The sequence below is a fragment of the Micromonospora sp. SD19 genome (genome assembly GCF_054462275.1).
This window is the reverse complement of record NZ_JBTLMN010000001.1, coordinates 1-112,053: the sequence shown is the minus strand read 5'-3', so window position 1 is coordinate 112,053 and position 112,053 is coordinate 1. Positions and strand designations below refer to the sequence as shown.

General features: G+C 70.2%; 108 protein-coding genes and 3 tRNA genes (1 of these 111 only partly in view). 48 read left to right on the top strand and 63 right to left on the bottom strand.

Annotation, left to right across the window (positions count from 1 at the left end):
* The 4 genes in view from ACX27O_RS00555 to ACX27O_RS00540 are tightly spaced (at most 15 nt apart) and all read right to left on the bottom strand, a layout consistent with a single transcriptional unit that may run on beyond the window.
* Window positions 1-1,019, bottom strand: partial view of a metallophosphoesterase gene (locus ACX27O_RS00555; protein WP_458938801.1) — the 5' portion only. The gene continues 226 nt to the left of window position 1, outside the view; 1,019 of the gene's 1,245 nt are visible here — the first part of the coding sequence; its start codon is at window positions 1,017-1,019; the stop codon falls past the left edge of the window.
* 15 nt (window positions 1,020-1,034) lie between these two features.
* Window positions 1,035-1,289, bottom strand: coding sequence for a MoaD/ThiS family protein (locus ACX27O_RS00550; RefSeq protein WP_458938800.1), 255 nt, complete (start codon window positions 1,287-1,289; stop codon window positions 1,035-1,037).
* A gap of 2 nt (window positions 1,290-1,291) precedes the next feature.
* Window positions 1,292-2,305 carry a GTP 3',8-cyclase MoaA gene (gene moaA / locus ACX27O_RS00545; protein ID WP_458938799.1) on the bottom strand — a complete coding sequence of 338 codons (1,014 nt, stop codon included), beginning with the start codon at window positions 2,303-2,305 and terminating at the stop codon, window positions 1,292-1,294.
* Entirely contained in the window at window positions 2,302-3,216 is a 915-nt protein-coding gene (locus ACX27O_RS00540; RefSeq protein WP_030331753.1) for a fructosamine kinase family protein, read from the bottom strand. The genes moaA and ACX27O_RS00540 overlap by 4 nt, the downstream gene beginning before the upstream one ends.
* A 173-nt stretch (window positions 3,217-3,389) precedes the next feature.
* Here ACX27O_RS00540 and ACX27O_RS00535 point away from each other — a divergent pair, with 173 nt between their 5' ends.
* From ACX27O_RS00535 to ACX27O_RS00520, 4 genes are all read left to right on the top strand, one after another.
* Window positions 3,390-4,436 carry a DUF4192 domain-containing protein gene (locus ACX27O_RS00535; RefSeq protein WP_030331751.1) on the top strand — a complete coding sequence of 349 codons (1,047 nt, stop codon included), beginning with the start codon at window positions 3,390-3,392 and terminating at the stop codon, window positions 4,434-4,436.
* Window positions 4,437-4,497: 61 nt separating this feature from the next.
* Entirely contained in the window at window positions 4,498-4,749 is a 252-nt protein-coding gene (locus ACX27O_RS00530; protein WP_030331749.1) for a hypothetical protein, read from the top strand.
* Window positions 4,746-5,144, top strand: a complete 399-nt coding sequence (locus tag ACX27O_RS00525) for a hypothetical protein (RefSeq protein WP_030331747.1) — start codon at window positions 4,746-4,748, stop codon at window positions 5,142-5,144. Before ACX27O_RS00530 ends, ACX27O_RS00525 begins: the two co-directional genes overlap by 4 nt.
* Window positions 5,145-5,321: 177 nt before the next feature.
* Window positions 5,322-6,035, top strand: coding sequence for a GAP family protein (locus ACX27O_RS00520; RefSeq protein WP_030331745.1), 714 nt, complete (start codon window positions 5,322-5,324; stop codon window positions 6,033-6,035).
* Here ACX27O_RS00520 and fdhD read toward each other — a convergent pair.
* The gene (fdhD, locus tag ACX27O_RS00515; RefSeq protein ID WP_030331743.1) at window positions 6,025-6,879 is read right to left on the bottom strand and encodes a formate dehydrogenase accessory sulfurtransferase FdhD; all 855 of its coding nucleotides are present in this window, start codon (window positions 6,877-6,879) and stop codon (window positions 6,025-6,027) included. The genes ACX27O_RS00520 and fdhD overlap by 11 nt on opposite strands.
* Before the next feature lie 118 nt (window positions 6,880-6,997).
* Between fdhD and mobA the strand changes: the two genes are divergently transcribed.
* From mobA to ACX27O_RS00500, 3 genes are all read left to right on the top strand, one after another.
* Window positions 6,998-7,726 carry a molybdenum cofactor guanylyltransferase gene (gene mobA / locus ACX27O_RS00510; protein WP_209444549.1) on the top strand — a complete coding sequence of 243 codons (729 nt, stop codon included), beginning with the start codon at window positions 6,998-7,000 and terminating at the stop codon, window positions 7,724-7,726.
* Window positions 7,723-7,989 carry a DUF6457 domain-containing protein gene (locus tag ACX27O_RS00505; RefSeq protein ID WP_030331739.1) on the top strand — a complete coding sequence of 89 codons (267 nt, stop codon included), beginning with the start codon at window positions 7,723-7,725 and terminating at the stop codon, window positions 7,987-7,989. The genes mobA and ACX27O_RS00505 overlap by 4 nt, the downstream gene beginning before the upstream one ends.
* A gap of 81 nt (window positions 7,990-8,070) precedes the next feature.
* Window positions 8,071-9,177, top strand: coding sequence for a T3SS (YopN, CesT) and YbjN peptide-binding chaperone 1 (locus tag ACX27O_RS00500; RefSeq protein WP_030331736.1), 1,107 nt, complete (start codon window positions 8,071-8,073; stop codon window positions 9,175-9,177).
* Between the two features lie 6 nt (window positions 9,178-9,183).
* Here the strand turns inward: ACX27O_RS00500 and ACX27O_RS00495 are convergent, their stop codons facing one another.
* Window positions 9,184-10,140 carry a zinc-binding dehydrogenase gene (locus ACX27O_RS00495; protein WP_030331734.1) on the bottom strand — a complete coding sequence of 319 codons (957 nt, stop codon included), beginning with the start codon at window positions 10,138-10,140 and terminating at the stop codon, window positions 9,184-9,186.
* Between the two features lie 72 nt (window positions 10,141-10,212).
* Window positions 10,213-10,677 carry an Lrp/AsnC family transcriptional regulator gene (locus ACX27O_RS00490; RefSeq protein WP_030331732.1) on the bottom strand — a complete coding sequence of 155 codons (465 nt, stop codon included), beginning with the start codon at window positions 10,675-10,677 and terminating at the stop codon, window positions 10,213-10,215.
* A gap of 59 nt (window positions 10,678-10,736) precedes the next feature.
* Here ACX27O_RS00490 and ddaH point away from each other — a divergent pair, with 59 nt between their 5' ends.
* Window positions 10,737-11,570: a dimethylargininase gene (ddaH, locus tag ACX27O_RS00485; protein WP_342446904.1), complete on the top strand. Its 834-nt coding sequence runs from the start codon at window positions 10,737-10,739 to the stop codon at window positions 11,568-11,570.
* 66 nt (window positions 11,571-11,636) lie between these two features.
* Here ddaH and ACX27O_RS00480 read toward each other — a convergent pair whose 3' ends face one another.
* Together ACX27O_RS00480 and ACX27O_RS00475 are read right to left on the bottom strand one after the other, a co-directional pair.
* Window positions 11,637-12,824, bottom strand: coding sequence for an ABC transporter substrate-binding protein (locus tag ACX27O_RS00480; RefSeq protein ID WP_030331728.1), 1,188 nt, complete (start codon window positions 12,822-12,824; stop codon window positions 11,637-11,639).
* Between the two features lie 81 nt (window positions 12,825-12,905).
* Window positions 12,906-13,703, bottom strand: a complete 798-nt coding sequence (locus ACX27O_RS00475; RefSeq protein ID WP_358129628.1) for an alpha/beta hydrolase family protein — start codon at window positions 13,701-13,703, stop codon at window positions 12,906-12,908.
* Between the two features lie 84 nt (window positions 13,704-13,787).
* Between ACX27O_RS00475 and ACX27O_RS00470 the strand changes: the two genes are divergently transcribed.
* Window positions 13,788-14,390 carry a bacterial proteasome activator family protein gene (locus ACX27O_RS00470; RefSeq protein WP_030331726.1) on the top strand — a complete coding sequence of 201 codons (603 nt, stop codon included), beginning with the start codon at window positions 13,788-13,790 and terminating at the stop codon, window positions 14,388-14,390.
* Between the two features lie 2 nt (window positions 14,391-14,392).
* Here ACX27O_RS00470 and ACX27O_RS00465 read toward each other — a convergent pair whose 3' ends face one another.
* The 3 genes from ACX27O_RS00465 to ACX27O_RS00455 all read right to left on the bottom strand — a co-directional run bounded on the left by ACX27O_RS00465 (window position 14,393) and on the right by ACX27O_RS00455 (window position 17,499).
* A complete protein-coding gene (locus tag ACX27O_RS00465) occupies window positions 14,393-15,205 on the bottom strand; it encodes an HAD family hydrolase (RefSeq protein WP_030331725.1) in 813 nt (270 codons plus the stop codon).
* Complete coding sequence (locus ACX27O_RS00460) at window positions 15,205-16,026, bottom strand: HAD family hydrolase (protein ID WP_030331724.1); 822 nt, start codon at window positions 16,024-16,026, stop codon at window positions 15,205-15,207. Before ACX27O_RS00460 ends, ACX27O_RS00465 begins: the two co-directional genes overlap by 1 nt.
* Window positions 16,027-16,761: 735 nt before the next feature.
* On the bottom strand, window positions 16,762-17,499 hold the full coding sequence (locus ACX27O_RS00455; protein ID WP_030331723.1) for a hypothetical protein: 738 nt from the start codon (window positions 17,497-17,499) through the stop codon (window positions 16,762-16,764).
* 131 nt (window positions 17,500-17,630) lie between these two features.
* Here ACX27O_RS00455 and ACX27O_RS00450 point away from each other — a divergent pair, with 131 nt between their 5' ends.
* From ACX27O_RS00450 to ACX27O_RS00440, 3 genes are all read left to right on the top strand, one after another.
* Window positions 17,631-18,062, top strand: a complete 432-nt coding sequence (locus tag ACX27O_RS00450) for an OsmC family protein (protein WP_030331722.1) — start codon at window positions 17,631-17,633, stop codon at window positions 18,060-18,062.
* A 171-nt stretch (window positions 18,063-18,233) separates the two neighbouring features.
* On the top strand, window positions 18,234-18,581 hold the full coding sequence (locus ACX27O_RS00445; RefSeq protein ID WP_458939091.1) for a metallopeptidase family protein: 348 nt from the start codon (window positions 18,234-18,236) through the stop codon (window positions 18,579-18,581).
* A gap of 266 nt (window positions 18,582-18,847) precedes the next feature.
* Window positions 18,848-19,570: an AIM24 family protein gene (locus ACX27O_RS00440; RefSeq protein ID WP_030331719.1), complete on the top strand. Its 723-nt coding sequence runs from the start codon at window positions 18,848-18,850 to the stop codon at window positions 19,568-19,570.
* Window positions 19,571-19,661: 91 nt separating this feature from the next.
* On the opposite strand, the gene pheA is transcribed toward ACX27O_RS00440, so the two are convergent.
* From pheA to ACX27O_RS00415, 5 genes are all read right to left on the bottom strand, one after another.
* A complete protein-coding gene (gene pheA / locus ACX27O_RS00435) occupies window positions 19,662-20,618 on the bottom strand; it encodes a prephenate dehydratase (RefSeq protein WP_358137808.1) in 957 nt (318 codons plus the stop codon).
* 10 nt (window positions 20,619-20,628) lie between these two features.
* On the bottom strand, window positions 20,629-21,123 hold the full coding sequence (locus ACX27O_RS00430) for a hypothetical protein (RefSeq protein ID WP_458939090.1): 495 nt from the start codon (window positions 21,121-21,123) through the stop codon (window positions 20,629-20,631).
* A 207-nt stretch (window positions 21,124-21,330) separates the two neighbouring features.
* Window positions 21,331-21,720 (bottom strand): ACT domain-containing protein, encoded by a 390-nt coding sequence (locus ACX27O_RS00425; protein WP_458938798.1) that lies wholly within the window; start codon window positions 21,718-21,720, stop codon window positions 21,331-21,333.
* A 75-nt stretch (window positions 21,721-21,795) separates the two neighbouring features.
* Window positions 21,796-22,254, bottom strand: a complete 459-nt coding sequence (locus ACX27O_RS00420) for a hypothetical protein (RefSeq protein ID WP_030331711.1) — start codon at window positions 22,252-22,254, stop codon at window positions 21,796-21,798.
* Window positions 22,255-22,421: 167 nt separating this feature from the next.
* Complete coding sequence (locus ACX27O_RS00415) at window positions 22,422-23,159, bottom strand: hypothetical protein (RefSeq protein WP_030331709.1); 738 nt, start codon at window positions 23,157-23,159, stop codon at window positions 22,422-22,424.
* 163 nt (window positions 23,160-23,322) lie between these two features.
* Between ACX27O_RS00415 and ACX27O_RS00410 the strand changes: the two genes are divergently transcribed.
* Entirely contained in the window at window positions 23,323-24,540 is a 1,218-nt protein-coding gene (locus ACX27O_RS00410) for an arginine deiminase (RefSeq protein ID WP_210865583.1), read from the top strand.
* A gap of 15 nt (window positions 24,541-24,555) precedes the next feature.
* Here ACX27O_RS00410 and ACX27O_RS00405 read toward each other — a convergent pair whose 3' ends face one another.
* The 12 genes from ACX27O_RS00405 to ACX27O_RS00350 form a co-directional block, all read right to left on the bottom strand.
* Complete coding sequence (locus tag ACX27O_RS00405; protein ID WP_458938797.1) at window positions 24,556-25,443, bottom strand: DUF5926 family protein; 888 nt, start codon at window positions 25,441-25,443, stop codon at window positions 24,556-24,558.
* Between the two features lie 59 nt (window positions 25,444-25,502).
* Complete coding sequence (locus tag ACX27O_RS00400; protein WP_309140736.1) at window positions 25,503-25,922, bottom strand: ATP-binding protein; 420 nt, start codon at window positions 25,920-25,922, stop codon at window positions 25,503-25,505.
* 67 nt (window positions 25,923-25,989) lie between these two features.
* On the bottom strand, window positions 25,990-27,444 hold the full coding sequence (locus ACX27O_RS00395) for a PAS domain-containing sensor histidine kinase (protein ID WP_030331697.1): 1,455 nt from the start codon (window positions 27,442-27,444) through the stop codon (window positions 25,990-25,992).
* A gap of 55 nt (window positions 27,445-27,499) precedes the next feature.
* Window positions 27,500-28,288 (bottom strand): glycerophosphodiester phosphodiesterase, encoded by a 789-nt coding sequence (locus ACX27O_RS00390; protein ID WP_030331695.1) that lies wholly within the window; start codon window positions 28,286-28,288, stop codon window positions 27,500-27,502.
* Between the two features lie 10 nt (window positions 28,289-28,298).
* Window positions 28,299-28,634 (bottom strand): rhodanese-like domain-containing protein, encoded by a 336-nt coding sequence (locus ACX27O_RS00385; RefSeq protein WP_030331693.1) that lies wholly within the window; start codon window positions 28,632-28,634, stop codon window positions 28,299-28,301.
* Window positions 28,635-28,692: 58 nt separating this feature from the next.
* Complete coding sequence (locus ACX27O_RS00380) at window positions 28,693-29,655, bottom strand: LCP family protein (RefSeq protein WP_030331691.1); 963 nt, start codon at window positions 29,653-29,655, stop codon at window positions 28,693-28,695.
* Window positions 29,656-29,830: 175 nt separating this feature from the next.
* Window positions 29,831-31,099: an LCP family protein gene (locus ACX27O_RS00375; protein WP_030331689.1), complete on the bottom strand. Its 1,269-nt coding sequence runs from the start codon at window positions 31,097-31,099 to the stop codon at window positions 29,831-29,833.
* Between the two features lie 159 nt (window positions 31,100-31,258).
* The gene (locus ACX27O_RS00370; RefSeq protein WP_030331688.1) at window positions 31,259-32,485 is read right to left on the bottom strand and encodes an LCP family protein; all 1,227 of its coding nucleotides are present in this window, start codon (window positions 32,483-32,485) and stop codon (window positions 31,259-31,261) included.
* Between the two features lie 76 nt (window positions 32,486-32,561).
* Window positions 32,562-33,539, bottom strand: a complete 978-nt coding sequence (locus ACX27O_RS00365; protein WP_030331686.1) for an NAD-dependent epimerase/dehydratase family protein — start codon at window positions 33,537-33,539, stop codon at window positions 32,562-32,564.
* An 89-nt stretch (window positions 33,540-33,628) separates the two neighbouring features.
* Window positions 33,629-35,320, bottom strand: a complete 1,692-nt coding sequence (locus ACX27O_RS00360) for a solute symporter family protein (protein ID WP_030331684.1) — start codon at window positions 35,318-35,320, stop codon at window positions 33,629-33,631.
* Complete coding sequence (locus ACX27O_RS00355) at window positions 35,298-35,663, bottom strand: DUF485 domain-containing protein (protein WP_030331682.1); 366 nt, start codon at window positions 35,661-35,663, stop codon at window positions 35,298-35,300. Before ACX27O_RS00355 ends, ACX27O_RS00360 begins: the two co-directional genes overlap by 23 nt.
* A gap of 177 nt (window positions 35,664-35,840) precedes the next feature.
* A complete protein-coding gene (locus tag ACX27O_RS00350; protein WP_210865623.1) occupies window positions 35,841-36,593 on the bottom strand; it encodes a flavin reductase family protein in 753 nt (250 codons plus the stop codon).
* Window positions 36,594-37,252: 659 nt separating this feature from the next.
* Here ACX27O_RS00350 and ACX27O_RS00345 point away from each other — a divergent pair.
* On the top strand, window positions 37,253-38,038 hold the full coding sequence (locus ACX27O_RS00345; protein WP_210859166.1) for a helix-turn-helix domain-containing protein: 786 nt from the start codon (window positions 37,253-37,255) through the stop codon (window positions 38,036-38,038).
* Window positions 38,035-38,241, top strand: a complete 207-nt coding sequence (locus ACX27O_RS00340) for a DUF397 domain-containing protein (RefSeq protein WP_210859158.1) — start codon at window positions 38,035-38,037, stop codon at window positions 38,239-38,241. The genes ACX27O_RS00345 and ACX27O_RS00340 overlap by 4 nt, the downstream gene beginning before the upstream one ends.
* Here the strand turns inward: ACX27O_RS00340 and ACX27O_RS00335 are convergent.
* From ACX27O_RS00335 to ACX27O_RS00320, 4 genes are all read right to left on the bottom strand, one after another.
* Window positions 38,238-39,929 (bottom strand): ABC transporter permease, encoded by a 1,692-nt coding sequence (locus tag ACX27O_RS00335; protein ID WP_210865622.1) that lies wholly within the window; start codon window positions 39,927-39,929, stop codon window positions 38,238-38,240. The genes ACX27O_RS00340 and ACX27O_RS00335 overlap by 4 nt on opposite strands.
* A complete protein-coding gene (locus ACX27O_RS00330; RefSeq protein ID WP_030331674.1) occupies window positions 39,926-40,690 on the bottom strand; it encodes an ABC transporter ATP-binding protein in 765 nt (254 codons plus the stop codon). Before ACX27O_RS00330 ends, ACX27O_RS00335 begins: the two co-directional genes overlap by 4 nt.
* 167 nt (window positions 40,691-40,857) lie before the next feature.
* Window positions 40,858-42,501, bottom strand: a complete 1,644-nt coding sequence (locus ACX27O_RS00325) for a sodium/solute symporter (protein ID WP_030331672.1) — start codon at window positions 42,499-42,501, stop codon at window positions 40,858-40,860.
* Entirely contained in the window at window positions 42,502-42,915 is a 414-nt protein-coding gene (locus tag ACX27O_RS00320) for a DUF485 domain-containing protein (RefSeq protein ID WP_245233621.1), read from the bottom strand.
* A 203-nt stretch (window positions 42,916-43,118) separates the two neighbouring features.
* Here ACX27O_RS00320 and ACX27O_RS00315 point away from each other — a divergent pair, with 203 nt between their 5' ends.
* Window positions 43,119-43,670, top strand: coding sequence for a Uma2 family endonuclease (locus tag ACX27O_RS00315; RefSeq protein WP_210860821.1), 552 nt, complete (start codon window positions 43,119-43,121; stop codon window positions 43,668-43,670).
* Between the two features lie 37 nt (window positions 43,671-43,707).
* On the opposite strand, the gene ACX27O_RS00310 is transcribed toward ACX27O_RS00315, so the two are convergent.
* From ACX27O_RS00310 to ACX27O_RS00290, 5 genes are all read right to left on the bottom strand, one after another.
* Window positions 43,708-44,370, bottom strand: coding sequence for a DUF5701 family protein (locus ACX27O_RS00310; protein WP_309140808.1), 663 nt, complete (start codon window positions 44,368-44,370; stop codon window positions 43,708-43,710).
* 65 nt (window positions 44,371-44,435) lie between these two features.
* Entirely contained in the window at window positions 44,436-45,197 is a 762-nt protein-coding gene (locus ACX27O_RS00305) for a LytR/AlgR family response regulator transcription factor (RefSeq protein ID WP_030331664.1), read from the bottom strand.
* Between the two features lie 23 nt (window positions 45,198-45,220).
* Window positions 45,221-46,447: a sensor histidine kinase gene (locus ACX27O_RS00300; RefSeq protein ID WP_210865578.1), complete on the bottom strand. Its 1,227-nt coding sequence runs from the start codon at window positions 46,445-46,447 to the stop codon at window positions 45,221-45,223.
* 39 nt (window positions 46,448-46,486) lie between these two features.
* The gene (locus ACX27O_RS00295) at window positions 46,487-48,058 is read right to left on the bottom strand and encodes a sugar transferase (RefSeq protein WP_030331660.1); all 1,572 of its coding nucleotides are present in this window, start codon (window positions 48,056-48,058) and stop codon (window positions 46,487-46,489) included.
* A 263-nt stretch (window positions 48,059-48,321) separates the two neighbouring features.
* Entirely contained in the window at window positions 48,322-49,182 is an 861-nt protein-coding gene (locus ACX27O_RS00290) for an Fpg/Nei family DNA glycosylase (RefSeq protein WP_030331658.1), read from the bottom strand.
* Window positions 49,183-49,318: 136 nt separating this feature from the next.
* Between ACX27O_RS00290 and ACX27O_RS00285 the strand changes: the two genes are divergently transcribed.
* Window positions 49,319-50,626: a glycosyltransferase gene (locus ACX27O_RS00285; protein ID WP_358129654.1), complete on the top strand. Its 1,308-nt coding sequence runs from the start codon at window positions 49,319-49,321 to the stop codon at window positions 50,624-50,626.
* A 149-nt stretch (window positions 50,627-50,775) separates the two neighbouring features.
* On the opposite strand, the gene ACX27O_RS00280 is transcribed toward ACX27O_RS00285, so the two are convergent.
* The 5 genes from ACX27O_RS00280 to ACX27O_RS00260 form a co-directional block, all read right to left on the bottom strand.
* Window positions 50,776-51,498: a CDP-alcohol phosphatidyltransferase family protein gene (locus ACX27O_RS00280; protein WP_030331654.1), complete on the bottom strand. Its 723-nt coding sequence runs from the start codon at window positions 51,496-51,498 to the stop codon at window positions 50,776-50,778.
* Window positions 51,473-52,540 (bottom strand): iron-containing alcohol dehydrogenase family protein, encoded by a 1,068-nt coding sequence (locus ACX27O_RS00275; RefSeq protein ID WP_030331652.1) that lies wholly within the window; start codon window positions 52,538-52,540, stop codon window positions 51,473-51,475. The genes ACX27O_RS00280 and ACX27O_RS00275 overlap by 26 nt, the downstream gene beginning before the upstream one ends.
* On the bottom strand, window positions 52,528-53,259 hold the full coding sequence (locus ACX27O_RS00270; RefSeq protein WP_030331650.1) for a phosphocholine cytidylyltransferase family protein: 732 nt from the start codon (window positions 53,257-53,259) through the stop codon (window positions 52,528-52,530). Before ACX27O_RS00270 ends, ACX27O_RS00275 begins: the two co-directional genes overlap by 13 nt.
* Window positions 53,260-53,336: 77 nt before the next feature.
* Window positions 53,337-54,104, bottom strand: a complete 768-nt coding sequence (locus ACX27O_RS00265; RefSeq protein WP_030331648.1) for a helix-turn-helix domain-containing protein — start codon at window positions 54,102-54,104, stop codon at window positions 53,337-53,339.
* Window positions 54,101-54,553 carry an NUDIX hydrolase gene (locus ACX27O_RS00260; RefSeq protein WP_030331646.1) on the bottom strand — a complete coding sequence of 151 codons (453 nt, stop codon included), beginning with the start codon at window positions 54,551-54,553 and terminating at the stop codon, window positions 54,101-54,103. The genes ACX27O_RS00265 and ACX27O_RS00260 overlap by 4 nt, the downstream gene beginning before the upstream one ends.
* A gap of 109 nt (window positions 54,554-54,662) precedes the next feature.
* Between ACX27O_RS00260 and ACX27O_RS00255 the strand changes: the two genes are divergently transcribed.
* The 4 genes from ACX27O_RS00255 to corA all read left to right on the top strand — a co-directional run bounded on the left by ACX27O_RS00255 (window position 54,663) and on the right by corA (window position 58,273).
* Window positions 54,663-55,055, top strand: a complete 393-nt coding sequence (locus ACX27O_RS00255; protein WP_030331644.1) for a CBS domain-containing protein — start codon at window positions 54,663-54,665, stop codon at window positions 55,053-55,055.
* 84 nt (window positions 55,056-55,139) lie between these two features.
* On the top strand, window positions 55,140-55,598 hold the full coding sequence (locus ACX27O_RS00250; RefSeq protein ID WP_210865575.1) for an ester cyclase: 459 nt from the start codon (window positions 55,140-55,142) through the stop codon (window positions 55,596-55,598).
* 106 nt (window positions 55,599-55,704) lie between these two features.
* Window positions 55,705-56,799, top strand: coding sequence for an aminotransferase-like domain-containing protein (locus ACX27O_RS00245; RefSeq protein WP_030331641.1), 1,095 nt, complete (start codon window positions 55,705-55,707; stop codon window positions 56,797-56,799).
* A gap of 325 nt (window positions 56,800-57,124) precedes the next feature.
* Window positions 57,125-58,273, top strand: coding sequence for a magnesium/cobalt transporter CorA (gene corA / locus ACX27O_RS00240; RefSeq protein ID WP_210857659.1), 1,149 nt, complete (start codon window positions 57,125-57,127; stop codon window positions 58,271-58,273).
* Window positions 58,274-58,340: 67 nt separating this feature from the next.
* Here the strand turns inward: corA and ACX27O_RS00235 are convergent, their stop codons facing one another.
* Window positions 58,341-59,120 (bottom strand): hypothetical protein, encoded by a 780-nt coding sequence (locus ACX27O_RS00235; protein WP_030331637.1) that lies wholly within the window; start codon window positions 59,118-59,120, stop codon window positions 58,341-58,343.
* Between the two features lie 84 nt (window positions 59,121-59,204).
* Between ACX27O_RS00235 and ACX27O_RS00230 the strand changes: the two genes are divergently transcribed.
* Both ACX27O_RS00230 and ACX27O_RS00225 read left to right on the top strand, forming a co-directional pair.
* Entirely contained in the window at window positions 59,205-59,735 is a 531-nt protein-coding gene (locus ACX27O_RS00230) for a peptidylprolyl isomerase (RefSeq protein WP_030331635.1), read from the top strand.
* An 88-nt stretch (window positions 59,736-59,823) separates the two neighbouring features.
* A complete protein-coding gene (locus ACX27O_RS00225; RefSeq protein WP_030331633.1) occupies window positions 59,824-60,735 on the top strand; it encodes a rhomboid family intramembrane serine protease in 912 nt (303 codons plus the stop codon).
* A 4-nt stretch (window positions 60,736-60,739) separates the two neighbouring features.
* Here the strand turns inward: ACX27O_RS00225 and ACX27O_RS00220 are convergent, their stop codons facing one another.
* Complete coding sequence (locus tag ACX27O_RS00220; protein ID WP_030331632.1) at window positions 60,740-61,168, bottom strand: PH domain-containing protein; 429 nt, start codon at window positions 61,166-61,168, stop codon at window positions 60,740-60,742.
* A gap of 112 nt (window positions 61,169-61,280) precedes the next feature.
* Here ACX27O_RS00220 and ACX27O_RS00215 point away from each other — a divergent pair, with 112 nt between their 5' ends.
* From ACX27O_RS00215 to ACX27O_RS00190, 6 genes are all read left to right on the top strand, one after another.
* A complete protein-coding gene (locus tag ACX27O_RS00215; protein ID WP_458938796.1) occupies window positions 61,281-62,453 on the top strand; it encodes a thiolase family protein in 1,173 nt (390 codons plus the stop codon).
* Between the two features lie 56 nt (window positions 62,454-62,509).
* The gene (locus tag ACX27O_RS00210) at window positions 62,510-63,523 is read left to right on the top strand and encodes an aminoglycoside phosphotransferase family protein (protein ID WP_358129662.1); all 1,014 of its coding nucleotides are present in this window, start codon (window positions 62,510-62,512) and stop codon (window positions 63,521-63,523) included.
* 111 nt (window positions 63,524-63,634) lie between these two features.
* On the top strand, window positions 63,635-64,141 hold the full coding sequence (locus ACX27O_RS00205) for a hypothetical protein (protein WP_030331626.1): 507 nt from the start codon (window positions 63,635-63,637) through the stop codon (window positions 64,139-64,141).
* Window positions 64,142-64,231: 90 nt separating this feature from the next.
* Window positions 64,232-64,924, top strand: coding sequence for a response regulator transcription factor (locus tag ACX27O_RS00200; protein ID WP_210857662.1), 693 nt, complete (start codon window positions 64,232-64,234; stop codon window positions 64,922-64,924).
* On the top strand, window positions 64,917-66,383 hold the full coding sequence (locus tag ACX27O_RS00195) for a sensor histidine kinase (RefSeq protein WP_358129666.1): 1,467 nt from the start codon (window positions 64,917-64,919) through the stop codon (window positions 66,381-66,383). Before ACX27O_RS00200 ends, ACX27O_RS00195 begins: the two co-directional genes overlap by 8 nt.
* Window positions 66,384-66,439: 56 nt before the next feature.
* Window positions 66,440-67,039 carry a hypothetical protein gene (locus tag ACX27O_RS00190; RefSeq protein ID WP_030331620.1) on the top strand — a complete coding sequence of 200 codons (600 nt, stop codon included), beginning with the start codon at window positions 66,440-66,442 and terminating at the stop codon, window positions 67,037-67,039.
* Window positions 67,040-67,078: 39 nt separating this feature from the next.
* Here ACX27O_RS00190 and ACX27O_RS00185 read toward each other — a convergent pair whose 3' ends face one another.
* Together ACX27O_RS00185 and ACX27O_RS00180 are read right to left on the bottom strand one after the other, a co-directional pair.
* Entirely contained in the window at window positions 67,079-68,680 is a 1,602-nt protein-coding gene (locus ACX27O_RS00185) for a ricin-type beta-trefoil lectin domain protein (RefSeq protein ID WP_358129672.1), read from the bottom strand.
* 248 nt (window positions 68,681-68,928) lie between these two features.
* Window positions 68,929-71,154: a glycosyltransferase family 39 protein gene (locus ACX27O_RS00180; RefSeq protein ID WP_458938795.1), complete on the bottom strand. Its 2,226-nt coding sequence runs from the start codon at window positions 71,152-71,154 to the stop codon at window positions 68,929-68,931.
* A gap of 123 nt (window positions 71,155-71,277) precedes the next feature.
* On the opposite strand from ACX27O_RS00180, the gene ACX27O_RS00175 reads away from it, so the two are divergent.
* Window positions 71,278-71,985 carry a glycosyltransferase family 2 protein gene (locus tag ACX27O_RS00175; protein ID WP_030331614.1) on the top strand — a complete coding sequence of 236 codons (708 nt, stop codon included), beginning with the start codon at window positions 71,278-71,280 and terminating at the stop codon, window positions 71,983-71,985.
* Here ACX27O_RS00175 and ACX27O_RS00170 read toward each other — a convergent pair.
* Entirely contained in the window at window positions 71,971-72,864 is an 894-nt protein-coding gene (locus tag ACX27O_RS00170; protein ID WP_210857669.1) for a transketolase family protein, read from the bottom strand. The two genes, ACX27O_RS00175 and ACX27O_RS00170, sit on opposite strands and share 15 nt — an antisense overlap.
* An 8-nt stretch (window positions 72,865-72,872) precedes the next feature.
* Window positions 72,873-73,565, bottom strand: a complete 693-nt coding sequence (locus tag ACX27O_RS00165) for a transketolase (protein WP_358129677.1) — start codon at window positions 73,563-73,565, stop codon at window positions 72,873-72,875.
* A 47-nt stretch (window positions 73,566-73,612) separates the two neighbouring features.
* Between ACX27O_RS00165 and soxR the strand changes: the two genes are divergently transcribed.
* Window positions 73,613-74,086, top strand: a complete 474-nt coding sequence (soxR, locus tag ACX27O_RS00160; protein WP_030331609.1) for a redox-sensitive transcriptional activator SoxR — start codon at window positions 73,613-73,615, stop codon at window positions 74,084-74,086.
* A gap of 28 nt (window positions 74,087-74,114) precedes the next feature.
* Here soxR and ACX27O_RS00155 read toward each other — a convergent pair whose 3' ends face one another.
* Window positions 74,115-75,113, bottom strand: a complete 999-nt coding sequence (locus ACX27O_RS00155) for an NAD(P)H-quinone oxidoreductase (protein WP_030331607.1) — start codon at window positions 75,111-75,113, stop codon at window positions 74,115-74,117.
* A gap of 161 nt (window positions 75,114-75,274) precedes the next feature.
* Here ACX27O_RS00155 and ACX27O_RS00150 point away from each other — a divergent pair.
* A tRNA-Ser gene (locus ACX27O_RS00150) sits at window positions 75,275-75,364 on the top strand.
* 40 nt (window positions 75,365-75,404) lie between these two features.
* Here the strand turns inward: ACX27O_RS00150 and ACX27O_RS00145 are convergent.
* Both ACX27O_RS00145 and ACX27O_RS00140 read right to left on the bottom strand, forming a co-directional pair.
* Window positions 75,405-76,295, bottom strand: coding sequence for a hypothetical protein (locus ACX27O_RS00145; protein WP_358129684.1), 891 nt, complete (start codon window positions 76,293-76,295; stop codon window positions 75,405-75,407).
* Window positions 76,296-76,596: 301 nt separating this feature from the next.
* Window positions 76,597-76,752, bottom strand: a complete 156-nt coding sequence (locus tag ACX27O_RS00140) for a hypothetical protein (RefSeq protein WP_458938794.1) — start codon at window positions 76,750-76,752, stop codon at window positions 76,597-76,599.
* A 128-nt stretch (window positions 76,753-76,880) separates the two neighbouring features.
* Here ACX27O_RS00140 and ACX27O_RS00135 point away from each other — a divergent pair, with 128 nt between their 5' ends.
* Entirely contained in the window at window positions 76,881-77,423 is a 543-nt protein-coding gene (locus tag ACX27O_RS00135; RefSeq protein ID WP_030331603.1) for a YbhB/YbcL family Raf kinase inhibitor-like protein, read from the top strand.
* 99 nt (window positions 77,424-77,522) lie between these two features.
* On the opposite strand, the gene ACX27O_RS00130 is transcribed toward ACX27O_RS00135, so the two are convergent.
* Entirely contained in the window at window positions 77,523-78,233 is a 711-nt protein-coding gene (locus tag ACX27O_RS00130) for a class I SAM-dependent methyltransferase (RefSeq protein ID WP_030331601.1), read from the bottom strand.
* A gap of 213 nt (window positions 78,234-78,446) precedes the next feature.
* Between ACX27O_RS00130 and ACX27O_RS00125 the strand changes: the two genes are divergently transcribed.
* Entirely contained in the window at window positions 78,447-80,282 is a 1,836-nt protein-coding gene (locus tag ACX27O_RS00125; RefSeq protein WP_247680604.1) for a hypothetical protein, read from the top strand.
* Between the two features lie 22 nt (window positions 80,283-80,304).
* Here the strand turns inward: ACX27O_RS00125 and ACX27O_RS00120 are convergent, their stop codons facing one another.
* A complete protein-coding gene (locus tag ACX27O_RS00120) occupies window positions 80,305-81,081 on the bottom strand; it encodes an IucA/IucC family C-terminal-domain containing protein (RefSeq protein WP_279517572.1) in 777 nt (258 codons plus the stop codon).
* A 324-nt stretch (window positions 81,082-81,405) separates the two neighbouring features.
* Between ACX27O_RS00120 and ACX27O_RS00115 the strand changes: the two genes are divergently transcribed.
* Window positions 81,406-82,935 (top strand): peptide deformylase, encoded by a 1,530-nt coding sequence (locus tag ACX27O_RS00115; RefSeq protein WP_030331595.1) that lies wholly within the window; start codon window positions 81,406-81,408, stop codon window positions 82,933-82,935.
* A gap of 68 nt (window positions 82,936-83,003) precedes the next feature.
* Here ACX27O_RS00115 and ACX27O_RS00110 read toward each other — a convergent pair whose 3' ends face one another.
* Complete coding sequence (locus ACX27O_RS00110) at window positions 83,004-84,119, bottom strand: globin domain-containing protein (RefSeq protein ID WP_210859707.1); 1,116 nt, start codon at window positions 84,117-84,119, stop codon at window positions 83,004-83,006.
* 144 nt (window positions 84,120-84,263) lie between these two features.
* Here ACX27O_RS00110 and ACX27O_RS00105 point away from each other — a divergent pair, with 144 nt between their 5' ends.
* Window positions 84,264-85,034 carry a CPBP family intramembrane glutamic endopeptidase gene (locus ACX27O_RS00105; protein WP_210865566.1) on the top strand — a complete coding sequence of 257 codons (771 nt, stop codon included), beginning with the start codon at window positions 84,264-84,266 and terminating at the stop codon, window positions 85,032-85,034.
* A gap of 4 nt (window positions 85,035-85,038) precedes the next feature.
* Here the strand turns inward: ACX27O_RS00105 and ACX27O_RS00100 are convergent, their stop codons facing one another.
* On the bottom strand, window positions 85,039-86,277 hold the full coding sequence (locus ACX27O_RS00100) for a hypothetical protein (protein ID WP_458938793.1): 1,239 nt from the start codon (window positions 86,275-86,277) through the stop codon (window positions 85,039-85,041).
* A gap of 239 nt (window positions 86,278-86,516) precedes the next feature.
* On the opposite strand from ACX27O_RS00100, the gene ACX27O_RS00095 reads away from it, so the two are divergent.
* Window positions 86,517-86,607: transfer RNA gene (locus tag ACX27O_RS00095), tRNA-Ser, on the top strand.
* A 35-nt stretch (window positions 86,608-86,642) separates the two neighbouring features.
* A tRNA-Arg gene (locus tag ACX27O_RS00090) sits at window positions 86,643-86,715 on the top strand.
* A gap of 101 nt (window positions 86,716-86,816) precedes the next feature.
* On the opposite strand, the gene ACX27O_RS00085 is transcribed toward ACX27O_RS00090, so the two are convergent.
* Complete coding sequence (locus ACX27O_RS00085) at window positions 86,817-88,235, bottom strand: tyrosine-type recombinase/integrase (RefSeq protein WP_458938792.1); 1,419 nt, start codon at window positions 88,233-88,235, stop codon at window positions 86,817-86,819.
* Window positions 88,236-88,849: 614 nt separating this feature from the next.
* Here ACX27O_RS00085 and ACX27O_RS00080 point away from each other — a divergent pair.
* Window positions 88,850-88,975 carry a hypothetical protein gene (locus ACX27O_RS00080; RefSeq protein ID WP_458938791.1) on the top strand — a complete coding sequence of 42 codons (126 nt, stop codon included), beginning with the start codon at window positions 88,850-88,852 and terminating at the stop codon, window positions 88,973-88,975.
* Between the two features lie 42 nt (window positions 88,976-89,017).
* On the opposite strand, the gene ACX27O_RS00075 is transcribed toward ACX27O_RS00080, so the two are convergent.
* On the bottom strand, window positions 89,018-90,214 hold the full coding sequence (locus ACX27O_RS00075) for a TIGR02391 family protein (RefSeq protein ID WP_458938790.1): 1,197 nt from the start codon (window positions 90,212-90,214) through the stop codon (window positions 89,018-89,020).
* A gap of 479 nt (window positions 90,215-90,693) precedes the next feature.
* On the opposite strand from ACX27O_RS00075, the gene ACX27O_RS00070 reads away from it, so the two are divergent.
* Window positions 90,694-91,641, top strand: a complete 948-nt coding sequence (locus ACX27O_RS00070) for a hypothetical protein (protein WP_458938789.1) — start codon at window positions 90,694-90,696, stop codon at window positions 91,639-91,641.
* A 99-nt stretch (window positions 91,642-91,740) separates the two neighbouring features.
* On the opposite strand, the gene ACX27O_RS00065 is transcribed toward ACX27O_RS00070, so the two are convergent.
* Window positions 91,741-93,198 (bottom strand): tyrosine-type recombinase/integrase, encoded by a 1,458-nt coding sequence (locus ACX27O_RS00065; protein ID WP_458938788.1) that lies wholly within the window; start codon window positions 93,196-93,198, stop codon window positions 91,741-91,743.
* Window positions 93,199-93,648: 450 nt separating this feature from the next.
* On the opposite strand from ACX27O_RS00065, the gene ACX27O_RS00060 reads away from it, so the two are divergent.
* Genes ACX27O_RS00060 through ACX27O_RS00045 form a run of 4 tightly spaced genes read left to right on the top strand, consistent with a single transcriptional unit; the run spans window position 93,649 to window position 100,734 of the window.
* A complete protein-coding gene (locus tag ACX27O_RS00060; RefSeq protein ID WP_458938787.1) occupies window positions 93,649-95,181 on the top strand; it encodes a DUF3375 domain-containing protein in 1,533 nt (510 codons plus the stop codon).
* Window positions 95,178-95,936, top strand: coding sequence for a DUF4194 domain-containing protein (locus ACX27O_RS00055; protein ID WP_458938786.1), 759 nt, complete (start codon window positions 95,178-95,180; stop codon window positions 95,934-95,936). Before ACX27O_RS00060 ends, ACX27O_RS00055 begins: the two co-directional genes overlap by 4 nt.
* On the top strand, window positions 95,933-99,484 hold the full coding sequence (locus tag ACX27O_RS00050) for an ATP-binding protein (protein WP_458938785.1): 3,552 nt from the start codon (window positions 95,933-95,935) through the stop codon (window positions 99,482-99,484). The genes ACX27O_RS00055 and ACX27O_RS00050 overlap by 4 nt, the downstream gene beginning before the upstream one ends.
* Window positions 99,481-100,734, top strand: a complete 1,254-nt coding sequence (locus tag ACX27O_RS00045; RefSeq protein WP_458938784.1) for a Wadjet anti-phage system protein JetD domain-containing protein — start codon at window positions 99,481-99,483, stop codon at window positions 100,732-100,734. Before ACX27O_RS00050 ends, ACX27O_RS00045 begins: the two co-directional genes overlap by 4 nt.
* A gap of 122 nt (window positions 100,735-100,856) precedes the next feature.
* Here the strand turns inward: ACX27O_RS00045 and ACX27O_RS00040 are convergent, their stop codons facing one another.
* Together ACX27O_RS00040 and ACX27O_RS00035 are read right to left on the bottom strand one after the other, a co-directional pair.
* Complete coding sequence (locus tag ACX27O_RS00040) at window positions 100,857-101,462, bottom strand: hypothetical protein (protein ID WP_458938783.1); 606 nt, start codon at window positions 101,460-101,462, stop codon at window positions 100,857-100,859.
* A 625-nt stretch (window positions 101,463-102,087) separates the two neighbouring features.
* Window positions 102,088-103,272: an SAVED domain-containing protein gene (locus ACX27O_RS00035; RefSeq protein WP_458938782.1), complete on the bottom strand. Its 1,185-nt coding sequence runs from the start codon at window positions 103,270-103,272 to the stop codon at window positions 102,088-102,090.
* Between the two features lie 111 nt (window positions 103,273-103,383).
* Between ACX27O_RS00035 and ACX27O_RS00030 the strand changes: the two genes are divergently transcribed.
* Together ACX27O_RS00030 and ACX27O_RS00025 are read left to right on the top strand one after the other, a co-directional pair.
* A complete protein-coding gene (locus ACX27O_RS00030) occupies window positions 103,384-104,484 on the top strand; it encodes a nucleotidyltransferase domain-containing protein (protein ID WP_458938781.1) in 1,101 nt (366 codons plus the stop codon).
* The gene (locus ACX27O_RS00025) at window positions 104,481-106,085 is read left to right on the top strand and encodes a ThiF family adenylyltransferase (protein ID WP_458938780.1); all 1,605 of its coding nucleotides are present in this window, start codon (window positions 104,481-104,483) and stop codon (window positions 106,083-106,085) included. Before ACX27O_RS00030 ends, ACX27O_RS00025 begins: the two co-directional genes overlap by 4 nt.
* A gap of 506 nt (window positions 106,086-106,591) precedes the next feature.
* Here ACX27O_RS00025 and ACX27O_RS00020 read toward each other — a convergent pair.
* Window positions 106,592-107,809 carry a ricin-type beta-trefoil lectin domain protein gene (locus ACX27O_RS00020; RefSeq protein WP_458938779.1) on the bottom strand — a complete coding sequence of 406 codons (1,218 nt, stop codon included), beginning with the start codon at window positions 107,807-107,809 and terminating at the stop codon, window positions 106,592-106,594.
* Window positions 107,810-109,512: 1,703 nt separating this feature from the next.
* Complete coding sequence (locus tag ACX27O_RS00015) at window positions 109,513-109,854, bottom strand: hypothetical protein (RefSeq protein WP_210861735.1); 342 nt, start codon at window positions 109,852-109,854, stop codon at window positions 109,513-109,515.
* 257 nt (window positions 109,855-110,111) lie between these two features.
* Here ACX27O_RS00015 and ACX27O_RS00010 point away from each other — a divergent pair, with 257 nt between their 5' ends.
* Together ACX27O_RS00010 and ACX27O_RS00005 are read left to right on the top strand one after the other, a co-directional pair.
* Window positions 110,112-111,224: a ricin-type beta-trefoil lectin domain protein gene (locus ACX27O_RS00010; RefSeq protein ID WP_030331585.1), complete on the top strand. Its 1,113-nt coding sequence runs from the start codon at window positions 110,112-110,114 to the stop codon at window positions 111,222-111,224.
* Window positions 111,225-111,793: 569 nt separating this feature from the next.
* The coding region (locus ACX27O_RS00005) for an RICIN domain-containing protein (RefSeq protein WP_458938778.1) at window positions 111,794-112,053 on the top strand (260 nt) is incomplete at its 3' end.

Genomic DNA, 112,053 nt, shown 5'->3' with positions numbered 1-112,053 from the left:
ATCGCAGCCGCAGGCTGGTGCGCGAGCAGGACGACGGGCCGGCTCGGGTCGCGGTCACCGAGGGCGGCGGCGAAGTCCGGACCGGCCGCGAGGCCGGTGCCCGCCCCGCTGAGGTCGTTCACGCCAGCCAGGTCGAGCACCCCACCCCGGGCCTGGATCTCCTGCCGCCGGTTCTGCAGCACCCGCAGACCGAGCCGGTCGACCTCCTGGACCCACTCCTCGACGCCGGAGTAGTACTCATGGTTGCCGGTGACGAAGAAGCTGCCGTAGCGGGAGCGCAGGTCGCGCAGCGGCGCGGCGGCCGAGCCGAGTTCGGCGACGGAGCCGTCCACCAGGTCACCGACGACGGCGACGATGTCCGCGTCGAGCCGGTTGATCGCGGCGACGATCCGCTCGGTGTGTGCCCGGCCGCGCAGCGGGCCGAGGTGGATGTCGGAGACGGTGGCGATGCGCAGACCGTCCATGCTGCGGGGGAGCTTGGCGAGCGGGATCCGCACCCGGTCCAGCTGCGGCGGGCCGAGGGCGGTGCGGACGCCGTACCCCGTGATGCCGGTGGCGGTGAGGCCGGCGAAGATGGCCGCCCCACGGGCCAGCAGCAACCGACGGGACGGGTCGTGGTCCGGTGCCGCGACAGCGCCGGCGGCCGGCGGGTCGGTCGGCCCGGCGGCACCGACCAGTACCGGTTCGGGCGCGGCGGTGGTCGGCTCCGCGGCAACCACCCGGCGGCGCAGCACCAGCCGGGCGACGAGCATCGGCACTTCCAGCACGACAAGCACGACAAGCAGGTAGAACATCAGCGCGAGCCACAGGTAGCCCGGCCAGGCGAGCCAGTAGAGCCCGGCCTGCGTCCCGGCGAGGGTGACCGGCACCAGCACGGCCAGCACCACGGCGGTGATCGCGCCGACCCGTCGCCAGCGACCCGGTGTGGTGGTGTCCCGAACCAGCCGCTTCCACAGGTAGAGGTGGATGAGACCGGTGACCAGCGCCAGGACAGCCACGAACCCCAGAACCGCCATCATGTGTGCGCGCCTCCCTCAGCCGCCCGCGAACGGGGGCAGGACATCGATCGTGGCCCCGGCCGGTAGGGGTGCCTGACGATCATGACAGGTGACGCCGTTCACGAGGAAACTCGCCACCCGCAGCACCCTGGCGAGACGGTCGCCGTGGCGCTGGGACAGCTCGGCCGTGAGGTCGTCGAGTGACCGCCCACCGGGGACGGCCTCCTCGGCGCGGCCGGCGGCGGCGCGGGCGCCAGCGAAGTAGCGGACGGTCAGCGGTGTCCCCGGCATGCTCAGCCCCCGATCGCGGACATCGGTCGGGTCGGTTGGAGGAAGGTCGGGTCGTCGATGCCGTGCCCGGCGCGCTTGCCCCACATCGCGGTACGCCAGCGTCGGGCCAGCTCGTCGTCGTCCGCGCCGGCCCGCAGCGCGGCGCGCAGATCCGACTCCTCGGTGGCGAAGAGGCAGGCGCGGACCTGACCGTCGGCGGTCAGCCGGGTGCGGTCGCAGTCCCCGCAGAAGGGGCGGGTGACGCTGGCGATCACACCGACCCGGGCGGGACCTCCGTCGACCAGCCAGGTCTCCGCCGGTGCCGCACCGCGCTCGGCCGGGTCGGGGCTGAGATCGAAGGCGGTACGCAGGGACGCCAGGATCTCCTCGGCGGTGACCATGGTGTCGCGGGCCCAACCGTGCTGGGCGTCCAGCGGCATCTGCTCGATGATCCGCAGCTGGTAGTCGTGATCGAGGGCGAAGCGGAGCAGCGCTGGCGCCTCGTCCTCGTTCACACCTCGCATCAGCACTGAGTTGATCTTCACGGGGCTGAGGCCGACTGCCGCCGCCCCGGCCAGCCCGGCCAGCACCGCGTCGAGGCGGGGACGGCGGGTGAGCGTGGTGAACCGGTCCGGGTCCAGGGTGTCCAGTGAGACGTTCACCCGGTCCAGGCCGGCCGCGCGCAACGCCGGGGCCAGCCGGTCCAGGCCGATGCCGTTGGTGGTCAGCGAGACCCGGGGGCGGGGCTGGAGGGCGGCGACGGCCGTCACGATGTCGACCAGCCCGGGTCGGATCAGCGGCTCACCGCCGGTGAACCGCACCTCGGTCACGCCGAGCATCTCGACCGCCACCTGGACCAGCCGGACGATCTCCTCGTCGGTCAGCAGCTCGGGGCCGGCCAGCCAGGGCAGCCCTTCCGCCGGCATGCAGTAGGTGCAGCGCAGGTTGCACTTGTCGGTGAGGGACACGCGCAGGTCCCGGGCGACGCGGCCGTACCGGTCGACGAGGACGCCGTCGGACCCCGGGGCGGCGCTCACCTGTCGACCGTAGCGCGCTCGGCCCGGCCCAGGACGGCGCGGGCGGTCCGGACGACCGCATCTCGGTAACTGGCGCCGAAGAGCGCGGTGTGCACAAGCAGCAGATGCAGCTGATGTAGCGGCACGCGGTCCCGCCAACCGTCCGACAGCGGCCAACTCTCCTGGTAGGCGGCCAGCACCCGACCCAGGTGGGGGATGCCGCCGAAGAGGGCGAGCTGGGCGAGATCCGTTTCCCGGTGCCCACCGTGCGCCGCCGGGTCGACCAGCCAGGCCCGGTCGTCGGCCCCCCACAGCACGTTGCCCGGCCACAGGTCGCCGTGGATGCGCGCGGGCGGCTCGTCGCCGCCGAGCCCGTCGAGGCGACCGATCACCTGCTCGACCAGATCGGCGTCGGCCCCGCTGAGCGCACCGCCGTCGACCGAGCGTCGCAGGTAGGGGGCGAGGCGCCGCTCGACGAACCAGGTCGACCAGCGCCCCTCGGTGGGGGTGTTGTCCTGGGGAAGCGCGCCGATGAAACCGGGCCAGGCCGCACCGAAGGTGGTCGCGCCCGCCCGGTGCAACCCGGCCAACTCCCGGCCGAAGCGCTCCGCGGCCTCCGGCGTCGGCTCGCCGGGCTCCACCCAGTCGAGCGCCAGCAGCTCCGGCAACACCACGATCACCTCGGGTACGGCGACCGCGCCCGCCTCCCGCAGCCAGCGCAGGCCGGCGGCCTCGGCGGCGAAGAAGCCCTCCGGCACCGGTCGGTCGGCGTTCTCCGGCCAGGACTTGGCGAAGACGGAGTGGCCGTCGTCGAGGGTGAGCCGGGCGGCGGCGCAGATGTCTCCACCGGCGACCGGCGTCTCCCGGAGCCGCTGATGGGTCCGGAAGGTCGGGAGGTGCGCCGGATGCGCGCGCAGGTACGCCAGGTCCATCAGCGCACGGTAACCGCTCCTTACGACAGCCAGGTGTCGCCCGACGACATCGGCGCTCTTTCGGCACTCGTCGGTGTGGCATGAGCAGGGAAAACACGCTGCGTAACTGTGGATAAGCCGCGTGTCGTCCACAGGGGTGGCCGGGCCCGGTGCCCCCGCCGCAGGCTTCCGACATGACCTCGACCGAACGCCCCCAGTTGGCCGTCCGCTCACCCGCCGACCTGATCGCCGCCGTGCCGTACCTGCTGGGTTTCCACCCCGCCGACAGCGTGGTCGCGGTGGCGCTGCGCGGTCGGCAGATCATCTTCGCCGCCCGCGCCGACCTGCCCGAGCCGTCCACGGATCCCCTCGACCGGGCCCGACACCTGGCCGGGGTGATCCACCGGCAGGGCGCGGAGGCTGCCACGGTCGTGGGTTACGGCCCGCCCGACCGGGTCACCCCGAGCGTGGATGCCGTACGCGCCGCGCTGACCGGTGTCGGCCTGGAGGTGCTCGACGCGCTGCGGGTGACCGACGGCCGGTGGTGGTCCTACCTCTGCACCGAGGCCGAGTGCTGCCCACCCGAGGGTCGCCGCTACGACCCGGAGATCAACCAGGTGACGGCGTCGGCGGTCTTCGCCGGCCAGGTGGCTCTCCCGGACCGGGCCGCCCTCGTGGCGCAGGTGTCGCCGGTCGAAGGGCCGGCCCGGGACGCGTTGCGCGCGGCCGCCGTCGGGGCCGAGAAACGGCTCGTCGACCTGATCGAGGGCGCGCCCGCCAGCGATCTGCTCGGCGGTCGAGCGGTGCGCTCCGCCGGGGTGACGGCGGTTCGCGAGGCGCAACGCCGGCAGCGGCGCGGTGAACGGCTCGACGATGCGGAGGTCGCCTGGCTGTGCCTGCTGCTGACCCACCTGCCGGTGCGCGACCACGCCTGGGAACGCACCGACGGTCGCGATCGGGACATCGCCCTGTGGACCGACGTGCTGCGCCGGGCCGAGCCGGAGCTGACCGCCGCGCCCGGTGCGTTGCTGGCGTTCGCTGCCTGGCGCGCCGGGCAGGGCGCGTTGGCGGCGGTCGCGCTCGAACGCACGCTCGGTCTGCACCCCGGCTACTCGCTCGCCCTGCTGCTGGACGACCTGATCCGGCGCGGCGTGCCCCCGGCCGAGCTGGACGGCTGGCCGTCGGTCGGGATGCCCGGGGTCATCCGTCCCCGCAGACGGAGCCGACGTGGCCGCCGCTGACCGGTCCGATCACACGCTTGGTAATACCGCGGGTGCTACCAGAATTGGTAGGCTGGCGGACATGACCGTCAAGCGCTCCGTGAGCCTCCCCGACGACGTCGCGGAGTGGCTGGATCGGCAGCCCAACGTCTCGGCCGCCATCACCGCGGCGGTACGAGCCCAGATGGAGGTCATGCACCTCGACGAGGTGCTGCGGCGTGCCGGCATCGAGGTGACCGAGGCGGGCCGGGCGCGGTGGCGGGAGCGGCTGGCGACGCCCATTCCGGCGGACGCCCTGGCCGAAGGACGCCGGATGTTGGGCCGCGCGGGATGAGCGATCAGATCGCTGCCGTCTTCGACGCGTCGGCGTTGACGGCCTACCTCGAGGGCAACCCATCGGTGGGGGAGCTGATGCTGGAGGTCGCCGACGAGGGTCGGCAGGTGGCCGTACCGGCGACGTGCCTGGCTGTCGCCTTCGCAAACGCGACCGACGAGATCGATGCCGCGCTGCTGGCCCTGATGATGACCGCGCCGATGATCCGCCTGCTGCCTCTCGACGCCGAGGACGTGCGAGACACCGGCACGTTGGCCCGCGCCGGGGACGGTGACATCTCGCTCGGCCATGCCGCCCGTGCGGCACTCACCCACGAGGCGCACTACGCGACGGCGCGACCCGAGGCCGCGGCGAAGGTGCTCCCCACCAACTGGAGCATCCTCCAGCTGGCCTGACGAGCGACAAGGCTGCGACGCGAACCCGAGTCGATCATGCGCAGGGCGGGCCCTGGCCGCTTCCCTCGGCACCGCCCTCCGTCGAAGGATGTACGCGTTGCTCCTGTCCACGGCCGACGCGGCCGGCTCACCACCGCCGGAGAATGATCTCGTGGCCGTTAACCGTGTCGGTACGACATGACCCCCGAGTTGCTGCTGTCGCTGGCCGGGCTGGCGTTGATCGACAGCACCAGCATCGGCACCCTCTTCATCCCGGTCTGGCTGCTGCTCGCACCCGGGACGATCAACGCGCGGCGGATCCTCGTCTACCTCGGCACCATCGCCGTCTTCTACTTCGCCGTGGGGCTGCTGCTCGCCCTGGGTGGCAGCCAGTTGGCCGACGTCCTCGGCGGGGCGATGGACAACCGGCCGGTGCTCTGGGCGCAGCTCGTTCTCGGGGTCGGGCTGTTCGCGCTCAGCTTCCGGTACGACGGCAAACGACGCCCACGCGGCGGCGGTGTGCTGCGGTGGCGGGACCGCGTCACAGCTGGCGACTCCTCGGTGCGCTGGCTGGTGGGGCTGGCGCTCCTCGCCGCGCTCGCGGAGGTGGCGACGATGCTGCCGTACCTCGGCGCGGTCGGCCTGCTGACCACCTCCGAGGTCGGTGCGGCGCAGATGGTGGGTCTGCTCGCTGCCTACTGCGTGGTCATGGTGTTGCCGGCGGTGCTGCTGCTCGGAGCGCGAATGGCGTGGCCGAGGTTGGTCGAGCCGGTGCTGGGCCGGCTCAACGCCTGGATCGCGCGCCACTCCGGCGGCATGCTCGGCTGGATCCTCGGCATCGCGGGCTTCCTGCTGGCCCGCGACGCCGTGATCCGGCTGGACCTGCTCGACCAGTTGGTGATCAGACTGTGATCCGTTCGGGGCGGGCGTAGACGTTCATCGTGTTGCCGCGCAGGAAGCCAACAAGTGTCATGCCCGCCTCCTCGGCCAACTCGGCGGCGAGGGTGCTCGGGGCGGACACCGCGGCCAGCAGCGGCAGCCCGGCCATCCACGCCTTCTGGGTCAGCTCGAAGCTGGCCCGCCCGGAGACCAGCAGCAGGTGCCCGGCGAGCGGCAGCCGGCGCTCCCGCACCGCCCAGCCGATCACCTTGTCCACGGCGTTGTGTCGGCCCACGTCCTCGCGCAGCACCACCAGTTCGCCGTCGGGGGTGAACAAGCCGGCCGCGTGCAGCCCGCCGGTCCGGTCGAAGCCGCGCTGGGCGGCGCGCAACCGGTCGGGCAGGTCGGCGAGCAGCGTGGCCGGCACGCTGAGAGGGTCCGCCGAGACCGGGAAGAGCGACCGGGTGCGTACCGCGTCGATGCTGGCCTTGCCGCAGACCCCGCAGGAGCTGGTCGTGTAGAAGTTCCGGGACGGGTCGGTGGTCGGTTCCGGCACTCCGGGGGCGAGCACCACGTCCACCACGTTGTACGTGTTCGGTGTCTCCGCGCCGGCGCAGAGCTGCGCGGTCAGCACGTCGTCGGTCGACCGGATCAGCCCCTCCGTCAGCAGGAACCCGATGGCCAGGTCCAGGTCGTCGCCGGGGGTACGCATGGTGACGGCGAGCGGCCGCCGTCGGCCGGGGCCGGCCGCGCCGACCCGGATCTCCAGCGGCTCTTCCACGGCGAGGGTGTCCGGCCGGCGGACCGACCCGCGGCCGGCGCTCGCCGCGTCCAGGTCGATCCGGAGTACGCCCCTGCGATCAGTTGCCCGTCCCATCCCGCCATCCTCCCCCCACCCCACCCCGAACCACCCACCCCAACCCCACCCACCCCCACCCCGCGCGTTGATCATGAAGTTGTCCGCGCGTGTTGTCGGCGTGTCGAGCGACAACTCCATGATCACCAGGGTGACGGGTTGGGCTGGCGCATCCGAGCGCCGGCACGGTTACCGTGGCCGGGTGGGGACGTACGCAGCAGTGGTGCTCGCGGGTGGGGCCGCCCGACGGATGGGCGGGGTCGACAAGCCCGCGCTTCCGGTCGGTGGTCGGCCGATGCGTGACCGCGTGCTGGCCGCCGTCGCCGACGCGACGCCGCGGGTGCTGGTCGGTGCGGCCCAGGGCGTGCCGGCGGGTGTGCGGGTCGTCCGGGAGGACCCGCCCGGCGGGGGCCCGGTCGCCGCGGCGGCGGCCGGCCTGGCGCTGCTGGATCCCGACATCGCCCTTGTCGCGCTGCTCGCCGGCGATCTGCCGCTGCTCACCCGGGCCGCGATCAGTGACCTGTTGAACCACTTCGACGGTGAGTCCGCACGCACCGGACCGGCCGGAGACCGCTCCGCGTCGGCACCGCCGCCCAGCGGCGGCGAGCGGGGACCGGACGGGGTGTGCTTCGTGGACGGGGACGGGCGGCGGCAGTCGCTCTGTGGTGTCTGGCGGGTCGCGGCGCTGCGGGCGGCGTTGGACCGGCTGGCCGTCGAGCGGGGCGGGAGCCTGTCCGGGGCGCCGGTCCGGGCGCTGCTGGCCGGTCTCGTGGTGCGGGAGGTGGCCTGGTCCGGCGAGGGGCCGCCGCCGTGGTTCGACTGCGACACTGACGAGGACGTACGCCGGGCGGAGGAGTGGGCGCGATGACGGTGATGGACGACTGGGTCACGGCGGTGTGCGCCGAGTTGGATCTGGACCCGGCCGCGGTGCCGGTGCCGGCGGTGCTCGATCTGGCCCGGGACGTCGCCCACCAGGTGCTGCGTCCCGGGGCGCCGGTGACCGCGTACCTCTTCGGGTTGGCGGTCGGCCGGGGTGCCGAGCCGGCGGACGCCGCGGCCCGGCTCAGCGCGCTGGCGGGCACCTGGCCGGTCGAGTTGGGTGCCGACCCCGCGGACCCGACGGCCCGCTGACCGCCGCTGTCCGATCCCGGTCCGGGCTGATTCGGCCTACCGGCGGCGTGGGTAGGGTGATCGTGACGGACGGAGGCGATCATGACGGCTGACCACCCCTCGGCCCCGCACGGTGAGCTGCCCGGCGCTTCGACCGAGCCGGCGGAATCGATCCTGCTCGACGAGCCCAGCACCACCGACCTGCGGGCGAAGGTGACCGAGGCGTGGCGGGAGTTCGCCCGCGCGCTCGCCGTGCGGCTGCGGGAACTTCCCGTCGGCGCGCACCTCGACGTGACCCTCGATCCCACGGCCTCCGGCACCGGTGACGCCGTCTACTCGATAAGCGTGGACGTGGACGCGGACCGGGTGTTGTCCGCCCGCGCGGTCGGCAACGCCACCCTGCCGGCGGGGTACCGACTGGACCGGGGCGCGGTGGCGGACATGGTCGCGCTCGGTTGGTCGCCGCCCGGGGTGGTCGCCGGCTCCGGCGGTTCCTTCGGGTTGAACGCCACGACGGGCGAGTCGACCCAGGTGGCCACGCTGCTCTCCCGCACGCTGCGGGACGTCTACGGTGCCCCGCACCCGGCCTTCCTCGTCTACCTGGTGCACGACGCCGAGGGCGAACCGCTGACGGTGGACCCGCTGGGCACCGCGCGTAGCGAGTTCGGCCCGGACGCCGATGTCGAGGCGGACCTGGAGGAGGCGTTGGCCGAGGCGGCTGCCGCTCAGGTCGAGCGGGACGACGTGCTCGACCTGGCCGACCGGGTCCGTACCGTGGTCTCCACGATGTTGAAGTCGGACACCGACCGGTTGCAGATCGACTCGGACGGCGACATCACCATCCGCGCCGGCTCGGCGATGGTCTTCGTGCGGGTGCGGGACAACCCGCCCCTGGTGGACGTGTTCTCCCCGGTGCTCACCGAGGTGGAGCCGACCGAGCGGCTCTACGTGAAGCTCTCCGAGCTGACGAACCGGATGCCGATCGGCCGCCTCTACTGCGCCGATGACACGGTCTGGGCGTCCATCCCGGTGTTCGGCCGCAACTTCCAGGCCACCCATCTGATGCTCGCGGTGCAGGTGATGACCGGTCTCGCCGACGAGTTGGACGACCGTCTGCACGGCGAGTTCGGCGGCAAGCGGTTCTTCGGTGAGGGTGACAAGCCGGTCCGGCGCGACGAGTCGGAGCACCGCACCGGCATGTACCTCTGAACCCGGTCAGTTCACGTCCAGCAGGGTCTTGCCGACTGTCGCGCGCGCCTCGATGGCGGCGTGCGCGTCCGCCGCGCGTTCCAGCGGGAAGCGCTGGCCGATGAGCGGCCGTAGCTGGCCGGCCGCCGCGCCCGCCAGCACCTGATCGGTGTACGCGCGCATCCGCGCGGGCGGCACGTCCGGCCGGACCAGCGTGACGTGCCGCGCCGTGGCGTCCTCCGCCGACACCGGGGACCACCCGCCGCTGGCCAGCCCGAAGCTGACCATCCGGCCACCCGGGTCCAGCAGCTCGAACGCCGTCCGGGCGATGGGGCCGCCGACGCCGTCGAACACCACGTCGACTCCGCCCACCACGTCCCGGATCTGGTCGGCCCAGCCCGGCAGGCGGTAGTCGGCCGTCAGGTCGGCACCGAGGCCGGGCAGCAGGTCCACCTTGCGCGCGCCGCCGGCCACCCCGATCACCTGTGCGCCGGCGCGCGCCGCGAGCTGCACGAGCAGGCTGCCCACGCCGCCCGCCGCCGCTTCCACCAGCACCCGGTCGCCGGGGCGAACGCCGGCCGCCTCGACCAGCAGGGTGGCGGTCCGTCCGTCGGCCAGCAGGGCCACCGCGTCGTCCAGTGCCAGCCCGGCCGGCACCTCGAAGGGCGCGGACGCGTCCACCACCGCCCGTTCGGCGTACCCGCCGGAGCCGCCGGTGGCGCTGACGACCCGGCGCCCGGTCAGCGCCGGGTCGACGTCCGACCCGACCGTGGTGATCACCCCGCCGACGCCGTTGCCGGGGATCAGCGGTGGGGTGAGCCGGAACGGGCCGGGGCGTCCGGAGCGTAGCTGCGTCTCGATGAAGGTGATGTTCACGTGCGCGACGTCGATCAGCACCTGCCCGGGTCCGGGCACCGGGTCGGGCGCCGGGCCGGGGACCAGCACCTCGGGTCCGCCGAACTCCCGTAACCAGATCGCCCGCATGACAGCCCCCTCGGCCTCGATGGGCTGCCTCGCCCACTCGGGGTCAGTCCATCTCCTCAACTCGGGTTGAGGTCAAGAGGTGCCGGCGGACGGCCCGACGCCGGGCGATTCGACCAGCCGGGAGAGCACGATGGTGCTGCGGGTGGAGGTCACGAAGGACTCGGCCCGCAGTCGTTCCAGCGCTGCCTCCAGGTGGGCGATGTCGGCGGCGCGGAGGTGCACGAGCGCGTCCGCCTCCCCGGAGACGGTGTACGCGCCGACCACCTCGGGGTGTCGGCGGGCGGCCACACCGATCTGCGCCGGGGTGGTCCGGCCGGCGCAGAACAGCTCGACGAAGGCTTCCGTCGTCCAGCCGACGGCGGCCGGATCAACGACGGCCGTGAATCCCCTGATCACGCCGGTGGCGCGTAGTCGGTCGACGCGACGCTTGACCGCTGGGGCGGAGAGTGACACCCGAGCGCCGATGTCGGCGTACGACGCGCGGGCGTCCGCGACAAGTAACGCAATGATCCGCTGGTCTACCGCGTCTATCTGCAACGTTCCGCCTCTGGGAAGCAACACTTGTGGCTGTTTTCAACGTTCCACGGTACCTACTCTTGGTGACCGTGAACCAGCAGCGTTTCCCGCGAAAGCGGACATATCTCATGTGCTCGCCGGACTACTTCGCGGTCGAGTACGCGATCAACCCGTGGATGGACGTGACCACCCCGGTCGACCGGGACCTGGCCGTCAAGCAGTGGGACCGGCTGCGCGAGACGCTTGTCGGCCTCGGCCACGAGGTACACCTGCTCACCCCCGAGCAGGGCCTGCCCGACATGGTCTACGCCGCCAACGGCGGCTTCGTGGTGGACGGCAGCGTCTACGGCGCCCGGTTCAAGCACGAGCAGCGGGCCGCCGAGGCCGCCGCCCACCACGCCTTCTACGAGGCGCAGGGCTGGCGGTTCATCGCACCCAGCGAGACCAACGAGGGCGAGGGCGACTTCGCGTACGTGCCGGAGGCGCACGGCGGACTCATCCTGGCCGGGCACGGCTTCCGCACCGAGATCCCCGCGCACGCGGAGGCGCAGGAGGCGTTGGGTCGTCCGGTGGTGTCGCTGCGCCTGATCGACCCGCGCTTCTACCACCTGGACGTGGCGCTCGCGGCCATCGACGACGAGAACATCGTCTACTTCCCGGGCGCGTTCTCCGCGGCCAGCCAGCGGGTGCTCACCCAACTCTTCCCGGACGCGGTGATCGCCGACGACGAGGACGCGATGGCCTTCGGGCTCAACCTGGTCAGCGACGGCGCGAACGTGGTCCTCAACAGCGAGGCCACCCGCCTGGCCGGCAAGCTCAAGGCGGCCGGGTACACGCCGGTCCCCGTCGAGCTGGCCGAGCTGAAGAAGGGCGGCGGCAGCGTGAAGTGCTGCATCGCCGAGCTGCGGCACTGACCCACTAACGTCTCGGGGCCGGTCTCCCAGTGGGAGACCGGCCCCGAGACGTGCTTGCGGGGGCGATCAGCCCAGCGTGGCCAGCTCGTTGATCAGCACGTTCGACATGACCTGACCGTCGCGCTGCACCTCACGCAGGTACCACTTCTGCTGCGGGGTACGCGGCTGGTTGAACTGCCAGATGCCGCGCGGGCTGTCGATCTGGCCGATCTTGCCCAGGGCCAGGTTGACCTGCTGCGGCGTCGGCTTCCCGCCGGTCAGCTGGATGGCCTGGTCGAGCACCTGCGCCGCGTCGTACGACGCCATCGCGTACGTGGTGGGCGTGACCTGGTACTTCTTGCGGTACGCCGAGGCGAAGACCCGGTTCGACGTGTTGTTCAGGTCGGCCGAGTAGTTCAGCGCGGTCTGGATGCCCAGCGCGTTGTCCTTCAGGTTCTCCAGCACGGTGCCCTCGGTGAGGAAGCCCGGTGCGTAGATCGGCCCGGCGAACTTCTCCCGCAGCTGCTTGATGAACTCGACGGCGGCCGCCCCGGCGAAGAAGCAGAAGACCGCGGTGGGCTTCTTGGCCAGCGCCTTGGAGATGTCCGAGGCGTACGTCGTCTTGCCGGGGTTGCCGGTGGCGTTGGTGTAGGTCACCGGGTCGCTGATCCGCGGGTCGGTCGCGCCGAACTCCTGCTTGAAGCCGCGTACGACGTCCGGGCTGCCGACGTTCTCCGGCATGATGATCGCGACCCGGCCGTTGGCCGGCAGTTGGTCGCGCAGGTAACGCCCGAGCGCCCGGCCGGCCTCGTCGAGCACGTACGAGGTCCGCCAGATGTAGAAGACGCTCTGCAGGCTGCTCGGTGAGGCGTTGGAGCCGATCAGCGGGACCCGGGCCTGCTCCACGGTGTCCCGGATGCCGACCATCACCGCCGAGTTGACCACGCCGGTGAGCGCCAGCACGCCCTGCTTGAGCAGGCCCTCGACGGCGGCCTTGCCCGTCTTCGCGGTGTCGCCCTCGTCGGCGGTCAGCAGCTCGACGGGGTGGCCGCCCAGCCGCTGGTCGTGCAGGTCGAGGAAGAGCTGGAAGCCGTTGGTGATGTCGTCGCCGATGCTCTTGAAACCGCCGGCCTGCGGCGTGATCAACCCGATCTTGACCGGGCTGCGGTTGGCGGTCGGTTCGGCGTCACTGTCTGAGCCACACCCGGCGACGAACCCGGTGGTACCGAGCGCGGCCAACAGTTGGAGCGCCCGCCTGCGATTCATCTGCGACACCGAGTTCCTTCCAAGGAAGCGTTACAGGGCCGAACACCGCCCCTCCGGCGTTCTACCTGGTCCGCGACGCTGCGTCAATGGCTAGTGATCATCGTGCAGGGACCGCAACACAGCGAGGACCTGGGGCCAGGCGACGGACTCCGGGTCGATCAGCCCGAAATGCTCGCATCCAGGCAGTTCAACAAGGGAGATATCGGATCCTGCGGCACTGGCTTCCGCTACGAAATCCCGGCTCATGTCCGCCGGCACCTGATGATCGTCTGAACCGTGCATAACTACTGTGCGTGTTCGTATCGGTACCAACATCCGTGGATCCGCCGTCGCGTACCGGTCCGGGACCTGCTCCGGGCCGCCGCCGAGCAGCGCGGCGACCGCGCCGGAGTCCAGATCGCGCCGGTACGCCTCGCCCAGGTCGGCCACCGGGGCCAGGGCGAGCACCCCGCCCACCGTGGCCGGGGCGGTGGCCGCCACGTACAGCGCCAGGTGACCCCCGGCGGAGTGCCCGACCAGGATCGGCGGGGTCGGGCTCACCCGGCCGGGCAGCGCGTCGGCCGCCAGCACGGGCAGTTCGGCCACCCCGGTCAGGACGTCGGTCAGGGTGCCCGGCCAGCCGCCACCGGGCTGCCCTGTCCGGCGGTATTCCAGCTGCGCCACCGGGTAGCCCTGGGCGGCGAGGGCCGTGGCCAGCGGGCCGGTGTGCCGCCGGTCGTACTCGGCCCGCCAGAACCCCCCGTGCAGCACGACGACGAGCGGCCGGGCCGGGCCGGTCCCCGTCGGGAGGCGCAGATCGGCCACCTGATTCGGGTCGTCCCCGTACGCCACGGTCCGGTCGGGCTCCGGAGCCGGCCGGGTCAACACGGCGCGCGGGTCGACAGGCATGGCGCGACGGTAGCGCGCCCCGCAGGGGTGGTTCGGCCCCGGGAGTCGGTCCCGGGGGGCATGGCCCGCGCCCACTGGGTAAAGATGGACCCCATGACCGAAGCGCGCTCAGCTGGACAGAACGACGAGCCCGGCCCCGACGACTCCGGCCAGTCCGGCACCGTGGTGGTGGTCGGCCCGGACGGTCGGCCGATCGGCACGATGCAGACCGACGAGGGCCAGGGTGAGGACCCGACCCGCCTGGTCGAACAACCGGCCAAGGTGATGCGGATCGGCAGCATGATCAAACAGCTGCTGGAGGAGGTGAAGGCCGCACCTCTCGACGACGCCAGCCGCCACCGGATGCGGGAGATCCACGAGCGGTCGATCGTCGAGCTCAAGGAGGGCCTCGCCCCCGAGCTGCGCGACGAGCTGGAGCGCATCTCGCTGCCCTTCACCGAGGACAAGGCCCCCAGCGAGGGCGAGCTGCGGATCGCGCACGCCCAGCTCGTCGGCTGGCTGGAGGGCCTGTTCCACGGCATCCAGGCCGCGCTGGTGGCCCAGCAGATGGCCGCCCGGGTGCAGCTGGAGCAGATGCGCGGCGGCCGGCAGGCGCTGCCCAGCGGCCCCGGCGGAATCGTCCCCGGGATGCCGGGCATCGGCCAGCCGGGCGGCGGCGAGGGTCACAACACCGGTCAGTACCTCTGACCTCAGTCCACCCCGAAAATCCCCTCCAGGTACGCCGCCACGCCGTCCTCGGTGTTCGCCGTCGTCACGTCGTCGGCGACCGCCAGGACGGCGCGGTGCGCGTTGGCCACCGCCACCCCACGGCCGGCCCAGGTCAGCATCGGTACGTCGTTGGGCATGTCGCCGAAGGCCAGCACGTCCGCCGCTGCCACCCCGAGCTGGTCGCAGTACCAGGCCAGCCCCGCCGCCTTGGTCACCCCGGCCGCGGAGATCTCCACCAGCCCCGAGGACGACGAGTGGGTGGCCTCGGCCAGCCCCGCCACCGCCGTGGCGATCAGCTCGGCGAAGGCGTCCGGGTCCTGCTCACCGGCGCGGGCGAGGAGCTTCACCGCCGGCACCGAGAGCAGTTCCTCCGGCGTTTCGATCGGCCGGATGCCGTCGGCGTCGGCGTCCCAGCGCAGCGGGTAGTGCGCCTCGTGCCGCATCTCCCGGCTGTCCAGGATCTCCACGGCGAAGCTGATCCCGGGCACCTCGGCCCGTAGCCTCCGGGCCACCTCCGCCAGGTGCTGTGGTGCGAGCGGGTCGGCCCGCACCACCTCGTCCTCAAACGGGTCGTAGACCACGGCGCCGTTGGCGCAGACCGCCGGCAGCGGCCGGGCGAGCTGGTCGTACACCATCTTGAGCCAGCGGACCGGACGGCCGGTGACCAGGACGACCGGCGTGCCTCCCGCGGAGATCCGGGCGAGCAGGTCGGCGGTGCGTGGGCTGACGGTGTGGTCGTCGCGGATCAGCGTGCCGTCGATGTCGGTGGCGATGAGGCGGGGCGTGTTTCCCATTACCGGGACAGTAGCCGGTCGAGATACACCGCCACCCCGTCGTCGTCGTTGCGCAAGGTCACCTCGTCGGCGACGGCGCGCAGCGCGGGGTGCGCGTTTGCCACTGCCACCCGCGACCAGCCGGCCCATCCGAACATCGGCAGGTCGTTGGGCATGTCACCGAAGACCAGCACGTCGGCCGGGTCGACCCCGAGGGTCTGCGCCACCACTGTCAGCCCGGTCGCCTTGTCCACGCCGGGCGGGCAGATCTCGACGAAGCCGAGCCCGGCCTGGGTGAGCGTGGCGACCTGCGGCGGGATGATCTCGCGGGCCACCGCCAGCAGCTCGTCCACGTGGTGGTCGGCGGTCCGGGCGAAGGCCTTGATCACGTCGGAGGCCAGGCACTCGTCACGGGTGCGCGCCTCGAAGCGGTCCTGGTAGGGCCAGCTCTCGTGGTAGTCACCCCAGAGCGGGGCGTCGTGCTCGTCGGACGCCTCGACCATGACGGTGAGCGGGCCGACCTGCGCCTCCAGATCGGCGAGCAGCCGGGCCAGCACCTCGGCGGGCAACCGCTCGTCGCGGAGCACCACCGGGCCGCTCGGGTCGCTCTGGTCGACCACCCATCCGCCGCCGGCCATGACCAGGAAGTCGGCGGCGCGGATGTCGTTGCGGGTCAGTTCGCTCAACCGAGGGCCGCGTCCGGTCGCGCCGACCACCGGAATTCCGGCGGCGCGCACCCGGTCGAGCACCCCATGGGTGTACGCGGAGACGGTGTCATCGCTGCGGACCAGCGTCCCGTCGAGGTCGGTCGCGATCAACTTGGGCAGTCCCGGGCGGGTCATCGTTCCTCCTTCGCCCGCCGCCGTCGCACCTGCCATCGCCAGGGAGAGCGCGGCCCGGCGTGACGGCGGGCAGCAACCGTACCTCGCGAAAAGGGCCCCAACCATGGCTTCCAGGCGAATCGGACGCCAACCCCCGGCACCCCTGCGGTGTCCCCCGCGTGCCGCAGCCTTTACGCGCTGCCTCGCGCTGCCTCGCGCTGCCTCGCGCTGCCTCGCGCTGCCTCGCGCTGCCTCGCGCTGCATCGGCTGCCTCGCGCTGCCTCGCGCTGCCTCGCGCTGCCTCGCGCTGTCCGTGATTTCGCGCTTGGGTCGCCGTGCTTTGGGCCGCCGTGCGGTCCGCGATCTTGTGCTTTGGGCCGCCGGGCTATGTTTGGGCCTTATGTCGGGCTGCGAGCGGGGCCGGTGCGACCGCCAGTTCCCCGCTCATCCCAAGATCGTGCTCAATCAAGGAAGTAGTGGCCTGCGGGCCGCGCGGATACCACTACATCAATGTTCAAGCACGATCTTGGCGGGGGTGGGCCGAGGGCTTGGGCGCGGGGCCGTGGGGGGTCGGCCGGGGCCGGGGAGCCGGGCGCGGTGGGCCGGGGCCGGGGACTCGAGCGCGGTGGGGTGGGGTGGGGCCTGGGACTCGGGCGCCGTGGGGTGGGGCCTGGGACCCGGCGTGGTGGGGTGGGACCTGGGACCAGGGCGTGGTGGGGCGCTGTTATCGACGTGGGCTGGGGGTGACGGTGGAGGTCAGTGCTGTGGGTCGGGGCGGGTGAAGGGGGCGGCGGGGGTGACGGTCAGGTCGGCGGGGGCGGGCAGGCCGTCCTCGATCGGGTCGGGGTTGCGGCGGCGGCGCCAGGGGCGCGGTGCTGGCCCGTCGGCGGACCGGTCCTCGTCCGGCCGGTCGAACGCGCCGGGGGGTGCGGCAGGCGCCAGCCGCAGGGCGGCCGCGAACAGCACACAGGCGGCGAACGCCATCACCAGCCCACGGCCGTACTCGGCCCGGAAGCCGTCGTCGGGCGAGTAGAAGAAGTCCCGCTGGCTGGGGTCGTCGAGGGTGGCAGTGGCGGCCACCAGCAGTGCCAACAGGGCACCGGCCAGAGCGAGACCGGCCAGCCGGGCGTTCGGCCGCACGGCCGCCGTGCCCCGCAACGCCAGCACCACGGTGCAGACGAGGGCGAGCAGGCCGACCAGGTAGCCCACCCCGAAGCCACCGACCTCGGACACCCCGGCGGGCACCTCGATCGTCGAGTTCCCCTCGGGCCCGCCGTTCGGCAGGCTCATCACGAGCCACTCACCGAGAAGTGAGGCGATCGCGGCCACCGCGCCCAGACCGGCGAGCAGCAGCGGCAGCCGAGGATCCTGCGCGAGGCCGGCCAGGGACCAGGCGAACCGGCCCCGGCGGGTCGTGTCGACGGCACCCCACTCGATCACGGCGGGGGCCTCGGACCGATCGCCCTGCCGGGGGATTGGAAGCTCCTCGGACATCGGCCACCCTTCCGCCGGTCTCGGGCCTGGGTCGCATCATGGCACAGCAAGCTGGTGGTGACAGGGATCGCAGGGCTGGCGAGCGCGCCGGTCTGTCGCTCGGCGGTCGCGTTTCCGCTAGCGTTTGCCCCATGCCAATCCGTACCGCTTCAGCACAGTGGCAGGGCAACCTCACCGAGGGCGCGGGCACCGTCCGCACCGGTAAGGGCGGCCTGTCCGGCAACTACTCCTTCAAGTCGCGCTTCGAGGAGGGTGAGGGCACCAACCCCGAGGAGCTGATCGCCGCCGCGCACGCCGGCTGCTTCTCGATGGCGTTCTCCAAGGCGCTTGCCGACGCGGGCTCGACGGCCACCTCGGTCGAGACCACCGCCAAGGTGCACCTGGACAAGACCGACGCCGGCATGACCGTCACCCGGATCGACCTGGAGACGGTCGGCCAGATCCCGGGCATCGACGAGGCGGAGTTCCAGAAGCTCGCCGAGGCAGCCAAGGCCAACTGCCCGATCTCCCGCCTGCTCTCGCCGGGTGCCGAGATCACCCTGAGCGCCCGCCTGGCCGCCTGAGCAAGCCGACCCACACCGCGTACGTCCACGGAAGAAGCCTCCGCCCGTTCCCGGGTGGTCGCTTCTTCCGTGCGGGTGCGAATGACGGCGTGCGGGGGCGAATGACGGCCATGGTCGTCCAGCAGAGCCGGGCCGCCTGCCCCCGCGTCGGGCACAATGGGCGAGGTGCCGGTGGAGATGAGCCGTGAGCGCTTCGAGGAGTTGGTCGGCGAAGCCCTCGACGAGGTGCCCGAGGAACTGCTCGGCCTGATGAACAACGTGGTGATCCTGGTCGAGGACGACCCGCCACCGGGAGAGGCCGACCTGCTCGGCCTCTACGAGGGGCATGCGCTCACCACGCGCGGTTGGGACTACTCCGGGGTGCTGCCGGACCGGATCTTCATCTACCGCCATCCCATCCTGCGGATCTGCGACAACGACGAGGACGTCATCGACGAGGTGGCGGTGACAGTCGTGCACGAGATCGCCCACCACTTCGGCATCGACGACGCGCGGCTGCACGCGCTCGGCTGGGGCTGAGCCCGGGCTCGCCGCCCCGCCGCCCCCGCCGCTCGCCGCTCGGCCGCCCCGGCCCGCCCCCGCGCTCGACGCGCCCCCGCCCCCGCCCTCGCCCCGGCCTCGCCCCGGCCTCGCCCCGGCCTCGCCCCGGCCCCCGCCCTCGATGCCCCGCTGCTCCCGCCCCCGCCGCTCGACGGCCGCGACGCGCCGCCCAACCGATGGCTGGTGCTTGCCGGGGTCGCCTACCGTCGGTGCAGCGAACGCGACCCTATTCAGGAGGCCCTTTCATGCGCAGCGAGCTGTTCTCCACGGAGAATCTGGAGAAGGAGTCCGCGCAGCCCGGCATGCGGTTGCAGAACTCCAAGATGTTGAAGATCGAGCTCAACGGCGAGGCGATGGCCCGGGTCGGGTCGATGGTCGCCTACCAGGGCAATGTGCAGTTCCAGGCGCTGGGCTCGGGCGGGCTGGGCAAGTTCCTCAAGCAGAAGCTCACCGGCGAGGGTGTCCCGCTGATGAAGGTCTCCGGCCAGGGTGACGTCTTCCTCGCCGAGCTGGCCAAGGACGTGCACATCATCGACCTGGAGCCGGGCGACGCCCTCTCCATCAACGGCAGCAGCGTGCTCGCCTTCGACTCCACCCTCCAGTACGACATCAGGATGGTCGGCGGTGCCGGGATGGCGTCATCGTCCGGCCTCTTCAACTGTGTCTTCAGCGGCTACGGACGGATCGCCATCACCACCAAGGGCACCCCGGTCGTGCTCAACGTGGACGCCCCGACGTACGTCGACCCGCAGGCCGCCGTCTGCTGGTCGGCCAACCTCCAGACCGGCTACCACCGGGCCGAGCAGCTCGGCCTCGGAACCCTGCTCGGCCGTCGCACCGGTGAGTCGTTCACCATGAGCTTCGCCGGTCAGGGCTTCGTCGTGGTGCAGCCGTCCGAGGAGCCGCCGGTCATGGGCAGCGGTCAGCAGCAGCAGGAGGGCGGCCTGCTCGGCGGCCTGCTGAGCTGACCACAACGGCGGCGCTGAGCTGACCACCACAGCGGCGCTGAGCCGTCCACGGCGGCGTGGGCGCTCCCGGTCCTCGGGGGCGCCCGGCCGGTCAGGTCAGCTCACCGGTACGTAGTCGGGTCAGCCAGGCCGCCGCGTCGGCGTAGTCGACGTCGGAGAGGCCCGCCGGCGCGGGGACCGGGCGTTGGCCCGCCGTCCCGGCCCATCGGTGCCGGGGATAGGAGCCCAGGAAGCGGACGTCGGCACAGACCCGACGGAGCCCCTGCAACGCCTCGCCCAGGCGTACGTCGGCCACGTGGCCGGTGCAGTCCAGGAAGAAGACGTAGCGGCCCAGCGCCTCGCCGGTCGGACGGGACTCGATCCGGGTCAGGTTGACGCCCCGGACGGCCAGCTCCATCAGCACGGACAGCAGCGCGCCGACCCGGTCGTGGGCGATGTAGACCGCGAGCGAGGTGAGATCGTCACCGGTCGGCGGCGGGGGCGGCCCGGGGCGGGACACCAGCGCGAACCGGGTCACCGCGTCAGGGTGGTCGGCGATCTTGTCGGCGAGTGTCGTGAGGCGGTGCCCGGAGGCGCCGATCGGCGCGCAGATCGCCGCGTCGTACTCGCCAGTGCCGGCACCGGCGGCGGCCGCGCCGTTGGAGAGCACATCGACCACCACGGCGTCGGGCAGGTGGTCGCGCAGCCAACCCCGGCACTGGGTGGACGCCTGCGGGTGGGCCGCCACGGTGTGGATCGCGGTCAGCGAGGTGCCGGGTCGCGCGGCGAGCACGAACTCCACCGACAGGACCACCTCCCGGGTGATCACCAACGGCTCGCCCTCGGCCATCTCGTCCAGCGTGACGCCCACCGCGCCGCCGATCGAGTTCTCCAGCGGCACCAGCGCGGCGTCGGCGTCGCCGGCCCGGACGCTGTCCAGCGCCTCGCCGACGCTCCGGGCGGGTGTACGGGTGCCGCGCTCGGCGGCGGGCAGGGAGCGCAGGGCCTGTTCGGCGAAGGTGCCCTCCGGCCCCAGGTAGACGAATCGCGTCGGCGGTGTTCCCGGCATGCCGATCAGCCTACGCACCTGGCCCGTTGGCCGGGCCGGCGTCACAGGCCAGGGTGCGGATCCCGGCCGGACTGACGGCGCGTACCTCGACGGTGCAGACGTCGGTGCCGGCGGTTACCAGCACCGGGGCGCTGGCCTTGCCCCGGGTGACCACCTGGAGTTCCTCGTGCCCGGTCACCTCCAGCACCGTGAACTGCCAGTCGCCGGCACAGAGTGGCCCGGTGCGGACCCGCACCCGGACGTTCGCTGGAAGCACTCCGGCCTGGCCGCGCAAGAGTTGCAGCACCCGCTGCCCGGTCGGCCCGTTGCGGCACGCGGTCGCGACCAACCCGGCGTCCGCGGTGGGCGTCACAGTGGCGAGCGGCGGTGCAGTGGGCGGCGTGGTCGTGGGTGCGGTGCTCGGGGCGGGTGTCGTCGGGCTCGCGGTGTGCGTGGCCACGCCCGTCGGTTCTCCCAGCCCGGGTGGGGCACCGCAGCCGGCCAGCACCGCGACGGCGAGCACCATCGGCAGGACCCGGGTGATGGCCGGCGTGGGTACGCGATGCGCTGCTCGCTCGTCAGTCGCCGGTGGGGGGTGAATCGTCGCCTGCGGTGCGGGGGGAGCGGGGTGGGGTGGGGTGAACGGCACGGGCCGATCCTCGGGACATCGGAGAATTCGTCGCGGCCGGGGTGGCCGAGCCCATCGTAGGGTGAGCGGCCGATCGGGTGAAGGTCAACCGGTGACGCGGTGCCCGGCACGCTGGAGGGCCGCCGTTCCCTCGGTCAGCCGGACGGTCGGCACCAGCAGATAGTCGGTGTCGAACGTGGAGAACGTGACGGCGCTGACCCGGGCCTCGGCGAGCGGGTCGACGAGCGCGGCCAGGCTGCCGGCGCCGGCCAGCGCCACCGGGGCGCTGACCCGCAGACAACGCCAGGTCGTCTCCAGTACGGCCTGTGCCGGTGCCCGGTCGATCGGGCAGATCACGGAGATGCCGTCGGAGGTCCAGCTCACCGTCACCACGTCCGTTCCGCGCAGCCCGCTCGACAGCGCGTACGGCAGGGTGCTGCCGGCGGCCATCCGGCACACAGCGTATTCCCCCGGCAACAGGGCGATATCGAACATGAAGGCACCCTACGGCCTTCCGGCGGGCCCGCCCGGGCAACGCCGCGTGCGGCACACGACACACTCCGCCGCAGGTCAGACCTCGGAGAAGAAGGTGAGTGAACCGGCCACGGTGCCGTCGGTGAGCAGCGGGGTGGAGATCGCGTCGACTGTCGCGTCGGAGCTGTTCGCCGAGGCGGCCTGCACCCGGAGCAGCCCACGGGCCAGCCGGCCGGAGGAGAGCGCCAGCAGGGGCGGGATCTTGTCGATCTCGGCTTCGGTCAGCTCGCCCCGGTTGGCGGTGAAGTCGAGCAGGCGCAGCCCGCCGTCGAGCAGCGGTCGGCCGATCAGCCCGTCCGGCTCGCCGAGGCAGAGCAGGTCGCAGCCGGCCGTGGAGATCGCCACCACCCGGGTGTCGGCGTCGATCAGCAGACACGGCTCATCGGCCCGGGAGACTGTCGACGACCATTGGCCGACGTTGTCGGACTCCGGCTCTGTCGAGGCCCGCGCCGCCGGCACGAACGCTTCCGAGAGCGAAAGTTCGACGTGGGCCACCGCGCCTCCTATGTGCACCGATCGACTGTCCACGCTAGCGGGTCGCCGACGGAATCACCGAGCGCACCGGGTCACCGGGCCGCGCGGGGTTGACCGAGGCGACCGGCGACGGCGCGGAGACCGGTGAGGTGAAGGGGGACCGGAGCCGCGTGGCGTCGCCGGTGACGTTACCGGCGGTGGGCCGGCTTGTCAGCGGCCGTTCGGCCCTCGTCGTACCACCGGTAGTCGGCCGTTGGACGGTACGTGCCGTTCAGCCAGGTGCTGGGGTGCTGTGCGACCCGGGAGAGCTTTTCGGCGGTGGCCGGGCTGATCCGGCTGCCTCCGGCCACGAGCAACCGGTCCAGTTCCCGGTGGGTGGCCATCAGGCAGTCCTTCGGAAGGCCGTAGACGCTGATGACGCCGGAGCCGACGAAGGTCAGCACCGGCGTCACCGGGACGGGCAGCCCCACCGCGTCGGAGAGGGCCTTGCTGGCCCGCTTGGCGTCCCGGCGGGACTCGGCCACGTACGGGGGCCGTTTGCCGTTGATCTGCACGACGTCGCCGGCGACGAGCACCCTGGCCCGGCCGTGGTCGGCGATGGTCACGGCGAAGAGACCGCTCGGCCCGATGGCGAGGAACCCGGCCCGGTCGTCCTGCCCGCGGTCGAGCACGTCTGTCACGTCTGTGCGCGGCCACTCGATCACGTGCCAGGCGGGCCCGAGATGGTCGAGTTGGCCCAACGCCCGTGCCCCGGCCGCCTCCAGGCGGCGGGCACCCCGCTCGGCCCGACGACGGCGGGCCCATTCGAGCGGTGTCGGACGGACCGGTTCCAGAACCCCCGGCGCCTCGACGCGGGGGTGTGGCACCGCGACGGGCGGCAGTGCCCGAGCGGACGGTACGGCTCGTCGTGCGGGAAAGACAGTCATCGCGACCTCCGGCAAAAGGTCCCTCGAAGTTATGTCCTCACTACCCTACGTTGCCACTACCGGTGTTCGGCAAGCCGGAACGCCGGAGTGACTGTGGATGAATGCCATATTCATCCACAGTTCTTTTCTCGGATGCCGCTAAACCCTGCCCTACGCTGCGGGAGTGACCCACTACGTCGACAGTGAAGTCGGGCGGCTCGGCACCGTACTGCTGCACCGGCCCGGCCCCGAACTGGCCCGGCTCACCCCACGCAACAACGACTCGCTCCTGTTCGACGCGATCCCCTGGGTGGGACGCGCCCAGGAGGAGCACGACGCGTTCGCCGCCGCCCTGCGCGAGCGCGGCGTGGAGGTGCTCTACCTGGCCACCCTGCTGGCCGAGACGCTCGCCGTCGAGGACGCCCGGGCCGAGCTGACCGAGGAGGTGCTGCGCTCCCCACGGCTCGGCGACACCCTGCGCGCCCGCGTCGCCGACCATCTCTCCTACCTGGACCCGGCCGCCCTGGCCGACGTGCTCACCGCCGGGCTGGCCCACGAGGAGTTGCGGATCAGCTCGGAGCGGCCGGGTGGGCTGGTCTACACGCTGATGGACCGACACGACTTCGTCATCGACCCGCTGCCCAACCTGCTGTTCACCCGCGACTCGTCGCTGTGGATCGGCGACCGGGTGGGTGTCACCAGCCTGGCCATGCCGGCCCGCCGCCGCGAAACCACACTGACCGACGCCATCTACCGCCACCACCCCCGGTTCGCCGGCACCGAGTTCGTCTACCGCCCCAGCCTGGAGCACCTGGAGGGCGGCGACGTGTTGCTGCTCGCACCCGGGGTGCTGGCGGTCGGGGTGGGCGAGCGGACGACCCCGGCCGGCGCCGAGCGCCTCGGCCGGCAGGTCTTCGCCGCCGGGCTGGCCCACACCATCCTGGTGGTGCCGATCGCCCAGGAGCGCGCCACCATGCACCTGGACACCGTGTGCACGATGGTCGACGTGGATGCCGTGCTGATGTATCCCAACATCGCGAGCACGCTGTCCGCGTACACGGTGATCGCCGGCGGGGACGGCGAGGACCCGCGGGTGGACGGGCCGGCACCGTTCCTGCGGGCCGCCGCCGACGCGATGGACCTCGACCTGCTCCGGGTCATCGACACCGGGCTGGATCCGGTCACCGCCGAACGCGAGCAGTGGGACGACGGCAACAACACCCTCGCGTTGGCCCCACGGCTCTGCGTCGGCTACGAGCGCAACACCGAGACGAACGCCCAACTCGAGCGGGCCGGCATCGAGGTGATCCCGATCGCCGGGTCCGAGCTGGGCTCCGGCCGGGGCGGGCCGCGCTGCATGTCCTGCCCGATCACCCGCGAGCCGCTACCCGTCAACGGCTGAACGGGACCGCCCGGCTCAGCGCAGGGTGAGCTGGCGGCCGAGTAGCCCCTGACGGGCCCGACGGTCGGCGGCGTCGAGCGGGTCGGTGACGGTGAGCGCCTCGGCGTACCGCTTGGCGAACTGCGCCACCGGCTCCTCCCACTCGGCCGCCGGGGTGTCCTCCGGCAGGTCCCAGACCGGTACGAGTCGACCGTGCGCGCGGAACATGCCGGCGAACTTGGTCTGCTCGCCGAGCGTCAGGGTGCTGGCCGCGCCGAGGCGGGCCAACGCGTCGAGGGCGCCGTCCTCGTCGTCCGGCAGCACCCAGCGCACGTGCGCCTTCTCCGGCACCTGACACCAGTACGCGGCCTTCGCCGCGGTCAGTCGCACCGTCGGGTAGATGGCCGCGTTCGCCCGCTCCAGCGACGCCTGGACGGTCGGGTCGTCGGCGGCCCCGGGGTCGAGCCAGAACTCGAAACCGTCGTGCATGGTGATGTCCAGCGGACCGTCCACGAGGATGTCCTGCAGGCGGGGCCCGGGCCCGGGCAGTGGCGGCACTGCCACCTGGCCGCCCGGCTCGGTACGCAACGCGCTGAGCAACGCGTCGGCCAGATCCCGGGAGACGTCGCCGGACTGCTGGTGGCGCTGGAGACCGATGAGCACCCGGCCGTCCGGCTTGGTGATCGCCGGGGCGGCCATCGGCAGCACCGTGGCGAGCGTCACCGCCCGGTCACCGAACTCCTCGATGACGGCGGGCGCCAGCCGCAGCGGGGCGGAGGCGGCGGGCACCAACTCGCGCAGCGCGATCCACTCGGACTCGTCGACCAGCCCGTCGAACGGACGCGGCACGAAGATGTCCCGCACCTTGTCGCGGCGGGGGGTGGTGTCGGCGGCGGTGCGCTGGCTCTTTCGACGCTTACTCACGGCGTCACAGCCTAGAGCCCCGAGCGGCTCGCCGTGGCCGGGACCCGCCCGGGCCGTCCTCAGCCCGCCGGCACCAGGTCGGGTCGGGGTGCCGGCGCCAGGTCGAACTCCGCCCAGACGCGCTGGCCCATGCCGTCCTGTTCGACGCCCCAGCGGGTGGCCAGGCCGGCCACGATGTGCAGCCCGCGCCCGTCCGCCGAGTCCGGGCTGGCCGTCCGGAGTCGGGGCCCGCTGTTCGCGCCGCCGCCGTCGGTGACCCGCAACTGGATGAGTGCGCCCTCGGGCGAGGGCCGCAGCCGCCAGGCGACCCGGATCACGCCGCCGGGCAGCGGCCTGGCGTGCCGTACCGCGTTGCCCACCAGTTCCGCGAGCACCGCGATCAGGTCCGCCAGGAGCGCCGGGGGTACGGCGTCGGCCAGTTCCGCGGCGAGCCGGTGTCGGGCCAGCCGTGCCCCACCCGGGTGGTGGGGAACCACCACACACCAGGATTGATCCCTCGCTACCGCTGCCGCTGCCACCGTCGCCTCCACGTCGCGCCACCCTCGGTCAACCGCGTGGTAGCCGCACCTCTGCGACCGTACCGCCGCCGTTCCTCGGACGTAGGGATACCCATCCATTCTGCTGTTCAACGATCCGGCGGACGAGATAGAGGCCGAGCCCGGCACCCGGGTATCCGCGACGGTCACCGGACTCGCCCTGCCAGAACCTGTCGAAGGCCCGTTCCACGTGCTCGGGTCGGATGCCGATGCCCTGGTCGCTGACCCGGAACGCGACCAGTTGCCCGTCGACCGAGGCGGTGATCTCGATGGGTGAGTCCGGTGCCGAGTACTTACCGGCGTTGGTCGTCAACTCGGTGAGCACGGTGGCCAGGCTGGGCCGGTGACCGAGGGCCTTGGGCAGATCGCCGGGGAGGCGGAGCACCAGCCGGCGGCGCAGCTCCGCCGGCAGGTCCACGACGGCGGAACGCAGCGCCTCGGCGAGGTCGAACGGGGTGGGCGGGTCGTCGCCCGGCCCCACCTCCGCCGCGGAGCTGAGCAGTCGGTCGACCAGCCGGGCCAGCTCGTTGGCGCGTTGCCCGATCACCCGGGCGGCCTGCCGGCGGTCGACGTCGGTCAGCGACTCCCAGTGGTCGGTGAGGGTGTCCGCGTAGCCCTTGATCACCGTTACCGGGGTGCGCAGCTCATGGCTGGTCACCGCGACGAACAGCTCCCGGTCGTGATCGCGGCGCTGCTGGTCGGTGATGTCGCGGAAGGTGACCACCCGCAACGTGCCCGGCCCGGGCAGCTCGCCGGAGGTGATCCGCAGCCAGCGGCCGTCCGGCAGTCGGTGGTCGCGAACCTGCCCGGAGGGCGGCAGCGGGAACGGCAACGGGTGGTTCAGCGCCTGCTCGACCGTCCGGCCGGTGACCTGGGCGGCGGCCGGGTTCCAGAGCCGGACGTGCCCGTCCCGGTCGACGACGGCCAGCCCGTCGGCGAGGGCGGCCACCACCGGGCCGTCACCGTGCACCGGCAGGCCACTCTGGTCGCCGTACATGTGCCCGACGCAGGACGCGAGGTAGCCGACCACCCCCTGCTGCTCGGGGCCCGGCTCGTCGTCGCCGGGATAGAGCGCGTGCAGGCTGCCGACGGTGTGGCCGCCGATCTCGGCCCGGGAGACCACCATCCGACGCAGGCCACTGCCGGCCAGTTCGCCGGCGAGCTTGCCGTTGAGGTCACCCACCCGCACCTGGCGCACCCGTGGCCCGGCGAGCAGGCAGACGGTGTCCGGGTCGTCGACAGCCAGTGGTCGGCCGAGGGCCCATTCGGCCACGCCGGTAGCGGCGATCACCCGGCCACCTGTCGGACCGAACTCGACGAACGCCATCCCGGTCGCGCCGAGCGCCGGCTGGGCCACCCGGAGCAGCTGGGTGAGGACCGGCAGGCCCGCGTCCCCAGAGTTGATCATCTCGATCACGACGGTGTGGCCGGCGATGAGAGCGGGGAAATCGATACGCTCCGGCATGTGCCGAGTCTGCCCCGCCGTCCCGGTTTTGGGCACCCCCGCCCGGCCGATCGGCTCAGCGGTCCAGCCGGGCGAGGGCGTACGCCGGCCGGTCGGTGATGACCCCGTCCACCCCGGCGGTCAGCACCAACTCCAGGTCGGCCGGTTCGTTGACAGTCCAGACGTACACCTGGTTGCCGGCCGCGCGCAGTGCGGGCAGCAGCTGCGGGCGGGCCCGGACCAGGCTGATGCCCGGCCCGGCGATCCGGGTGCCGAACGGCAGCCGACCCAACCGCAACCAGCGCGGCAACACCTCCAGCAACAGCACGGTGGGCAGCGTCGGGGCCAGCTCGCGCACCCGACGGACCGCCAACGGGGAGAACGACATGACGGTGACCTGCACCGGATCGTCCGGTGTCGGGTCGGCCAGCCCGTACCGGCGTAACAGGTTGACCAGTCGCCGTTCCACGTTCGAGCCGTAACGGGACGGGTGTTTCGTCTCGACCAGCAGCCGGACCGGCCGGCCGGCGGCGAGCACCGCGTCCAGGAGTCGGGCCAGGGTCAGCAGCCGGGTGTGCGACTCGTCCGGTGGCAGGTCGCCGTCCGGCGCGCTGCCGGGGTGCCACGAGCCGAAGTCCAGGGCGTCCAGTTCGGCGAGCGTGCGCGCGCTGACAAGACCGCGGCCGTTGCTGGTGCGGTCGAGTCGTCGGTCGTGCACGCAGACCAGGTGCCCGTCCCGGGTCAGCCGGACGTCGCACTCCAGGCCGTCGGCACCCTCGTCGAGGGCGCGCAGGTACGCGGCGAGGGTGTGCTCGGGTAGGTCGAACGAGGCGCCGCGGTGCGCGAAGACCAGTGGCCCGCCCATTGCGCCGGCCTCAGATGACCTGGCCGGGCTGCCCGTTCGCGTCGACCACAGGTCGGCCGACCGCGGCCCACTGGCGCATCCCGCCGTCGGCGTTGCGCACCTGCTCCCAGCCGTTGTTGATCAGGTAGGCGACGACCTGCGCGGAGCGCCCGCCGGAGCGGCAGACGACGGCCACCTCCCGGTCGGTGGGCACCTCGGCCAGTCGGGCCGGCAGTTGCATCATCGGCAGGTGGTGGGCGGTGGGGGCGTGGCCGGCCGCCCACTCGTCGTCCTCCCGCACGTCCAGCAGGTAGGTCTCGTCGGCGATCTCGGTCACGGGCACGGTGGGAACCTGGGGTCCGAACACAGGAAGCAACACTAGATCCTCGTGGCCCGGTTCGGCACCGACCGGGCCGTCGACACCGTCACAACCGGGTCACCCAGCGGGGGTTGACCTGCGCCCAGGCCGGCACCCGGGTGTCGCGAAGTGCCTCGAACAGCCCGTTGCCCCCGTTGTCGAGCACCACGTACGAGACCTCGTCGATGGTCTGCGGCGAGGAGGGCACCTGGACGCCGCGCATCCCGTCGGGCGGCAGCGCGCGCAGCGCGAGGAGCAGGTCCTCCAGGGGTACGCCGTTGGTGTCGACTGTCAACGAGCTGCCGACCGCCCGCAGCACCTGGTCGAGTTTGACGGGGTTGCTTCGCAGGTCCGCCCTGCCGGCGCTGTCCAGCATCGCCCGGAGCAGCTGCTGCTGGTGGTGCTGCCGGTCGTAGTCACCGCCGGGCAGGTCGTAGCGCTGTCGGACGTAGTCCAGCGCCTGCGCGCCGTCCATCTGGTGGCAGCCCGTGGTGAAGACCCGGTTGGTGTGGATCGAGCGGACCTCGGTGTCCACGCACATCTGTACCCCGCCGAGCAGGTCGATGACCTTCCGGAAGCCGGAGAAGTCGATCAACGCGGCGCCGTCGAACTGGATTCCGGTGAGCCGGTGCAGGGTGGCGGAGAGCAGTTGGGCGCCGGCCTGCCCGCCGCCGCCGTGCTCGTACGCCGCATTGATCTTGTCCTGGCCACCGCCGAAGCCGTTGGCGGGCGGGATGGCGACCAGCAGGTCACGCGGGATGGAGACCAGGTACGCCTCCCGCTGCCCGGCGGGGACGTGCACGATGAGGATGGTGTCCGAGCGTTGGTCCGGGCCGCTGTCGCCGGGTCGTCGGTCGGAGCCGACCAGGAGGTAGTTGAGCGGCCCGTCCAGGTCGGTGCGGGCGGTACGGGCGTCGGGGTCGAGCAGTTGCTCCTTGGTCACCGTGCGGTCGTACCGGTGGCTGAGCGTCTTGAGCCCGGCCACGGCGAGCCCGGCCAGCAGGACGAGGGCCAGGCCGACGCCGAGCATGATGCGCGACCCACGGGCGCGAGGTGACCGGGCGGACGGGGCCGCTCCGGCCCGGCCCGCTGCGTTCCGTCCCCACCTGGACGTGACCGCCTCCCCGCAGCCGATACGTGAAACCTGCTCACGTCAGGCTACGGGCGGTGACGGGGTCGTCGCTGCTTTTCCGCGACTACCGGCGTCACTTGCGGGTGGAGATCACCTCGGGGTGGGTGAAGACGAACTCGGCGAGTTTGTCCTGCTTGACCGCCCGGAACATGGCCATCGTCTCTTCGTTCAAGCCCTCGGTGTTGTTGCCGTTGGCGTTGAACGTGCCGTTGTTGGTCTTGAGCATGGTCAGCTCGTTGCCGGTGACCCCGCGCATGGTGAAGATGAAGTCCTCGATCGGCACGCCGCCGGTGTCCAGCACGAACGCCTTGCCCGCCGCCTTGATCAGGTTATTCATCTTGGCCGGGTTGGTCAGCATCCCACCCTCGGTGGCCTTCTTGGCCATCGCCTTGATCAGCTGCTGCTGGTTCGCCTGCCGGTCGTAGTCGCCGTTCTTGAGGGTCTTGCGCTGGCGGGAGTAGTCGAGCGCGGCCCAACCCTCCATCTCCTGGCAGCCCTTCTTGTGCACCACCGGGGTCCGCTGCTTGCCGGTCTTCTTGGCGTCCGCGTTCCACATCGGCTTGCCGTCGACGTACGACATGTGCAGCGACTTGACCTCCTGGGTGACGCAGATCCGCACCGTGCCCAGGGCGTCGATGACGTTCTTGAAGCCACCGAAGTTGATGATCGCCGCGCCGTCGAAGCTGATCCCGGTGAGCCGCTTGATCGTCTGGGCCATCAGCTGGGCGCCACCCTCCCAGCCGCCACCGTTCGCGGCGCCGGCCTGGAACGCGGCATTGATCTTCCCGGAGCCGCCGCCGTAGCCGCTCTTTTCGAACGCCGGGATCTGCGCCTCGGTGTCCCGGGGGATCGAGATCAGGTACGCCTGGTCGTGCGTGGCCGGAATGTGCAGGATGATGATGCTGTCCGAGCGGACGTCGTCGGCGGCCCAGCGCTCGCGTGCGTCCACGCCCAGCAGCAGCATGTCGATCGGGCCGTCCAGGCTCGCCCCGCCCTCGGCGTCGGACTTGCCCGCCTCACCCAGCAGGTTGCCCTTCGCGATGCCGCCCGTCGCCTGCCCGATCAGCGCCTTGCTGCCGACGATGGCCACGCCGCTGCTGAGCATCAACACGGCACCGAAGACGACTGTCAGCTTGGCCCAGAGCGGGTCCTTGCGCTTGGTCCGCTTCTTCGACCCACCGCCACCCGGGCGGTCGTCACCACCGTCACCGCCGCCGCCCGGAGGGCGCGAGCCCGGCCCGCCACCACCGGGGCGCGACTGTGCGGGTATGGCCGCAGCGATTCGACCGCTGGGGGCGGCGGACCCGGGGGAAGAAGGGCGACGACTGGCCTGAACCGGCATGCGTGCTCCAGCTCGTGATCAGGAGGGGGCGGCACCACTGTACGTACATCAAATCGACTTGGCGAGTTCATCCCGGGTCAATCCGGACGTCGAATTTCGCAGACTCAGACGATCGTCGCTGTTCGATGACCCGAACGGCTGGTGCCCCTCGGGTTGGCGTCAGCCGCCGTCGTTGCTCTTCGGCGGGTTGGCCTTGACCCAGTCGGCCATCTTGTCCGCGGACATGGCCTGGTACATCGCGAGCGCCTTCTCCCGGTCCGACACCACCACCGACTCGCCGTTGATGGTGTCGCTGCCCGAGTTCGGGCTGGTCACAAAGGTGAGGTTCTGGCCGCGCAGGTTACGGAACTGCAGCGCCATGTCTGTAACCGAGAAAGACTGGTCGACGGTTACGGCCGCGGTCACCGACTTGAGGAAGTCGTTGAGCTTCTTCGGGTTCGCCAGCGTGCCGGTGCTGGCCGCCTTGTCCATCAGCGCCCGAAGGAACTCCTGCTGGTGCCGCATCCGGGCGAAGTCCCCGTCCGGGAACTGCTTGCGCTGCCGGATCCAGTCCAGCGCCTCCGCGCCGTCCATGTGGTTGGTGCCCTTGGTGAACGTCCGGTACGGCTTGTGGATCGACGTGATGGTGCGTTCCACCTTCAGGTCCACCCCGCCGAGGGCATCGGTGACCTCCTTGAAACCGCCGAAGTCGATCGCCATCACGTGGTCGATCCGAACATCGGTGAAGCACTCCACGGTGCGTACCGCCAGCGGCAGCCCACCGAACGCGAACGCAGCGTTGATCTTCGCGCGTGAACCGGAGCCGCAGTCCGCTCCGGCGCTCTCCGGGATCGGCACGTACAGGTCCCGGGGGATGGAGACCAGGTAGGCCTCCTGGTGGTCGGCCGGGATGTGCATGACGATGATCGTGTCGGCGCGCCACTGACTCTTGGTGTCGACCGGTGCGTCCGGATCCCGCGAGTCGCTGCCGACCAGCAGGATGTTGAGCGCGCCATCGACGGTCTTGGCGGGTCGACCGCCGGTGATCTCCGCGAACGGGTCGGTGCGGGCCAGGTCACTGTTGAGGTTGCGGGCGTACAGCCAGGCGCCGACGCTGCCGAGCAGCGCCAGCACCAGCACCGCGACCCCCGCCACCAGGGCGATCCGCCCCCAGCGCGGTCGCGGGCCACGCCGTCCCGGCCCACCGGCGCCACCCGGGCCCCCAGGCCCGGTGGGCCCGTTCGGGCCGCCGGGCCGCAGCTGCTCCTCGTCGTGCGACGGGTAGAAGCGCGCCTCGCTCGGGCGGGCACGCCCGGAGGCGCTCCGGTCGGGGCCGGGCACCGACGCGCGCCCGGCGCTGCGGTGCAGGTACGGATGCGGGACGCCGGCAGACGAGGTCGCGGACATGTAACTCAGGGTACGTAGCCGAAGCCACTACCGCCTTCAGGCGACACTCAGCGACGGCCGGTACGCGCGGATCCGGTCAGCCGAGCCGCGTCCGGAAGTACTCGATGGTGCGTCGCAGGCCATCTTCGGGCGCGATCGACGGCTCGTATCCGAGCAGTTCACGAGCGAGCGTGAGGTCCGGCCGGCGCATCTCCGGGTCGTCCGAGCCCCGGGTGACATAGGTCACCTTCGAGCTGCTGTCAGAGAGCGACACGATCAACTCGGCGAGTTGTCGCATGGTCAGCTCGTGCTCGGTGCCGCAGTTGACCGGGCCCGTCTCGGTCGAGTCGAGCAGCAGCAGGATGCCGCGCACCAGGTCCTCGACGAAGCAGATGGACCGGGTCTGGTTGCCGGTGCCGTGCACGGTGATCGGCTCGCCGCGCAACGCCTGCGAGATGAAGGTGGGGATGGCGCGGCCGTCGTCCGGGCGCATCCGCGGGCCGTACGTGTTGAAGATCCGGACGATCGCCGCGTCGAGCCCGCGGTAGCGGTGGTACGCCATCGTCGCGGCCTCGGAGAAGCGCTTGGCCTCGTCGTAGACGCTGCGGACCCCGATCGGGTTGACGTTGCCCCAGTAGGTCTCGCGCTGCGGGTGCTCCTTCGGGTCCCCGTACGCCTCGGAGGTGGAGGCCATCAGGAACCGGGCGCCGTCGGCGACCGCGCGCTCCAGCAGGTGCAGGGTGCCGACCGAGCCGACCCGGAGGATCTCCACCGGCAGCTGGGCGAAGTCGGTGGGACTGGCCGGGGAGGCCATGTGCAGGATCGCGTCGAACCGCTCGGCCAGCGCGGGATGGTGGGTCGGCAGACCCTCGGAGATGTCGGCCTCGACGAGGGTGAAGGTCGGCCGGTCCAGCAGGTGGGCGACGTTCTCCTTGGAGCCGGTCACGAAATTGTCCAGCGCCACCACTGTGCAACCTCGGGCGATCAGGGCGTCTACCAGGTGCGACGGGACGAAGCCCGCTCCGCCGGTGACGAGGACGCGGTGACCGGAACCAAAGCGCTCAGCAACCTTCATACCGCTCAGCCTACCGACCGTCGAATTGGTGCAGGGGGTCCCCTGTTGACGTCGTGCGTCAACAGGGGACCCCCTGTCGGGTACCGCTGTCAGTGCGCGCCAGCACCGGTGAGGGCGCGCACCTCCAGTTCGGCGTACTTGTCCTCGTCGTGTTCCTTGGAGATGACAGTGCCGATCCACCCGCAGAGGAAACCGAACGGGATGGAGAGGATGCCCGGGTTGGACAGCGGGAACCACTGCCAGTCGTGGTCCGGGAACATCGACGTCGCCGCACCGGAGACCACCGGCGAGAAGAACACCAGCAGCACCGCCGAGAGCAGCCCGCCGTAGATCGCCCACACCGCGCCGGAGGTGTTGAACCGCCGCCAGAAGAGGCTGTAGAGGATCGCCGGCAGGTTGCCCGAGGCGGCGACGGCGAAGGCCAACGCCACCAGGAACGCCACGTTGAGGTTCTGCGCGTAGATCGACAACAGGATGGACACCGCGCCGATCACCAGGGCGGAGATCCGGGCGACCCGCACCTCCTGCCGCTCCGACGCCTCACCCTTCTTCAGCACGTTGGCGTAGAAGTCGTGCGCCAGGCTGGACGACGAGGCCAGCGTCAACCCGGCGACCACCGCGAGGATGGTGGCGAAGGCGACCGCCGCGATGATCGCCAGCAGGGCTGCCCCGCCCAGTTCGCCGCCGAAGAAGTCGATGCCGAGCGCTTCGGCCAACTGCGGCGCCGCGGTGTTGCCGGCCTTGTCCTGCGCCGTGATCGCCTGGCTGCCGACCAGCGCCGCCGCACCGAAGCCGAGGGCCAGGGTGAGCAGGTAGAAGGTGCCGATGATGCCGATCGCCCAGAGCACGCTCTTGCGGGCCGCCTTGGCGGTCGGCACCGTGTAGAAGCGGATCAGGATGTGCGGCAGGCCGGCGGTGCCGAGCACCAGGGCGATGCCCAGGGACAGCAGGTCAACCTTGTTGTAGAAGGTCTGCGTCGAGTTGCCGGCGACTTCCACGCCGTACCGCAGCCCGGGTTCGAGGAACGCGCTGCCCTTACCGGATGCCTCGGCCGCCTGGCCCAGCAGCGCCGACAGGTTGAAGTTGAACTTGGCCAGCACCAGGATGGTCATCAGCAGCGCACCGCCCATGAGCAGGAACGCCTTGACGATCTGCACGTAGGTGGTGCCCTTCATGCCACCCACCGTGACATAAATGATCATCAGCGCGCCGACCATGATGATGGTGGCCACCTTCGCGGTGTCCGCGTCCATGCCGAGGAAGGTCGTCCCCGGCCGGATACCGAGCAGCAGCGCGACCAGCGCGCCGGCACCCACCATCTGGGCGAGCAGGTAGAAGATCGACACCGTGATGGTGGAGACCGCCGCCGCCGTACGCACCGGACGCTGACGCATCCGGAACGCCAGCACGTCCGCCATCGTGTACCGGCCCGAGTTCCGCAGCAGCTCCGCCACCAGCAGCAGGGCCACCAGCCAGGCGACCAGGAAGCCGATCGAGTAGAGGAAGCCGTCGTAGCCGTACAGCGCGATGATGCCGGCGATGCCGAGGAACGAGGCGGCCGACATGTAGTCGCCGCCGATCGCCATGCCGTTCTGGAAACCGGAGAAGGACCGGCCACCCGCGTAGAAGTCGGTCGCCGTCTTGGTCTGCCGGCTGGCCCAGATGGTGATGCCCAGGGTCACCGCCACGAAGACCAGGAAGAGCGTGATGGTCAGGTTGCGGGCGGTGTGGTTGCCCGCCTCCGCCGCGAGGAACGTCTCAACCGCGTGGACCGTGCTCATGGGTCACCTCCCCGATCTCGGCGCGGATCCGGTCCGCGATGGGGTCGATCTTCCGGTCCGCGTACCGGGAGTAGAGCCAGGCGATCAGGAACGTGGAGACGAACTGGAGCAGGCCGAAGACCAGCGCGACGTTGATGTTGCTGCCGAACAGCTTCGTGCCCATGAAGTCCCGGGCGTACGCGGAGAGAATGACGTAGAGCGCATACCACAGGAAGAACGCGACGGTCATCGGGAAGACGAAGCCGCGCAGCGCACGCCGCAGCCCGGCGAACTCGTCCGACCGTTGTACGGCCAGGTACTTGTCCGACTCGGAAGCAGCCGGAGCGGGTGTGTCCGTGGACATCTGTGGATCACCACCTTCACAGGCGTCAGAGGAGTTTCGCGCACCGTAAAGAGCGCACTCCCCGGCAGGGAAGGCTGAGATCGACGACGGTCGGCGAGTGCGCCGAGCGGTTGGCTGGCTGCGCCAAGTGACTCAGGTCACTGCGGTGATCGGTCGGGCCCGGACGAGACGCCCCGGTCAGGCCGGCAACTCGTGGTAGCGACCGCGGTAGTGCAGCAGCGGGACGGACTCCTCGGCCAGGTCGACGGCCTCGATCGTGGCCTCGACCAGCAGGCCCCAGCCGTACTCCCGTGCGGTGTCCAGCCGGCACCCGGCCCAGCCGCCGCCGTCCGCCGGGACCGGCCCGTACGACGTCTCGACCCAGTCGCCGGTGGCGAACAGCCCGCCCGGAGCCGGAAAGAGGCCGGCGAACCGGTCGGCGAGCTGCCGGTGCGGCGGGCCGAGCGGCGTGACCGCGAACCGACCCGACTCCTCGACGGCCGCCCAGAGGTCGGACTCCGGGTCGATCAACCCGAGCAGTCGGTCCGGTTCCCCCTCGGCCACCAGGGTCGACGAGACGGTCAGCCCGGCCGGACCGGGCGCCGTCCAGAGGGTCACCGGTGCGGCGAGCCGACCACGCAGCCGGCGTACCGGCGACCGCTGCCCGGTCGGCACCGCGAACGGATCGGTGTGGTGGATCTCGGCACCCGGCTCATGATTCACGTGAAACATTGTGCCGCCCCGGCCCCGCGCCCAACCAAGGAAGCGCTCGTGCAGGTCGGCGGGTCGCCCGTGGAGCCGGGTGAGCTGAGCGCCGGCCTCCGTCATCAGGGCACCCAGGTAGACGAGCAGCCCCACCCGGTCGTGCCGGTACTCGGCGAGCAGCGCCAGCCGCGCCGGCTGGCACGGCCAGGGCGCCCCGCAGCCGCGACACCGCCAGAGCGGCCGCATCGGCAGGTGCGGCCTGCTCACCTCGGCTCTCCGGCCGTCCGGGGCGGTGGAGTCGCCCGCCTCCGGCGCGCTCCGCTCGCCGGAGGGCGATGCCCGAATGACCGTGATGCCGCTGAGTCATATTGATGCCTCAGGGGCATCACGCTCGCAGTGAGACACCGATCCCTGCGGCGATGCTCCGTCCGGTCGCTTGCGCGGTCTGGGGCCCGATCCGGCTGCCGGGCTGCGGGATTCACCAGCGACCACCGTTCGCCCGCCAGGTCTGCGCCGGGGTCAGCCAGCCGGCCCGGCCTGGTCGCGGCAAGGCGACCGTCGGCCCGTTCGCCCATGCGGGTGCTCGGTTCGGCGGGCCTGCCGAGCGCTCCGAGCCGGTCGCGCCCGGCACGGCCGGCGGTGCCGCAACCTTCTTCTTCCGGTACGACCACCGCGCTTCGTTCCTGCCCCGGATGAATCGGAACATGGCTCATCTCCTCCCGGTCGACGAGGGCCGCCCCGATCGGGGGGATGACCGGGGCGGCCCGAACGCAGGACCCAGTCGCCGGGACGTCGCCTCCACCGGCCGGGCCGCGTGCTCTCCACCCTGGACGGAAAGGCGCGGACAGGGGAGGATGCCAGGGATTACTACGCAACGCAGTCACGTACTTACCGGAGAGGTAAGGATGAACGTCGAAATGTGGGTGCGGGCGTTGAAGGCCGCCCGAGCCGGTGCCGAGGTGTCCCAGGAAGCTCTGGCGGGCCTCACCAAGTGGAGTCCATCCACAGTGGCGGCCATCGAGACCGGCCGACGTCGACCGACAATGGAGTTCGCGGTCGCCGCCGACGAGGCCCTAGCCACCGGCGGCCTCCTCGCCGAACTGTTGCGTGCTGCCGATCGCCAGCGGCTGCCGACGTGGTTCGTTCCATGGCGCAATCATGAGGAGCAGGCGATCAGGCTCTGCGAGTTCGAGCCGTGCCTGATTCCGGGGCTCCTGCAAACCGAGGACTACGCCCGCGCGGTCATTTCCGCTGGTGGACTGAATCCCACCAAGGTGGTGGACGAGCTGGTCACGGTCCGGATGGAACGACAGCAGTTGTGGCAGCGGGCGGAGTCGCCGCAGTGCGTCTTCGTCCTCGACGAGACGGCTCTACGCCGCCCGGTCGGCGGGCCGGCGGTACTGGACGCTCAGCTCGGTCGGCTGATGGAACTCGCCGTCATGCCCAGCGTCAGGCTGCACGTCGTGCCACTCGACGCCGGTGCTCACGTCGGGCTGACCGGCGGCTTTCTGCTCGCTGAACTGCCCGACGGGGAACGGGTCACCTACGTTGAGGATGTCGCTCGTGGGCACGTCATCGACGACCCGGACGTCGTCCGTCTGATTGGTCGGAAATGGGATAGCCTGCTCGGCGAAGCACTCTCTACAAGCGCCTCGCTGGATCTGATCCGGAAGCTGAAGGTGACGCCATGACCGTTGCTCAACCCCGCTGGCGGACGTCGACCAGGTCCGGCGACACGGGCGGTGCCTGCGTCGAGGTGGCCGACAATTTGCCCGGCGTCGTGCTGGTCCGGGACAGCAAGGACCGTTCCGGCCCGATCCTCGCCTTCGCCCCGGGTGCCTGGCGCGGCTTCGTCGCCGACGCCGCCCAAACCCCGGGCCGCCGCGCCGGTTAACGGCGCGGGGTGACGGTGGCGAGCAGTTCCGGCATCCGGCGGTCCAGCACGTCGCCGGCCAGGTACGCGCCCAGCAGCGCCGCGCCGAGCCCGTAACCGGCGCCGACCGGTAGGGCCAGCCAGAGCCAGGCGTCACCGAGCAGCGCGGCGGCCACCACCATCGGCACCGCGGCGACCGCCGAGGCGAGCATGGCCAGCAGAGTGAGCAGCCCCTTCGTCAGGCCCGCGCCGCTGTTCATCGCGAACGGGTTGCTCGTCTCCGGCAGCGAGTACGCCCCGAGCACCGAGACCAGGCAGTTCACTGCCAGCCCGACGCCGTAGGTGGCGACCAGGGCACCGGCGGTCAGCCCGATCCAACCCGGTTCACCGAGCAGCAACGACAGCACCACCGCGACGACCGTCAACATCGGCAGGACGTACAGCGAGAAGGCCGTGATCCGGGCTCGCAGCTCGACCCTGCCGGGCACCCCGGCCACCACGTTCGCGGCGTACGCGCTGCCGTCGAAACCGAACTGGTTGGCCAGGGTGACGGCCGCGAGCACCCCCACGAAGACCATCGAGATGGTCACCACGACCGGTGAGCTGTCACTGGCAGCCGCGGTGAAGCCCTCGTCGCCGACGGCCGCGAAGTCCCCGCCGGTAACGTTGATCATCACTGGCACGAAGATGCCGACCACCGCGATGGTGATCAGGTTGGCCCGGCGGCGAGCGTCCCGCCACCAGTAACGGGCCTCCCGGGCGACCAGGGCACCGAACCGGTCCCGGCGGGCCCAACCGGCGACCCGGGGAAACAGCTGGGCGACCGCGCCACCGTCGACCCCTCGTCGTGCCGGGGCCTTACCGGCGCTCGCCGCACCCACCATCGCCGACTCCAGCGAACGGGACCACCAAGCCAGCAGGGCGACGAGCGCCACCACCGTGATCAGCAACTTGACCGGTGCCGCCCACACCCGCCCCTGGGCCACGTCGATGCCGGCGGTCCACGGCGCGCCCAGCGGCGTCCAACCGATCACCGTCGCCACACCTGCCAGCCGATCCCAGTCCGCCTCACGCAGCGCGGCGAGGCCGAAGATCTGCAACGGGCCGAGCAACGCGGCGACCACCGCCAACAGCACGGCCGCCAGGTCGCGGACCCGTCGGGACCGCAGCATGGTGGCGAAGGCGCTGGTCACCGCCCGGCTGGCGGCCACACAGAGCAGCAAACCGGCGAGCACCCCCACGGCGGCGACCACCCCCGCCGACCAGCCACCCAGCGACCAGGCGGTCAACACCAGCCCGGACGCCGCGACCAGCACCGCCACCACCGGGACGCTGATCAGGGCCGCCACGAACAGGCCGGTCACCAACGTGCGCCGGGGCAGTGGCAGCAGCGCGAACCGGGCCGGGTCGAGTGTCTCGTCCACGCCGAAGAAGACGAGTGGCAGCAGCAGCCAACCGAGCACCAGCAGCCCGCCGCCGGCCGCCGCGACCAGCACCGCGTACCGGCCGTTGTCGGTCAGGCCAGGTGCGGCGAAGAGGAAGAAACCGCTGGCGGCGAACCACAGCCCGAGCAACGCGCCGCCGATGAACATGGCGATCCGCCAGCCCTGGCCCCGAAAGTTGTTGGCCATCACCCGCAGCTTCAGCCGCACGAAGTGGCGGGCGGAGACCGGCCGTGCCGGCGCGGCGGGGGTGGCGTCAGCGCTCACCGGGAGAGCCACGACAACTCCTCGCCGGTCGCGGTGCGCCCGCCGACCACCTCGACGAAGACCTGCTCCAACGAACGGTCGCCACGGACCTCGTCGATCGTCCCGACCCGCTTGATGGTGCCGCTGGCGAGGATCGCCACGTGCGAGCAGAGCCGCTCGACGACCTCCATCACGTGACTGGAGAACACGACAGTGCCGCCACCGGCCGCGTAGCGGGTGAGGATGTCCCGGATCAGCGCCGCGGAGACCGGGTCGACCGCCTCGAACGGCTCGTCCAACACCAGCACCCGGGGGCCGTGCAGCAGCGCGCAGGCCAGGCCGATCTTCTTCTTCATGCCCGCCGAGTAGTCCACCACCAGGGTCCGACCGGCGTCGCCGAGCGCCAGCACGTCCAGCAGCTCGGCTGCCCGCTGGTCGACAACCGCCGGGTCCATCCCCCGCAACAAGCCGTTGTACGCCAGCAGCTCCGCCCCGGTCAGCCGGTCGAACAGCCGGACCCCGTCGGGCATCACGCCGAGCAACCGCTTGGCGGTCACCGGGTCCTGCCAGACGTCGTGGCCGAGCACCCAGGCCGAGCCGGCATCCGGACGCAGCAGCCCGACCGCCATCGACAGGGTGGTGGTCTTGCCGGCGCCGTTCGGGCCGAGCAGGCCGTAGAAGGAGCCGGCGGGGACGTCCAGGTCGACGCCGGCCACCGCGATCGTGCCGTCGAACCGCTTGGCCAGGCCACGCAGTGCGAGCGCGGGGTGCTCAACAGTCATGCGCCGACGTTATCCGCCCATCGCCAGTCACGCCCTCCGCCGCCGGCCGGACCCGCGATCCTCCCTGAGGCGGACCACATCGCGATCTTGCGTTTCCTGTCCCGACACAAGGCACATAACCACCTTTATCAACAACCGGAAGTGCAAGATCGGCGCGGTCCTGGCGCTTACTGCATGCGGAGGGCTTCGGGGGTGTGCAGGCGGAGCATGGTGGCGGCGATGTCGGCCGGGGCCCGCCTGCGGGTCGCCATCGACACGGCGACCATCACGGTGAAGGCCAGTGGCACCGTCCAGGCGGCCGGCTGCGCGATCAGCGTGGCCGGCCAACCGGACAGCGGCGGGCCGAGGACGGTGACCAGCACCGCGCCGATCGCCGCGCCGCCGCCGACCACCACACCCGCGGCGGCGCCCACGTCGGTCAGCCCGCGCCACCAGATGCCGAGCACCAGCAGCGGGCAGAAGCTCGACGCGGCGACCGCGAAGGCCAGCCCGACGACCTGCGACACGTCCAGCCCGGAGACGTGCAGTGCCAGCACCGCCGGCACACCACCGGCGATGACGGTGGCGAGCCGGAAACCGCGTACCGAGCCCCGACCGAGCACGTCCGTCGAGATCACCCCGGCGACGCTGGTCAGCAGCCCGGACGAGGTGGAGAGGAACGCCGCGAACGCGCCCGCGGCGACCAGCGCGGCGAGCAGCCGCCCGACCAGCCCGTCACCCAGGGCCGCGCCGGGTAGCAGCACCACCACCGCGTCGGTCTGGCCGCTGAGCAGCAGTTGCGGGGTGTAGATCCGGCCGAGGACCCCGTACAGGGTGGGCAGCAGGTAGAAAACGCCGACCAGGGCCAGCACTACCAGGGTGGTCCGGCGGGCCGCCGCGCCGTCCGGGTTGGTGTAGAAGCGCACCAGCACGTGCGGCAGGCCCATGGTGCCCAGGAAGGTGGCCAGGATCAGCGAGTACGTGGCGAACAGGCCCCGGTCGTCGGCACCGGCGGCGCTGGGCAGCAACCAGTCGTTGGCGTCGGTGGCCGCCCCGGACACCGCCGGCACCGGGTCACCGGCGGCGAAGGTCAGCTCGTCGCCGGGGCGTACCTCCCGGATGTCGCCGTCGGGCAGGGTGAGGGTCGCCCGGTGCTCGACCACGACGGTGGTCGCGGCCCGGAACGTCGGCCCGTCGGGTGGGGTCACCGCCGGCCGCCCGTCGGCCTGCCACTGGAGCGCCAGGAAGATCACCGGTACGGCGAGTGCGGTCAGCTTGAGCCAGTACTGGAACGCCTGCACGAAGGTGATCGCGCGCATCCCGCCCAGCGCCACGTTCGCGGTGACCACGGCGGCAACCAGCAGGGCTCCGAGGGGGTACGGGGAGCCGGCCACCGTGGCCAGGGTCAGCCCGGCGCCCTGGAGCTGCGGCACCAGGTACAGCCAACCGATGAAGATCACGAAGGCGGTGGCCAGGATGCGGAGTCGACGTGAGCCCAGCCGCAGTTCGCAGAAGTCGGGCAGGGTGAACGCGCCGGAGCGGCGCAGCGGCGCGGCCACGAACAGCAGCAGAGCCAGATAGCCGGCGGCGAACCCGACCGGGTACCAGAGCACGTCCACGCCGTACTTGAGGACCAGCCCGGCGATGCCCAGGAAGCTCGCCGCCGACAGGTACTCCCCGCCGATGGCGGCGGCGTTCCACGTCGGACTGATCGCCCGGGACGCCACCAGGAAGTCGGACGTGGTCCGGGCCAACCGCAGCCCGTAGAAGCCGATCCCGACGGTGACCAGGGTGACCGCGACGATGGCCGGGACCACGAAGTCGTTGCCCACTCAGCGCTCCGGCCGTTGCACCAGGTCGGTGAAGTCCTGCTCGTTGCGTTCGGCCAGCCGCACGTACGCCCAGCCCACGGCGATCAGGAACGGGAAGGAGGCCACCCCGAGCAGCAGCCAGGGCAGGTTGACGCCGGCCACGGTGGTCCGGCCGAGCGAGGGCGCGATCGCGAACAGCCAGGGCAGCCCGCCCAACCCGATGGCCACCACCAGGGACAGCCGCAGCGCCAACGCGAGTTGGGCCCGGACCAGGCCGCGGACCAGCGCCTCGCCGACCTGGGTCTGCTGGGCCAGTTCGGTGCGGGTCCGCTCGGCGCGGGTGTCCTGCCGGGTGATCTCGGCCAGCACGATCCGGGACCGCCGGGGCGGCGGCACCGCAGCGCCTGACCCCACGTCCGGGAGTTGCTTGGCCACCCCGGCAGTCTCGCCGGCCGTACGCGATTGTCAAGCAGTGCGGTGTGCACATCGGTGGGTGGCGTTGTGCATAACCTGTGGAGAACCGCTCACGCCTGTGGATAACTCGGGGATCACGCCGGCTGGCGTGTGGGAACTCCCGAGGCTCGTTGTGGACAACCGACTGAGCTGCCAGGGTGGTCCGGTAGAGAGGAGGTGTGACGGTGACCAACCCTGCCCGGCCCGGCTGGGGCGACGCCTGGACGGTGGACGACCTCCAGAGCCTCCCCGAGGACGACCAGGTCTACGAGATCTTCGACGGGAGCCTGCTCGCGTCCCCCCATGCGGACGTCTTCCATGGCGCGGTCGCCAACCGCCTCCGCCGTGCCCTCGACCGGCAGGCCCCCGCCGGTGTGCTCGTCGGTCAGGACATCGGGGTCAGCGCGAAACGCTCGTCGTACCTCGTGCCTGATCTCTTCGTCGCCACGGAGAGCGCACTGGACAGCGGCGGCGCCGCGCTCGACCCGGCCGACGTGCTCCTCGTCGTCGAGGTGATCTCGCCAAGTAACGCCGGCCGCGACCTGGTCCTCAAACGTCACGAGTACGCGGCCGTCGGCATTCCGCTCTACTGGTTGGTGGAGCCCCGCAAGCAGACCCTGACCGTGCTGGTGAACGGCGCGGGCGGCTACCGCGAGCAGGTCGTTCTGCCGGTCGGCGAGGTCTACCGCGCCGAGCGGCCGTTCCCTCTCGCCCTGCCGCTGGCCGACATCTTCTGACCCGTCACCGGGAGCCGCCCGCCCGCCGCGTCGACGGTCAGTCCAGGCCGATGCGCTCCGGCCGGGCCGAGGCGGAGCCGAGCCAGGTGTGCGGGTTGCCGTACCAGCACCAGCCCAGCTTGGGCGCGCCCTGGCTGATCCAGAGCGCCGGCACCCGCTTGTCGCCGCAGCGGGAGCCGATCAGCGAGAAGCACCTGTTGCTCGCCAACGCGGCCGGGTGCAGCGTGATGAAGGCGAGCCCCTCGTCGATGCTGAGCGGCAGCCGGCCCTGCGCGGTGATCCCCTCCAGGGCGGTGGCCGGGGCCAGGTTGCGGTACTCCTCGCCCCGGTCGACGTCGAAGAGCAGGTACGCCGGCCCGGCGGGCACCTCCAACTCCTTGATCGGGTCGAAGCGGGGCAGGTCGTCCTCGGCGTAGTTGCGGTCGACGACGCCGGGCTTGCGCTTGCCGGCCACTGTGGTCAGCGCCACCCGTTCCGGCACCCCGATCAGATCCCGGGTGATGACCAGCAGGAACGGCACCCGGGCGTCGGTGGGGGCGGGCAGCCCGGCGGTGCCCTCGGCCGCCCTGGCCCGCAGTGGCGCGACCAGGTCGCGGAAGGCGTTCTCGGTCAGCCCGGCGAGGGCGGGATAGCCGAGTTGCACCAGTCGGTCGAGTTGGTTGTCGAACTCGGATTCGGCGTTGAACGGGGTCTCGGTCACGCGGGCCTCCCGGAAGTCGTACGATCTATCGTACAACGTACGGCACACCGCTTCTCATTCCCGGCTCAGCGACTCCAGTCCTGTTTCGCAGCCCTGACCAGCTTGTCCTTCAACTCCCTGGTGTGCCGCCGGCTCACCGGCAGCTCGGTGGAGTCGATCACCACCACGTAGCCGGAGTTGACCAGCCGCAACTCCGCGATCAACTTCAACTGCACCAGGTACGACCGGTGCACCCGAACAAAACCGGCATCCGCCCAGCGCTCCGCGAGCGTGGCCAGCGAGACCCGCACCAGGTGCGACCCCTCCGCGGTGTGCAATCGGGCGTAGTCGCCCTGCGCCTCCACCCACCGCACCGCCGAGCGGGGCAACATCCGGGTGGTGCCGGCCAACTCGATCGGGATGGTCGGGTCCTCCTCCGCGCGGGCCAACGCCGCCGGATGCGACGGCACCACCCGCGAGCCGATCACCCGGCGCAACGACTCGGCCAGCCGATCGGCGCGAACCGGTTTCCGCACATAGTCGGTGGCGCCCAGATCGAAGGCGTCCACAGCGCCGTCGTCGTAGGCGGTGACGAACACGATCGCCGGTGGGCGGGCGAAGCGGCGCAGCACCCGGGCCAGCTCCATGCCGTCCAGGCCGGGCATCCGGATGTCCAGGAAGACCACGTCCACGTCGGCGTCGCGCAACAACCGCAACGCCTCGGTGGCGTCGGAGGCCGTGTGCAGCCGGGCCACCCGGGGATCGGCCCGCAGGTGGTACGCCAACTCGTCGAGCGCGGGCGGTTCGTCGTCGACGGCGAGGACGCGCAGGAAACCGGACGCGTTCACCACACCCGTCCCGGCTCGCTCGCTCACGAGCCGGCCCGCACGCCGGGGTGGAACTTCGGCACCCGCATGCTCACCTTCGTACCCGAACCCAGCCCGGTCTCCACGACCAGACCGAACCGGTCACCGAAGACCGAGCGCAACCGCTCGTCGACGTTGGAGAGGCCGACGTGCTGGCTCGTGTCGTCACCCGGGTCGCCGATGCCGCGAGCCAGCTCGGCGATGCCGGCGGTCAGCGTGGTCGGATCCATTCCCACTCCGTCGTCCTCCACCGTGATGTGACATTCGGCCCCCGCGTCCCGGGCCTCGATGCTCACCATGCCCGTGCCCGGCTTACGGGACAACCCGTGGCGAACGGCGTTCTCCACCAACGGTTGGAGGCAGAGGAACGGCAGCGTCACCGGCAGCACCTCCGGGGCGATCTGCAACCGCACCTGCAACCGGTCGCCGAACCGGGCCCGCTCGATGGTCAGGTACCGGTCGATCGACCGCAGCTCCTCGGCCAGCGTGGTGAACTCCCCGTGCGCCCGGAACGAGTACCTGGTGAACTCCGCGAACTCCAGGATCAGCTCCCGGGCCCGCTCCGGGTCGGTGCGCACGAACGAGCCGATCGCGGTCAGCGCGTTGTAGATGAAGTGCGGGCTGATCTGCGCCCGCAACGCCCGGATCTCGGCGCGGGCCAGCCGCTCCCGCGACGAGTCCAACTCGGCCAGGGCGAGCTGGTTGCCGGCCCAGTGCGCCGTCTCCAGGGTGGCCTGCACCAACCCCGGAGGCGGTGGGCTGTCCGCGACCGCCACGAGCGCGCCCACCACCCGGCCGTCCGCCCCCAGCAACGGTGCGACCACCGCCCCCCGGATCGGGCAGTCGACCCGGTCGCAGTGCAGATCCTGCTCACCCAGCACCGTCGAACGGCCGGTGTCCACCGTCCGCCGGGCCGCCGCGAGCAGTTGCTCCCCGTGGTGCGTGCCGCGCCCGTCGAGAGCCAGCAACCGGTCGGCGTCGGTGAGTGCCAGACCGGCCGCGCCCACCAGAGCCCGCAGATGACGTACGGCCTTCGTCGCGCCCGCCTCGCTCAGCCCCGCGCGCAGTGGCTCGGCGGCCAGACCGGCGGTGTGCAGCACCTCGTAGGTGGCCCGCTGGGTGGCGGTGGCGATGCCCCGGCGGGCCCGCAGCCGCAGCACCGCCAACAGGGCCGCGGTCAGCGCGGTGACGAGCGAGACGACGCCGACCACGGCGGAGAGGTTGGCAGCCACGCAGCGATCCTCGCCCCTGCGGGCCGGCGCGCCAAGCCTCTAGTACGCGCCCTTGCGGGCGAGCACCACCCCGACCGTGCGCCACAGGATGCTCAGGTCGTACGCGAGCGACCAGTTGTCGACGTAGTAGAGGTCCAGTCGGACCGACTCGTCCCAGGACAGATCGGAGCGGCCGGAGACCTGCCACAGCCCGGTCATGCCGGGGCGGACCAGCAGGCGGCGGCGCACGTCACCCAGGAAGTCGCCGTCGTCGGCGGGCAGCGGGCGGGGCCCGACCAGCGACATCTCGCCCCAGAGCACGTTGATCAGCTGGGGCAGCTCGTCCAGCGAGGTGGCCCGCAGGAAGCGGCCCACCGGGAAGACCCGTGGGTCCTCCTTCATCTTGAACAGCATGCCGTCGGTGTCGTTCCGGTCGACCAGGCTGGCCAGCCGCTCCTCGGCGTTGACGTACATGGTCCGGAACTTCCACACCCGGAACGTGCGCCCCTCGTGCCCCACCCGAGGCTGCCGGAAGAAGACCGGCCCGGGGTCGGAGATCCGAATCGCCACGCCGATGGCCAGGAAGAGCGGGATCAGCAGCAGCAGACCGAGGCCGGCGGCGACCCGGTCCAGCAGGTTCTTGGCCAGCAGCGCCGGCCCGGAAAGGGTCGGCTCCTCGACGTGCAGCAGCGGCAGACCCTCGATCGGCCGGATGTGCACCCGGGGGCCGGCGATGTCGGTGAGCTGCGGGGCGACCACCAGGTCGACGCCGGAACCCTCCAGCTGCCAGGCCAGCCGCCGCAGCTCACCCGGCTCGGCGCTGGCCGACCCGCAGACGGCGATGGTGTCCCCGCCGACCTCACGGACCAGGGCCAGCACGTCTCGGCCGGAGTAGACCGGCACCGGGGTCGGCATCCCCCGGGCCGCCGCGTACCCGTTGGTGATGTGGATGGCGACGGGCATCAGCCCGGCGGACGGGCTGCGGGTGACCGCCGCGTAGACCTCCAGGCACTCCGGCAGGGTGCCGACCAGCACCATCCGGTGCGCGGCCTGGCCGGCCTGCCGGCGGATGTAGTGCAGGGCCCAGCGGGCCACGAACCGGCCCCAGAGGATCAGCAGCGCCGCACCGACCAGCGCGGTGCCCACGGTGAACCGGGAGAGCTGGGTCACTGTGGCGAAGGCGAGGAAGGAGACGCTCGCGGCCACCGTCACCGACGCCCGGATGACCCGCTTGTACTCGTCGGGCCCGAGCCCCAGATAGCGCCGGTCGTACGCCCGGTTGCCCCAGAGGATGACGACCCAGCCGAGCGGGAGCAGGAGGTAGGAGATGGTGTGGAACCAGGTCGGGTCCTGCTTGGTGCCGGAGAACCCGGAGGCGGCCTGGTCGAAGAGCTGGATGGCGATCCAGCTGGCGAACGCCGCCGCGCCGAAGTCGAGCAGCACCAGGATGGCCGTGTAGGGGCGGTGCCAACGGGAGACACGACGTCGCGCCCTGGCCCACGCCGACCGGGGTACACCGTTGTGCGTAGTCGGCGTCGGCGGCTGGATCTCGAAGCTGTCGACGTGCCGCACGAGTCTGCTCCGGCCTTCGTTGGATACCGGGCGCTGGAGGCTTGCCGTCACCTCACCCATGTCCTCCCGCATGACACGGGCCGCTCACTCGGCGTGAAGGCCCGGGTCGCCCACCGTCCCAGTCTCCCACGCGAGCCCGACCGGTTGCCGCCCCGAAGGAGATTGGCGACCGATGGTTACGGTGGGATCTGGCCGGCTCCACACCATTTCAGAAGCCGGGGACCGGGCCACTATACCGATGGATACCCGAACGGCGGGACCGGCGGACCGGAGCTTCGGCACAGTGAGGGCGATTCCACTCGGTGATCACCGAGTGTAATTACTCACCGTACGAGACGGGACAACCGACGGTCAGCGAGCGGCTTCCCGCCGGTCTGGCAGGTCGGGCAGTACTGGAGGCTGGAGTCGGCGAACGACACCTCGCGCACGGTGTCCCCGCACACCGGGCAGGGCAGACCGGTCCGCGCGTGCACCTTCAGACCCGAGCGCTTCTCGCCCTTGAGTTCGGCGGCCCGCTGACCGAGGGACCGCTCGACCGCGTCACCGAGGACCTGCCGGGTGGCGGCGTGCAACGTGGCGAGCTGGGCGTCGGTGAGCCGATCGGTGATCGCGAACGGCGACAGCTTCGCCGCGTGCAGGATCTCGTCGGAGTACGCGTTGCCCACGCCGGACAGCACCGACTGGTCGGTCAGCACCCCCTTGACCTGCCCCCGCCGGCTCCGCAACCGCTCGGTGAAGGTGGGCAGGTCCGCGGCGAGCGCGTCCGGGCCCAGCTTGGCCACCCCGGGGACCGCCGCGAGGTCGGTGACCAGGTACGCCGCCAGCTTCTTCTGGGTGCCCGCCTCGGTGAGGTCGAAGCCGGAACCGTCGTCGAGGCGTACCCGCACCGCGATCGGGCCCTTGCCCGGGCGGAGTGGGGTGGTGGCGGGGAACGCCTCCCGGTAGTGCAGCCAGCCCGCCCGCGCCAGATGCACCACCAGGTGCAGGCCACCCTCGAAGAGGACATCGAGGAACTTTCCGTGCCGACTGGCGTCGACCACCGCCCGGCCGGCAACCTCGGTCGGCGCCGGCTCGTACGTCTTCAGGGCACTGATCGCGGCGATCTCCAGCCGATCGACACGCCGCCCCACCGCGCGCTGTCGCAGGTAACCCGCGAGCGCCTCAACCTCCGGTAGCTCGGGCACGACCCAACGGTAGCCTTCTTTCCCGTGAGCGTGAGGAATGAGCTTGCGAGTTCCCACCGCGAGCGCGAGGAGTGAGCTTGCGAGCCCCGCAGTCGCGAGCAACAGTCGGCACGGTCGCGAACGAAAGGCAAGCTCAGTGAGAATCGTGGTGGCGCACAACCGGTACCGGGAAGCCCAGCCCTCCGGTGAGAACACGATCGTCGACTCGGAGATCGCTCAGCTCACCGCCGCTGGCGTCGAGGTGCTGCCCTTCATCCGCAGTTCGGACGAGATCCCGTCGATGTCGAAGGCGGCCAAGGCGCTGCTGCCGATCTCGCCGATCTGGGCTCCGCGCGCCCAGCACGACCTGAGCCGCCTGCTCACCGAGCACCGGCCGGACGTTCTGCACCTGCACAACCCGTACCCCCTGCTCTCGCCCTGGGTGGTGCGGACCGCGCACCGACACGGCGTGCCGGTGGTGCAGACGGTGCACAACTACCGGCAGGTCTGCTCCTCGGGGATCTACTTCCGCGACGGGGTGATCTGCCAGGACTGCAAGGGTCGGGCGTTGGGGGTGCCGGCGATCAAGCACCGCTGCTACCGCGACTCGGCGGTGCAGAGCGCGCTGATGGCGACCACCCTGGCCGTGCACCGGGGCACCTGGCGCTCGGTGGACCGGTACATCGCGCTCACCTCGGCGATCGCCGACCACCTGCGCGACTACGGCATCCCGGACGAACGCATCGTGGTGAAGCCGAACTCCGTACCCGACCCGGGTCGGCCGGCGCCGCTCGGTGACGGGTTCCTCTACATGGCCCGGCTCTCCCCGGAGAAGGGCGTCGACCTGCTGCTGGACGCCTGGCGTCGGCACCCGGTGGGCTCGCTGGGCACGCTGCGGGTGGCCGGCGACGGCGAGCTGCGCCACCTCGTGGAGGCAGCCGCCGCCGAGCGGCCCGACGTGGTCTACCTCGGCCAGCTCGACCGGGCCGGCGTGCAGGCAGCGGTCGAGGCGAGCGCTGTGGTGATCGCCGCCGCGATGTGGCACGACGTGCTGCCCACCGTGATCATCGAGGCGTTGGCGAGCGGCCGGCCGGTGCTCGGTACGGCGTTGGGCGGCATTCCGTACCTGGTCGGGGCCGACGCCCCGCACGAGCCCGCCGGCACCGGCCCGGCCGCCGTCGCCTCAACGGTCGCCTCACCTGTCGCGTCCGAGGTCGCCTCGCCGATCGCCCCCGGGGTCGGGCGGTCGGCGATGCCGGCCGGTATCGCTCAGGGCGAGGCCGGTTGGGTGGTCGCGCCGGAGCCAGCCGCGCTCGCAGCCGCCCTGCCGGTCGCCCGAGCCGGTGCGCCCGGACTGGCCTCGGCCGCCCGCGCCCGCTACGAGCGCACCTTCCACCCCGACGTCGTCACCAAGCGGCTCATCGACATCTACGCGGGCCTGTCCCGTGCCCCCCACCACGTCTGAACCCGCGCCGCTCGCCGCCCCGCCGCCGGCTTGAGGCAGCAACTTCAGGGTTGTTGCGGTGTGCCGGCGGCTGGAGGCAGCAACATCAGGGAAGTTGTGTGGATCTTGGAGCGGGGCGGGGCGGATGCCCGGCCGGGGGGGCGGGGCGGTCAGCGTAGCGAGGCGCGGGCGGAGAAGGCGATGCTGGCCAGCAGGAAACCGCCGTTGACGATGGTGAAGGCGATCATCACCCAGAGGGCCAGCGCGGGGGCCACCGCGAGCACCAGGGCGGCCACGAAGATAACCGCGCCGTAGTCGCGGACCAGCTTCACCAGGCGCACCGGCAGCGAGGTCGAGGTGACCATGCTGGCCGCGTTCGGCCCGGCCTGCATCACCGACGTGACCAGGTTGACCATCCAGGTGCCGGCGAAGGCCGCCACCAGCCAGGTCGGCGTGGACGGCTGCTGCGCCACGGCGGTGGCGGCCAGGGCGGCCACCAGGGCGATCTGCGCGGCCACGTCGCAGAGCACGTCGACCCGGGCGCCGGCCGCGCTGCCCTGGCCGGTCACCCGGGCCAGCTGCCCGTCCGCGCAGTCCAGTGAGTACGCCACCTGCCAGCCGATCAGGGCGAGCAGACCAACCAGCCAGGCCGGTACGTCCCCGGCGGCGACCGGGCCGGCGAGCGCCACCACGGTGACCGAGGTGGCCAGCCCGAGCACCAGGTTGGTGATGGTCAACGCTGTCGGTCGCAGGCCGAGCCGCTGGGCTACCAGCGCGAAGACGGCCCCCAGCCACTGGCTGATCGACTCGCTGAACAGGCCGCCACCCCGGTTGACCCGGTGGAAGTCGGCGATGGTGGGACGGGGGTCAGCCAAGCTGGTCGCGGATTGCACCGGCGTAGTCTGCCAGCCGTTCCCGGGTCTCGGTAGGCGACAGTGCCAGGTGTTCGAGGATGGTGTACCGGTCCGGGCGGGTACGCGGCGCGAACTGCACCGCCTCGATGAACTGGTCGTCGGTGAGCGCCACCTCGGCGGGGAGCCGGGGCAGACCGTGTCGGGCCAGGCAGGCAGACATCTCGCCGAAGCGGCGGAGGTCTCCGCGCAGCCAGGTGCAGAACAGCGCGCCCAGCCCGGCCAGCTCGCCGTGCGAGGCGGTGCCGGGAAAGAGCGAGTCGACAGCGTGCATGATCTCGTGGCAGCCGCCGCTGCACGGGCGGCTGGTGCCGTCGACAGCCATCGCCAGGCCGCTGGAGATCAACGCCTCGGCGAGGACGATCACGAAGGCGTCGTCGCTCATGTCGCCCGGGTGGTTGAGCACCGCTTCGGCGCCCGCCCGCGAGAGCGAGGCGGCCAGCCCGTCGACCGGCTCACCGCGTACCTGCCGGGACAGCTCCCAGTCGGCCAGCGCGCTGATGTTGCTGATCACGTCGCCGATGCCGGCCCGGTTGTGCCGGTCCGGGCCGCTGTCCACGAAGTCCAGGTCGACGATCACCCCGATCGGGATGTGCACGCCGTAGGAGCCCTTGATCCCGTCGGTGATCAGGCTGGCCACCGGGGAGGCGATCCCGTCGTTGGCGAGGCTGGTCGCCACCGACACCATCGGCAGTCCGCGTCGGGTGGCCGCGTACTTGGCCACGTCGATGGTCTTGCCGCCGCCGATGCCGACGACCGCGTCGTACGACCGGGCGCGGAGCTTGCCGCCCAGGTCGTCGGCGGCGTCCAAGGTCCCGCCGGAGACGGTGAAGACGTCCGCCGAGCGCAGCGACGGTCGGATCAGCTCCGCGATCTGGGCACCCTGACCCGGACCGACCACCACCGCGACGTCGCCCCCGGAGGAGATCCGCCCGTCGGCCAGGATCGCGCCCAGGTCGGCGACCGCCCCGCGTCGCACGTCGATGTGCAGCGGGGTGAGGACGCTACGAGCTAGTAGCGGCACGCGATCTCCCGCGCGCGGGCCAGATCGGCGTGGTTGTCGACCTCGACCCACGGGACGTCACCGATCGGCGCCGCCCGCACCTCCCCGCCCCGGTCGGAGAACTCCTGGTAACCGTCCTCGTAGTAGAGGTTCGGGTCCCGTCGCCAGGTGGCCTCCAGCGCGTCGGCGAGGGCGTCGGCGACCTGCGGCTCGATCAGCGTCGCGCCGATGTACTCCCCGTACGCCTCGCCCGGATCCATGATCTTGGTGATCCGGGTGAGCTGGCCGGCGGCGTCGAAGGTGGTCTTCATCTCCTCCTCGGCCAGCGGCTTGAGGGTGTCCACGGCGAGCAGGATGCCCGGACCACGCTCGGCGAGCAGGGTCTTCTCCACGCTCACCGGGTGCACGGTGTCCCCGTTGACCAGCAGCACCCCGCGCGCGAAGTACTCCCGGGCCAGCCAGAGCGAGTAGGCGTTGTTCCACTCCTCGGCCTTGTCGTTGTGCACCAGGGTGAGCGTGACCCCGTACCGCTTCTCCAGGTCGGCCTGCCGGTCGCGGACCGCGTCCGCCGCGTAGCCGACGACGATCACGATGTCGGTGAGCCCGACCTCGGCGAGGTTGCCCAGCGCGATGTCCAGGATCGTCGTCTCGCCGTCCACCGGCACCAACGCCTTGGGCAGGGTGTCGGTGTACGGGCGCAGCCGTCGTCCCGCGCCGGCCGCGAGCACCATTCCGATCATCGCGACATCCTCCCTCGTCCTGCTCCGGTCACCGCTGGAGGATAGCCCCGGCCGGGTGCGTCGCTCCGGCCAACCGGTCAGCCGGGCAACGCCGCCAGGTCGGCGAGCATGGTCAGGCGCTCCTCCGCGCCGAGCGTGGCGTACGGGCCGGCGGCCCGCCGGTCGGTCTCCAGTTCGATGGCGAGCCGTTCGGGGCCGGGCGGCAGGGCAGCGATGCTCGACGCGGTGTGCCCGGCGGCGGCCCAGGCGGCGGCGTGCGCGTCGGCCCGGTGGTGTCGCAGCGCGCCGAGCCGGTTGAGCAGCAGTACGCCCGACGGGGTGCCGTCCGGTTCGTACGGGGGCGCCAGCGCGGCGAAGGCCGACCCACCCCGGTCCTCTTCCTCGTCGGCCAGCACCAGGGCGTACGACAGCAGTCGGCCGAGCACGGCGACCAGTCGGGCCACCCGGTCGTCGTGACCGGCCCACAGCTCCTCGGTGACCTCGGCGTGCACCTGGTAGAGCTCGGCGAGGAAGGCGGCGCCGCGTTCGGTGGCGGAGAGGGTGCCGTCCGGGCTGCGGTAGATCATCCCGTGGGCCACCTGCTTGTCCACGGCTCGCCGGCAGACGACCGGGTCGTGGTAGCGGGTGATCGCCGCGAACCCGGGCCCGTCGACGGTGCCACCGGGTGCGGCCAGTCGGGTGCGCAGGTCGACCAGGAAGCCGGTCGCCGTGACCCCGCCGTAGCGCTGGGACAGTTCGGCGCCACCACCGTCCCGGCCGGCCAGCATGCCGGCGCGGAAGGTCCGGTCCACCGCCGGTGCGAGCAGCCCGGCGATCCGGTGGGGCGCCAGCGCGACGGTGTTCACAGACCGATCGACCGGAGGACGGCGAAGCCCTCCTCGGCGATCCGCCGGATCAGCCCGTCGTTGACGTCGCGGTGCTCGTCGAGCACTGTCAGCTCGTGCTCGGCCAGCCAGCGGTACTCGGTGTGCTTACCGGCTTCCAACCTCGGGCGGTCGAGGTCACCGTCGACGCGGACCAGAAAGTCGTGCTCGGTCCGGGCCAGGCCGTCGTCGCCGACGTAGCTGTACTCGCCCACCTGGCCCAGGACGTGCGAGAGGACCCAACCGGTCTCCTCGGTGATCTCCCGGCGGAGCGCCTCGTCGATGTCCTCGCCCGGCTCCAGGTGGCCGCCGACGATGTCCCAGCAGTTGGGGAACAGGCGTCGGTGTGGTGAGCGGCGCTGGAAGAAGATGCGGCCGTCATGGTCGACGATCAGCGCGCCGGCGCAGCGCAGGGGCTCGGTGGACACCATCCGACAGTAGCCAGCGTCCGCAGCTTGTGCGATGCCGCTCTTGTCCCGGAAACATCCACCGACCACCATGTCTGTACCGAATGCCACCGTCCCAAAGGAGTGATGCGTGATGCAGGTACGGGATGCGATGTCCAGCCAGGTCCTCGTCGTCGGTCCGGAGCACACGCTCCGCCAGGCGGCCCGGATGATGTCGGCCCGTGGTGTCGGGTCGGCGGTCGTGATCGACCCGGATTCCGAGGGCGTGGGGATCATGACCGAACGCGACGTGTTGAAGGCCATCGGCGCCGGCCTGGACTGCGACGTGGAACGCACCGGTGCCCATCTGACCTGGGACGTTGTCTACGCGGGGCCGGAGTGGACAGTGGCCGAGGCCGCCGCCGCGATGGCCCGGGGCGGATTCCGGCACCTGGTGGTGCTGGACGGCCGGGAGGTCGCCGGCGTGATCTCGGTGCGGGACATCATGCGGGTCTGGTCGGAGAACCAGGCGGTCGCCACGACCTGACCGGGGGTGGTGTGCCGGGCCGGATCGATGGGTAGACATCCCCGTGCGGGCGCGGAAATGCCGTGGCCCGCGGGGGAGGTCCCGATGCGCGACGCGGAACGGCTGGTCGAGCAGCAGTACGCGATGCTTCTGCGTCGGGACGTGGCCCGGTTGCCGGATCTCTACGCACCGGAGGCGTTCTACGCCATGCCGGGCGTGACGGTCCGTCCGATCGAGCTGCCCGCGCTGCTGCGCACCTGGACCGGCGCTTTCGGAGATCTGCGGGTCGACCCGATGGGTTCGGTCCGCACCGGCGGGGGCGCGGCGGTCGAGCTGCGGCTGACCGGCACCCACACCGGCACCCTGCATTCCCCGTACGGCACCGTCGCTCCCACCGGCCGGGTGGTGAGCTGGGAGGTGGCCGACGTGGTCCGGGCCCGCAAGGGCCGGATCACCGCCTGGCGTTCCTACTTCGACTGGAGTCAGCTTCTCGACGCGCTCGGCGTGCAGCTGGGGGGACTTTCCCGGGCCGCGCAGCACGACGCGCTCGCCCTTCCGGTCTGATCTGCCGCCGACCGGTCCAGCGGGGTCACCCGACCCGGTGGCTCAGGATGCGGACATCGCCGTGCCGACCGCGCGTTCCCCGTCGCCGCCCGTACGCTCAACATCCATGACCGCCGAGCAGTTGATCTCCTTTGCCCGTGGGGCTCCCTCGCTGGACATCGTCGATGTCGAGGGGCTCAAGGCCGCCGCCGTCCGCGCCTTCGACGCCGACCCCGCGGGGGTGACGGCGTACGGCACCTCCGTCGGGTATCTCCCGCTGCGGAAGTGGATCGCCGAGAAGCACGGGGTCGAGGCCGACCAGGTGCTGGTCACCAACGGGTCTCTCCAGGCCGACGCGTTCCTCTTCGACCACCTGGTCCGCCCCGGCGACGCGGTGGTGGTGGAGCGCCCGACGTACGACCGGACGCTGCTCAACCTCCAGCGGATGGGCAGCGAGCTGCACGGCATCTCGGTCCAACCGGATGGTCTGGACACTGCCGAGCTGCGCAAGTTGCTGGAGTCCGGGGTCCGGCCCCGGCTCGCGCACGTCATCCCGAACTACCAGAACCCGGCCGGCATGACGCTGTCGCTGGAGAAGCGCCGGGAGCTGCTCGACCTGGCCGCCGAGTACGAGTTCACGATCTTCGAGGACGACCCGTACGCGGACATCCGCTTCCGTGGTGAGGCGTTGCCGTCGATGCTCTCGCTGGACACCCGCAACGTGGTGGTGCACGCGTCGAGCTTCACCAAGACGGTCTGCCCGGGTGTGCGGGTGGGTTACCTGGTCGGCCCGGCCGACCTGATCGCCGCCATCGCGAAGAACGCGACGAGCCTCTACATCTCCCCCGGGATGGTGTCCCAGGCGATCGTGCACCAGTTCTGCGTCTCCGGTGACATCGACCGCTCGATCGAGACGGTCCGGGCGGCGCTCGGCGAACGGGCCCAGGTGCTCGCCGAGTCGTTGCGCCGGCACCTGCCGCAGGCGCGGTTCGTGGAGCCCGACGGTGGCTACTTCCTGTGGGTGGAGTTCCCGCAGGACGTGTCTGTCGACCGGCTCGCCCCGGCGGCGGCCGAGCGCGGCGTCGCCGTGGTCAAGGGCAGCGACTTCATGGTGGACGGCGGGCGGCACGCGCTCCGGCTGGCCTTCTCGGCGGTGACCGCCGACCGGATCGACGAGGGCGTCCGGCGGCTTGCGGAGGCCGTCGAGGCCGTCCGGGACTGACATTATCTGTCGGGTTCCCGACAGAACGACGATGCCGGCCGTCCCGGGGCTCCCCTCCGGGCGGCCGGCTGGCCCACAATGCTGCGAGCGTCACCCCGTCAGCTGCGGACATCACCGCCCGGTCCCCGGGCCGGCCCCGCCCGGGTGGACGCGGCAGCACAACCTCCCGCCCCCACAGGTGCCGGGCGGGCCGTGTCGTCCCCCGCACACCCCCCGATGCGGCCCGGCCCGCCCGGCGCCGCCCCCCACGCGACCGCCGTCACACCGGTCCTCGACTCCGGTCGGCGTAGCCTGCAAGCCGCAGCTGAGCGCGGGAGGTGACGCGATGACGGATCGGACAGAGCGGGACCGGACGGCACCGTCGGCCACCGGTCGGGTGCTGCGACCCCGGGCGTGGCCCTCCCCGGTGCGGGCGATGACCCGCATCCTCAACGCCGACGGCTCGCCGCCCGTCCCGGCACCGACCGGCCCCGGCCGCAGCGCGGTGGTCGACTGCGCGCTCTACGTCGACGGCAAACGGCAGCCCGGCGACTGGACGTACGCGGACGCGCTGGCCGCGGCCCGCCGCGAGGAGCACGGCTTCGTCTGGATCGGTCTGCACCAGCCGGAGCTGGCCGAGATGACCGCCATCGCGGAGACGTACGGCCTGCACGAGCTGGCGGTCGAGGACGCGGTCAAGGCCGAGCAGCGCCCCAAGCTGGAGCGGTTCGGCGACGTCGTCTTCCTGGTGCTGCGTACCGCCCGGTACTGCGAGCACACCGAGCTGACCGAGAACTCCGAGGTGGTGGAGACCGGGCAGGTGATGCTCTTCATCGGCCCGAACTTCGTGATCAGCGTCCGGCACGGGGACGCCTGCCGACTCGCCCCGATCCGCGCCGACCTGGAGACCAAGCAGGAGTTGCTGCTGCACGGCCCGTGGGCGGTGGCGTACGGGGTGACCGACCGGGTGGTCGACCTCTACCTGGAGGTGGCCGACCAGATCGAGGACGACCTGGACATGCTGGAGGCGGAGGTCTTCGACCGGCACGGCCACGGCCGGATCCAGCGGATCTACCAGATGAAGCGGGAGCTGGTGGAGTTCAAGCGGGCGGTGGTGCCGCTGCAACGGCCGCTGATGACGCTGACCTCGCAGGTCAACCGGGACGTGCCCAAGGAGATCCGCAAGTACTTCCGGGACGTGCAGGACCACCTCAGCCGCACCGTGGAACAGGTGAACTCCTACGACGACCTGCTGAACTCGATCCTCCAGGCGCGGCTGGCCCAGGTCACCGTCGACCAGAACAACGACATGCGCAAGATCGCCGCCTGGGCAGGCATCGCCGCGGTGTGGACCGCCATCGCCGGCATCTACGGGATGAACTTCGACAACATGCCCGAGCTGAGGATGACGTACGGCTATCCCGTCGTCCTGGCCCTCATGCTCGGCGTCTCGCTGGCCCTCTACCGTTGGTTCCGCCGCAACGGCTGGCTCTGACCGTGACGCGGAAGCGCCGACGAGCGGGGGGACCCACTCGTCGGCGCTTCACGCGCTGTCGCTGACCTCAGCGGCGGCCGTTGGTGCGGGCCGTGTCCTTGCCCAGCGCCTTGGTGAGGTCGTCGGTCGGCCGGCCGGAGACGTCAGTGGCGCCCTCGGCGACCGACGGGACCTTGTCGGTCGGGCGGACACCGGTCTGCTTGGCCGGGGCGGTGGTGCTGGCGCTGGAACCGCCGGCCACCGCCGAGCTGCCCGCGCCGGTCATCCCCGCCGCGCCGGAGATGGCGGAACCGTCCGACCCCTTGGCGGCGGACGGCGTACGGACCTCGATCGAGTCGACCTCGTCGCGCATCGGCTCCAGGGTGCTGCGGGTCGGGTCGTACTCGGCCCACTCCTGCTGCTCCCGGCGGCGGCGCAACGCGACCGCGCCGGCCAGGCCGGCGATGGCACCCGCCGCCAACAGGCCGGTCATCATCGAGCCGCGACGACGCGGCTGCTTCTTCTTACCGGTGATCCGCATGGTCTTCGACTTGGCCTTCCTGGTCAGCGGCCCTGCCTGAGCGGCGCCGTCACGAGCTGCCGCCGCCAGCGGTGCCAGCGTGGTGAGAGTCGTGCCCCAGCCGGTCGCCGCGCGGTCGCGTACCTTCACCGCGGTCGGCCCGACGTAGCCCCGGGCCACCTGGACCCGCGGGCCGACGGTCGCGCCGGCGCCCTTCGCGGCGTGGTTGGCTGCCTGCATCAGGTGGCTGATGCTCTGGTTCAGCTCGGCCTTCGCCAACTGCGCCTGGGACTGCCGCCGCCCGAATCCAAACACGGTCCTACCTCCTGGGAGTTGTTCCTTCGTCATCCTCCACCTTCGGATGCCTCCGCGATGCCAGATCGGGCACATGGGAGGATCCGCATGGAACTGACCAACGAGTGAGGAGTACCCGTGGCCGAGGCTGTCTACGCCACCCTGCACACCAACGCTGGCCCGATCCGGCTGGAGCTCTTCCCCAACCACGCGCCGAAGACCGTCCGCAACTTCGTCGACCTGGCCGAGGGCAACCGTGAGTACACCGACCCGCGCACCGGTCAGCCGGGCAACGGTCCGTACTACGACGGCACCATCTCGCACCGGGTGATCAGCGGTTTCATGGTCCAGATGGGCGACCCGACCGGCACCGGTCGGGGCGGGCCGGGCTACAAGTTCGCCGACGAGTTCCACCCGGAGCTGCGGTTCGACCGTCCCTACCTGCTGGCGATGGCGAACGCCGGACCGGGCACCAACGGTTCGCAGTTCTTCATCACCGTGTCCCCGACGCCGCACCTCAACAACCGGCACACCATCTTCGGCCAGGTCGCCGACGAGGAGTCGGTGAAGGTCGTGGACTCGATCGCGAACACCCCGACCGGCCCGAGCGACCGTCCGCTCCAGGACGTCGTCATCGAGCGGGTCGAGATCGAGCGGTCTGCTTCCTGAGCGACCGGCGAGGTACCTTTGCTCGCATGATTGAGCGCTCCGGAGCATGGCCGGTGGACCGCGCGGCGGCGGACGGAGGGTCGGCCCGGTGAGCGAGTCGCCACCGACCACCCCGGTCTGCTACCGGCACCCCGGTCGGGAGACCTACGTCCGCTGCACCCGCTGCGACCGGCCGATCTGCCCGGACTGCATGCGGGAGGCCTCGGTCGGGCACCAGTGCCCGGAGTGCGTCAACGAGGGGCGTCGCAGTGTCCGGCCGGCGCGTACCGCCTTCGGCGGCGGTACGGCCGGCCGGCACGGCTATGTCACCAAGGGCCTCATCGCCCTGAACGTGCTGCTCATGCTGCTCTCCATCGCCTCGGACCGGGGTGGGGACGCGGCGGTGGGCGGTTCCGGCTTCGGCGGCCTCATGGGTGGCAGCACCCCGCTGACCAACTGGGGTTCGGTGCTCGGGCTGGCGTTCTTCCCGGACGGCACGCTCGGTGGCATCGCCGACGGCGAGTGGTACCGGCTGGTCACCGCGATGTTCCTGCACTACGGCGTAATCCACCTGCTGCTGAACATGTGGGCGCTGTGGGTGCTCGGCCGGTCGTTGGAGGCCAACCTCGGGCCGCTGCGCTTCGGCGCGTTGTACCTGATCGCGGGCTTGGGCGGTAACGTCGCCGCCTACCTGTTCAGCGCGCAGAACTCGGCCACGGCCGGCGCGTCGACGGCGGTCTTCGGCCTCTTCGCCGCGCTGATCATCATCGAACGCAAGCTGGGTCGGGACATCTCTCAGGTGATCCCGATCCTGGTGATCAACCTGGTGTTCACGCTGACCGTGCCGGGCATCTCGATCCCCGGGCACCTGGGCGGGCTGGCGGTCGGCGCGTTGATGGCGTTGGTGCTCGCGTACGCGCCGCGTGGTCGGCGGACGCTGGTGCAGGTCGCCGGTGGGGCGATCATCCTGGCGGTGCTGCTCGCGCTGGTCCTCTTCCGCACCGCCCAACTGCTCAGCTGACAGATCAGCTGACCGGGCGGGCGGCCCGCAGGGCGGCGGCCACCTCTTCCGGGGTGGCCCCCAGGTCGTAGCGGCCGAACAGGTGCAGCGAGTTGCCCGCGTCGATCTCCAGGGTCTCGCTGGTCAGCCCCAGCCGGGGTCGTCGGTCGACGGCGATGGCCTCGACCGCCGACCAGGGCAGCAGCCGCCGCCCGGCGAAGCCGTGGATGACGGTGAGCCCCGCTGGATCGACCGCCAACCGGACCGGCGCGACCAGGTCACGTACCGCCCAGCCGGCCAGCGCCGCGGCGGCCAGGGCGGCCACCGTCAGGCGGACCGGGTCACCGTCGGCGAAGAGCAACCCGAGCGCGACGAGCAGGACGGCACCGGCCAGCTTCGCCGCCGGGAGGGTCGACGGCACTCGCCACTGTCGTACCGGGGAGGTCTCATCCACCCGCCCAGCATGCCAGCGGCCCCCGGATTCCGGCACCTCGTGCAGGTGTGGGCGGACGGTCGGTCCGGGGACGACGTAGGATCGGGGCAGCCCAAGTTACCGGGGAGTAAACATGAGTGACGCGGTCATCGTCGGCGCGGTTCGTACCCCGGTCGGGCGGCGCAAGGGCAGCCTCGCCAGCGTCCACCCCGTCGACCTCTCGGCGCACGTCCTGCGCGCCCTCGCCGAGCGCACCGGGCTCGACCCGGCCCAGGTCGACGACGTCTTCTGGGGCTGCGTGTCGCAGGTCGGCGAGCAGTCGTGGAACATCGCCCGCAACGCCGTGCTCGCCGCCGGCTGGCCCGAGTCGGTGCCCGGCACCACACTGGACCGGCAGTGCGGCTCCAGCCAGCAGGCCCTGCACTTCGCCGCCGCGACGGTGCTCTCCGGCCAGGCCGACCTGGTGGTCGCCGGTGGAGTCGAGTCGATGACCCGGGTGCCGATGGGCTCCAGCGTGGCCGGCGGCATGCCGTTCAGTGACCAGTTGCGCGCCCGCTACCGGGGCGTCGAGGGCTTCGCCGACGACGCGCCGCTGCCGTTCAACCAGGGGGTCGGGGCCGAGCTGATCGCCCAGCGGTGGCGCCTCTCGCGTACCCAGCTCGATGAGTTCGCGCTGGCCAGCCACAAGAAGGCGGCCGCCGCACAGGACGCCGGCGCGTTCGACCCGGAGCTGGCGGCGGTGCCGCTCGCCGACGGCGGCAAGTTCGCCGCCGACGAGGGCATCCGCCGGGAGACCTCCCTGGAGAAGCTGGGCGAGCTGGCGACCCCGTTCCGCGCCGACGGCGTGGTGACCGCCGGTTCCGCGTCCCAGATCTCCGATGGCGCCGCGGCCCTCGCGGTGACCACCTCCGACTGGGCCAGCCGGCACGGCCTTCGCCCACTGGCCCGGATCCACACCGCCGTGGTCGCCGCCGACGACCCGGTCACCATGCTCACCGCGCCCATCCCGGCCACCGCGAAGGCGCTGCGCCGCGCGGGGCTGGGCATCGAGGAGATCGGGGTGTACGAGGTGAACGAGGCGTTCGCGCCGGTGCCGCTGGCCTGGCTGGCGGAGACCGAGGCGGACCCGGAGCGGCTCAACCCGCGCGGCGGGGCGATCGCCCTCGGTCATCCGCTCGGCGGCTCCGGTGCCCGGATCATGACCACCATGCTCCAGCACATGCGCGACAACGGGATCCGCTACGGCCTGCAGACCATGTGCGAGGGCGGTGGCATGGCCAACGCCACCATCGTCGAGCTGGTCTGACTCGCGGTCGGAAAAGACGTGGCCCCGGCCGGGAAGGGCCACCTAGGGTGCCCGGTGTGACGACGATCCCCGGTGAGCGCACCCCCGACTGGTCCGACGAACGGTGGCAGATGCGGGCCCGCTCCTGGGTCGACGCGCAGCTGAGCCGGGCCGGTCGCCGGGTGACCGGGCTGGTGGAGCCTCGGGAGCGGCCCTGGTCGCTGGTCTGGCGGGTGCCCACCGACGACGGCCCGGTCTGGTTCAAGGCCAACAACCCCGGCACCGTGCACGAGGCGGTCCTGATCACGGCGCTCGCCGAGTTGACGCCCGACCGGGTGCTGGCGCCGATCGCTGTGGACCCGGAGCAGGGCTGGTCGCTGCTGCCCGACGGTGGCGAGTCGTTGCGCGACGTGCTGGCGCGCGACAGTGATCTGGCGCACTGGGAGCGGGCGCTGCCCGGGTACGCGGCGCTGCAACTGGCGAGCGCCCCGCACGCCGACGAGCTGGTCGCCCGGGGCGTGCCGGACCAGCGGCCGGAGGTGCTGGCCGACCTCTTCGTCGAGCTGCTCGACGACCGCGAGGCGCTACTGATCGGTGCCGAGGGCGGGCTCAGCCCGCAGCTGCACGAGCGGTTGCGGGCCGAGGTGCCGTCGTACGCGCAGCGGTGCCGGCGGCTCGCCGACATCGGCATCCCGGCCACCGTGCAACACGACGACCTGCACGACGGCAACGTCTTCGCGGGTCGGGACGGCTACCGCTACTTCGACTGGGGCGACGCCTCGGTGGCGCACCCGTTCGGCACCTTGCTGGTAACCCTGCGTGCCGTCGCGGACGCCAGGAAGCTCGCCACCGACGACGCCCAACTGGTTCGGTTGCGAGACGCCTACCTGGAGGCGTGGACCGACCGGTACGACCGGCGGACCCTGGTGGAGGCCGCCGACCTCGCGATCGCCCTGGGGCCGGTGAGCCGGTCGCTCTCCTGGCGTCGCGCGCTGGACACGGCGGCGGAGTCCCGCGCCGAGTACGCCGCCGCTGTCCCGGGCTGGCTGGAGGAGCTGTTCGCCGCCAGTCCACTTCAGCCCACCGTCTGACCACTACCCGTCCGAGTCGAAAATCGGACAGGCAGTGCGACTGGCGGCGTGGAACTTCCAAAAAAGCTCCGTGACCCACGTCACCCCGCTGGGGACGTCGTTGGGCAGGTCATGGACGTCTTCTCCCGAACGTTCCTTCCGGCCGCCGCCGAGGCTGGCCTGGCCGTGCAGACGGTGAGCCGGCACATGCCGGTCTTCCGCCGCTGCGTCGGCTCCGGTGACGCCACCATCCTGGTCACCCGTTGCAGCCGCCCCGACCGCCCGGTCACCGGCGACTACCTGTTGCTGCTCACGCACCGCCGACTGGTGGTGACCCAGCAGACCCGCCTCCTGCACCGACTGCGCCTGCACCTCAACACCGAGCTCCGCGAGCTGAGCAACGTCACCTGGAGCCCGGACCCGCGGTTGCAGTCGGTCGAGATGGCGGCCACCGCGATCGACGGGATCCGTGAGCGGTTCCTGATCCGGACCAGCCACCCGAAGCAGGTCTGGCAGCTCGACGCGTTGCTCAACCAGGCGTTCCGGACCCGCCTGCGGCCAACCGGCGCGCGGGTCGTCGCCAGCATCGGTGACACGCCGGCCGCCGCGCGGCCCGGGATGTTCGCTCCGTCCTGGTGAGCTGACGCCCCGTCGGGCTTCGCACCGCCTTTACCGAACTCGAACACGCACCGATCGCACCCGGCCCACCGGGTCGGCAATCATGGGCCGGTGACCGCCGAAACGCCGCATCGCGGGCTCGTCCTCGTCGTGGAGGACGAGCCGGCCATCGCCGACCTGGTCCGGCTCTACCTCACCCGGGACGGGTTCGGCGTCCACCTGGAACGTGACGGCGAGGCCGGTCTGAGCGCGGCCCGCCGGTTGCGTCCGGTGGCCTGCGTGCTGGACATCGCGCTGCCGGGCCTCCCCGGCACCGAGATCTGCCGCCGGCTGCGCGAGGCCGGCGACTGGACTCCGGTCATCTTCCTCACCGCCCGGGACGACGAGGTGGACCGGATCATCGGCCTGGAGTTGGGTGCCGACGACTACGTCACCAAGCCGTTCAGCCCGCGGGAGCTGGTCGCCCGGGTGCGCGCCGTGCTGCGCCGGACCGCCGGTGGCCCGGAGGCCGCGGACCGGGCACGTGTCGTCGGCCCGGTGACGCTCGACCCGGCCCGCCGTACGGTCACCGCCGCCGGCGCCCCGGTGCAGCTCACCTCCACCGAGTTCGACCTGCTCGCCCACCTGATGGCCCGGCCCGGCCGGGTCTTCACCCGGGAGGAGCTGCTGGCCGGGGTCTGGGGGTACGCGGCGCACGCCGGCACCCGGACGGTGGACGTGCACGTCGCCCAGGTACGCGCGAAGCTCGGGCCGGCCAGCGTGATCCGCACCCATCGCGGGGTGGGGTACGCGGTCGATGCGTGATCACCCCGGGCACGTCGAGTCGCCGACCATGGCCCTGCCGGTGGTCGGCGCCACCCCACCCGCCGCACCGCGACGAGGCCGGTTCGGCCGTACGCTGACCGCCCGCGCGGTGCTCGTCACCTGTGCGGTGGCGCTGGTGTCGGTGCTGGTCACCGCGATCGTGGCGGTGCCGTTGGCGATCCGTGGCGTGCAGCGGGGCGAGCAGGAGGCGCTCGCCGCCCAGGCCCGGCTCGCCGCCGAGGTGCTGCGGACCCGCCTCGACCGGGGTCGCAGCGCCGACGAGGAACGCCTCATCCAGCAACTGCGCGACCAGGGCATCGACGCGTACCTGATCAGGCGCGGTGCCGCCGACCGGCCGGGCCTGCCTCCCCGGGTGGTGCAGCGGATCGGGCAGGGCCGCAACGTGTCGGCTCGCCGTTCGGTCAACGGTGAGTGGGCACTGGTCGAGGGTCGGGCGCTGGCCGGCGGCAACGGGGTGGTGCTCTCCCGCCCGTTGGCCACCGGGCTGTGGGCGCGCGTGCTGCTCAGTCTCTGGTTGCCGCTGCTGGCCGGGTTGACCGCCGGTGTGGTGGCCGGGCTGCTGCTGGCCCGCCGGCTGGCCCGGCCGATCCGTGTCGCGGCCACCGCCGCCGCCCGGCTGCGTGCGGGTGACCGCGCCGTCCGGGTGCCGGTCGAGCCGCCGGACGAGGTCGCCGACCTGGCCGAGGCGTTGAACGGGCTGGCTGCCGCGCTGGCCACCAGTGAGGGCCGGCAGCGGGAGTTCCTGCTCTCCGTCTCGCACGAGCTGCGCACCCCGCTGACAGCGATCCGGGGGTACGCCGAGGCGCTCGCCGACGGGGTGCTCGGTGCCGACGACACGGTGGACACCGGCCGGACGGTGCTGGCCGAGGCGCAGCACCTGGACCGGTTGATCGGTGATCTGCTGGCGCTGGCCCGGCTGGAGGCCGCCGACTTCCCCCTTGAACCGGTGCCGGTGGACCTGACCCAGTTGGCAGTGGACGCGGAGCCGACCTGGTCCGGTCGGTGCGCGGCGGTGGGCGTGCCGTTCCGGGTGGAGACGCCAGGTCGGCCGGTGCCCGGGTACACCGATCCGGGGAGGATCCGGCAGGTGCTGGACGGGTTGCTGGAGAACGCGCTGCGGGTCGTACCCCCGGGGTCGCCGGTGGTGCTCGCGGTCCGGCCGGCCGGCGCGGACCCGGCGCACGGCGGCGTGTTCGAGGTCCGCGACGGCGGGCCGGGCTTCACCGACGACGACCTGGCGGTGGCCTTCGAACGCGGTGCGCTGCACGAGCGGTACCGGGGCGTGCGCAAGGTGGGCAGCGGCCTGGGGTTGGCGCTGGCCGCCGGGCTGGTCCGCCGGTTGGGCGGGGAGATCACCGCGGGGCACGCGCCGGAGGGCGGTGCCGCCTTCACGGTCCGGCTGCCCGGTGATCCTTACCTGACCCGAACATCGGCTTGACGCTCCGCTCGTCGTTCCCAGGAAGGCTGAGGGCTCCACTGACGAGAGGGAGAGTCATGCCACGTTGGGGTATCGCCACCGGCACCACGGCACTGCTCGCGGCGGTCGCGCTCGGCGTCAGCGGCTGCGGCGCGGCCGAGGTGGCCAGCCAGCCCGCCCGGGACACCGCCGTCGAGGTCGCCGCCGCCATGGGAGTCGAGGGTCAGGCGCTGACCGCGATGGGCTTCGACGCCGACGACCTGGACGTACTGACCGTCGCCGCACCGGCCACCCCGACGCCGGGCGGATCCCCCGCCGCCCAGGAGAAGGGCCGGGAGAAGCGCGGCGAGGAGTGGCGCAAGCGGCGCCAGGCCCGCGTGCTGCTGCGGAAGAACACCCTGCACGGTGAGGCGGTGGTGAAGACGAAGGACGGCGGTACGCGGACCGTCGCCGTGCAGCGCGGTGAGGTGACGGCGATCGACGGCGACTCGATGACCGTCAAGTCCTCCGACGGCTTCACGATGACCTGGACCTTCGGCGATGACCTGCGGGTCGTCGAGCGGCGGGCCACCGTGCAGCCGAGCGAGGTCAAAGTCGGCGCGACGCTCGGCGTCGCCGGCGCCAAGGACGGCGACAAGGGCGTGGCCCGGCTGATCCTCGTTCCCCGCGCCAAGTGAGCGCAGGGGCCCTGGTCGACGCCAGGGCCCCTGCCCCACTCAGTAGACGCGGGAGCCGATGAAGTCGTCGTGTCCGTAGCCGACCGGGTTCGCGGCGGTACGGGCTTCGAACGACCACTGCTGTCGGGTGCTGCTGGAGCAGGTCGCCAACCGCAGGCGGGAGCTGCCCAGCAACGGGTTGTCGAACGCCACGCAGAGGTTGCTCGCGGCGGCCGGCCTGATCTGGTTGCCGGAGAAGACGAACTGCTGCGCGCCGGTGCCGTTGCAGTCGTAGATGTTGACGGCGGTGCCGGCGGTCATCGAGCTGTTGGCGACGTCCAGGCACCGGTCGTGGGACAGCTCCGAGTGCAGGGACCGCCGGGTCGAGTCGTACCAGAAGCCCTGGTTGCGCCCGCCGTGGCAGGAGTACGGCTGCTGCACGGTGCCGTTGCGGGAGTCGTAGCCCTTGCCGTCGACGCAGGTGCCGGTGGCGAGGTTGCGCAACTGCTTGAACTCCATCAGCCCCGGGTAGAGCACACCACTGCCGGTGCTGGCCGGGTCGACGCAGCTGGCCCGCGTCTGCCCGGAGTTCCAGAACTGGGTGATGCACTGGGCGAACATGCCGTGCCCACGGGCGTTGGGGTGGAACGACTGGCGGGCGGCGTTCTCGTTCCAGATGCCGACCTCGATGTACAGACCGCGGACCGACGTGTTGTCGGTGCACACCTCGTGCCCGTGGAAGAGCCGGCTGGCGTCCAGGTAGCGGGTGCCGGTGTTCGCCGCGGCCGACCGCAGCGCCGACTCGAACATCGGCACCGCCTTGTTCCGGGCGAACGCCGCGTCGGCCAGGTAGAGCAGGCAGCCGCCGGCGTACCAGCCGGGGAAGTTGGGGTTGTCCTCGACGTCGGGGCTGCCGGGGCTCGGGTACGACATCAGCACCAGCTCGTAGTCCGAGCGCAGGTAGCCGGCCTTGGTCATGGTCTGCCGGATGTCGGTGAGCGCCGACTCCACCGCCTGTCGGCTGCCGTCGGTGCGGATCGTCCACTGGTCGGTGTAGGTGGGGTAGCAGGCGCCCTGGAAGAACACCCTGCGGACGGCGCAGTCGGTGGCGACCGGACCGAACTGGATGGTGCCGTCACCGTTCGCGCCGACCACCACCCAGATCAGCTTCACGTGCGTGTTGCGCGCCTTGATGCCCAGGTAGTCGCCCTGGTTCAGTTCGTTGTGCTGGGTGGGGCCGCCGGCGATCAGGTTCCAGGGGGTGGCACCGGAGCAGGCGATGTTGTACTGCGCGTCCGAGGTGATGCCGGTGCGGAACACCGCCTGGTCGTACGAGCGGTCGCACCAGTTGCCGTCCTGGTGGGTGCCGGGGACGTAGTTGCCGACCCCCTCACCGGAGATCTCGCTGTCACCCATGGTGATCAACGCGGTTCGGCGTTGTTCGATCGGGCGGATCGCGGGGCTGCCGTAGAGGGCGGTCGCCTCGGCGGCCCGGATGGCTTCGAGGTTGGCGGGGAGTGGTTGGACGGTCGGTCGGTCGGCGGCACTGGCGGGGGTGGCCGGTCCGGCGAGCATCGGTAGCACGAGAGCGGCGACGGCGACGGCGACGGTGATGGCCCGTCGTCGGGTCGCGCGTTCGGGCCTGGCGGGGATTGCAGGCATCGACGCACTCCTTTCGGCTCAATCGCGGGACGTCGATTGAGTTACCAGACGGTAACGTGCGGATCAACAGATGTGAATGCGCTTCGGATCCTTGCGCGCGGGATGCAGAACCGCCCGGATCGGACTATCCGGGCCTCTGGTCCGGCGGTTCGGTGGCCGTGCTGGTCCGTTCCGGGCCGCCGGGGCGGACCGTCCGAGTCCGACGGCACCGGGCTCCCGGCCCGGCGGCGTCCGGTCGGCCGTCCCGCTCAGCGGCCCGGCGGCAGCGCGTAGCCGACGTAGCCGCGGAACTCCAGCCGCCAGCCGGCCGGAACGAGCTTGGCGCAGGCCGCCTTGCCGCCGGTGCAGACGATCGCGTCGACCGAGGCGGGATCGGCCGGCGGTCGTTCCGGCAGCACCGACTGCAACGCCACCAGCTCAGGCGAGCCACCGTCGGGCTGCCGCAGCAGCAGCCACCACGGGTACTCCCAGTTGTCGTTCTGCTGCACCAACCCGATCCGGCGCGCGCCGCTGTCCCGGACCGCTGTCGCCGCCCAGCGGAACTCGTCGGCCCACTGCGGTCGGCGCAGGAACCGGGTGTCCCAGTCCGAGGTGGTGAAGACCGAGCCCGCACCGACCAGCCGGCGCGGGAAGCCGTACGACAGCGCGAGCACTCCGGCCAACGCCGAGGTGGCGAGCACGGTGACCGCAGCCACGGTGGCCACCGAACGACGTCCCCGACCGCCCACCGACGCGCCGCCGGCAGCCGCTGGTGCGGGGTCGTCCGAGCGGCGGCGGAAGAGCGCGTCCAACCAGAGGCCGGCGAGGGGCACGGCGAGCACCACGGCGTAGAGCAGCAGCCGGTTGCCCCACGGCTGCCACTTGATCATCGCGGTGTGCAGCAGCACGGCGGTCAGCACCACCACCGCGTACGCCCGCAGCGACCCGGCCCGCTCGGGGGCGATCTGCCGTGGCCGGCCGAGCGCGATCACCGCGCCGATCACCGCCAACACCCCGGCCAGCGGAAACGCCACCCGGTCCTCGTCCGGGTACCAGGCCGGCTCCGGGAAGAGTTCCCGGCCGAAGGTGATCGCACGGTCCTGCGGATCGACCCCGATCGCCTCGGCACCACTGATGATCACTTCGGCCCCGGCCCGGCGCAGCGGCGCCAGCGGCGTGTCGAACGCGGTGTGCCCGATCCGCAGCGCGTTGACCACCACCGACGCCGGGCCGTGCCGCTCCATCGGGATCGACTCGCGCAGCCGGGGTGGCCCCAGCGGGTGGCCGAACTCGACTGTCACCCGGGCCAGGAACGGGCCGACCACCACGGCCGCGACCACCAGGATCAGCACCGAACCGCCGACCGTGCGGGCCAGCCCGCCGACCGGCCGGGACCGCCGAGCCGCGCCCTCCGCCGCCGACTCGGTCGCCGCCGCGCTCCCGGTCCGGGCCAGCCGTAGCTGGGCCAACCCCCAGAGCACCAGCAGCGGACCGACAGCGATCAGGCCGCTGGTCTTCGTCACCGCGGTCAGCCCGGTAGCCGCCCCCAGCCCGAGCAGCGTGCCCCAGCCGGTCCGTCGACGCAGCCCGTCCAGCGCCAGGGTCGCCGCGCAGGCCACCCACGCCGCGCAGACCAGGTCGGTCTGCGTGCTGGTCGCCTGGAGCACCACCATCGGCGTGGTCGCCAGCACGAACGCGGTGAGCAACTGGGCCCGCCGGCCACCGCCGAGCTGAGCGGTGATCCGTGCGGCCACCAGGAGGCAGACCACCCCGGCCACCCACTGCGCCAGGTTGTACAGGTGGTCCCCGCCGCTGAGCAGGCGCAGGTGCAGCAGCAGGTACTCGGCCCCCGGCGGGATGGTCACCTGCCGGTGGATAGCCGTGGGCCAGAAGTCCAGGTCACCCTGGGCCACCCAGTGCTCCACCTTCGGCAGGTGGTACGTCTGCGAGTCGAAGTTGTTCGGCTCGGCCAGCAGCGCGACCAGCAACTCCACCAGGACCAGCCCGCCGATCGTGGCGGCGAGGAGCCGCTCGCCCGGTCGGGCCGTACGCCAGGTGTCGACCGCCGCGGCGAGCAGACCGGCAGGCCCCCGACCGGCCCGGGGCGGCGCGGGCGCGGGCTCACCGCGCTCGGCGGTCGGGGCGGACACCTCGGAGCCACCACCGGACACCACCGCGCCGACCGGCACCGCCAGCGGTACGGCGGCCGCCGACTGCCCGAGGCGGGTCTCCCGTCGCCAGCGCAGACCTGCCGCCAGCGCGGCAGCGACCAGGAAGAACAGCCAGGCGACGGCGAATGCGGGCCGGGTCAGCGCGTGGGTCGCGCCGAGCACCTCGACGACGAGCACCGCGTACGCCCCGGCGAGCAGGACGGCGCGCACCACGGCGAGCCGCAGCGGTGCCACAGCGCCCACCGTGCGTGGCCTCGCCGCGACGGTGAGCAGGAGCACCGCGGCGGCGGGAACCACCGCGAGCAGGGAGCCGGCAGCCGACATGGCGGAAGTAAACACCATTGATCTGAACCCGCCACGTCGACTGCCCCGCAGTGGCGGTAGGTGATGAACAAACCAACCAGGCTAGGCTATGGCCGACGTGTTGCCGCCACCGTGGAGATCCCCGTGAAGCTCTCGATCCTCATGCCGGTCTACAACGAGGAAGAACGCATCGCGGATGCCCTCAAGCAGGCACTGGCGGTTGACTATCCCTGTGAGGTCGAGCTTGTCGTCGTCGACGACGGCAGCCGGGACGGCACCGGGGAGGTCCTCGGTCGCGCCGACGACGCCCGCCTGCGGGTCATCACCCATCAGCGCAACGCCGGCAAGGGTGCCGCCATCAAGACGGCGGTCGACAACGCCGAGGGCGATTACATGGTCATCCTCGACGCTGACCTGGAGTACGACCCGCAGGACATCCCCAAGCTGCTCGACCCGGTGCTCGACGGGCGGGCCACCGTGGTCTACGGCAACCGCACCTTCGGCAGCCACAGCGCCTACAGCTTCTGGTACGTGATGGGCAACAAGGGCGTCACGATGGCGGCGAACGTGCTGTTCAACTCCTACATCGGCGACCTGGAGACCTGCTTCAAGCTGATGCCGGTGGCGCTCTACCGGTCACTCGAGGTGCGCTCGCGCGGCTTCGGCATGGAGGCCGAGGTGACCGGCAAGCTGCTGCGTCGCCGGATCCGGCCGTACGAGGTGCCGATCAGCTACCGGGCGCGCGGCCGGGAAGAGGGCAAGAAGATCACCTGGAAGGACGGCGTCGAGGCGATCTGGATCCTCGGGCGCGAGCGCGCTCGTCGCCGCCCCACCGCCTCAGCCGCCAACTGACCCCAGGAACGCGCTGATCGACCGCCGCAGACCGTCGGCGTCCAGACCATGCCACCGGGCGTGGTCGGCCGGATTCCCGTACCGTCGCAGGTCGGTCTGACCCACCCCGAGGGCGAGCAGTCGATGCGGTACGTCCGCCAGCGCCCGACTGACGAGCGCGCTCGACGTCCCCGCCAGGTACGGCTCGACCAGCACCACATCGGTGTCGACGAGCGCCCGCAGCCCCCGCGTGTCGAACGGCCGGGGCGTGTGGGTGTACGCCACCGTCACGTCCATCCCCTCCGTCGCCGCCACTGTGGGGTCGAGCATCGGCCCGACCGCCACCACGAGTGGCGCGTCCGTCCCGCCCCGCCGGAGCACCCGTAGCCGGGCGGCATCCGGGTACGCCTCGGCGTTGCGCTGCTCGGAAAGGCGCAGGTAGATCGGATCGTCGGTGGTGGCGGCGGTGCGCAGCAGCGGCGCCACCTCGTCCGGGTGACCGGGCACCCGGACCGTCCAGCCGTCGCCGAGTGAGTCGAAGAGCGCCACGTCCCCGGGCGACTGGTGGGTGCGGCCCTCCGCCGACCCGTCGTACGACGCGCCGATGCTGACCAGGACCGCCCCCACGCCCTGATGGTCCAGATCCAATTTGATCTGCTCGTACGCCCGGTCCACCAGGAACGTCGCGTACGAGTGCGCGATCGGACGCAGCCCGGTCAGTGCGAGCCCGCCGGCCACACCGATCATCAGCTGCTCCCGGATCCCCACGTTGAGAACCCGGTCCGGGTGCCGGTGCCCGACTGGGGCGAACTGGCTCGCCGAGATGTCGGCCAGCACCAGTGCGGTACGCGGATCCTCGTCGAGGAGCGCGGTGGTGGTGTCGATGAAGGCGGTACGCATGTCGGTCATCAGTTGCTCCCGATGCGGGCGACGACCAGGTGCGGCTGTCGTGGCCGGTGCCCGGTCAACGCCGCGTACAGGGCTTCGTGGTCCCGGCCGTCGACGGTGTCGGCAGTCCAGCCGTTGACGGTGAACCGGCTGGCGATGCCGCCGGCCCACCCGTGGCTGGCCGACGCGTTGTCGACCACGACCGCGGTGAGGCTGTCCAGGCCGGTCGCTCCGGCGTACGCGATCGCCTCGTGGTTGGATCCCTCGTCCAGTTCGGCGTCGCCGAGCAGCAGGTACACCCGGGGTTTGCTCAGCCCCTGGGCGCGCAGGCCGAGCGCGGTGCCGACGGCCAGCCCGAACCCGTGCCCGAGGGAGCCGGAGCCGATCTCGACCCCGGGCACCAGGAGCCGGTCCGGGTGGTGGCCGAGCCGGCTCGCCGGCCCGGCCAGGTCGTCGAGCCAGGTGTCCGGGATGAAGCCGTGCGCGGCGAGCACCGCGTAGTAGGCGGCCGGTCCGTGGCCCTTGGAGAGCAGGAACCGGTCCCGCTCCGGGTCGTCGACGGTGTCGGGGGTGACCCGCAACACCCGGTCGTAGAGCACCTGGAGGACGTCAATGGTGGAGTGCGCGCTGGGTGCGTGTTTCTCGTCGCCGTTCAGTCGGCGGATCAACCCGGGTAGGCGGGCGCTGCTGTCGGTGGTCAGTGCGGTGGTCATGCCACTACTGTGTGAGTTGAAGTGCACTTCAACTCAAGGACCTGGTGATGCCGGATTTGTTGACGATCGGTGAGCTGTCCGCCCGCTCCGGGGTGGCGCCGTCGGCGCTGCGCTACTACGAGCGACTCGGGCTGATCCGCGCCGACCGCACCGGCGGCAACCAGCGCCGGTATGCCCGCGCCGAGCTGCGGCGGGTCGCCTTCATCCGGATCTCCCAGCAGGTCGGCGTCTCGCTCGACGAGATCCGGGAGGCACTCGACTCGCTCCCCGAGGCCCGCACCCCCAGCCCACAGGACTGGGCGCGGCTCTCGGCGAGCTGGCGGAGCCGGCTGGACGAACGCATCCGGCTGCTCACCAAGCTCCGCGACGACCTGGACGGCTGCATCGGCTGCGGTTGCCTGTCCTTGCAGCGCTGCACGCTCAACAACCCCGAGGACACGCTGGCCGGCGAGGGCCCGGGTGCCCGACTGGTGCTGCCCCGACCGACGGACGCCCCAACCCCGGCGGGCTCGCTGAGCTGACGGCCGATCCGCCTCCCGGCGGGCTCGCTCAGCTGACGGCTGACCCGCCTCCCGGCGGGCGGGTCAGCAGCACCTTGCCGAAGTGGTCGTTCGACTCGACGAGCCGGTGCGCCTCCGCCGCCTCGGTCATCGGGAGCCGCCGGTCCACGATCGGCCGGATCCGGCCCGCCTCGACCAGCGGCCACACCTCGTCGCGTACCCCCTGGACGATCTCCGCCTTCTCCGCGAGCGGTCGGGACCGTAGCGACGTCGCGGCGACGCTCGCCCGCTTGGCCAGCAGCGCGCTGAGATCCAACTCGGCCTTGCGCCCGCCCTGCATCCCGATCACCACGAGCCGGCCGCCGGTGGCCAGCGCGGAGACGTTCCGCCCCAGGTAGGACCCGCCCATGATGTCGAGGATGACGTCCACGCCGCGCCCGTCGGTGACCCTCCGGGCCTCCTCGACGAAGTCCTGCTCCCGGTAGTCGATCGTGTGCGCCGCGCCCAGTTCGCGCAGCCGGGCGTGCTTGGCCTCGCGCGCGGTGGTCAGCACCGTGACGCCGAGGGCCGCCCCGAACTGGATGGCGAAGGTGCCGATCCCGCTGCCCCCGCCGTGCACCAGCAGGGTGTCGCCCGCGCCGAGCCGGGCCACCTGGACCAGGTTCGACCAGACCGTGCAGGCCACCTCGGGCAGCGCCGCCGCGTCGACCGGGTCGCACGCCGGCACCGGCAGCAACTGCCCGGCGGGGACCGCGACCCGCTCCGCGTACCCGCCGCCGGACAGCAGCGCGCAGACCTGCTGCCCGACCGCCCACCCGGCGACCTGGGCGCCGACCTCCGTGATCACCCCGGAGCATTCCAACCCGGGGTACGCCGACGCGCCCGGCGGTGGTGGGTAGTGCCCCTGCCGTTGCAGCAGGTCAGCGCGGTTGACCCCGGTGGCCCGCACATCCACGATCACCTCGTCGGGGCCCGGCTCCGGGTCGGGCACCTCGGCCCAGACCAGCGCGTCGGGACCACCGGGCTCCGGAATCGTGATGGCTCGCATGGGGCCAGTCTTCCCGATCTCACCCGGTGCCGCAGGCGCACCCTCCAGCCCACAGTGGACGGGCCAAGATGCCTGGCCGGCGCAGCGGGGAGGGACGCTGGGCCGCCCGGAGTGAGCCGTGGCAGACTATGCGTGGCCGTACGCCCACGGGTGGCGGTCCAGGAGGGTTCGCCTAGTGGCCGATGGCGCTGGTCTTGAAAACCGGTAAGGCAGCGATGTCTTCGTGGGTTCGAATCCCACACCCTCCGCCACCAACCCGGTGGTGATCAGCTCGGCTGCCGGGGGCGTTGACTACGGGCCGCCCGGCGAGAAGTCGACGTCCGTGCCGGTGTCGACACCGACCAGGATCTGACCCGTCTCCTTGATGCCATCGATGGTCAGATACAGCTCGGCTTCCTTCATGGTGTTCTCGTCCAACGCGAAACGGCCCTTCTTGTCGGCGGGCTGGTTCAATCCCGTCGCGATGGATTCGAACATCGTGCGCAGCAATGCGGTTCGTTCCGCCGCATCCGTGGGCCATTCGCCCGTGAACCATTGCGGTGCCTCGGTCGGGGCATGAACGAGTGGAACGTGAATGGTCCAGAGCAGTTCGTGGGCAAGTAGATCCTCCTGGCTCGGCTCGGACCTGGCTATCAGACGACGGCTGAGCTTCTTGAGCCGCTTGTGTTGCCGTTTTCCCTGCCGTGTGAAGCGCACGGCCCGCGCCCTCGCCTTGTTGACACCGGCGTTGGTGTTCCAACTCATGACCCCCGTCGCGAAGAGCGCGAGCCCCAGGCACACCGAATTGACGGAATGGAAGATGGCGATCGGCGCTATCCCGAGGGCGGTCGAGAAGGCATAGCTGCAGATGCTCACCCGGCGCATGAACCGGCGGGGGCTCAGCTTGCGGGCAAGCCCCCGGTGGCGTAGCAACTGGCAGGTGAGCGCTGTGACTGTCTGCGCCACCGGCACCTGGTGTTCGGTGTGCAGCACGGCCTGTGGCGAGACGGCATTGAGCAGCAGTCGCTCCTCGAGCTCCATGCCGGTGGTGGCCTTGTCGGTGCGGGTGATTGCCACACCCTCTGCTGTTGATTCGAGTGTGAGGTGTCCCGCTCTCGCCAGTGCGAAGATTTCGGCAGCTGCCCACTGTGGTGCGTACCGCAGAGAGTTGACGACCAGGATGCCGTCCGCGATGACAGTCACTCGGTTCCTCCGTGACTCGGCCTACTGATCAGTCGCCCACACCCTGCCGTCGTCTCTGCCCGGCCGGTGAATATTCCACGGATTCGTTAGCAGTCGAGCGGGGTTGCCGCCTCATATCGCCGACGTCTCGCCGTTATTCAGAGATAGCAGGTTCGCTCGTTGAGGGTCAGCCAAGGTCGGGTAGACGACATCGGCACCGGCCAGGGGATTGATGGTGGCGATACGCTGACGACGCCATTTCCGGGAGCCGGTGGAAGGCTCATTCGGCAGCCCTGTGCTGCCGCTGGGCCCCACGTTCCGGTCACTGCGGAGGGTCGGTGGTCCGACGCTGCTGGCGGATCGTCTCGTCGGCCAGTCGCTCGACCGCGCGTCGCCGTTCGTCGGCGATGGCCTGTTCGTCCCGGCGGCGGAACGCGGTGAAGACGGCCACCACGAAGTCCCGCCACATGCCGGCCACGATGTCCCCCTGAGGACGTTGCCCGAAACTCCACCGTAGCTCCGGAAAACCACAGTGCCGCTCGTCGGACAGGCCGCAGCGGGGTATGAAGGGGCTGGTATCTCCGCACATCGGAAGGACGCGTCCCCATGACCCTGGAACGACCGATCGCCCCGGACCCGTACGAGTTGCTGCCGACGCTGCCCTCGTTCACGCTCACCAGCGACGACGTGCAGAACGGCGAGCCGATGGACGCCCGGCACGCGCATGGCAGCACCGGGGGCGACAACGTCTCGCCGCAGCTGACCTGGTCGGATTTTCCCGCTGAGACGAAGAGCTTCGCGGTGACCTGCTACGACCCCGACGCGCCGACCGGTAGCGGTTTCTGGCACTGGGTGCTGGTGAACCTGCCGGTCAGCGTCACCCAGTTGCCCAGCGGGGCGGGCGGCGCGGCGGGCGCCGACCTCGGCGGGGCGTTCTCGGTGCGTAACGACTACGGCGACCAGGGTTACGGCGGGGCGGCTCCGCCCCCCGGCGACCGCCCGCACCGGTACGTCTTCGCGGTGCACGCCGTGGACGTCGAGCGCCTCGACCTGACCCCGGACGCCACCCCCGCCTACGTGGGCTTCAACCTCACGTTCCACACCCTGGCGAGAGCGGTAATCCGCCCCACGTACCAGATCAAGGAGTAACCGCCGCCCAGGCGCCGCGATCTTGCACTTTCTGTCCCAACTTTCCCGATATAAAGGGCATAGCGACGACCGAAAGCGCAAGATCGCGCGGCGGTGGGGTCAGGAGGGGACTCGGGCCACGGCGAAGACGGACTGGCCGAAGGGTGGGAGGACCAGTTGCTCGGCGGCCTTGGTGGCGGGCAGGACGAGGGTGTCGTACACCTTGACCATCGGGCCCTCCTTCGGCATCAGCCGGAAGACCTTGGTGGCCATGAAGTAGCCGATCAGCCCGAGCGCGTTCGCGTAGTGGATCTTCTCGACGGTCAGGCCGGCGTCGGCCATCGCCGCACCGAGCGTCTTCTTGGTGTAGCGGCGGACGTGCCCGGTGGCGATGTCGGCCGGGCCCATCGCGAACTGGAACGCGGGCACGATGATGATCACGGCGCCGCCGGGTCGGACCAGGTCGCGCATGCTCCGCAGCGCGCCCACGTGGTCCTCGATGTGCTCCAGGACGTTGTACGAGACCGCAGCGCTGTAGTCGCCCCGGCCGTTGTGCGGCAGCAGCATCTGCCGGACGTCGATGTTCGGACGGTCGGCGAGGCGCTCCTTGAGCTGCACCAGCCGGTCCGGGTCGGCCTCGGTGGCGGTGAACCGGGGCAGCCGCTCTGACCATTCCAGCGCGTAGTCACCAAGGCCGCTGCCGATCTCGATCGGGTCGTCGCCGAGGTACGGCACGGCCAGCTCGATGAACCAGCGACGGTGGTTGACAGCGGTTGCCAGGCCTTCCAGCACCTCGGACTGCACGCGCTGATCCCCAGTGATTTCTGCCATGCGTCGATTCCTCACGATATGAACTCGACCCGTGCCTGGACCGACAGAGTGAATCATCCGCTGGGACGGCAGAAGAATCGGGGCATCGGGGTGGCCGAATTGTGGTCGGGGGGGTGGATTCGTGATCGGCGGTCGGCGAACCCGGCACATAGTACGGCAGTACCCCGAAACATGTCACGGCGGTGCCATGCGCTGACTACCCTATGAATTGTCATGACTACTCCTGAATCGGACGTGCCCAGCGGCAGCGACGGCCCGGCCGCCGCGCCGCCGGCGGAGGGGGCCTCCGGTGCCGTTCGGCCTTCCCGCAGGGGGAAATGGGCGGATCTGGCCGCCGTGCTGAGCTTCGTGGTGCTCGGCTTCTGGGTCACCGGTCGACTCTGGCTGGACCCGGGCAGCGATGTGCGGGACAACCAGTCCGACCAGTCGCAGTTCGAATGGATGATGGCCCACGGTGCGCGAGTAGTCACGCACTTTGCGTATCCGTTCCATTCCAATCAGATGAACGTGCCCGACGGCGTGAATCTGATGGCCAATACGTCCGTATTATCCATTTCATTGCCAATGACGCCGATCACCCTGCTGTTCGGGCCGCGCGCCTCATTCCTGGTCTTTCTCACCGTCGGCATGATTGCCACCGCCACGGCCTGGTATTTCGTGCTCTCCCGGGTCCTGATCGGCAGCCGGGGACCGGCCTGGCTGGGCGCCGGCTTCTGCGCGTTCGCGCCGGCGATGGTGTCGCACGCCAATGGTCACCCGAACATCGTGTCGCAGTTCGTCGTCCCGTTGATCATCTGGCGCACGCTACGACTCGGCGAACCGGGCCGCTGGCTGCGCAACGGGGTCCTCCTCGCGCTCGTCATCGTCTGGCAGGCATTCCTCAACCTGGAGATCCTGCTGATGACCGCGATCGGGCTCGGCGTGGTCATCGGTGTGCTCGCCGTCGGCCGCGCGGACATCCGGTCACGGGCCCGGTCCTTCCTCGCCGGCCTGGCCCTCGCCGCCGGGATCGCCGCGCTCCTGCTGGCGTACCCCCTGTACGTGCAGTTCTTCGGCCCGGACGCGTACTCCGGGCTGTCCCGCCTGATCCGCGGCTACTCCAGTGACCTGGCCTCGTTCGTCGCGTACTCCCGGGAGTCCCTCGCCGGGAACGCGCGCACCGCAGCGGGCCTGGCCAAGAACCCGACCGAGGAGAACAGCTTCTTCGGCTGGGCACTGGTGGTGCTGGTGATCGCCCTGGTCTGGTGGTTGCGCCGCTCGATAGTGGTGCTCGCGCTGGCCGGGCTCGGGTTGCTCTTCGCGGTGCTCTCACTGGGTCGGGAGGTCCGCTTCAACAACCGGGGTACCGGTGTGCCGGGCCCCTGGGCGGCGTTGGAGAACCTGCCCATCCTGCACTCGGTGGTGCCGACGCGCTGGGCGTTGGCGATCACCCCGATCATCGGGCTGCTGCTCGCCTACGGCGCCGAACGGGCCCGCGAGTTGGCGTACGCGCACCCGGTGGCCCGGGGACAGATCCGCTTCGTCACCGCCACCATGCTCACGATGGCCCTGTTGCCGATCGTTCCCACCCCGCTGCCGGTGGCCCGCCTCGACCCGATCCCCACCTTCGTGACCAGTGGGGCCTGGCGTCCGTACGTGAGCGGTGGGCGCAGTGTGGTCACCCTGCCGTTGCCGGACACCACGTACGCGGAGCCGCTGCGCTGGTCCGCGTCGACCCGGCTGGACATGCCGCTGGCACGGGGCTACTTCCTCGGCCCGGACACCCGCCCGAACGCCGACCCGCCGAAGGTCGCGCTGTTCGGGGCGGTTCCGCGCCCCACCAGCAACTTCTTCGCCACCATCCGGCGCACCGGCGCGGTGCCGCCGATCACCCCGCAGAGTCGGGTCCGAGCGGTCGACGACCTGCGCTACTGGCGGGCGGGGGTGGTGATCCTCGGGCCACACGAGCACGAGGCCGCGCTGCGTCGGGGGATGACCGAGCTGACCGGGATCGAACCGGTCTTCACCGGTGGGGTGTGGGTGTGGGACGTCCGGTCGTTGACCGACTGAGCCGCGTCTGCCCAGCCCTTACCTAGCGGACGCAGCAGCCCTGGCAGACCTTCGGCCGGGGCAGGGTGAAGGCGAGGCAGCAGGTGCGCCGCTGCACTGTCGGCTCACCGGTCGGCCCGGGCACCAACTCGATCAGGTCGGTCAGGTCGAGTGCGCCGAGCAGGGTCTCGATGCTCTGCACCGTGGAGCCGGGCAGACCGTCGGCGGCCCGCAGGATGCCGTGCGCGATGCCGGAGGCGACCGAGCCGAGCAGCGTCCGGGTGCCCACCCGGACCTCGGACTGGATCGCCGTGATGAGCGGCGCCAGATGGGCGTCGAGCAGTGACGCGCGCAGTGCGGCGAGCAGCTCCGCCTCGTCGGCGACGACCCGCACCTCCGGCAGGCCGGCGAGCGCCAGCGGGTCGTTCGGCAGCACCGCCACCGTGGTGCCCCGCCGCAGACCCATGGTGAGCAGCTGCCGGTGGTCCTCGAAGTGGATCAGGAGATCGGCCGGATCGAGCAGTGGCACCCGCCGGGCGGAGGCCCAGCCGAGCACGACCGGCAGCGCGGCCCAGTAGCTGTACGACTTCCAGGCCAGTGCCGCGCAGGCGTGCGGGGTGCCGCCCCAGCGGACGGCGGCGCCGTTCAGCAGCTCCGGCAGTCGGCTGCCGTCGATCAGGGTGGTGGCGGGCGACCAGCCGAACTCGTCCTCGACCAGCAGACCCCGGGCGAGGCCGGGGAGGTCGTCGGTGCCGAACATGGCCCGGAGCGCGGCGGTGACGGGAGCGAGCGGCGTGGTGGCGGCCTCCCGCCTCGGCATCACCGCTGTCACCTGAGTCGTCCCCTGTCTCTGTGACCGAGGAGTGCGCCCCGGCGGACGAACGAGTGCCGTCCTGAGCTAAGGCTAGCCTAACCAGACCTGCGACCGTAAGGGAAGGCTCACCTTGGTCCAATCCCGGAGGCGCAGGTCACTCCGCATCCGGCGGGTGTGACGCCTCGCTACTACCCGGAGCCGATGCTGGGAAACGCCGCCACACGGCTGGTGTCTTCGGTGAATTGTCAAGCGGTGTGTCGAAAAGATGCCACATGAGTGTGTGCTCGGGCACGGAACGTGAAACTTATATCCCCGGCCACGAGGAAGCTGATGACGACCTCACCCCTCGAACGGGCTGCCGACTCCTTCGCGGCCGAACTCGCCCGGCAACGGACCGGGCGCGGGCTGTCAAAGAAGCAACTGGCCGTTCTGATGGGGTTCGACCCGTCCTACGTGAGCCACGTCGAGGGGCGCCGGCACCGCCCCACCGAGGACTTCGCCCGCCGAGCCGAGGCCGTCCTGGAAGCCAGCGGCGCGATCTGGCAACGCTTCCGGGAGTACGACGACCTACGGCACGCCCGGGTGGGCCAGCCGCACCGCGGGCCGTACCTGCCGGGACAGTGGCTGCCACCCGGCACCGGGCTGGTCGTGGAACGGGAACTGGCCACCCTCACCCACACCGAGGACGGCTACCGGTGCGTCATCCGCCGGGAGCTGTACAACGCCGGCCTTGAGCCGGTCACCCGCTACCTGGTCCGGGTCGCCGTCGACCGCTACCCGAACGACCCCGGCCGCTCCAACCGGCACCACCGGGAGCACCCCCTCACCTTCGCCGAGCTGCAGATACAGGCCCGCCGGGACGACGGCGGCGGGGACCCGGAGCCGATGCACTGGCGGGCCAAACACGACCGGGACGCGTTCAAGGAGATCTGGCTGCTCTTCGAGAACGGAGAGCGGCGCTTCCCCCTCTACCCGGGTGACCGGGCCACCGTCGAGTACGCGTACAGCGTCGGGCACGAGAAGTGGGGCCTCTGGTTCCAGCGAGCCGTCCGGCTGCCCACCCGGCAGCTGGCCGTACGCCTGGACCTGCCGGCGGCGCTCGACCCACAGGTCTGGGGCGTGGAGACCTCGCTCAGCGCGGAGGAGGGCCCGCTGCGGACGGCCCCGCAGCGTCACGACGAGGACGACCGGGCGATCTACGACTGGCAGACCGACGACCCGCCGTTGAACGCCCGCTACCGGATGCAGTGGCGCTTCCGGGCCCGACCGGACACCGAACCGGACGTCGGACCCGGCGCCACCCGGGTCCGACCCAGCGACCGGATGCGCGGCCTCGGCGTGCTGCAACGCGGCGCCGATCTGCTCCGCCAGCGTGCCCGCCCGTTCGATCTGCCCAGTGAGGAACGGGGGGCCCGGGCCGTTGTCGACCGGCTCACCGCGATCCTGACCCGGTTGGACGAGCTGCACCCGTTCAGCAAGGGAGTGGGGGTCGCCGCCCCGCAGTTCGGCATCGACCGGGCGGCAGCGGTGGTGCGGCCCCCCGACCGGGCGGCGGAGCCGGTCGTGCTGCTCAACCCCCGGGTGGTCGACGCCGACCTGGAAACCGACGAGCAGTACGAGGGCTGCCTCTCCTTCTTCGACCACCGAGGCCTGGTGCCCCGACCGCTGCGCCTGGACGTGGAGCACGCCCGGTGGGACGGCAGCCGGATCATCACCTCGTTCGAGTTCGGCATGGCCCGCCTTGTCGCACACGAGGTCGACCACCTGGAGGGCCGGCTCTACGTGGACCGGATGGCACCCGGCGTGCCGTTGGTGCCGGTGGAGGAGTACCGCGAGACCGCCCACCCGTGGAGTTACTGACCGACGAGGGACCGGGGCGCGTGCCCCAGGGGGCAGGGGCACGCGCCCCGGTGTGGGGGGAGGAACGTCTAGAGGTCACCGAAGGTGTCGTAGCGGATGCGGGGCGGCGGCACGTCGTCCGCGGCGAGCACCCGCAGGGTGGACCGGACCATCCGGGCGGCACCGGAGACGTAGCAGTCGTGCGTGGTCCACGGGCCGTACCGGGCCACCACGTCCGGGATGTCGCCCTGCTCGCCGTCGAAGTCCGGGTCCTCGCTGCACGCCGGGGTGACCGACAACCACGGGTGTACGGCCACCAACTCCTGCAACGCGGCCAGGCCGTACAGGTCGGCCGCCTGCCGGGCGCCGTAGAAGACGTGCACCCACCGGGTCCGGTTGAAGGTGGCCAGCTCCTCCACCAGCGCCTTGATCGGTGCCAGCCCGACGCCGCCGGCCACGCAGAGGATGTCCCGTTCCGAGGCGCGGTCCACCGTCATTGACCCCATCGGCGCCGCCAGGCGCAGCAGGTCACCCGGCCGCACCCGCCGGACCAGCGCGCCGGACACCCAGCCGGCCCCGGGAGACCGCACGTGGAACTCCAGCACGTTGTCGTCGTTCGGGGCGTTCGCCACCGAGTAGTTGCGCCACACCCGGGGGTGGTAGCGCGGCACCTCCAGACTCACGTACTGCCCCGCCTGCCAGCGCAGCGGATGTTGCAACGCCCGGCAGGTCAGCACGGCGGTGTCCGGGCCGTACCGCTCGTGGGTCAGCACCTCGGCGTGCCAGAACGGCGGGTCGTCGTCGGCGGCCGCGCCGGCCACCATCAGGGCGGCGATCGCCGCGTACGCCTCCCGCCACGCCTGGTCGTACTCCAGGTTCCAGCCGTCACCGGCGATGCTGCGCAAGGCGTCCAGCAGCGCGGTGCCCATCGTCGCGTAGTGCTGCTCGTCGACGTGGTACTTACGGTGGTCGCGACCCAACGCCCGGAGGAACTCGTCGAAGCTCTCCGGGTCGTCGACGGTGTGGATCGCCGCGATGATCGCTTCGAGCAGGCGGTCGCCCTGGCCGGTCATCTGCACCGGGAAGAGCTGCCGCAGGGCGGGGTCGAGCAGGAACAGCCGAGCGTAGAAGTGACCGCTCAACCGGACCCGGTCGTCCTCGACCAGGGCCCAACTCTCCTTCAGCAACCGCGCGAGGTTGTCCACGGGCGCTCCTTCTCCAGACGGCAACGGATCGGGCGCCCATAGAATCTCCACGGAGAGTGTCGACTGGTCGCACAGAATGTGCGATCGGCTCATGCTGGCCGGTCGGCCATGTCACCGCCGCCGCCCGTCGGGCAGAGTGGTGCGGTGACCGTTGAGCTGACCCGCCCGGTGTCCCGCCGACTGCTGGGCACCGAGACGCTGCTGGTCCTCGGCCTCTCCCTCGGCCAGTCCGCGATCTACGCGGTGGTGTCGATCATCGCGAAGTTGACCGCCGACGGTCCGCTCTCCAAGCAGACCGCCTCGTTGAACACCTCGGCGTCGGCCCGACCCTGGCTGGACCTCACGTACCAACTGCTCGGCATCGTGTTCGCGCTGCTGCCGGTGCTGCTCGCCGTACACCTGCTCAGCCGTGACCCCGGCGACCCGGCGCGGACCCTCGGCCTGGACGCCCGGCGGCCCGGCCAGGACGTGGCGCGCGGTGCCGGCCTGGCGGCGCTCATCGGCCTACCCGGGCTGGCGCTGTTCTGGGTCGCGGCCCACCTGGGCCTCAACGCGACGCTGGTGCCGGCCGCGCTGCCGGATGTGTGGTGGGCGGTCCCGGTGTTGATCCTCGCCGCCGTGCAGAACGCCGTGCTGGAAGAGGTGATCGTGGTCGGCTACCTGGTCACCCGGCTGCGCCAGCTCCACTGGCGGCTGGCCGCGATCATCGCGGCCAGCGCGCTGCTCCGCGGCTCCTACCACCTCTACCAGGGCTTCGGCGCGTTCGTCGGCAACGCCGTCATGGGTGTGGTGTTCAGCCTCTTCTACCTGCGCACCCGGCGGGTGATGCCGCTGGTCATCGCGCACACACTGCTCGACGTGTTCGCCTTCGTCGGCTACGCGCTGCTGCCCCGCGAATGGTTCGACTGGCTCTGACCGGTCAGCCCCGACCGGGTCGATAGACGGCCACCGCCCGGGCCGCGAGCCGGTCGGCCGCCGCCGCGTCACCCAGCGCCGCCGCGAGCACCGCCGCCCCCGGCAGCAACCGGGCCACCAGCCGCAACGCCACCCAACCACCGGCCTGCGCGGTGAGCGGCGCGGCCAACCGCCAGGCCGCCTCCGCCGCCCGAGGCCACGCCCCCTCGACCGGGTCGCCCGCCGACTCCGCGGCGGCCAGGGCCGCCACCGCGCTCGCCCGGTCCGGGTGCACCTGGGTCAGCACCAGCAGGTCGACGGCCCGGTCGGGATGCGTCGGATCCTTGCCGTACGCCGCGGCCAGGTGCAGCACCAGCTCCGCATGCGTCCACAGCACCGCGGCTAACTCGGCCAGCGGCGCGAAGACACCGGCAAGCGCGGCGGTCGCCCCGCCCGCACCCGCCGAACGGACGAACCGCCGGGTCGCCAACCGTCCCAGGCCGTCCGCCGACGCGTCCGGATACCGGGTGCGCAACCCCGCCGCCCATCCGGCCGCGCCGGGCCCCAACGCCCGCACCGCGGCCAGCGCCAACAGCTCCGGCGCGAAGCCAGGGTGGTCGAGCACGCGCGCGACGACCGCCCGCAGCTCCGATTCTGGGGTACGCCCCAGAGCCGGCTCAGCCTGCCGCGCGACGGGTGCCGCCGGTGCCGTGACCTGCTCGGCGACAGGTTCGGGGGCGGGCTCGGCCGGCGTGGTGCTCTTGCGCGGGGCGGCCGCGCGCTTGGTGGCCTTTGCGGCTCTGGCCGGGGTCGCCGCTTTGCTGGGGCTCGTCGCCTCGTTCGGGCTCGTGGCTGTGGTGCTGGCGGCCTTCGTGGGGCTCGCGGCCCTGGTGTTCGCGGCCTTGGTGGGGCTCGCGGCACGTTTGCGCGGCGCGGGCGTGGTCGGGATCGCCTCGGCGGGCGGCTCGGCCGCGCTCCGGGTAGCTGCCTTGCGGGTGGGGGTGGTGCGGGCCTTCGGCGGGCCTGGTTCGTCACCGTTCGACGGTTCTGGTTGACCCGCTGTCGCGTCGGTGGTCAGGTCGGCCGGTGCGCGTCCAGGCTGTCGGGGCAGTGGGCGGTCCGGATCCGGTGGTTGGAAGAGCACCGTCGGGGCGGCCTTGGCCCGTCGAGGACGCGGGCTCGCCGGCGCGGCTGCCGGGGATGCCGCCGCCTCGGTGGACTCCGCCGTCCCGGTCGGCTCCTCGGCCACCGTCGGCTCGGCCACGATCGGCGGCCTGAAGGTGGCCCGTGGGGAGCGCCGACGCGCTCCCTCAGCAGGCTCTCGACGGGTCGACTCGCTGGGCGGCTGCTCCTGCATATCGATGGAGCGTAGTCCCGATCACGCCGTCGCACAGCGTGGAATCACCGAGGGCGGGCGGCCCTGGCGGGCGTACCCCGGAAGTCGTTTTGCTCCCGGTGGGTGGCGACCTGTATCCTCGGGCGCGGTGGTCTGAGGATCACCAGGGAGACTTCGCCTAGTCTGGTCTATGGCGCCGCACTGCTAATGCGGTTGGGGTCTTAAAGCCCCTCCCGGGTTCGAATCCCGGAGTCTCCGCGCGAAAGCCGGGTGTGTACACTGGCTGAGCACAAGCGCCCGTAGCTCAATGGATAGAGCATCTGACTACGGATCAGAAGGTTAGGGGTTCGAGTCCCTTCGGGCGCACAAGATCATAAGACGTCTGGCCTGCGGAAACGCGGTCAGGCGTTTTTTGTTGATCGTCCCGGTTGGATAGTGGGTGTCGCGTGGGTGTCATGTGGGCGCGGTCACTTTCCGTAATCATGCTTGGGTCGCATGTGCGTTGACCTGCTCTTCCGTGGTGAGGTCGCTGGTGCTCGACGGGTGGTGCGCTTGTTTTTTGGGCGGGGTGTGGGGCGGCTGCTCTGGCCCGTCTTCCTGATCTTTTCGCGGGTGCGGCGGGCTGCGGCGAGAACCAGTCGCGCAGTGGCTTCGGCGCTCCTACGCTGGGCATATGGCAGGACGCTGGTGTAGGTGTCAGCGGTGGTGACGATGCTTGCGTGGCCGAGCTGATCTTGCACGGTTTTGAGGTCGGCACCGGCTTCGTGGGCGAGCGACGCGGCGCCGTGGCGGAGGTCGTGGAGACGGATCGGCGGGATGTCGGCTCGCTTGACGAGTCGACTGAAGTGCCGTGTGGCGTATTCGGGGTGCAGTGGCCGACCATCTGGGCGGATGAACACGTAGCCGCTGTCGTAACAGGCTCTGCCTGCCGCCTCGCGGGCGGCCTGTTGCTGACGCTGGCGGCGAAGGTGCTCGCGGAGCACGGCCACGGTGTGTTTGTCGAGAGCGACGGCACGCGTGCTGGCAGTCGTTTTGGGTTCTCCTTCGATGACCTGGTAGCCGACGACGGTGCGGCTGCGGAAGATGAACAGAACGCCGTGGTCGAGGTCGATGTCCGACCAGCGCAGGCCGCATGCCTCGCCGCGACGTAGGCCGCGCAGGGCGATGAGCCACCACAGCGCGAAGAGCCGGTCGTTGGTCACCGCGTCGAGGAACGCGGCGAGATGAGGCGCGGTCCAGACGGCGACCGCTGGCCGTTGACCGGTTGCCCTCCATTCCGCGACGCGTGCGGGTGTCCACACCTGGGCGTGTGGCTTGCGGTAGGACGGGAGTTCGAGGTGCCGGATCGGGTTGGCGTCGAGGAGGCCCTCCCGGACAGCGAGGTTAAGTGCCGCGCGAAGAGTGGTCCGCAGATGCTGCAGGCATGAGGGCGACTGTGGCTGGCCGCGTCCGTTGGTGGTCTGTGCGATGTCGTCGAAGCCGCCGCGGATTCGGCGGATGTTGAGGTCGGCCAGGGTGATCCTGCCCATGTGGGGAATGAGGAACTGTTCGACGTCCCGTGTGTACTGGGCCCTGGTGGTGTCCTTGATCTTGGTGCGGGTGGACAGCCAATATCGCAGCCACCGTTCGAGGGTCCATCCCTGCGCGGTGCGTTCTTCACCGGTCTGGCTCAGCCACTCGTTCCGCGCCTGGGTGGCGGCAGTCTTGGACCGGAAGCCACCTCGACGGGCACGCGCCGGCCTGCCGAACGCGTCGGTCGCGGAGCAGGCGAAGTACCAAGTGCCATGGCCGCGTTCCGGCAGGCGCGTGCAGTTGTTCTCGAGCCGCTTCTTGGTGTCGTTGTGTCGGCAGCCACACCGCTTGTAGATAGTTCCCGGACCAGCCACGGTTCTCCCCTTCTTGTGCGCTAAGGAGGTATTTGTGAGGACTGGTCACATTCTCTGTGGTGGCGTTGAGGGATAGACGGACTGCCAGTCCGTCGCACAGGTCGCGCTCGATTCAGCGCCGGAGGGCTTGCCGGGCCGTTCGTCGACGACACGGTGGCGGTCAGCTACGCCGACCTTTTGCGCGACGCTCTTGCTGGCGAGCCGTTCCAGCGGGCTTTCTCGCGCTCTTCACCGAGTTGGTGCGAGCCCTGGGAACGGGGACGGCCGCTGACGTCGGCTGCGGCCCGGGCCGACTCACCGGTCATTAAACGGCCTCGACTTGGATCCGTTCGGTGTCGACCTTCCACCGGCGATGATCGAGGTGGCTCGACGGGATCATCCCGGCCTACGTTTCGAGGTGAACTCCATGATTCACCTCGACCTGCTCGACGGAAGTCTGACCGGCCTGCTCGCCTGGTTCTCCCTGATCCACGTCCCCGACGACGAGATACGAGGGTTCTGTCCGAGTTCCGCCGGGTGCTTGGGCCCGGCGGAGTCGTGCTGCTCGGGTTTCACATTCGGTGACGGCAGTCGACTGAAGACGGAGGGCTACGGCGGCCACCCGATGCAGGCACGTGCACCGTCGCCCGCCGGGCCGGGTGGCGGCCTGGCTGGTGGCTGCCGGCTTCGCCGTCGAGGCCGAAATGACGCACCGGCCAGCGCCGAACGTCGAGGGCGCATTCGTCTTCGCCGACCGCTGAAGTGGCCGGCGGCATCCGAACCGCAGACCAGACGGGCACTCGTCAGGACTGCTCCTGGGCGAGCCAGTCCTTCGCCTTTTGTGAAATCGTATCCGGATACTCCTTCTGAACAAACTCCAAGAACTGCTGCATACCTGCCGATTGGTCGTTGCCGAACGAGTCCTTCGTCGGTAGATCCAGCAAGCGGTCGAGGTCAGCTTCAGTGAGTTCGTCGACCACGATCTCAAGCCGCATCAGCATGATGTTGCTGTGGTCGTAGCTCCGGGTGAAGTCAGCCTCGTCCAGCCACTTCGTCTTGAGCACTTTGCGCACCGCCGAGGACCGAACTTTGGTAGGGAGCGCCAAGTTGCGCAGCCACTTGCCATCCTCGAAGTCATGGTAAAAGGCGCCTGCGGTTCGATAGCTGTGACGCTTCGTGAGGACTAGGTCTTCAAGCTCCTTGATCGTGTCTTCGCTGACGTATCGTGTGATCAAGTCGTAGGCGAGACTCGCCAGCGAGATGTAGTGCAGGGCAAGGTTGGGTTCGAGAGGTGTTGCCGGCGTGTGGGCCTTCTCGTTTCTGAGATGCTGGACACCCAAGTGGAGGTAACCGATACCTCGGAAGAAGTCTGCTTCGGCATCGTTGGCGGGTGTCGCCTTACCGAACAGAGCTTCGTAGTGTGCGGTGTTCTGGGCGCTGTTGTTGAAGACGTCTGAGGCCTTCTCCTTGCCTGTGATCTCGCGGAGCTTTCCGCGCACCAGCTTGTAGGACTCCTCGACGGCATGGAAGTAGTCACCGGTTGCCAAGTACTGCCCGATATGGTCATAAATTTCCCCGTGTATCTCCACCTGAATCTTGTTCTTTAAAACCGTCGCTTGGGTGGTGAAGATGGCGGGAGTGGAGTCAGCAGATAGTGCGCTATCGAGTTCCGTCGCGATCTTTCGGATCCTGGCGATCTGATCATCCGTGATTTCCTGGCAAAAGCCTGAAAAGCCCGGAGCGGCCTGCTTCGCTTCGATGTAGTCGGCGAGGGTGCCTAGCGTTAATGCGACCTCGCGATCTGAGCTGATCTTCCATAGTGTCCTCAACCTGTTCGCCTTCGACACTCCGCACTCGGCGTACTTATCCTCGTAGATGTCGATTCCGAGGTCGTCGAAGAGCTGCGCCAGTGATGTGTTTGTGAGGTCAAGGACATATCCACCACTCATGCCTAGGACGGCCTCTAAGAAGGTCTTGTCTGGCAACGTCAACTTGCTCACGACTCGTTGCTCCCCTACTCGGCCTGTCGATCCCCAGTGCCAGCATGATGACGTCGGTCTGCGGGCACGACCGAGCAAAAGATCATCGTCAAGATCGGATGTGCTGTCATCAGCGCGGTCGGACATCCGACATCACGCACGTCACACGCCGTACGAAGCGGCCCCCGGTAGAAGCGGATGTCGTCGCAGATGCGCCAAGGGTCCAGGTTGGCAATGCCGCCGTCCTCGATGACGGCCGCCGCTGCAGGATTATGATCCTCGGACGCGCGCTTGGGCGAATTGTGCAGACCTATCCATTAATCTGCCGACCACGCATTACCGGTGTCCAGCTATGGAGAGCTGTCGAGCCGTTGACTGCGAGCGGTGCTGCCGTCTAGCACGACGAGCAGGGCGCTGCGGCGAATCGCCTCACCGTAAATGTCTTGCAAAGGTACGGCGACTCCTGTAGACCCAGGACAAGGTCGGCCGGAGGTGAGTCAATGCGAAAACGGTATCAGCGATTGGGTTGGATTCCCACATTCAAGGAATTCATGTCTGGTGCGGGAATAGATCCTTCCACCCTTACGGATGCTGAATTCGAGGGTTGCTGGGCGCATTATGATGAAGCCGTGTGGCGGATCGTCGGCGGGGCGCGACAACTGCCAGATTTACCCATTTCGGTCGGAGCGCTCAACCAATTATTGGCAGAGGACGTCATCGCGGATCACCTAGGGGTGAAGTGGGTCGAGCAGAATATCATAAACTCGAGCCTGAGCGATCAAGCTCGAAACTACGTCGGACTGGATGGCCCTAAACTCCTGAAGGTACTAGCGCTGCATCGAGTTCAAGAGTTGGCGAGGCGCCTGTATCAGTTGCAGAGCTTCTCCTGGTTTGACTCAGTCCTTGACGGTGTGCGAACGCGCGAGCTGAGTGGCGCTGCCTTCGAACTTGATGTTCTTTGGATCCTACAGATTGCCAGCCCGTACGTCCAAACCAGGAAGGAGGTCGGGGTAAAGGGGAGCGACTATGACGCCTTCGCGTTGATGGAGCGCAAACTGGTTCCAGTTGAGGCGAAAGCTAAAGATGACCGTACTCCATGGTCCCCGAAAACGGTAATAAATACCGTCAAGGGTGCCGCCAGGCAAATTCCTAAAAACGATACCGGCCTGCTCTTCTTCCGGATACCAACCGCATGGGTGGGCCCAGAGCTTGAGGAGGCTTACGCGGATGTCCTCGCTGAGGCGACGCGGCAGACTTCTCGCATCGGGGCTATCGTTACGGTAATTGACAAGCCGTACCTCAAGGGCGAAAAATTCGCGAGCGTCAGCCGTCATCTTCACTTCTTCGCAACTGGAATGTGCCCTGATCACATCTGGTCATTCTGCAACCGACTCCGGACGCTTCACGACTCAGGTATGACGCAGATGGCCCCAGATCCACCCTTCTAGCTCACCATTAACGCACGATCGCCATTGGACCCTGAGCGGCAAGCGACGGCGATGCTCGACTGTCGCCACGCCGCCCGGAAACTCCAGCGATGACACCTGTCAGCGGGATTTATGCGCCCGCCCGGGCCACCGCCGGCCTGCCGAGGACCGAAGCTTGGCGCCTCCTGTGGCCGAGGACGGCTTCCACCGAGGGCGGCAGGCAGGTGCCGCCGTCGGCCGCGCCTCCGCGGCGCGTTCCTGCGGTGGCTTCGGATTGTGGCTGAGCTGGCGCCGGATCTCCTCGCCAGGTTTTCCAGCGTCAAGGACCAGACGCGCGGTGGCTTCCGCGGCCTCGCGCTGAGACTCGGGCAGGACGCTGGTGTAGATGTCCGCGGTCAGTTGGATGGTGGCGTGCCCGAGCTGGTCCTGCACCGCTTTGAGATCGGCGCCGGCCTCCCGCGCCAGGGTCGCCGCGCCGTGCCGCAGGTCGTGCAGCCGGATCGGCGGCAGCCCAGCCCGGTCAACCAGCAGCCGCATCCGCTGGGTGAGATAGCCCGGGTGGATCGGCATCCCGTCGGGGCCGGTGAACACGTAACCGCTGTCATGCCACACCTTCCCAGCCGTGGCCTGCGCGTCGCGCCGCTGGGTTTGCCGCTCGCGGTGCTGACGCAACACCCGCACCGTGTGCTGGTCCAAGGCCACATTCCGGCGGCTGGTCGCGGACTTCGGTGGCCCCTCGTGCACGTCGTAGCCGGCGGTGGTGCGCTGCCGCACCACCGACAACTGGCCCGCGTGCAGGTCGACCTCGCTCCACCGCAGGCCGGCGGCCTCACCGCGGCGCAGACCCCGCAGGGCGATCAGCCACCACAGGGCGAACAAGCCGTCGTCGCGGACGTAGTCCAGGAAGGCCGCCAGCTGTGTGGGTGTCCACACCGCGACGGTGGGCCGCTCACCGGTGGCCCTCCACTCGGCGACGCGGGCCTCGGTCCACACCTGGGCCTGTGGACGGGGACGCGCGGGTAGCTCCAGGTGGCGAGCCGGATTGGTGACGAGCAGGCCCTCGCGCACGGCGCCGGTCAGCGCCGCCCGCAGCGTCGTATGGATGTGCTGCAACGTGCAGGCGCTCTGCAGTTGCCCGGACCGGTTGCGGGTGGCCGCGATCTGCCCGAACGCCGCGGCGAGCTGCCGTGAGCTCAGGTCACCGAGGATCAGCTGGCCGATGTGCGGGATCAGGAACCGCTCGACGTCGTGGCTGTAGTGCATTCGTGTCGTTGGCCGGATCCGGGTCCTCGTCGACAGCCAGTACCGCAACCAGCGGGTGACCGTCCAGGACCGGCCGGCCTGCTCCTCCCGGGACAACGCCAGCAACTCGTCGCGCGCCGTGCGCGCCGCCGCCTCTGACGCATAGCCACCCCGGCGGATCCGCTCGGTCTGCCCGAGCAGATTGCGGGTTGAGCAGTGGAAGTACCAGCTGCCGTGAGCGCGCTGCGTCAGCTGCGGACAGGACGCGCCGCGCCGCCGGCCCGTCTCCGGGTCGACACACCGGCACCGCTTCACGACGACACCCTGACTGTTCATGATCTCCCCCTCTGATCTGGTCAGGGGCTCATCGTCGCGAAACCGCAGGGAGCGACTGAGGGCTTCAACCCGAAATATTCGGCATCCGTCGAGTAAAAATGGAATGAGGTGAAACGTGACCGTGTCCGTTGATGGTCGGGGGATCTCGGAGTCGCAGTTTGCGTAAACGCTCAGGCAAACGTCACGACTCATGAAATCTGATCATGGATTGGTCGGACGGGAACAATTTTAGAACGATTGTACGACTCCGGTAATTGTCGGACGCGGCTGGCATCATCGGGTGCGAATCAACAGCGCGCCGATGGGATGCTGCATGAGATGCGACTGCGGGCGAGTCACGACGTTCGCCGCTGTGCGATGCGTCGGCAGGTCGCCGTCCTACCTGGCTGGGCCACACCGTAGGCCGCGACGGCCTTCCTGCAGGCCGACATCGAGAGTTGATCGCGCCCGGTGAGCGACATTGTCGGCGAGCTCGCCCGCGTCGCTGGCGCTTTCGACCAGCCGACCCTCACACTTCTGTACAGAGGCCACGCGAAAGTGGTGATCGCGATGCTGCGCAGCGCGTTCACACGGGACAACCGCACCATCTCCACCGCTCGACTCCACGCGCAGGTCGACACCTACCTTGATCAATTGCGGATCGCGGGCTTGACCGATCTCCCATCCGGCACGGGTCGTGATCTGTGCATGCGGTGGATGCGGGGGCAGTGGCTTGTCCGCAGCGTCGAAGACGATGGCGCCGAGGTCTACACGCTGACCAGCCACGCCCAGGACGCCCTCAACCTCGTCACGAACCTCACGAGGGAACGCGCCAGCCTCAGTGAGCACCGGATCGCCACGATCGTCAACGCGGTGCGGCGGTTCAACACCGAGGTCAACCCGGACCGCGGCGCCCGGGTAGACATCCTCAACAGCGAGATCGCCCGGCTGACCCGCGAGCGTGACCGCCTGCTGGAAGGCGCCGACCTGCCGCACGTGTCAGCCGACTACATGCTCGAGGGATACGGGGAACTGCTCCAGTTGGTGGCGGCGCTGCCGAGCGACTTCGCCCGCGTGCAGGAGGCGTTCACCGCCCTTCGCACGCAGATCCTGGCCTCGTTTCGCGCAGAAGACCGCCACGCCGGCGAGGTAATCGACGACTACCTGCGGCACACCGACTCACTGATGACCGCCACCGCCGAGGGCCGAGCATTCGAGGGCGCCTTCACCCTGCTCCGAGACGACGAGCTGCTCCTGCAACTGCGCGAAGACCTCTCGGCGCTGCTGAGCCATCCTATGGCCGAGGACATCCTCAACGACGTCGACCGCCGCGATCTGCGCGGCACTGTCGGGCTGATCCGGCGCGGCATCGACGCGGTGCTCGCCCAACGCAACCGTGTCACCGCGACGCTGCGCGAGTACATCCAGACCCACAACGCCGTCCGCGACCGCGAGCTGGACAACACCCTGCGCCAACTCGACGGCGAACTCGCACGATGGATGACCTCAGCCGGGCCACGCACGACCGTCGCGTTGCCGCTGCTCCCCGCCCGCTTAGACGTGACCCATCTCCGCGAACGATTCCACAACCCGGACGACGACGCCGGGCCACCGCCACTGCGGGACGTCACCACGCAACGCCCCGACGGGCTCACCCTGGCGGACCTGCTGGCGCAGGGCGGCCCGTCGCTTGACCAACTACGCGCCGCCGTTCACGACGCCCTCGCCTCGGACGAGCCTCTGGCATCCCTAGGGCGGCTGTTCGACGCGCTGGACGCACCGCTACGCCGGCCCGTCGAGATCTTCGGTCTGCTTCACCTGACCACGAACATGGACGACTTCGTTTCAGACGAGGAGCACACCGAGGTGTACCGCACGCTGCGCCCGGACAGCACCCGACGCGACTTCGCGGTCCCAGTGATTACCCCAGGCCCGCGGAGCCCAGATTCTGCCGCGCCCGCAGACGACCGCCCGGGCCGAGCGCCCAGATCGGAGCCCGCATGAGCATCGATGAGACCTCCTCGACCGGCGAGACCGGGGATCTCCCCATCGGCTGGGACGACCCCGAGCGGGAGTTGACCAGCAGCGTCTCACTCTTCGAAGGCGATGAAGGCGGGCTTGAGCTGCCGCAACGCCGCGTGCTGGTCGCACTGCTCAAGCAGCGGTTCATCACCGCGCAGAGCCACCCCAAGGAATGGAAGACGCTCACGGCGAACCCACGGCTGTTCCGCTCTCGGCTCAACGACCTGTTCCTCAACCTCCACCTGGACGCCGAGCGCGAGGTCGCCTACAAACGCCCGGCAGTCCCCGAAGGCGGCGGCAAGTTTCCCACCCTCCTCCATGACACCGCGTGGAGCCGCGAGGAGACCATCCTGCTGGTGTACCTGCGCACCCGCAGCCGCTCGGAAGAAGCCGCCGGCACCTCCCGCACCTACGTCGACCGGCAGGACATCCTCGAGCACATCGTCTCGCTCCGCCCGGCACACGCCACCGATCACGCCGCCGATGGCCGACGCGCCGTCAAGGCCATCGAAAGTCTCCTCCGAGCCGGACTGCTGATCGGCGCCAGCACCGCCGAGCGGTTCGAGGTGAGCCCCGCCATCGACGTCGTACTGCCCCTGGAACGCCTGCAAGACCTGCTGCGATGGCTCAAGGCACCACACCAAGGCGAAGCCAGCGACGAGTCTGCCACCGGCCCCGTCGGCGGCAGCGATCCGGACGCTACCGACGCCGCCATCAGCGACGAGGAGGCACCGTGACGATCGACGACGAGGTCCAACCCGCTTTGCTGCCCGCCGCCGTGCTCTCACCGCCCGCCACCACGTCATCACCAACTCCACTGTTCTACGTCGCCGGAGCCACCGACGGCACGCTGCAGTGGAAGGCCGAGGCTTTCCAGCTGGTGAACTGGGGAGGATTCGAAGGCCGGGTCCGTTTCGACTTCCACACCGGCGCGACGCTGATTTCCGGGGCGTCCGGCACGGGGAAGAGCACCCTGCTAGACGCGTATATCGCCCTGATGATGCCGTCGGACACATCCTTCAACGGCGCGTCCAACGACGCCGTCGCCGGCCGTGCCCGCAGCGCCGAGCAGCGCAACCTGCTGTCCTACCTGCGCGGCCAGACCGACACCACCGCCGACGACAACGGCCGAGAACGGCCCAAGGTGCTCCGCGGCGACGGCCGACCCACCTGGGGCGCGGTGGCCATGACGTTCATCGACGACCACGCCCGCCGATTCACCGCGCTACGGGTGTACCACGTCTCGACGCGAGCGGCCCAGGCCGGGGACATCACCATGCGGATGGCCACCTACGAGGGGTACCTCGACCTGGCAGACCTCGCCGAGCACGCCACCTCACTGTTCGCGCCGAAGTCCCTCAAGACGGCTTTCCCCGGCCTGGTGACACACGACAGCTACGCCTCCTTCGCCGCCCGCCTGCACACACGGCTGGGCATCGGCGCGAACGGCGACGGCGCGAAGGCCCTGCGACTGCTGGTGCGGATCCAGTCCGGCCATCAGATCCGAACTGTCGACGAGCTCTACAAGGAGATGGTCCTGGAGCGGCCAGCGACGTACGACGCGGCCGATCAAGCGATCAGCCACTTCGACGACCTCGAAGTCGCCTACGTTGCCATGCAGACCGAGCAGCAGAAAGCCGACATCCTCGGCCCGATCACCCAGAAGCACGCCGACCTCGAGACGGCACGATCAACAACCGCGCAAATCGAGGCATTCGGTCTCACCGCGGCGGGCGACACCCCGATCGTGCTGTGGAGCCTTGATCGTGAGGCTGCGCTACTGCGAACGGCGACTGCCGGCACCCAGCGAGCAAAGGAGGCCAACGCCGCTGAACTCGCCCGCGCATCGTCGTCCGTCACCTCACTCGAGGATGACCTGGCCGTCACGATCACCGCCCATCGGGAGGCCGGCGGTGGCGAACTGGAGAGTCTCGCCCAGCAGGCCATCCAGGAGAAACAGCGCCGCGATGAACGACTGGCACGGCGGGCAGCACTGGCCGAACGCACTACCAAGCTGAGCGTTCCACTGGACGATGGGGTCGCCTTCGCCCGCCTCCAAGAGACGGCCGCGGCGTTTCTCGGCGACTACGAGAACGCCGCAGGGGCGCTACGAGACCGCCGCGAACACTTACGGGACCGCGAGTTTCCGCTGCTTGAACGCCGCAGGAAGCTGACCGAGGATCGTGCGTCGCTGGCCGGTCGGGCCGGACGCGTCCCGAAGTATCTCGATGACCTACGCCAGGACGTCGCGCGGGCGTCTCGCATCGATGTAGCTGAACTGCCGTTCCTCGCTGAGCTGATCGACATCGACGCAGACCAGCGGCGGTGGCGGGCCGCGGTGGAAACGGTCCTTGGGGCGAGCGCCCGGCTGCTGCTGGTGCCTCAAGACAGGTTGGAGGAGTTCTCCGCGGCGATCGACCCGCTCCACCTGCGCGGCCGGTTGACATTCGAAGGGGTGGCGCACGGCCAGGACGGCCACGCTGAGCGCAACCCAGACCGGCTCGCCGGGAAACTGATCTTCAAAGACTCCCCGTTCTCCGGGTGGGTGCGCCAACACGTGTCTGAGCCCGCCCGAAACGCCCTCTGCGTGGAAAGCTCGGACGAGCTGAAAGGACCCGGCTATCGGGTGACGCTGGCCGGCCAGACCCGCTTCGGGACGCGCGGTACGCACGGCCGGCGCGAACAGGCGAACATCATCGGATTCAGCAACGAGGAGGCCCTCGCCGACATCGACCAGGAACTGGCCGACATCGAAAAGGAGCTAGTCCAGATCGACCAAAGGCGAGGCGTGATCGACGCCGAGCGCAGCGACTTGGACGCCCGCCGCAGCGCCTACGACGCGGTCCGGGCAGCCATCTGGGACGACATCGACGTGGCCAGCGCCGTAGCGCGCATCACCAGTCTCGACCGGGCACGTCAAACAATTCTCGACGCCGACGACCAACTGCAGGCGTTGCAACGGCGCATTGACCACCTCGGCCAGCAGCTGGAGGTAGCCCGCGAAGTCCGCTACCAGCTCAGGCAGGAGGAATCCGGCCTTGACAAGAGGATGTCCTGGTTGCATGAGCAGCACAGCGCGGTAGACGGAAAGCTTCAGCGAATCATTCACGACCAGCGGGTGGTCCTGACCGACGCCCAGGCCGCCGCACTCGATCGGCACTTTATCGAGGCAGTCGCCCCGGCAGACCCCGATGACCTCGATCAGTTCCCGACCCACCTGGGTCGGCTCCTGCAGAACCTATACACCGAAGCGGAAAAGGCCGACAGCCAGGCGCGTAACGCTGAGGTCGAACTCGAACGGATCTTCACCGCCTACCAGGTGAAGTTCGATGACCCAAATCTTGGCCGCGGCGTCGCGTCGTACTCTGACTACGCCACGATTCTGGACACCATCCTCACCACCGGTCTGCACGAGCGCCGGGAAGAGTGGCGTCAGCGTCTCATGAAGTGGAGTGGCGAGGACCTGGTCCCGCTCGCCGGGGCCATGGAGTCCTCGGTCGACGAGATTGAGGAACGCCTCGATCCGATCAACGGCATCCTCCGCAGTCTGCCGTTCGGCGCCAACCGCGACCGGCTGCGCATCAAGCTTCGGCGCCTGACCCCCACCGCTGTAGTCCAGTTCCGTCGCGAGCTACGGACACTGTCGTCCGGCGCCACCCGAGACCTACCCGAACACCAGACGGAACAACGCTTCCGCGAACTGCAACAGTTCATGGGCCGCCTCCGCCGCCGGGACGACCCTCGCGCGATCGCCGAGCTCAGCGACCGCGACCGACTGCTCGACGTGCGGCGCCACGTCGAGATCACCGCCGAACGGTACGACGCCACCGGACAACTTCTCAGCACTCACTCCTCGCTCGGCGGCAAGAGCGGCGGCGAGAGCCAGGAACTGGTGGCGTTCATCGTCGGCGCGGCACTGCGGTTCCGTCTCGGTGACGAACTGCGGACCCGCCCGCGGTTCGCGCCGGTCTTCCTGGACGAAGGTTTCGTCAAGTCCGATGCCGAGTTCGCCGGCCGCGCCGTGCAGGCGTGGCGAGGCCTGGGCTTCCAGCTGATCGTGGGCGCGCCGCTGGACAAGGTGACAGCGCTTGAGCCACACATGGACGAACTCCTGGCCATCACCAAGAACACGACAACCCACTACTCCTTCGTCACCCGAATCAGCGACGTCAGACAGCACACGGCCAGCAGCTCACCGGCCATACCGATCGCGCGCAGCCCGATTAACGGCGCCCGCGCCACGGCAGACAGCGGCCCACGAGACGGTGAGGCAACCGCCCGATGAAATCTCCTGAGCAGGTCCTGACCGACATCGAGCGACGGCTCGCCAACACCTGGGCGCGCTGCCTGGCCGACCCTCATGCGGTGGCGTCGCTGTCGGCAGCGCACGACACAGCATTGCCCCCGAGACCAGTACCTCTCCAACAGCCCGGCCAGCCACCAAAGGCCTGGCCGCATGCCTTCCCGCTAGGACAACCCCTCTCAACCAGCCTCGAAAAGGACTTCGCCTTTCCGGTGACCTGGGCCGCCACATGGCGAGCATGGAGCGCCACGCACGGCACCTCACTGCGCACACGCTCCCGGCGAGTCCACAACACCGACCAGGAACTCCCCACCCACCTCGTCGTCACCGACGTCGATCACGCCGCACGACTGTGCGGCGGGCATTGGCCGCAGCGCCTAGAACGAGGCCGCCACCGCAGCGCCCTCCTCACTAGCGGCTTCCCCCACCTTGTCCAAGCGCAACTGCTCGCCGCGACAGTCGCCGCAGTTGATGAGCTCAGCGAGGTGGACTTCGATCTGCTGCGCCGCGCCGGAGCGTGGTTCACCGAACACGACGCGGCCGGACTCACTCCCCGGCAAGTGCCGATCGAGGGGTTGCATGCCAAATGGCTCAACCATCGGTTGGGTCTGGTACGCCGCCTCTCAGGCAAAGACGTCCTGGGGCTGCTGCCACCACATCCGCCCCGAGTCCACTTCACCTATCTCGACCCTGTCCACCTTGCCGCAGGCGGACGCCGACACGACTCGATCACCATCGGCGACCGGGCACAACCGGAGTACCAACCACGGGTGGTGGTGATCTCCGAGAACAAGGACACCGCCATCCAGTTCCCCGCCTTCGACGGCGGCATCAGCGTCGAGGGCGTCGGCCGCGGTGGCGGCGCGATCGCCGCGCTGCCCTGGCTGACGACCGCCCAGCACGTCCTCTACTGGGGCGACATGGACGCCGACGGCCTAGAAATTCTCAACGAGTTCCGCGCCGCCGGCGTACCCGCCGCATCGCTGTTCATGGACCTGACCGCCTACAGCCGCTGGGAGCGATTCGGGACCAACAGCGATACCCAGGGCCGGCCGCTGCAAGCCCGCAGGCCGCGACCCGTGCCGTTCCTAACCGATGCCGAAAAGGCCCTCTACCAATGCCTGACCGAGGAGACGTGGACCCGACACCGACGCGTGGAGCAAGAGCGGATCCCACTCGATGCGGCCCTGTCGGCCGTACAAGGGATCGTTGACGACAACCAGTACCCGTAGGGCAGGCCGTTCCTCTTAACGGCCGTTCGGTGCCAGCGCGTGCATGGTCACCGGTATTGAGACCATCGGCCTTTGGCACGACTGCGTCGAGTTGCTGATCGACCCAGACGGCAAGTACGGACTTATTCCGCCGTGTTCGGGAGTGTCTCGGGTAGGCAAGCCCGCTGACGGAGCCTGCGCAGCACCCACCGGCGCCACATGAGGCGGCGCAGACCAAAGCGGTAGATGATCGCGCACTCCATCCGCGCGACAATGGCGTTGATCCCGCGAGGTCCGAAGTCGCCTAGCAGCATCTCAGCGCTCTTGCTGATGGGGGGTCCTTGCCAGGCGATCACGCAAGCGGTTCCGACCAGGGGGTTGATGGCGCCGAGGCAGGCGTCGAACACCTCGCTCATGGCGCGACTCTCAGCGGCGATCCATCCGCGGGATTCGGCGAGTTGCTCCTGCAAGGTGTGGCCACGGTCGGCTAGCGCGGTGAGGGTGGCCGCGTCGTCGCTGGTCCGGCGACGGATGCGGTAGGGGTACTCGGCCCAGGCGACGAGGGTGCGCACGGCTTGGGCATAGCGTTCCCGGCGTGCCGTGGCATTCGCCCGGGTGTTGCCGAGGATGACACCAATCAGGCCGGCCACCACGCTGGAGCCGAGGACGGCCAGGGCAATGGTGATCGTAGGCGGCTGGGTGCCGGCAGGATTCACGGCCTGCGCGATCGTCGTTAGGTCCATGACCACCAGTCGAGTTCCTTTCGCGTCGCGGTTTGAGGCTCCAGTTTGGAGCCTGCCGGACGCCGCCGTGGTCGGCATCCTCGCACGCCAATTCGCCGCTGGGCCGCCATGCCTCCTCGAAGATCAGATGCCGGTGGGCGAGTGTGGCCAGGGGCTTCATCCCATCTCCAGGAGCCACCGCAGCACGGGGCGCTGCGGTCGTACTCCAGGCACAGGGCCCAGACCTGCGGGTGCGGTGCTGAAGAGGCGGCTGCGCCCAGTGATTGGGTTGACCCGAGGGCGGTCGGCGGGCGATGCGGCGACGCCGCGGCGCATCGGACCTCCGCCTGTCAGGGCATCGGACCTCCGCCTGTCAGGTACGAGGGGAGCGGATGACGTACAGGCCCAACCCGACTTTTGGTGCAGTCGGTGGCGCACAGGTCGTCCAGGATCTCCACACCGACTCATGGGGCAAGAGCGGATCCCCCTGATGCGGCGGACGTCGGCAACGCTGTGCGCCGGATCGTTCGCGACATTCAGGCACCTTGACGAGGGGCAACTGAATGCGGGAGTGGGTTTGAACTTCAGCCAATGGCAAGCCAGCGCTCCCATCGGCGACTCTGGCCTCGTACGCAGTCAGACGAACATCTTCCTAGCGCCGGACTTGGAGCGCCAGGAAAAACGTCCCGTCGTCGCGCCGGTCGTAGACGTTCAGAGCAGGTGAGACGTGTGGCATGAGCACCCTCCCGATGGTGACTGCGGCCGAGATTCCAACTGCTGCGAAAACGTTGATCTCGTCCAACCGTCCATGGTCGGCTTCGACGCTCGCCAGGAACTCGCGCAAGATCCCTTCAAAGGACGCAAGGTCGGCAGGGGAGGAGAGTAGAGTCGGCCCTGATTCGGCAGGCGGAACCGGCGCGATCGAGTAGATGTGATGATTCACTGCTGCTTCCGTGGGCAGGTCTTGCTCGTGGATGGTGCCGGATAGGTTCAGGACCAGGGTGACGGACTGACGTGATTCGCCCATTCGGACTCGTGTAACCCGGAACAGGACCATTTGCTTCTGGTTGCTTGGCCAGGTCCATGCGTTCATAGTGTCAGTGCGATGCCGTTGAAAAACGATGGTGGACACCTTGTCGTCGAGGCGCGAGCCCAAGGCAATCAGTAGAGGGATGCGTGCGAAAGCAAATACGGCAAGGCGGGTAACGGCGTCTCGACGCACCCCGTCGTGCACGCGCTTCGTGAAGTCGGCGATTTCCCAGGCCAAGCGTTCGAAGTCAGTCCGGTTCAGGCTGCCTCGATTGCGCAGGTCAAGATCAGCGTCGGAGTCCCAGTGGCTGCCGGGGAGGATCCTCGGGTAGAGCCCTGCCGCTGTGGTTGCGGCTAACACAGTCGACCGCGCCAACTCGGCGGGGACGCCGCGAACATCACCCACAATGCGAAGCACGTAGGCGGAGCGGTCGGCTCCGATAGCTGAGAGACTTTCAATTCGGCTCTCGTGCTCCTGCTTGCGGCGCTTCAGTTCTTCTACCGTATAGCGCCCCGCCACGCCGCCGTCATCAATCGGCTTGTGGCAGTTCCTGCAAGCCAAGATCAGGTTGCTTGCGTCGGCCCGCTGCTCGAAGGGTAACGGGGCTTCGCCGCGCGGGGAGCCTTCGGACCAGCCGACGTTATGTGCGAGCTCCCCTATCGGCACCGCTTCGCCTATCTCGGTCGCCTCGACAAGAGACAAGTTGCAGAAGGTGCACCGTCCTGCGGCTCTGGCCCAAACGAGAATCTTATTCTGCTCTGTGACCTTGGGCCGTGACTGCTTGGGCTGCTGCGGCAACACGCTCACCCGATTCTTGTCGTAGGCGTCCGTTATGGTCTCGCCGTCGCTCCGAAGAGGTTGGTAACCGGTCGGAGCCGCCAGCACAAGACCCCATCATCACGCACTGGAGGACCCGCCATGAACATGAGCCACGATGATCAGCTTGCCCGAGTGCTCGGCGCAGGTATCGAATCGTTCGACATCCCCGAAGATCAATTCCTAGTCGCCGAAGCCACATACAAGGCGGCGTGCGGCTTCCTCCGCGACTACTGGGCCGACAGTGAAACCGGAGGCGCTCTCTACCCGCAAGGATCCATGAGGCTGGGCACCGTCACCGCGCTCATCCACCGACGCGACGAGTATGACCTGGACATGGTGTGCAGACACGACCTCGACAAGTCCGACACGTCGCAGGACGACCTCAAGGCAGACGTCGGAGAAGCCCTCAAGCACTTCGCGAAGGAGCACCCGGAGCTGGGCCTCAGCCTGGACGACGAGGGTCGCCGGTGCTGGACCTTCCAACACGACACTCTGCCGTTCCACATGGACATCCTCCCGGCCATCCCCAACCCCAAAGCCGAGCCAACTGGCATCTTGGTGACCGACACCGAAGCTTCCAAGTGGCACCCCTCGGCCCCGATTGAGTATGCGGACTGGTTCCTCGACATCCAGTACGACGAGTGGAAGGCAGGGGCCTTCAAGATCGCTGAGAAGAGACAGATGGACATCGAGGCGCTGCCGAGGCGGTTTTATAAGACGACGCTTCAGCGGACGGTTCAAGCACTGAAGCGCCACCGCGACATCTTCTTCACCGATGATCTTGGCAACCGACCCTCATCGATCATCATCACCACCCTCGCCGCCCAGTCCTACGAACCCCGAGGTGGCCTGTTCAACGTGCTCCACCACGTCGTCGAGCAGATGCCCACACACGTCGACTACAAATTCGGCAAACACGTCATCGCCAACCCGGTCGAACCCGGCGAGAATTTCGCCGACCGGTGGATCGGACACCCTGCCCGTGCCCGACGCTTCTTCGAGTGGATCGAGGCAGCGCTGCGCGACTTCACAGCGATCGCCAACGCCCAGCACACCGACGACATGCTCGCCCGAACTGCCCGAGCTCTCGGCCCGAGTCCCGCCGCCGCAGCGCACCACGCCCTGAGCGCAAGCCCCAGTCTGACCCGTCAATACGCAGTGGCTACAGCCGTGCCGGCCGGGAACGATCGCTTCGCATGACCGGCACCTGGGCACAAGAACTCACCGACGAGCGAGAGACCTTCCGTCGAGGGCTCGCTGCCCACGGTTTCAACGGTGATGGAGACACGCTGATCGGCCCGCTGAGGTGGCGGTCCTCGAGCACGCAGGGGGCGAAGACAGCCACCATCGAAGTCGCGCTCACCGACGCATTCCCCTTCGGCCCTCCGCAGGTCCGCATCCTCGACGCCGGAATGCCGCTCGAGCTGACCTTCCACCGTGACTTCGACGGCTCGCTGTGTCTCTGGTCGTCAAACGTGCCCGTTGACAACGCACCCTGGCGTAGCCCAAGCCAGCTACTACTCAGGGTCGCCGCCTGGCTCAGGCAGACCGACGCCGGCTGGCCTGACGACACCGATTGTGACCTAGAACGGTACCTCCCGAGCGACCCACGTCTCCTGCTCTATGACCTCGACAAGCTCGCCACCGTCAGAGGCTGCGTTCGGACCCAAGCCACAGCCAACGGTCTCCGCGTGACGATCAGCGACGAAGCGCAGCGGCCACCAAACCGCCCTGTCCCCCGCAAGCGACGAGGGGCCCAAGACAAAAGTGGCGGTAGCCCGAAGATCGGCCGCAGGCACCGGGGCCTCGCTTGGATCGCCGACGTTGGCCATCTGGACCGGCCGGTGCAGGACGGTTCATCGCTGTGTCAGACCCTGGGCGCAGACGCTCGGCACCTCATCTGGCTCATTTCAGTCGGTGTCGTTGAATTCGTGGTTCTGCGTTACCGCCGGCATGGCGCGGACGGGGTCCTGACGCTGGCTGTTAGGCCAGCACCGTCTCAGACGCCGCCCATCGAGGTCCATTCTTGCGAGGGAGCCGACACGAGCCTGACGACCCGGATGCTGCGAGCGGGCCCGGCCGCGACCAAGTTGGCTGACCGACGCGTCGCGGTCGTTGGCACCGGCGCGATCGGATCGTTCGTCGCCGACTTGCTGTTCCGACACGGCATACGACAACTAACGATGCTTGATCCACAACTGCTACGACCAGGAAACCTGGTACGCCACCTGGCCGGGGAAAGCCTGGTCGGATTCGCGAAAGTCCATGCCGTGAAGGCCCGATTGGCTGCCCTAGGCTTCGACACCACCAGTGTTGACGGCGCCGTCGACAGGCTAGCCACACCTCAACAGGCGATGAAGCTACTCCGCGAACATCATCTGGTCGTAGACGCCACGGCAGATGCGCGCGCCACGGCGCTACTCACGAGAGCAAGTAGCTGCATCCCAACGCCCGTTCTTTCCGTTTGCCTCCAGCGAGCGGGCGCCATCGCTCGGGTCGACCGCTTCCCCCTGCGCGGCAAGGAACGCCATCTCGAACCGGTTCTGGCAGCTTCCCAACCAGGCGAAACTCACGAACACGGCTGTGACGCGCCCGTCTCCCCGACGCCCCCAAGCGCAGTGGTGGCCGCATCCGAACTGGTATGCCGGGCCGCCATTGACGAACTGACCCACGACTGCAAGATGCCCGCAACGCTGATCGAGGTATACGAACCCCAAGAAGCGCCCTTCGACGTTCGCGGACTGAGGACTTCCGAGCCGCAGGACGGAGATGGCGAGGGCTTGCCCCATTCACGCCCCTAGAACCTGCCCAGGCTGCAGTAGTCCGAGCGATGCTGGTGCATCTGGTCTTACCGCTTCATGGCCGAACAGCCCGTCGAGGCGGCGCACCACGCCCGTCGCACGCCGCACCCAGGTGGGGAGGGGGCCCACGCTCTTGACCAGCGCGCCATGCCGAAGGTCCTTCGTACAAACCGTCCTGCGATGGTCCTCAGCCGCGCGGCCAGGCACTCGGCATGGTGGTGTCGAACTGGCCACAGAAGTCGTCTGCACGAATGGGCGCACCGCTCGGGCGGCTTCCGTGCCGACCAAGGCTCGCTGTGGAGTGAGCAACCGGCAGCGATGTAGCCAGGCCCAGGGCGGCGAGCAGAGCGTCGACCTCGTCGGCGGTCAGGAAGGACACCGTGGTGTGCCGGCCGAAGCGCGCCGGACAAACCCGGCGCTGGTCGTATCCCGGAACGCGCCCGAAAAGGGCGCGGGAGCCTGTCCGCTCCCGCGCCCTGACCGTCAGCGTGCCCCTCGGCCGGCCGTCACGCGGCCTTCACGAAGGACTGTGCGGCCGATCCGTTGCAGTCCCAGATCTGCAGTCGCGCGCCGTCCGCTGTCGAGCCTTGCGGGGAGTCCAGGCACCTGTTGGAGTTCGGGTTGCGCAACCGGTTACCTTCCTGGACCCAGTTCTGTGCGCCGCTGCCGTTGCAGTCCCAGAGCTGCACCCTCGTGCCGTTGGCCGTACCCGCGCCGGTGACGTCGAGGCACCGGCCCAACGTCCGCAGGGTCTGGCCGTCCCAACTCCACTGCTGGTCCCTTGAAACAGAAGGCCCCTGGCACGTCCACAGCTGCACGGCCGCGCCATTGCCGCCCGTGTCGTTTCCGCCCACGTCCACGCATTTGCCGCCCGGCCCGTTGATCTGCGTCGCGGGTCCGCCTGTGGGAGGCGGCGTCGTGCCCCCGCCGTCCTGGTAGTAGCGCACGTAGTCGATCGATGCGGTGAGCGGGAACTGGCTCTGCACGGGGTTCTGTCCGGGGTACGTGCCGCCCAGCGCCAGGTTGAAGATGACGTGGAACGGCTTGCGGAACTCCTCCAAGGTCGCCGGTGTCGTGTCGATCACGTGCGTTTGCACACCGTCGATGTACCAGCGGATCTGCGCGGCCGTCCACTCGATCGCGTAGACGTGGAAGGCCGCGGCGTTGTTGACGGCGGGGTTCGCGACGTAGTTGGCGTTCTGACCCGCTGTCCACGGGAACACGCCGGTCCGGAGATCCCAGAAGATGTTGTTCGTCACGGTCGCGTTCGCGTTCGCGTGTTCCATGATGTCGACCTCGCCGCAACTGGCCCAGTTGGTGGGCAGGCGGTCGTAGTAGGTCTGCGCTGGGTTGTAGGCGCTCGTGGACGTCTCGTCGCACGAGTCACCGAGCATCCAGAAAGCCGGCCACGAGCCGGCGGCGGTCGGGAGCGCCATGCGCGCCTCGATGCGGCCGTACTGGAAGGACCTCTTCGTGTCCGTCGTCATGCGGCACGACGTCTGGTAGAAGTTGCGGCCGTTGACCGTGATGGGCGTCGTGAGCCAGTTGGCGCGCATCACGAGGTTGCCGCCGGACTGCGTGCAGTTCTCGGGGCGGTACCACTCCCACTCGCCGTTGCCCCAGCCGTCGAAAGTATTGAGGCCGGGGTTGAGGCCGTTGCCGACGTTGTAGTTCCAGTTGGCGCTGCTGGGCGCGCCGGACCCGTTGAACTCGTCGGCCCACACGAGGTTCCACGCGGCGTGTGCGGGCTGCTGCTGGATGACCACGCTGCCGACCAGCGCAGTGACGGCCGCGGTGAGGAGGACCATGAGGCGCCGGCGGCTGCGTGACAGCGCTCGGTCCGCGAAACCTGCATTCCTGATCTTCATGTCGGGGAGCCTCGCCTTTCCATTGGGGATGACGGATCGACGCCATGCCCGGGGCGACCCCGCGGACGGACACGGCGAGTGGGCGACGGACACTCCCGCCCGGGGCGACCGAGAGTGCTCTTCCTGGACAAGCAATGCGAGCCATCAACGCGTGAGAGCGCTCTCACGCTAACCACACGAATCAATCGATGTCAATGACTGATGAACGCCGTGTTGCCGGTACATTGCCAGCTGGGAGGAGACCCGAGAGATAGCTGCCGATTACTCGGGATTGTGTGGGCAGCGGTGACACGCGTAGTGGGTGGCCACGGCGGTCGCAAGCCGGTGCAGTGTTCCGGCGTGGGCAAGCCGTCGGCCGCGACCCCGACGCCCTGGCTGATCAGATCGCCGGACTGCTGCGTCTCGTCGGTGGACTGGGGGATTCGAGGGCGACCAGGTGGCCATCGGCGTCGGCGTCAGTACCGAGGGATTGATGTCGGGCGGCCGGGTCAGCGGGCAGCCCCGTCATTGGGTCACCAGCCTGATGCTGTCGAACGACCCGATCCGGGTGCCACCTGACGAGCTCGTGACCCTGGCGGCGCTCGGTCCGGGGGCTGCCGAGGTAGGCCGCACCCTGAGTCGAACTCTTATCGACGTTGTCTCGGCCCGCCGGTAGCTACGGCGGCACGTGTAGGTGATGCCGTTTGCTCGAACGGTGGCGGCCGGGCGCGGCGACGGTTGAGTCCGCGGCGATCGTGCTGCTCGTCCGACGAGCATCCCCTCCGTCCCGCCGTGCCCGTCCGGCTCCAACTTGTCGGCTCCGAACCACCACAGTGCGTGCCTAAAACCGTCGCGCGGCGTAAGGCGACTTCTGGCCGAGGCAGTCGATCTGCGATCCGATCGATCGGGCACCTACCGCCGGCTGGCTAACGTCGACCAACGCCTCGGTAGATCCGTGGCTGCTCGGTGGCTGCTCGGGCGACGGGGGACGGGCGTGGATTTACCGGGACGGAGCCGAATTTCATCAGCTATCGCGAGCCCTCGCGCTAATCGATGGGTAGCGATGGTAGTCGCACGCAGTGCCCGGACCAGCAAGGACGTGGCTGGACGGGGTTGGACTAGGGAGGTTGTGGACCGACTCGATTTGGCGTAGAGTGCTCTTTGGGGAAGACTAATATCTACTTCGGACTACGGATCAGAAGGTTAGGGGTTCGAGTCCCTTCGGGCGCACAAGATCATAAAATGTCTGGCCTGCGGAAACGCGGCCAGACGTTTTTTTGTTGGCCACCCCCGTCGGGCGCTGGCTGCCAGGTTGGTGTCGTCGCTTTCCGTAATCACGCTTGGGTCGTCGGTTGGCGGCCCCGCTCTCCTGGTGGGGGGCACTGAACGGGCGTAGGTCTGCGCAGTTCGGGTCGCCGCAATGCGCCCTGCACCGTCAGTTGGTGTCCCCGCTTTGCGGGGCTGAGCTGAAGTCGTCCCGTAGGCAGGTGTCCGGTCCCGCAGCGGTCCGATCGTCATGATCGAACCCGTGCGGGACCGGATGCCCGTCTGACAACCCACGTACCGTGCGCCTCGCCTGATCAGCCGAAGCAGTTGGGCACTGGCGGTGAGCTGGGTGTGCAGTTGGTGGGCCGGTTGCCGGTGATGGCCGTCTTCTGGTCCACGGTGACCTGGCCGCCGTCGTTGAAGATCCCGCCGGGTGCCAGTGTGGAGATGTTGTCGGTGATCTTGCTTTCGGTGAGGTTGAGGGTGGCGTTGTTGTAGATCCCGCCGCCCTGCGAGCTTGAGCCGATGGCCCGGTTGCGGTCGACGTGGGTGCGGCGCAGTACGACGGTGCCGCTGCCGTTGTAGACGCCGCCGCCGTGTTCGATGGTGCTGTTCGTGCTGGCGACGTTCTCGCTGATCCGGCTCTCTTCGGCCACGAACTGGTTGATCTGTCGGCTCGGTTGACGTGGATCACCGCCGCCAGCAGGGGCGCGGGCGTCGCGCTGGTTCGGCGCCGCTACCCAAGGGTGCTGGCACGCTTGACGTGGGCGAGGTCAGCGACAAGAATTTACATGAATCGCTGTTAGCGTTAACAAACCCGTCCCAGTGCTGCGACGGCATCGTCATGCCGATGTGGTGACGGTCGCCACGGCCTGACTCCTCGGTCAGCACTACCACTGCAGGGGAGAAATCTATGCGAACGAGGGCAAGATGGCTCGCGGCGACCGCCGCGCTCGGGGTCGTCCTCGCCGGGGTGCTGACCTCGACCGGTCCGGCCAGCGCGGAATCCAACGGCGGGGTACGGGTGATGCCGCTCGGCGACTCCATCACCGAGGGCACCCAGGTGCCGGGTGGGTACCGCATCGGACTCTGGCAGCGCCTCGTCAACGGTCGGTACACGGTGGACTTCGTCGGGTCGCAGTTCAACGGGCCGGCCAGCCTGGGTGACCACGACCACCAGGGGCACCCGGGCTGGCGGATCGACCAGATCGACGCGAACATCGTCGGCTGGCTGAACACCCAACGGCCGCGGACCGTCCTGCTGCACATCGGCACCAACGACATCCTGCAGAACTACAACGTGAGCACCGCGCCGAACCGGCTCTCCACCCTGATCGACCGGATCACGACGACGGCTCCCACCGCTGACGTGTTCGTCGCGCAGATCATCCCGCTGTCCAACAGCAACCAGGAGGCGGCCGTCCGCACGTTCAACGCGGCGATCCCCGGCATCGTGCAGAGCAAGGTGAACGCCGGCAAGCGGGTGCGCCTGGTCGACATGCACAGCGCCCTCACCACTGGCGACCTGATCGACGGCATCCACCCCACCTCCGGCGGCTACGACAAGATGGCCGCCCGCTGGTACAGCGCGTTGCAGTCGGTGCCCGGCAGCATCGGCGACCCGGGCACCGGCTCCGGGCAGACCAACGCGATCGTGGGTGCGCTGTCCGGCCGCTGCGTCGACGTCCCCGGCTCGTCCACCACCAACGGCACGCAGGTGCAGTTGTGGGACTGTCACGGTCGTACCAACCAGCAGTGGACCTACACGAGCGGCAAAGCCCTGACCGTGTACGGCAACAAGTGCCTCGACGCCGCCGGCTACGGCACCTCCCCGGGCACCCAGGTCACCATCTACGACTGCCACGGCGGCACGAACCAGCAGTGGAACGTGAACGCCAACGGCACCATCACCGGGGTGCAGTCCGGCCTCTGCCTGGACCCCTACAACATGGGCACCGGCAACGGCACGAAGCTCGTCCTCTGGACCTGCACCGGACAGACCAACCAGCAGTGGAGCCGCCGATAGTTCGGGCGCTCGCGCCGGGTGGTCGGACCGCATCCCCACGTTCGACGTCAACAGACGGCTGGACTGCGGGATCAACCACTCGTCCACCCGGCGCCGCCGACACCGCACGCCGTTGGCGCCGGGTGTCGGTGAGGGTGATGCCGACCAGGACGCCCGCGCTGATGGCCACGGCGCACGGCTCCCCAGGCGATGGGCAAACGTCGATGTTAACGCGCGCTCGACGCCGCCTCAAGGGCGGTGGTCGTGCTCTGGGCGGGGATCTGGGGCGATGCCTGCGGGAAGTCGGTCGAGGGTGTTCCGCTCCAAGATCCGTGGTTCGACGACCGTTGATGTTCCCAGCACGTTACGTCTTGACGAACGGCATGTTATCGCTCACAGTCGATGCCTAAGGACGACGACACCTTGGCTTTCCGGGCAAGCCCTGCCTCGTCGATCTCGAATCAGGCGTGCGCCAGGGCTCGCCGGCATCTTGTTAACGCTAACTTCTTGACGCCTGTTTGCTCGGCCACGCGTCGCGGTACGCCCACCCCCGGGCAGGCCGTTCGGCTCTTGGTCATTGGAGGAGGATCATGTCTGCCCTCGATAGGTCTCCAACAATCGCACCGCCGTCGCGGCGGCAACGTTGGTGGTTGCCCCGTCTCCTCGCCGCCAGCGCGGCGGCGTTGATGGTCGGTGGCGCCGCCGTAGCGGTGGTGTCGTCGCCCGCCGCAGCGGCGACTGTCGACACGAACGCGTGGTACGTGTTGATCAATCGCAACAGCGGCAAGGCCCTGGACGTGTACAACCTGGCGACCAACGACGGCGCGCGGATCACGCAGTGGACCCGCAA

What these genes read in the sequence shown, in the direction of transcription:
- ACX27O_RS00135 (WP_030331603.1), top strand. Translation starts at nt 76,881, where the DNA reads ATGACCCTGGAACGACCGATCGCCCCGGACCCGTACGAGTTGCTGCCG.
- ACX27O_RS00395 (WP_030331697.1), bottom strand. Translation starts at nt 27,444, where the DNA reads ATGCCGGAGCGTATCGATTTCCCCGCTCTCATCGCCGGCCACACCGTC.
- fdhD (WP_030331743.1), bottom strand. Translation starts at nt 6,879, where the DNA reads ATGGGACGGGCAACTGATCGCAGGGGCGTACTCCGGATCGACCTGGAC.
- ACX27O_RS00430 (WP_458939090.1), bottom strand. Translation starts at nt 21,123, where the DNA reads ATGGTGCTCGCCGTCGCGGTGCTGGCCGGCTGCGGTGCCCCACCCGGG.
- ACX27O_RS00455 (WP_030331723.1), bottom strand. Translation starts at nt 17,499, where the DNA reads ATGTCCGAGGAGCTTCCAATCCCCCGGCAGGGCGATCGGTCCGAGGCC.
- pheA (WP_358137808.1), bottom strand. Translation starts at nt 20,618, where the DNA reads ATGCCGGGAACACCGCCGACGCGATTCGTCTACCTGGGGCCGGAGGGC.
- ACX27O_RS00030 (WP_458938781.1), top strand. Translation starts at nt 103,384, where the DNA reads ATGAACATGAGCCACGATGATCAGCTTGCCCGAGTGCTCGGCGCAGGT.
- ACX27O_RS00185 (WP_358129672.1), bottom strand. Translation starts at nt 68,680, where the DNA reads ATGCCTGCAATCCCCGCCAGGCCCGAACGCGCGACCCGACGACGGGCC.
- ACX27O_RS00215 (WP_458938796.1), top strand. Translation starts at nt 61,281, where the DNA reads ATGAGTGACGCGGTCATCGTCGGCGCGGTTCGTACCCCGGTCGGGCGG.
- ACX27O_RS00520 (WP_030331745.1), top strand. Translation starts at nt 5,322, where the DNA reads ATGACCCCCGAGTTGCTGCTGTCGCTGGCCGGGCTGGCGTTGATCGAC.
- ACX27O_RS00450 (WP_030331722.1), top strand. Translation starts at nt 17,631, where the DNA reads ATGCCAATCCGTACCGCTTCAGCACAGTGGCAGGGCAACCTCACCGAG.
- ACX27O_RS00465 (WP_030331725.1), bottom strand. Translation starts at nt 15,205, where the DNA reads ATGGGAAACACGCCCCGCCTCATCGCCACCGACATCGACGGCACGCTG.
- ACX27O_RS00440 (WP_030331719.1), top strand. Translation starts at nt 18,848, where the DNA reads ATGCGCAGCGAGCTGTTCTCCACGGAGAATCTGGAGAAGGAGTCCGCG.
- ACX27O_RS00170 (WP_210857669.1), bottom strand. Translation starts at nt 72,864, where the DNA reads ATGCGTACCGCCTTCATCGACACCACCACCGCGCTCCTCGACGAGGAT.
- ACX27O_RS00130 (WP_030331601.1), bottom strand. Translation starts at nt 78,233, where the DNA reads ATGGCAGAAATCACTGGGGATCAGCGCGTGCAGTCCGAGGTGCTGGAA.
- ACX27O_RS00025 (WP_458938780.1), top strand. Translation starts at nt 104,481, where the DNA reads ATGACCGGCACCTGGGCACAAGAACTCACCGACGAGCGAGAGACCTTC.
- ACX27O_RS00295 (WP_030331660.1), bottom strand. Translation starts at nt 48,058, where the DNA reads ATGGGTGAGGTGACGGCAAGCCTCCAGCGCCCGGTATCCAACGAAGGC.
- ACX27O_RS00460 (WP_030331724.1), bottom strand. Translation starts at nt 16,026, where the DNA reads ATGACCCGCCCGGGACTGCCCAAGTTGATCGCGACCGACCTCGACGGG.
- ACX27O_RS00530 (WP_030331749.1), top strand. Translation starts at nt 4,498, where the DNA reads ATGACCGTCAAGCGCTCCGTGAGCCTCCCCGACGACGTCGCGGAGTGG.
- ACX27O_RS00415 (WP_030331709.1), bottom strand. Translation starts at nt 23,159, where the DNA reads ATGACTGTCTTTCCCGCACGACGAGCCGTACCGTCCGCTCGGGCACTG.
- ACX27O_RS00205 (WP_030331626.1), top strand. Translation starts at nt 63,635, where the DNA reads ATGGACGTCTTCTCCCGAACGTTCCTTCCGGCCGCCGCCGAGGCTGGC.
- ACX27O_RS00355 (WP_030331682.1), bottom strand. Translation starts at nt 35,663, where the DNA reads ATGTCCACGGACACACCCGCTCCGGCTGCTTCCGAGTCGGACAAGTAC.
- ACX27O_RS00180 (WP_458938795.1), bottom strand. Translation starts at nt 71,154, where the DNA reads ATGTCGGCTGCCGGCTCCCTGCTCGCGGTGGTTCCCGCCGCCGCGGTG.
- ACX27O_RS00120 (WP_279517572.1), bottom strand. Translation starts at nt 81,081, where the DNA reads ATGCCGAGGCGGGAGGCCGCCACCACGCCGCTCGCTCCCGTCACCGCC.
- ACX27O_RS00010 (WP_030331585.1), top strand. Translation starts at nt 110,112, where the DNA reads ATGCGAACGAGGGCAAGATGGCTCGCGGCGACCGCCGCGCTCGGGGTC.
- soxR (WP_030331609.1), top strand. Translation starts at nt 73,613, where the DNA reads ATGCCGGATTTGTTGACGATCGGTGAGCTGTCCGCCCGCTCCGGGGTG.
- ACX27O_RS00045 (WP_458938784.1), top strand. Translation starts at nt 99,481, where the DNA reads ATGAAATCTCCTGAGCAGGTCCTGACCGACATCGAGCGACGGCTCGCC.
- ACX27O_RS00550 (WP_458938800.1), bottom strand. Translation starts at nt 1,289, where the DNA reads ATGCCGGGGACACCGCTGACCGTCCGCTACTTCGCTGGCGCCCGCGCC.
- ACX27O_RS00065 (WP_458938788.1), bottom strand. Translation starts at nt 93,198, where the DNA reads ATGAACAGTCAGGGTGTCGTCGTGAAGCGGTGCCGGTGTGTCGACCCG.
- ACX27O_RS00380 (WP_030331691.1), bottom strand. Translation starts at nt 29,655, where the DNA reads ATGCTCGGCGTCGGCCTGGCCCTCGTCCTGCTGGCCGGGCTCGCCGTG.
- ACX27O_RS00155 (WP_030331607.1), bottom strand. Translation starts at nt 75,113, where the DNA reads ATGCGAGCCATCACGATTCCGGAGCCCGGTGGTCCCGACGCGCTGGTC.
- ACX27O_RS00375 (WP_030331689.1), bottom strand. Translation starts at nt 31,099, where the DNA reads ATGCCGGTTCAGGCCAGTCGTCGCCCTTCTTCCCCCGGGTCCGCCGCC.
- ACX27O_RS00235 (WP_030331637.1), bottom strand. Translation starts at nt 59,120, where the DNA reads ATGACGAAGGAACAACTCCCAGGAGGTAGGACCGTGTTTGGATTCGGG.
- ACX27O_RS00525 (WP_030331747.1), top strand. Translation starts at nt 4,746, where the DNA reads ATGAGCGATCAGATCGCTGCCGTCTTCGACGCGTCGGCGTTGACGGCC.
- ACX27O_RS00115 (WP_030331595.1), top strand. Translation starts at nt 81,406, where the DNA reads ATGACGACCTCACCCCTCGAACGGGCTGCCGACTCCTTCGCGGCCGAA.
- ACX27O_RS00260 (WP_030331646.1), bottom strand. Translation starts at nt 54,553, where the DNA reads ATGGTGTCCACCGAGCCCCTGCGCTGCGCCGGCGCGCTGATCGTCGAC.
- ACX27O_RS00500 (WP_030331736.1), top strand. Translation starts at nt 8,071, where the DNA reads ATGACGGCTGACCACCCCTCGGCCCCGCACGGTGAGCTGCCCGGCGCT.
- ACX27O_RS00190 (WP_030331620.1), top strand. Translation starts at nt 66,440, where the DNA reads ATGCCACGTTGGGGTATCGCCACCGGCACCACGGCACTGCTCGCGGCG.
- ACX27O_RS00255 (WP_030331644.1), top strand. Translation starts at nt 54,663, where the DNA reads ATGCAGGTACGGGATGCGATGTCCAGCCAGGTCCTCGTCGTCGGTCCG.
- ACX27O_RS00360 (WP_030331684.1), bottom strand. Translation starts at nt 35,320, where the DNA reads ATGAGCACGGTCCACGCGGTTGAGACGTTCCTCGCGGCGGAGGCGGGC.
- ACX27O_RS00330 (WP_030331674.1), bottom strand. Translation starts at nt 40,690, where the DNA reads ATGACTGTTGAGCACCCCGCGCTCGCACTGCGTGGCCTGGCCAAGCGG.
- ACX27O_RS00390 (WP_030331695.1), bottom strand. Translation starts at nt 28,288, where the DNA reads ATGGGCGGGCCACTGGTCTTCGCGCACCGCGGCGCCTCGTTCGACCTA.
- ACX27O_RS00365 (WP_030331686.1), bottom strand. Translation starts at nt 33,539, where the DNA reads ATGAAGGTTGCTGAGCGCTTTGGTTCCGGTCACCGCGTCCTCGTCACC.
- ACX27O_RS00195 (WP_358129666.1), top strand. Translation starts at nt 64,917, where the DNA reads ATGCGTGATCACCCCGGGCACGTCGAGTCGCCGACCATGGCCCTGCCG.
- ACX27O_RS00070 (WP_458938789.1), top strand. Translation starts at nt 90,694, where the DNA reads ATGCGAAAACGGTATCAGCGATTGGGTTGGATTCCCACATTCAAGGAA.
- ACX27O_RS00245 (WP_030331641.1), top strand. Translation starts at nt 55,705, where the DNA reads ATGACCGCCGAGCAGTTGATCTCCTTTGCCCGTGGGGCTCCCTCGCTG.
- ACX27O_RS00250 (WP_210865575.1), top strand. Translation starts at nt 55,140, where the DNA reads ATGCGCGACGCGGAACGGCTGGTCGAGCAGCAGTACGCGATGCTTCTG.
- ACX27O_RS00535 (WP_030331751.1), top strand. Translation starts at nt 3,390, where the DNA reads ATGACCTCGACCGAACGCCCCCAGTTGGCCGTCCGCTCACCCGCCGAC.
- ACX27O_RS00495 (WP_030331734.1), bottom strand. Translation starts at nt 10,140, where the DNA reads ATGCGGGCGATCTGGTTACGGGAGTTCGGCGGACCCGAGGTGCTGGTC.
- ACX27O_RS00350 (WP_210865623.1), bottom strand. Translation starts at nt 36,593, where the DNA reads ATGCGGCCGCTCTGGCGGTGTCGCGGCTGCGGGGCGCCCTGGCCGTGC.
- ACX27O_RS00125 (WP_247680604.1), top strand. Translation starts at nt 78,447, where the DNA reads ATGACTACTCCTGAATCGGACGTGCCCAGCGGCAGCGACGGCCCGGCC.
- ACX27O_RS00475 (WP_358129628.1), bottom strand. Translation starts at nt 13,703, where the DNA reads ATGCCTGTCGACCCGCGCGCCGTGTTGACCCGGCCGGCTCCGGAGCCC.
- ACX27O_RS00340 (WP_210859158.1), top strand. Translation starts at nt 38,035, where the DNA reads ATGACCGTTGCTCAACCCCGCTGGCGGACGTCGACCAGGTCCGGCGAC.
- ACX27O_RS00345 (WP_210859166.1), top strand. Translation starts at nt 37,253, where the DNA reads ATGAACGTCGAAATGTGGGTGCGGGCGTTGAAGGCCGCCCGAGCCGGT.
- ACX27O_RS00055 (WP_458938786.1), top strand. Translation starts at nt 95,178, where the DNA reads ATGAGCATCGATGAGACCTCCTCGACCGGCGAGACCGGGGATCTCCCC.
- ACX27O_RS00425 (WP_458938798.1), bottom strand. Translation starts at nt 21,720, where the DNA reads ATGTTCGATATCGCCCTGTTGCCGGGGGAATACGCTGTGTGCCGGATG.
- ACX27O_RS00165 (WP_358129677.1), bottom strand. Translation starts at nt 73,565, where the DNA reads ATGACCACCGCACTGACCACCGACAGCAGCGCCCGCCTACCCGGGTTG.
- ACX27O_RS00470 (WP_030331726.1), top strand. Translation starts at nt 13,788, where the DNA reads ATGGACCCCATGACCGAAGCGCGCTCAGCTGGACAGAACGACGAGCCC.
- ACX27O_RS00370 (WP_030331688.1), bottom strand. Translation starts at nt 32,485, where the DNA reads ATGTCCGCGACCTCGTCTGCCGGCGTCCCGCATCCGTACCTGCACCGC.
- ACX27O_RS00540 (WP_030331753.1), bottom strand. Translation starts at nt 3,216, where the DNA reads ATGGACCTGGCGTACCTGCGCGCGCATCCGGCGCACCTCCCGACCTTC.
- ACX27O_RS00505 (WP_030331739.1), top strand. Translation starts at nt 7,723, where the DNA reads ATGACGGTGATGGACGACTGGGTCACGGCGGTGTGCGCCGAGTTGGAT.
- mobA (WP_209444549.1), top strand. Translation starts at nt 6,998, where the DNA reads ATGATCACCAGGGTGACGGGTTGGGCTGGCGCATCCGAGCGCCGGCAC.
- corA (WP_210857659.1), top strand. Translation starts at nt 57,125, where the DNA reads ATGACGGATCGGACAGAGCGGGACCGGACGGCACCGTCGGCCACCGGT.
- ACX27O_RS00270 (WP_030331650.1), bottom strand. Translation starts at nt 53,259, where the DNA reads ATGATCGGAATGGTGCTCGCGGCCGGCGCGGGACGACGGCTGCGCCCG.